Consider the following 113,809-nt stretch of genomic DNA (forward strand, 5'->3'; position numbering starts at 1 on the left):
GGTGTCCGTGTCGTTCTCGCACTCCCCAGTGTGCGAGGTTCCCCAATCCCGACTGCGCCTCCCTCGCGCTCCACACCGGAGCCCTTCGCCTGGCACCCTCTGCAGATCAGGAGCGAGGCCGGGGCCGTCTGATACATCGAGTGGAGAAAATCCGTCAGAACCCGTTGCCGTGGCTCTGGAATGGTGCGCGCAGACCCGTGGACTCCGATGCCGCGGCCAACGCCACGGCCGGGGGCACGCCCGCGGCGAGGCCGGAATGCACGGCTCCGAGCAGTTCGCAGGCCACGTCGTCGGCGACCACGACGGGGGCGGCGATCACGCACCGGGTACCCGCGTGCAGCCAGACGCGTGTCATCCCGACGGCCTCCTCACCCCACCGCACGGATGATCGGCCCAGCTCGCACGCCGAGAGGATCACCGTCTCGGGCGGGCGGGCGATGAGGTCGACGTCGTACCCGAACAGGGTGCCGTCGACGAGCTCGAAGCCCGAGAACAGCGGGTTGTCGACGGCGTGGCGGCCGTGCGCGGCGATGTGCAGCACGTCGGAGCGTCCGGCGAGCTCGGTGACTGCGCCGACCCGCGCCTCCGCGCCGGTGTACACCTCGGGCGCGCTCCATGCGCTCGCCGCCGTGCGGACCTCCTCGACACCGCGGGGCACGCGGGGCCCCGCGGCGAAGCCCGCCCGCCACGGGGCGCTCACCGCCGAGACCCCGACGTGGCGTCGAGACCCCGGCGTATCGACGTCAGCACGTCGGGGTCTCGACGACCCGGCGGGGTCTCGACGCGAGTCGGCGGGGTCTCGACGCGAGCCGGCCGGGCGAGCCTCGGGGAAGGGCTCGTCCAGCAGGTGCGACGCCGAGGTGGCGATCGTGAACGGGATGCCGGTGAGACCAGGCAGCATCGCCCAGGGGATGCCGCCGAGGACACCGGGAATCGTCAGCGCCAGCCTCGACGACTGTGGCGCGGCGACGCGGGCGGGGCCGAAGAGCACGTCGTCGAGTGTCCGCAGGCGGGCGTCGAGCGACCTCTCCACGACCGCGGACATGGGGCCGCCGTGCGTGAGGGCGGCGACGTCGAGGTCGGCGCGCAGCCCGTCGAGCGCCGCGCGGATGCGGGGCCACGACAGGTCGACGATCGTCGCTCCGGCCGCCGTGACGACCGTGCACAGCAGGTCGGTGCCCGTGTACACGTAGGCGAGCACGGCGGTCTCCTCATCGAGCCGCGCCCGGGTGGCCGTGAGGTCGAGGCGTCCACGCGGGGCCTCAACACCTGTCGACGACCACTGCCGGTCGCGTACCCGGTCGCGCAGCGACCTCACGCGGGCGTCGGCGGTCCAGTCCGACCCCGCGAGGTCGGCGCGCAGCATCCGCAGTTCCGCGAGGTCCGCAGCGAGGTCCTCGTCGTGCGGCGCACGGACAGGGGCGACCCGCTGACTCAGGTGTCTGGCGCGCTCGGACCATGCGAACAGCACAGCCGGATCCCTGCTGCGCGCCGCCGCCGCCAGCCCGGCGAACATCAGCTCGGTGCCGTGCATCGCCACCGACGCCTGCAGGTCGAGCGCGCCGAACGACTGCTGCCAGGCGGTGAGCAGGTCGATGCCGTCGGCGGCAGCGCGCAGGGCCGCGGCATCCCTTCCCGCGTTCGCCGCCCGGATCGCCCGCACCTCGTGCGCACGCAGTCGCAGCGGTGTGGGGGCGTCGGCGGCGATGCGCGGCATCCGTCCGTCGCCGACGAGTCGGGACGTGAGGGTCAGAGCGGTGGCTTCGGTGCGGAATCCGCGGGCGCGGAGCGCGGTCGCCGCGCGCGCGAACGCTCCGGGGTCGACCGCGCGTCCCGGGTGGGCGCGCACGGCGGCCTCGAGGCGCACCGCCTCTGCGCGCGCCGCCCAGCCGTCGCTGCCGAGCGCGGCGAACCGGCGGGCGGCCCTCGTCGCGGTGCGTGCCGCCCTCGCGGGGTCATGACGAAGCAGCGAGCGGGCGAGATGGAACTCGGCCTCGCCGCGTGCCTGGCGCATGCGCTGTGCGCCGAAGCGCGCGGCGACCTCGTCGAGGAGGGCTTCGGCCTCGGTCGTGAGGCCGGCATCGCGGAGCACCTCGGCCCGGTCGAGGTCGCTGATCGCCGCAGCCAGGTCGCTCACGGCAGCGAGCGTCGGGCGCGAGGCGGTCATGAGGCTCAGCGCGGTGACGAGATCGCCGCTGAGCAGCGCCGCGTATCCGAGATTGTGGCGAGCCTCGGCCAGGGGTTCGAGCTCGCCGAGCGCCTCGTACACCGCGATCGCGCTCTGCAGATCGGCGGTGCAGTCCTCGAGCCGGTGCCGCTGCATCTCGACGATCGACCGGCTCATCAGCAGGTTCGCGCGCTCGATCGACTCCTCGTCGAGACCGTCGATCGCCCTGGTCAGCGACCGGGTCGCCTCGTCGAGGCGGCCGCCGTGCATGAGCAGGGTGCCGAGCTGGCCGTCGAGCACGGCGACGGTCTCGGTGCGGAGGCCCTGGCGCGCCAGAGCCTCGCGCGACAGGCGCTCGGCCGCGGCCGGCTCGCCTGTCTGGGCGAGGACGTAGGCCATCGTGCCGTCGATGCGCGCCCGGAGATCGGCGTCGTCAGCGGCTCGAGCGGATGCCGTCGTCAGCGCACGCCGCGCCTGACCGAACCGCCGGGCATTGGCCGCGTCGACGCCACGCTGATGCAGATTGCGCGCAGACAGGGGCATCGTCCCAGGATGCCGGTCGCAGACGCGAGGCGGAAGGGTCGTCGCGGCATCCGCTCTCGGCGTCTCTGCGGAACGCAGGTGTGCACTGCGCCACAGGATCCGCGCCGCTGCGCCTCACTCCCGCGGCGTCGGCAACGTCTTCAGAACAGCCGCCACGGCCTGGGCTGCCGCCGCGCTGGTCACGCCCTGCAGCGGGACGGTGCCGAGCTGCGCCGCGATGCGGCCCGCGACGTACGGCGCCGCGAACGACGTGCCGCTCCAGATCGCGAACCCGCCGCGGTAGTCGTCCGGATCGATCGTCTCGCGCCGGAGTCCGTCGACGTCGGCGCGGCACGAGGCCTGCTCGCCGCCGACGAACGCCGGTGACGTGCTCACGACCGCGGCGCCCGGAGCGTACACCTGCACCCACGGCCCGACGTTCGAGAACAGCGCGACCGAGCGCGCCGACGGGTTCATCGCGCCGACCGACACGAGCGGCGCGTCGTCGTCGCGCGGGATGCCGTTGTCGGATCCGGGCCACGGCCACAGCGACGCGGGGAAGGACGGCCGGTCGATCGCGTCGTTGCCGGCCGAGCAGACCACGACGCACCCGAGCTCCCTGGCCTTCGTCAGCAGGGCGGCGAGCGTGGTGCTGAACAGGCCGTCCTCCGGGGTCTCGTGGTAATACCCCAGCGACAGGTTGAGCACGTCGATCGGATGCCCGGTCGACGGGTCCTCCCGGTGCCGCCGCAGCAGTTCGACGATCTGCGCGACCGTGGTGAGGAACGTGCTCTCGTCGATCACCCCGAGTGCCCCGGCCATGCGCACCGACAGGATGTCGGCATCAGGCGCGGTCTGACGGATGATGCCCGCGATGAACGTGCCGTGCCCGGCGACGGGGTCGATCTCGCCGTCGAGCTGGCCGTAGAGGTCGGGGTACCGCTCGGGATCGGCGTCGTCGGTGAGCCCTACCGGAACGCCGTCGAGGTCGACGTGCCGGGTCACGATGTCGTCGGGGAGCCAGTCGTGCACGCCGCAGCCGGTGTCGACCACCGCCACCACCGGCCGGCGACCGCGCTTCGGCGACGGCCCTCGCCGGGGAGCCGGGCCGAGCCAGCTCACCGGCTGCCTGGCACCGCGCCCCGGTTCGAGGTAGTCGTCGCTGCCGCCCGCTCCGCCGCCGCGAACCGGGTTGGTGCGGCTGAACGGGTTCGTGCGGCTGAAGGGGTTCGTGCGGCTGAACGGGTTGAGTCCGACCGGGTCGATCGACAACACGTGCTCGAGGCTCGTGCGGGGCAGAGGCGAACGGGTGCTCCTCCTGGCGCGCTGCAGCACCCGCCAGGCGTCCGGCGGCACGGGTGACTCCCCGCGCGCGGGTTCGTCGGGCGTCGTGAGGTGCGCGCGCAGGAAGCCGGGCACCCCGGGGAGCAGATCGTCGGCGTACAGGCGGGACGCCGGTGATTCGACGTCGAGCTGCCAGCCGAAGGATGCCGCGGCCTCCCGCAGCGCCTTCACCTCGCCGTCGTACGCCTCATGGTGGTTGTCGCGGTCGAATGTGATGAGCAGCCGCTCGGGCAGATACGCGGTGGGGAAGGCACGCACGCCTTCGACCGGTTCGACGTTCGGATCGAGGGCGGTCCCCCGTCGGATCGATCCCTCCGCTCTGTCCTGCCAGCTCCAACCCCTCGGCTGCTCCATGGTCGGCCGTCCCCTCCTCGCGGGCGCGCCCGCATCCTGTGCGGGCGGACCCGCGGTGTGTGCGGGCGGACCCGCGGTGGATCACAACTCGAACTGCGGTGTCGACAGCGTGCGTTCCTCGTCGCCGACCGTGGTGGTGAGCGCTACGCGCGTGAACCCGTCCGGCACCTCGTCGAATGCGAAACGTCCGGTCTCGGTCGGGGTCGCGCTGCGGATGCGGTCGCCCTGCGCGAGTTCGATCACCGCGGCCGCGGCGTCCACCCAGCCGTCGACCCGATGCCGCCCGCTGGCCGTGCGCGTCACATGCAGCAGGATGCTGGTGGTGCCGTCGCTGAACTGCAGGGTCAGGGCGTCGGCGTCGCCGCGCACGGCGCCGAGCGGCTGGTCGACCAGGGTCAGCAGCGCGTACTCCTCACTGAGACCGTCGGCGGCGACCGCGGCGATCATCCGGTCGATCAGGGTCGCGGGCATCGGATCCACGTCGCGCCAGAGTGCGCGCAGCTGGGCGAACAGCTCGGCATCCTGCCGTTCGATCTCGCTCACGGTGCGCCCTCCGCCCGCGTCGTCGGGGTGTCGAGAAGGGCGCGCAGCTTGGCGAGGCAACGCTGGCGGGTGGGCCCGATGCTGCCGACGGGCATCGCGAGGTCGGCGGCGAGCCGGGCATAGTCGGGGCGGTCGTCGAAGGCGATCACGCGCAGCAGCCGTTGGCATCGATCGGTGAGGCGCCGCACGGCCCCCCAGAGCCGGCGGCTCTCGTCGCCCGTCGCGGCGCGCTCCTCAGCCGACACCTGCTCCGGCAGCAGGGTGTCGAGAGCATCCGTCTCGGTCGTGTCCACGCGCGCATGCGCCTTGCCGGCCCGCCAGGCCTCGCGTCGCGCGGTGGTGGTGAGCCAGGCGGCCACGGCGCGTGATTCCGTGATCGAATGCGCGCCGCGCACCAGCCTCATCCACGTCGTCTGCACGACGTCCTCGGCGAGGGTGCGCTCGAGCCCGTAGGCCCGCACGACGTGCCAGAGCACAGGGGTCATCAGCCGCACGAGGTCGTCCATCGCGCGGCTGTCGCCGTCCCGCCATGCGTCGAAGTACCCGGCGGCGAGTTTCCAGCGTGCCCCGCCGTCGTCCGGTGCAGGATCGAGGCCGGCTCCGGGTGGGCCGTCGATCATGGGACTCATTGTGATCACACCTATCAGGAGCGAGGCAAGAGGCTGCTGATACATGGACTCGGTCGATCTCGGGCCTCGACGCGGCGTCGAGCGCGCGTCTGCGAGCGATTAGCGTGGAGGGGTGACCTCGCTCGCCGTGCTCCTGTTCGTCAACGCCGCCTTCAACGCCCTCGTCTGGCCGCGGTTCTACCCCCGCATCGCGAAGGATCCCCGGGCGCGGGATGCCGCGGGCAAGCCCACCCGGTTCCTCACGGTGCACGTGGTGCTGATCTCGATCGCGCTCGTCCTGGCCGTGGCATCGGCGCTCGCCGGCATCGCGGCGCTGACCGGGTCGCTCTAGCGCCCGCCGCGGTATCGCGGCGCTGGACCGGGTCGCTCTCGCTCCCGCCCGGTCGCAAGGCTCGACCGTGCGTGCGCGGGCCCCTCGGCGCCCGTGCCCGGCCCGGTGACCGGCTCATCGCAACACTGCATGAACGTTCAATCCAATTTGCGTTCGGCGACGAACAAGACGTGCGCACCGCGGGAACAGTGTGCGCCAGTGAGTCATCACGTCGTACCCCAGCTCGTCCGAGCTCCACCCCGGGGGTGTGCCTGTGCTTCGAAGGATGCGTTTCGAGACCACGAACCGAGACGAGGCGGTCGCCGCTGCCGCACGGCTCGCGCGCAGCCGACCACGCCTCGAGGGGCGGGGCGATCTCGACATGAGACTCGTCGTCACCGAGACCGACAGCGTCGTGGACGCTGCGGTCTACTTCGGTGTCGAAGTGAGGTCCCACAACGAGCCGGCCGACACGTTCCGCGTCTTCTCCGGCGGTGCGCGATACGTCATCGACGTGGACGGGGCCGAATACACGTCGTCGCACGGTCACACGGTGCGGCCGCCCAGCCACCGGCCCTATAGAGTCACCGTTCCCCCGGGAGCATTCACCACCACCGTCTTCCCGGGGGTGCTGGTGCGCGACGTCGCTCGACGAGCGTTCGTCGACGAGCCGGTGCGGCTCGACCTCGATGCGATGTACCCGGTGTCGCCCGAACTCGAGAGGCTGTGGCTGGAGCAGATGGGGAACTACCGTCGCCACGTCCTGCAGCCCGAGGTGCACGACCACCGGCTCATCTCCGAGACGGCTACCCGGGCGCTGGTGACCACAGCGATCGTCACCTTCGGATTGCACCGTCCGGTGGACGTCCGGGCGCAGCCCTCGCTCGCCGCGCGGCGCGCGCGGACCTTCATCGACGCGAACCTGCAGCGAGCGATCACCATTCACGACATAGCGACCGCTTCTCGGCTCAGCGTCCGCGGCCTGCAGTACACGTTCGGCCACGCCTACGGCCAGTCGCCCACGACCTACTTGCGAACGGCGCGGCTGTCTGCAGCGCACGACGACCTCGTGGTGTCGGACCCCTCCACCGGCGCTTCCGTGGCCGACATCGCCCGCCGCTGGGGTTTCATGCATCTCGGGCGCTTCGCTTCCGCCTACAGGAGCGTGTACGGGGTGACGCCGCGGGAGACCCTCTTCCGATGATCGTCGCTTCCTGCACGCACGGTCATGTCGATTCGTAGCGCTTCGCGTGCTCCGCCCACTTCGACTCGACGGGAAGCGCGCGGAGCGCGCGGTTGGCGACCGCGAGCGACACGGACGCCAGGCACAGTCCGGCGCACACGAGCAGCGTGCCCTCTCGTCCGAGCCAGGCGAGACCGAACCCGGCGACGAGCGGCGCGAGAGGCAGTGCGCCCATCGCGAGTACCCCGGCGGCGCTGTTCGCCCGACCGAGCAGGCGGCTCGGGGTCGCGACCATGAAGTAGCCCATCATCCCCGCGTTGAGTGCGGGGAGCAGCAGCACGGCCGCGCCGAGCACGGCGACGATGCCCCACGGCTGATCGACCGCGCAGAGCACCACCGTGCCGACCGTCGCCGTCGACAGCCCCGCGATGGCGATGGCACCGGCACCGAACCGCGGCACGAGAAGCGGCGCGATGAGGGCTCCGCCGAGCATGATCGCGCCCACGGCCGCACCGAGAGTGCCGATCAGCAACTCCGAGTGGCCGTCTTGTTGCAGCGCATAGATGACGGTGGTGATCGCGGCGTTGAACCCCAGATTGATCACGGTGACGGTGAGCAGCACGCCGCCGAGGTCCGGCCTCGACAAGAGCCACGCGAATCCCTCGCGCAGCTCGCCCCACGCGTTCGCTGCGTCGGCGGGCTCCGTGTCCTCATCGTCGTCGCAGGCAGGCGGAGCGGATGCCGCGGGCTCGCCGCGCCGCAGCATCCATGCCGTCGCCCCCGCCACGAGCTGGCAGAGCGTCATCACGGCGCCGACCGCCCACCCGCCGACGCTGAGGAGCAACCCGCCGAGCGGCCCTCCGGCGAGCTGCAGGGCGGCGTCGCGACCCTGGTTCGCGGCCTGCGCCCGCCCCATCGCGTCATCGGGGACGATCTGTTTGATCGCACTCTCGCCGGCGACATCGAAGATGCCGCTGCGCGCGGCGAGCAGCACGTTGGCGACGAGCAGGCTCAGGAACGTCAGCGCATCGGCCAGCGCGAGCACCGTGAACGCGCCGGCGAGCAGCACACCGAGCAGCGAGCCGATGATCATCAGGTCGGTGCGGGCATGTCGATCCGCGAGCACCCCGCCGGCGAGCGTGAAGACGACCTTGGCCACCATGCCGGCGCCGCCGATGATGCCCGCCTGGGCGGGATCGTCGGTGACGATGAGTGCCAGCAGCGGCACTGCGAATCCGAACAGCGCGGCGGCAAGACCCTTGCTCGTATCGCTGGCGAGCCAGATCAGGTAGCGCGGACTGCGCCAGAGGCTCGTCGGGGTCGTCGTCGCGGTCATGAGGGACAGCGTAGAAGCGCCACGAATATTGCGCAACAGTTCTTGCGCAATATTCGGCGCGCGTAGGATCGGACCATGACCGGAGCACAGGGCGATGACCCCGTCTGGATGACCTCCGCCATGCTGAAGGCGTACTCGCATCCTCTCCGCCGCAGGATCCTCAAAGTCCTCGCCCGCCACGACCACATGCGCGCCGCCGACATCGCCGCCGAGCTCGATGTGCCGGCGAACAGCGTCAGCTTCCACCTGCGCACTCTCGCGGACGCGGATCTCATCAAAGAGGCGCCCGAGCACGCCCGCGACCGCCGCGATCGGGTGTGGACCCCGGTGCGCGGCGCCATGAGCGTCGGGGACCCTGAACACCCCGTCGCCGACGAGGAGCTCGGTGGCGCCGTCGTGCAGGCCATCGCCGCCGAGCATCAGGACCTGCTCCAGCGCGTCGTCGCGTGGGCGCCCGAATACTACGGCGGCCGGTCGCCCGGCATCCGCGCCGTCTTCCAGCAGCGCACCACACGACTCACCGAGGCCGAGTTCGAGGCGCTTCTGAACGAGTTCGAGGCGGCGTTCGAGCGCGCTGAAGCTGCGCACGTCGACGGCGACCCGGACGCGCGTTTCTGGCAGGTCGACATCGTCGCGGCGGACGACACGATCTGATCAGTCGTCGGACTCGGAGTCGTCGGACTCGTCGGGTTCGTCGTCGGCGCCGGTGAGGATGAGGATGCGGCGCAGATGCATCGCCGAGAGCACGCCGGTGCCCATCGTGCGGCCGACGTCGATCGTACGCGTGTCGACCGTCTGGAGCAGCAACCTGATGGCCCGGGCGGCCTCGGCGCGCGTGCGATGCGCATCGGCGGTCGTGGAGTCGTCGAGAGCGATGGCGTCGGCGACCGCGTGGCAGGCGGCCGAGAGAGGCTCGGGCAGCTGCGGATCGAGCGGCAGGGCCCCTGGACGGTCCCAGATCGTGTCGGCCGTGGCGTCGGCGATGTCGCGGATCAGATGCGCGATGCGGTCGAGCCGGGCGAGCTCGTCGTGGATGTGCTGCGTGTCGGCACGTCGGCCCCACGCGCGGGGGTTCGCACGTCTGCTGTCATCGGCCTCCGCGAGCGCCGCCCGCAGCGACGTGGTCGTGTCGGCGAGCGACGCGGCATCCTCCACCCACTGCTCGTTCTCGGGCGGCCACGATTCCGTCACCGCGTAGCCGATGTCGTGCAGGTGGTCGCTGAGCTGTTGGCGGAAGGACTCGACTCTGGCCGCCGCGACGAGGGTCGTCGGCGCGGGGGCGATCACGATGTTCACGAGCAGGCCGACGATCACTCCGACCGCCATCTGGGTGAGGTACCCGAGCGAGTAGTCGTCGGCATCCTGCCCCCCGACGATCAGCACGAAGAGGGCGGCGATCGGCACATACTCCTTGCCGCTGCCGAACCAGCCGGTGCCAGAGAGCAGCACGCCGACGCCGACGACGATCGGGATCGTCCACCAGGTCGGTCCGACCGTGAGCACGACGACGGTGGCGAGGCCGATGCCTGCCGCGAGACCGAGCAGCGTCTGCAGCCCCGAGCGTACCGACCCCATCAGCGTCGGATACATGCTCACGAGCGCGCCGAGCGGCGCGTAGTACGGATACTCCTGGGTGACGCCCGGCATGTGCGGGGCGATCCACCACGCGAGCCCCACGGCGAGCGCGGTCTTCGCCACGAGCAGCAGGCGCGCCGGCTGCACAGCCTCTCGCAGCGACTCCACGATGGCCGGTCGGCGTTCGCGGAGTCGCGAGCGGATCTTCGTCACGGCATCCTCTCGGTCGTCCTCCCCGCCCGCTGACGTTATCCGCTCCGCGCGCGCAGCCGAACGGGGTTGCTCCCGCGGTGCGTGGCGGGTAGGGGGCGCCGGGGCTGCTGACGCCTGCACAGTTCGGGGGCCGACACCCCAGATGTCGGACGGATGCCGCGAAACGGTCCGCCGAACTGTGATGACGACCCCGAAGTGTCGGCCCCCGAAGTGTCGGGTTCCCGAAGTGTCGGGTACCGAAGCTAAGGAGTGGCCTTGCGGAACGCGAGGAAGGAGATCACCGTGAGCACCGCCACGATCGCGAGTCCCCAGAGGGCGAGTCCGAGGGCGCCCAGGTCGCCGATCGCTCGACCGACCGTGAGCCACAGCTCCAGACGGGTCACGAGGAACACGAGCGCGAGGAGCACGAGGGCGAGGCCGACCCCCACGATCGTCAGCACGACGGGTCCCCCGCTCTTGTAGATCGTGGCACCGGTGAAGCCGAGCACGAACAGGAACAGCGAGAGCGAGAAGAAGACGACGAACGCGCCGAGGGGACCCGCCTCCCATAGCCACGGCAGGTGGAAGACGTAGCCGTTCACCCCGTAGCCGTTGGTCGCCAGCTCGATCGCGCCACCGAGCAGGAAGACCAGGCTCAGCAGGGCGCTGCCGAGCACCGCCGTGGCGAGCGTGCCGACGAAGAAGTCCCGTCGCGTGATGCTCATGGCCTGCGAGAACGGGAACGTGAGGGTCATCGCCGAGATCCCGATCGCGAAGAAGTACCAGAGCGGTGCTTGGCCGCCACCGCCGTACTTCGGGCCGTCGAGCGGGATCATCGCGTAGATCAGCACCGAGATCACGACGGCGGAGCCGAGCACGATCAGCGGGACCCAGATGAAGGTCTGGCGGTTGATCAGTTGCAGGCGGATGACGTTGAGGGTGCGTCGCATCAGCGGACTCCTTCCTTGACGGCAGTGTCTTTCGTCGCGGCGTCCGCCTTCTGGGTGAGCCGGACGACCAGCTGCTGCAGCGAGACGGGAGCCAGATCGAGACCGGATGCCGAGATCTCGGCCCGCTCGGCGGCCGACACGTGTCCGAGCACGGTGACCGATGCCACTCGGCCGAGCGCCTCGCGGTGCAGCACCTCGCGGCCGGTCGCCCAGGAGTCGACTTTCTGCGCATCGCCGACGACGGTCACGGCGCGGTCGCGCACGGCATCCGTGTCTTCGTTCAGGAGGATGCGACCGTTGTCGATGACGATGACCTTCTCGATGAGGTTCGAGACCTCGTCGATGAGGTGCGACGACAGGATGATGGTGCGCGGATGCTCGGCGTAGTCCTCGAGCAGGCGATCGTAGAAGATCTGCCGAGCCACCGCGTCGAGGCCGAGGTACGGCTCGTCGAAGAACGTCAGCTCGGCGCGGGAGGCGAGACCGATGATGACGCCGACCGCCGAGAGCTGTCCGCGCGACAGCTTCTTGATCGTCTGCTTCATCGGCAGCTGGAACTGCTCGATCAGCTCGTCGGCGAGCTGCTGATCCCAGTTGCGGAAGAACAGGCTCGCGGCCTTGAAGGCGTGCCGCGGGTGCGCGTCATCCGGGTATTTCTGGCTCTCCCGCACGAAGCAGATCCGGTCGAGGACGCGCGCGTTCTCGTAGGGGTGCTCGCCGAAGACCCTGACGTCGCCCGAGGTGGCGAAGTTCTGCGCGGTGAGGATCGACATGAGAGTCGTCTTGCCCGCGCCGTTGCGGCCGAGGAGTCCGTAGATCGAGCCCGCCTCGAGGGCGAGCGACACATCGTCGAGTGCTCGGGTGTCTTTGTAGCGCTTGGTGAGGTTCTGCACCTCGATGACGGCGGTCATGCGGGGTTCTTCCCTTCTGTGGAGGCCGCCCGCTCGGTCAGCAGGGCGGCGAGGTCGGTGGCGCTGAGGCCCAGGGTGCGGGCCTCGGCGAGAAGCGGGTCGAGGTAGCGGTCGGCGAACGCGGCACGGCGCTCGCCGAGCAAGATCTCCCGCGCGCCCTCAGCGACGAACATGCCGATGCCGCGGCGCTTGTACAGCACTCCCTTGTCGGTGAGCATGGCGACTCCCTTCGCTGCCGTGGCGGGGTTGATCCGGTAGAAGGCGGCGAGCTCGTTTGTCGAAGGCGCCTTGGTCTCCTCCGCGAGCGAGCCGTCGATGATCGAGTCCTCGATCTGCTCGGCGATCTGGAGGAAGAGCGGCTTGCCTTCTTCGATCACGAATCCTCCGCGGGTTTGTGGGTTAGTTACTTGAGTAGATAACCACTAAACACCGAGAGTGTCAACCGGGATGCGGTCCGCTGCCGATACCGCGTTTCGTCTCGTCGCTGCGCTCCTCGCTCAACGACCTGCGGGGTCGTCCGGGGTTGTCGAGCGAGCGGAGCGAGACGAAACGCGGTCTCGTCGGCAGGGCAGCCTCAGGCGCGCGGGCTCCCGACGTACATCGATCCGTGCAGCTCGGCGACGTGGTCGAAGGCGAGACGGCTCGCTGCCGCGGCATCCTTCGACCTCAACGCGTCTACGAGTCGGGCGTGCTCCTCATTCGACTCGCGCAGATAGTCGATGCGGTAGGGGATGAAGTAGGCGTAGAGCTCGTGAGAGATGCGGTGGTGCAGTTCGGCGGCGCCCGCCACCCCGGCCATGCCGACGAGCACCTCGTGGAACTCGGCGTCGGCGGTGCGGAACCCCGTCCAGTCGGGCACCGTCCGCATCTCGTCGACGAGAGTGTCGAGCCGGGCGAGCGCATCCTCGCCGGCGGATGCCGACGCGCCGGCGATCGCGGCGAGGCCTGCCTCGAGCGCGGCGCGCTGGTCGATCAGGGCGTGCACGTGCGCGGCATCCGCTCGGTACGCGTCGATCTCGCCGACCGTGCCCACCGCCGGTGCGTCGGCGATGAACGTGCCGCCCGCGTGGCCCTTGCGCCGCACGACGACGCCTTCGTCGCTCAGCGCCCGGTATGCGCGCCGCACCGTCATCTCGCTGACCTCGAACGCCCGAGCCGTGTCGTCGGTGCTCGGCAGACGCTGCCCCGGCGCGAGCATGCCGAGCTCGACGGCCAGCGAGATCCGCGCACGCACCGTGTCGACGGCCGTCGTGCGGCGGATCGCGCCGAGCGCCGGGGAGGCCAGGTCCATCGTCATCGTCTCTCGGTCGGCACCGGTCGGCCGGGACGCGCCCGGCTCAGCCTGCCGCGCGATCCTCCGCGCGGTCCGATGCGGCGGGTTCCTCGACGAGCTCGGCGTCGAGGCGGAACCGCCTGCCCCACACGATACCGACGACCATCGCGACGACGGGGATCAGCGCCAGCACGACGCTGACGGCGACACTGCCGCCGGTCACGAGCGTGAAGTTCGACAGCACGAGCCACAGGGCGAACGCGAGGCCGACGACCGAGAGGATCGGGAAGACGCGCGCCGTCACCGAGCGACCGGATGCCAGTTCGGGGCGTCGGGCGAAGAAGACGAGCACCGCGACCGAGGTCGTCAGCATGAGCAGCACCATGCCGACGGTCGCGACGCCGGCCATCGAGCCGAAGACGCCGACGAGCGGGTCGAGACCGAGCAGGGCGAGCGCGGCCAGCACGATAGCGGCGGTGATCGTCTGCACGACCGACGAGAACGCCGGGGAGTGGTGGGTGGCGTGGCGGCGCCCGAGGCGGGCGGGCAGCACCGCCTTGTGCGCGAGTGTGAACTGGTAACGGGCGATCACGTTGTGGAACGAGAGCACGCACGCGAACAGGCTCGTGATGAGCAGCACCTGGACGATGTCGCGCAGGATGGGGCCGAGGTACTGCGTCGTGGTGTCGAGCAGCAGGTTGCCTTCGCCGGCGAGCGTCTGCTGCGCGACTGCGACCGCGTTGCTCGCGCCGACACCTGTCACGAGAGCCCAGCACGAGATGGCGTAGAAGACGCCGATGATGATGACCGCGAGATACGTCGCGCGGGGAATGGTGCGCTCGGGCGACCGGGCCTCGTCGCGGAACACGGCGGTGGCCTCGAACCCGATGAACCCGGTGAGCGCGAACAGCACGGCCACGCCGATGCCGCCGGTGAAGACGTTCGTGGGGTCGAAGGTCTCGAGCGCGATGCCCTCGGCGCCTCCGGTCGCGAAGATGACGACGTCGAGCACCACGACGACGAGGATCTCGAGGGCGAGCGCGATGCCGAGCACCTTGGCGCTCAGTTCGATGTGCCGGTATCCGAGCACGGCCACGATCGCCATGGTCGCGAACGAGTACAGCCACCAGGGCAGGCTCGGGCCGCCGAAGAAGGTGACGAGGTCGTCGACCGCCCAGCCCATGTAGCCGTACACGCCGACCTGGATCGCGGTGTACGCCACGAGAGCGGTGAATGCCGAGCCGAGTCCGAACCGCGATCCGAGCCCGGCTGTGACGTACGAGAAGAACGCGCCGGCCTCCTTCACGAACGGAGTCATCGTGACGAATCCGACGGAGAACACGAGCAGGATGACGGCCGCGAGCGCGAAGCCGATCGGGGCGCCGGCACCGTTGCCGGAGCCGATCGCGATCGGCACGTTGCCGCCGATCACGGTGAGCGGTGCGGCGGCGGCGATCACCATGAAGACGATCGCGCCGGTGCCGAGCTGTCCGTCGAGGCGCTGGCGCGGCTCGGCGAGAGGGGAGACGGTCATGTGGTCTCTTTCGACGTGCATCCGAGGGGGATGCGGGAGAGGAGGGGGTCAGTACAGATCGGTGCGGCGGTCGGCGAGGTACGGGTTCTCCCGTCGCGCGCGTCGCGTGGCCTCGGGATCGATCGTGGCGATCAGGAGGCCGGTGTCGGTGGCGCCGAGGGAGTCGAGGACGACGCCCTCGGGGGAGACGATGCTGCTGCGGCCGACGTAGGTCAGGTCGCCTTCGGTGCCCGTGCGGTTGACGTAGACCACGTGCACCTGGTTCTCCCAGGCGCGCACGGGGATGAGTCGTTCGGCGATGTGCGCGAACGGCTCCATCTGCGCGGTCGGCACGATGACGGCATCCGCTCCGCTGAGGGCCGCGGCGCGCACGGTCTCGGGGAACTCGACGTCGTAGCAGATGAGCACCGAGAGCCTCACGCCGTCGATGTCGATCGCGGGCGGAAGGGTATCGCCCGGCACGAAGAGGCTGCGATCGAGGTCGCCGAAGAGGTGGGTCTTGCGGTAGCGGAGGAGCTCGGCGCCGCTGCGGTCGATCGCCACGAGGGAGTTCGTGATCCCGCCGTCGGGCAATGTCTCGGGCAGGCCCGCGATGATCGCGATGCCGTGCTCGTGGGCGATGGCGGCGACCCGGTCGACGAGCTCAGGGGCGGCGAGCGGAGCCAGCGCGTCGCCGATGTTGTACCCGGTGACGAACATCTCGGGGGTGACGAGCATGCCCGCTCCGCGCGCCGCGGCTTCGCGTGCGGCATCGGCGATGACCGCGAGGTTCGCGTCGACATCGCCGGCGATGCCGTCGTGCTGCAGTCCGGCGATGGTCAGGGTCATGCGGAGGCTCCTCGGTACGTCGTCGTGATCCATTTAATAGATCAATGTGATCCATTAGATGACCATTGTGTGACGATCGTGTTTCCCTCGCAAGAGGTGCGGGGCGGCGTTCTGCAGCGGAGGCCGCGTTTCGTCTCGTCGCTGCGCTCCTCGCTCAACGACCTGCGGGGTTGCCTCGGGTCGTTGAGCGAGCGAAGCGAGACGAAACGCGGTGCCCTCCGCTGAACCTCCCTCTTAGGCTGGGGAGGTGGAGTTCCCCTACAGCCGCCTGCGTCGACGGCCCGACGTCGAGGCCGAGAACCTGCAGCCGTACGACGCGACCGACCTGCTGCTCGTCGAGCGGGCGCTCGCCGCCGGGGTGCCGGGTGGCGAGATCGCGGTGATCGGCGACGAGTACGGCGCGATCACCCTGGCGCTCACGGCCGCCGGACTCGCCGGGATCCGCGTGCACCAGGACCTCGCGACCGGCCGACGTGCACTCGACCTCAACGCCGCCGAGCTCGGGCTCACCGGCTACGAACCGCGCGAACTCGACGCCTCGCTCCTCTCCGGCGCGCGACTCGTGCTGCTGCAGCTGCCGAAGTCGCTCGCCGAACTCGAGGAGACCGCCGACGCGGTGGCGCGGTGGGCGGCACCCGACGTGGTGCTCGTCGCGGGCGGTCGCGTCAAACACATGACCCTCGCGCAGAACGACGCGCTCGCCCGCAGCTTCGCGGTCGTGCAGGCACAGCGAGCCGCGCGGAAGTCCCGGCTGATCGTCGCCTCGGAACCGCGGGATGCCGCGGACCCGCCGCCGTTCCCCGTTGCGCAGCAGCACGACGGCCTCACGCTGGTCGCGCATGGCGGCGCCTTCGCGGGCGCGAAGCTCGACATCGGGACGCGGGTGCTGCTCGAGGTGCTCGGCGTCCGCCGTTCCCAACTCCTCTCGGATCGGAGCGCGCCGGCGTCCGACGCGCAGACTTCGGCCGCGACATCTGCCCCCGGCGGAGCTGTGAACCATGTCGTCGTCGACCTCGGCTGCGGCACCGGCGCGCTCGCAGTCTCCTACGCCATCGCGCACCCCGAGGCCCGCGTCATCGCGACGGATCGCTCCGCGGCGGCGGTCGCCTCAGCGCGAGCCACCGCCGCTGCGAACGGGGTGGCCGACCGGGTCGAGGTCATGCATGACGACGCGGCATCCGCGCTCCCCGCCGGGATCGCCGACGTCGTGCTCCTGAATCCGCCGTTCCACCTCGGCACGAGCGTCCACACGGGCGCGGCGACGCGGCTGTTCGAGGCCGCCGCGCGCATCCTCCGGCCCGAGGGGGCGCTCCTCACGGTGTTCAACTCCTCCCTGGCGTACCGCGCCGAACTGACCCGACTGGTCGGGCCGACGGAGCAGCTGCACCGCACTTCGAAGTTCACGGTGACGCGCAGCATCCGTCGCTGACAGCCCCCGTCGCGACCCGGTGCATTCGCGTCCGAACGCCCGGATGCCGCCGCCGCGAGCACGCAGGATGGGCGGTGTCGTACAGGGTCGACCGGGAGAGGAAACGCCCGAGACGGCGCTCGCGCGCCCGTGTCCGAAAGCCGCGCAATCCCCCGGTCAGGCCGCGAAAGTCAGACCGGCTAGCGAATGTGGATTTGGCGCTGACCGGCCATTTCGTTACGTTGGTCTGTGGGCCTGACGGCCCGAAGACCAGTCCGCGACCACGTCCTTCTTTCGAATGTGCTGTGCTGCGAAGAGGCGTGGGCGTACGGTCGATGCTCTATCGCGGGGGATCCGAAATCCTCCGTCCGCGCCGCCACAGCACCATGTCGAAACGGCCGGGAGTGTCACCCGGGCGTAACCGAAGCAGGCTTTGCCACCCGAAGGCGAGCCGCGGGGGAAACGTGTCCGAAATCGCTCTTGAAGCGCGCAATCTCTACAAGGTGTTCGGGAAGAATCCGAACCAGGCGGTGCGACGCCTGAAAGCCGGTGAAAGCCGCACCGACATCGCCGACAACGGGACAGCCGCCGTCATCGACGCCAGCTTCACCGTGAACCGTGGCGAGATCTTCGTCATCATGGGGCTCTCGGGCTCCGGCAAGTCCACCATCATCCGCATGCTGAACGGCCTCCACGAGGCGAGCGACGGATCCGTCCTCATCGGCGGGGATCCGATCACCGGCATCCCCGGATCGAACCTGCGCGAGATCCGTCGCGACCGCGTCTCGATGGTGTTCCAGCACTTCGCCCTGCTGCCGCACCGCACGGTGGCTGCGAACGTCGCCTACCCGCTCGAGCTGAAGGGCGTCGGCAAGGCCGAGCGCCGCGCGAAGGCCGAGGAGATCCTCGGTCTCGTCGGCCTCGAAGGTCAGGCCGACAAGCTCCCCTCCGAGCTCTCCGGTGGCATGCAGCAGCGTGTCGGCATCGCCCGAGCGCTCGCCGCCGACTCCGACATCCTGCTCATGGACGAGGCGTTCAGCGCGCTGGATCCCCTGATCCGCCGCGAGATGCAGGAACAGCTGCTCGAACTGCAGGAGAAGCTGCAGAAGACCATCGTGTTCATCACCCACGACCTCAATGAGGCCATGTTCCTCGGCGACCGCATCGCGGTGATGCGCGACGGTCGCATCGTGCAGATCGGCACGCCCGAAGACATCCTCACCGACCCCGCCAACGACTACGTCGAGCAGTTCGTGCAGGACGTCGATCGTGCCCGCGTGCTCACCGCCGGAAACGTCATGGAGCGCCCGCGTCCCGTGGTCGCCGAGACGGCCGGCCCCCGCACCGCCCTCCGCCAGATGCGCGACGCGTTCATGTCGGCGACCTACGTCACCGGCCGCGACCGCAAGCTGCTGGGCATCGTCACCGATCGGGATGCCGTGAAGCTGGTGCGCCGCGGCGTCACGACCCTCGAATCGATCATCAAACCAGTGCCGCAGAGCGTCAGCGCGGACGAGGTGCTCATGAACCTTTTCATCCCCTCGGTCGAGTCGCCGCTGCCGCTCGCCGTCGTCGACGCGCAGACCCGTCTGGTCGGGGTCATCCCCCGCATCACGCTGCTCGCCGCGCTCGGCCCGGGGCCCGGTGCGACCGGTGAGCTGACGCTGCCACTCACGCCCATGCCCCAGGCCGAGATCGACGCCGTGCTCGACGACGGCTGGACCGCCGACCCGGCGGTCGCCACCGCAGAGGAGGTGCGCTGATGGACGGCTTCCGCATTCCCCTCGGGACCTGGGTCGCATCCGGCGTCGACTGGATCAAGACCAACCTCGACGGCCTGCTCGACGTGATCTCGTTCGTGGTGAGCTTCCTCGTGGACGGCCTCACCCGAGCGCTGCTCAGCCCGCACTTCGCCGTGATCATCGTGATCGCGGCCCTGCTGGCCTGGCTGGTGCGCTCCTGGCAGCTCGCGATCGGCACCGTCGTGTCGTTCCTCCTGATCGTGGCCATGAACCTGTGGGTCCCCGCGATGCAGACGCTCGCACTCGTGCTCGTCGCCGCCGTGATCGCGGTGCTGATCGCCGTGCCGCTCGGCATCTGGTCGGCCCGCAATGCCACCGTGCGCGCCGTGCTCAAGCCGGTGCTCGACTTCATGCAGACGATGCCGGCGTTCGTGTACCTGATCCCGGCGATCGTGTTCTTCAGCATCGGCGTCGTCCCCGGACTCGTCGCGACCGTGATCTTCGCTCTGCCCCCCGGGGTCCGGCTCACCGAGCTCGGCATCCGCGGCGTCGACTCCGAGACGGTCGAGGCCGGACAGGCCTTCGGCGCGAAGCCGGGGCAGATCCTGCGCGGCATCCAGCTCCCGCTCGCGATGCCGACCATCCTCGCCGGCGTGAACCAGGTCATCATGCTTGCGCTGTCGATGGCCGTCATCGCCGGCATGGCGGGCGCCGACGGGCTGGGCAAGATCGTCGTCGAGGCGATCTCGACCATCAACATCGCCAAGGGCGTCGAGGCAGGTCTCGGAGTCGTGCTCATCGCCGTCTTCCTCGACCGCGTGACGGCCGCCCTGGGCGCGCCGGCCGAGAACCGCGGCTCGCTGCTCGGCATCCTGTCGCGCCGGCGTGACCGTCGCCGTCTCGACGAGACGGCCGCGTCGATGGCCCGAGAGACCGCGGCATCCGACTCGAAGGATGCATCGAGCGAGGCGGAGCGCATGAAGGCTTCGCCGCGCCGCGCCCCGACCGGCGGCATCGGCTGACCCGAGCTTTCCTTCCCGCAACACAGCACAGCACCCATACGTAACGAGAGTGAGTCACACATGAAGAAGAAGTTCCTGACCATCACCGCCCTCGGCGCCGCCGCCACCCTGGCCCTCGCGGGCTGCAGCGGCGACGGCATGGGCGGCACCGGCGGCGGTTCCGGCAGCGGCGACGCGGGCTCGGGCGACAAGGGCACCATCACCCTCGGATTCCTGCCGTCTTGGACCGACGGGCTCAGCACGGCCTACCTGCTGCAGGACCAGCTCGAGAAGATCGGCTACACCGTCGAGATGAAGACGCTGACCGAGGCGGGCCCGCTGTACACCGGTCTCGCCCAGGGCGACGTCGACATCTACCCGTCGGCCTGGCCCGAGCTCACCCACGCCGAGTACATGAAGACGTACGGCGACGACATCGAAGACCTCGGCGCGTACTACGACAACGCCAAGCTCACGATCGCCGTGCCCGAGTACTCCGAGCTGAACTCGATCGAAGACCTCGCCGGCAAGGGCGCGGATCTCGACGGCAAGATCTACGGCATCGAGCCGGGCGCCGGCCTGACGGCGCAGACGCAGAAGATGATGCCCGACTACGGCCTCGACGGCGAGTACGAGCTCGTCACCTCGTCGACCGCGGCGATGCTCACCGAGCTGAAGTCGGCGACCGACGCGCAGAAGGACATCGTCGTGACGCTGTGGCGTCCGTTCTGGGCCAACGACGCCTTCCCCATCAAGGACCTCGAAGACCCCAAGGGCGCCATGGGAGAGGCCGAGGCGCTGCACTTCCTCGGCACGAAGGGCTTCGCGGAGGAGTTCCCCGAGGCCGCAGAGCTGATCGAGAAGATCAAGCTCGACGACGAGCAGTACGGCTCGCTCGAGGACCTCGTCGTGAACGAGTACGGCGAGGGCAACGAGGCGGATGCCGTCGACGCATGGCTCGAGGAGCACGGCTCGGAGTTCGACTGGGTGGTCAGCTGATCTGACCTGTCTCGCCTGAAGCGTCGGGCGGAATTCTCGCCGATGGGCGGAGGAACCCGTGTGGATCCTCCGCCCATCGGTGTGTTCGCCGCCGGTCGCCGCGCGAGCTCCGGTCCCTGAGACGTAGCCTGACCCCATGGACGGGTTCGCGGCGGTCGACTTCGGGTTCGCGCGCGAGGTGCTGCAGCGCGGCATCGCGGCGCTCTACCTCGTGGCGTTCGTCTCGACGCTGAACCAATTCCGGCCGCTGCTCGGCGAGAACGGCCTGCTGCCCGCCCCCGTGCTGCTCGACTGGGTCGGCGACAAGCCGTCACGGCGGCGGATGCTGCATCCCACCCTCTTCCTGCGCATGCGGTACACCGATCGACGCCTCGCAGCGCTGTGCTGGTGTGGCATCATCGTGGCGGCGGTGCTGGTGCTCGGCATCCCGCAGCTCGCGCCGCCATGGGTACCGATGATCGCGTTCCTCGCCCTGTGGCTGGGCTACATGTCGGTCGTGAGCATCGGGCAGACGTTCTACTCGTTCGGGTGGGAGATGCTGCTGCTCGAGGCCGGGTTCCTCGCGGCGTTCCTCGGTTCGAACGAGCAGCCGCCGTCGACGGTCGTGATCGTGCTGTTCTGGTGGCTGCTGTTCCGGGTCGAGTTCGGTGCGGGCATGATCAAGATCCGCGGTGGTCGCGAATGGCGTGACCTCACCGCGCTCATGTACCACCACGAGACGCAGCCGATGCCGGGACCCCTCAGCCGTCAGGCGCATCTGCTGCCGCGGTGGTTCCACCGGGCGGAGGTCGTCGGAAACCACATCGCCCAGCTCGTCGTGCCGTTCTTCGTGTTCGCGCCGCTGCTGTCGATCTGGGTGCCGGGGCCCGTGCCGCAGATCATCGGGACGATCGGCGCGCTGATCATGATCGCGACGCAGCTGTGGCTCGTCGCGACCGGCAACTTCGCGTGGCTGAACTGGGTGACGATCGTGGTCGCGTTCTCGGCGGTCGGGCTGCCGGGTGTCGGATCGCCCTCGGAGCGGACGGATGCCGGGGCGCCGTGGCCCGGCATCCCGCTGTACTGGTTCGTGCTCACGTCGGCCGTCGGTCTGCTGGTGATCGCGCTGAGCTGGCCTGCGTTGCGCAACCTCTTCGCGCGGCGACAGCTGATGAACGCGGGCTTCAACCGCTGGCAGATCGCCAACGCGTACGGCGCGTTCGGCACGGTGACGAAGGAGCGCGTCGAGCTGGTCGTCGAGGGGGCGGCAGATGACGCGCTGCTGTGGCGCGAGTACGAGTTCAAGGGCAAGCCCGGCGACGTGCGGCGCGTGCCGGGTCAGTTCGCGCCCTACCACCTGCGGCTGGACTGGCTGATGTGGTTCCTGCCGCTCGGGCGCTCGCTCGACGACTGGTTCACGGTGTTCCTGCGGCGGCTCCTGGACGCGGACGCGCCGACGCTCGCGCTGCTGCGCTCCGACCCGTTCGACGGCGAGCGCCCGCGGTGGGTCCGAGCGGTGTCGTACCGGTACCGCTTCGCGACCCGCTCGGAGCGGCGGGCGCTCGGGGTGCGGTGGGTGCGCACGCGTCAGCGCGTGGTGCTCGGCCCGCTCGGACTGCGGTGAGGCCGCGGCATCCGCTCTGCTGAATCGCGGCGCGGCATCCTCTCCGCTGAGTTGGCACCTGCTGTCGCAATTCCTCAGGAATTCCGACACGAGGTGCCATATCGAAGGCGCGTGCGCGCAGCTCGGTTGGCACCTCCCGTCGCAATTCCTCAAGAATTCCGACACGAGGTGCCAGCCGAAGAGCGGGGCACGGCGAGGTCAAGAGATCTTCTTCCGGTAGGTCACGATCGCGAGCACGTACGCCACGACGAGGATGCCGATGCACCAGGCGAGTGCGACCCAGATGTCGTTCCCGACGGGCTGCTCGGCGAACAGCGCCTGGATCGTGTTCACGATCGACGTCACCGGCTGGTTCTCGGCGAACCAGCGAACGGGTCCCGGCATCGTGTCGGTGGGCACGAACGCGGAGCTGATGAACGGCAGGAAGATCAGCGGGTACGAGAACGCGCTCGCTCCGTCGACCGTCTTGGCGCTGAGCCCGGCGATGATCGCGAGCCACGTGAGAGCGAGGGTGAACAGCAGCAGGATGCCGATCGCTGCGAGCCACGCGAGCACGCCCGCCCCGGTGCGGAATCCCATCGCGAACCCGACCCCGAAGATGATCGCGAGCGTGATGGCGTTCGCGGTGAGCGACGTCAGCACGTGCGCCCACAGGACGCTCGACCGCGCGATCGGCATGGAGTGGAAGCGCTCGAAGATGCCGCTCTGCATGTCGGTGAACAGGCGGAACGCGGTGTAGGCGATGCCCGATGCGATCGCGATCAGCAGGATGCCGGGGAGCAGGTAGTTCACGTAGTTCTCGGAGCCGGTGCTCGTGCGGAGCGCCCCTCCGAAGACGTACACGAACAGCAGCATCAGCGCGATCGGGGTGACCGCCGTGGTGATGATGGTGTCGGGGCTGCGGAAGATGTGCCGCATCGAGCGGCCGGTGAGAGTCGCCGTGTCGGCGGCGAAGTGCGTGGTCATGCTGCCTTTCCTTTCGTCTCGTCTCGCTCTGCTCGCTCGGTCGAACCGGATGGTCCGATGAGGGTGAGGAAGATCTCCTCGAGGGTGGGCTGCTTCTCGACGTACTCGACCGTGGCCGGAGGCAGCAGGGCCTTGAGCTCGGCGAGCGTGCCGTTCGCGATGATGCGGCCCTCGTGCAGGATGCCGATGCGGTCGGCGAGGTGCTCGGCCTCGTCGAGGTACTGCGTCGTGAGCAGCACGGTCGTGCCGGAGTCGGCGAGCCGCTTCACGACCTCCCACACCTCGATGCGCGCCTCCGGGTCGAGACCGGTGGTCGGCTCGTCGAGGTAGATGACCTCGGGGTCGCCGACGAGGCTCATCGCGATGTCGAGGCGCCGCCGCATACCGCCGGAATAGGTGCCGACCTTGCGGCCTCCGGCATCCGTCAGGCGGAACGTGGCCAGCAGCTCGTCGGCGACCTCGGCCGGGCGCGGCAGGTGTCGGAGCTTCGCGACGAGGGCGAGGTTCTCGCGTCCGGTGAGGATCTCGTCGACGGCGGCGAACTGCCCGGTGAGGCTGATGGACTCGCGCACCCGCAGCGGGTCGGCGGCGACGTCGGATCCCAGGACGGTGGCGGTGCCGGCATCCGCTCGCAGCAGCGTGGACAGGATGCGCACCATCGTGGTCTTGCCGGCGCCGTTCGAGCCGAGGAGGGCGAAGATCGACCCCCGCTCGACGTCGAACGAGGCCCCGCGCAGCACGTGCAGGTCGCGGTAGGACTTCTCGATGCCGCGGACCGCGATGGCGGGTGCGGTCATGATCGACTCTCCTTCTTCTTGGCGTCGTCGACGGCCTCGACGAGACGCGCGCGTTCCTTGTCTACCCACTGCGATCCGCCGTACGCCTCGGCGTAGCTCTCGGCGTATTCGACGGGGTCATCGCCGACGATGTCTGCGATGGGGGTTCCGTCGACCGCTGCGCGTTCCCAGAGGTCGGCGAGGTCGAGGAAGATCCGCACGAGGGTGTCGCCATCGGTGATCCCGCCGTAGTACATCGTGTAGCGGTGCTGGGCGTTGGCGACGGTGCGGTAGGGCTCGGGCAGGGCGTCGATGCGCTTCTTCGCATCGCGGTACTGCTTCTTCTGCTCGAGCGATCCGGTGATGAATTCGAGCCACTTGGCGGCCATGTCAGTTCTCCTTGTCGGGGGTGGTCGTGCTGTTCGTGGTGGTGCTGTTCAGCTGGTCGATGCGTTGCGCGAGGAAGCGCCAGGTGGACCAGAACTCCTCGAGCTCCTGTCTGCCCGCGAGGTTGAGGGAGTACACCTTGCGGGGCGGCCCCTTCTCGCTCGGCACCTTCTCGACGTCGACGAGCTTCTTCTGCTCGACGCGCACGAGGAGCGCGTAGATCGTGCCCTCCGCGATGTCGGTGAACCCGTGATCGCGCAGTCGTGCGGTGATCTCGTATCCGTAGGCCGGCTGCTCGGCGAGCAGGGCCAGGACGATGCCCTCGAGAGTGCCCTTGAGCATCTCGGTCATCTGCTTGCCCATCGGCTGCCCCTTTCCATTGCGGTACTCAGTGATGCTGGGTACCGGTACAAAGTAACACTGAGTACCGGTACTTAGCAAGACTGAATACTGGACGATGTGGCGGAGTGATTCCGGTCGCACTTCGTGCCGTCGGGAGCGGCGAGCGGCGGTACGAACTGCGACGGGAGCGCGGAGCGACGCGCGTGGGCGGCATGAACTGCGACGGGAGCGGAGCGAGCGCGGGTGGGCGGTTCGAACTGCGACGGGAGCGCGGAGCGACCGCACGTGGGCGGCGTGGACTGCGACGGGAGCGCGGAGCGAAGTCGTCCTTGCGTCCGGAGGGCGGGCGCGACGGGTCGGCGGCGCGGCGTGCCGGCGGGGGCGCTGTGCGCTGCGCGTCAGGCGAGGCGCGCGGCGGCGACCTGCGCCTCGAGCAGCGGCAGCGTGCGCGATGCGGCGGGGCGGATGCGGAGGGCGGCGGCGAGCTCGAGGGCGAGGGCCGCGTGCCCTGCGGCGCCCGGGTGGAAGGGGTCGTTCATGAGGCCCCACGGCACCCCGCCGCCGCCGAGCTCGATGAAGCGCGCGTACTGATCGACGAGGATCACGCCGTCTTCGGTGGCGGCATCGCGCACGGCATCCGAGAACTCCGCGATCCGTTCGCGTCCGGGAGCGTTCGGGATGTCGATCGCCGGGGGCGTCTGCAGCACGGGGATCGCGTCGATCTCACGCACCCGCGCCACGAAATCGCCGAGCGATGCGCGGAATTCCGCGGCGTCGACGCGCGGGTTACCAGGCAGCGTGGACACGTCGTTGGTGCCGATCATGAGCGTCACGATGTGCGGCCGCCAAGACGAGACGCGGCGGTCGAAGTCTCCGAGGATGTCGGGCACCCGGTGCCCGCTGATCGCCGAGTTGACGACGATGTCGCGGGTGCGCTCCAGCTCACCGCGGATCAGTTCGTGCAGGTGCTCGGCGTAGCTGCGTCCGCCCTGCGTGTGCACGAGCCCGTGTGTGATCGAGTCGCCCGTGATCACCCAGTTGAGCGGTTGGGTGCCGGCGAGCAGCGCGGCGAGACGGGCGAGGTCGGATGCTGCGGAGGTCACGGTCCGACCCTACTAGCGAGTTCCAAGCGATACTCCGCCGCCGCCCGGGCGCCCGGGTGCGATGTTCAGGGGGACGCACGGGCGCCGCTCGGGGCGCCGCACAGGGGGATGGGCGGAGAGCAGGGCTCCTCAGAGCCAGCGCTTGTACTTGAACACGCCGTACAGCCCGACCGCGAAGGCCGCCATCGCGCCGATCGCCATCGGGTATCCGAAGGTCCACTGCAGTTCCGGCATCCCTTCGAAGTTCATGCCGTAGACGGTGCCGACGAGAGTCGGGGCGAAGATGATCGCCGCCTACGACGAGATCTTCTTGATCTCGTCGTTCTGCGCGAGCCCCGCCTCCGACTGGCGTCGGGCGACGAGCGCCGACTGCACGGTCAACGCGTTCTCGAGGATCGCCCGGAACGAGTCGACCTTCTCCTGCACGCGGATGACGTGGTCGAGAACGTCGCGCAGCGACCGCTGCAGCTCCTCGTCGATGCGGTACTTGTCGGAGCCTCGACGCAGCCACTGCAGCATCCCGGCCAGCGGGTGCACGGCGCGCTGGAAGCCGATGACCTCGCGCGAGAGCTCGTAGATGCGGCGGGAGAGGGCGTCGTCATCGCTGTCGCCGAACAGCTGGTCCTCGATCTCGTCGATGTCGTTCTCGAGTCCGGCGACGATCGGCTCGTACTCGTCGACGACCTCGTCGAGGATCGCGTAGAGCACGGCCTCCGGTCCCATCGCGAGCAGCTCGGGGTTGGCCTCCATGCGCCGACGCACGGCTGCGAGGTTCGGGGACTCGGCGTGCCGGATGGTGACGACGAAGTCGGGTCCGATGAAGAGGTGCAGCTCGCCGAACTCGATCGACTCCTCCTTGTCGCGGTACCGGGCGGGCCGCAGCACCGCGAACAGGGTGTCGCCGTAGCGCTCGACCTTCGAACGCTGGTGCCCCGAGAGTGCATCCTCGACCGCGAGCGGGTGCAGGTCGAACTCTCGGGCGACCGACTCGACCTCCTGCGGGCTCGGGCGGTAGAGCCCGATCCAGGCGATGCCGCCGAGCGCGCCGAGGGTGCGCGATGTGTCGTCGAGGTGGTGCAGGGTCTCCACGCGACGTCCGTGGACGTACACGCCGTTGTCGATGAGCGCCATGATGCGGCTCCGTTCTCGCAGGCGCGCGTCGCGGCAGGCGACGCGCAGTTCAGTCGGGGGCTGGATGACGCCGCCGACGCTGCGGAAGGACGTGCGCGAACGCGGAGCGGATGCTCAACGCGAGAGCGCAGGGAGTCGCGACGCAGCGGTGGCGGCGTCGTAACTATCACCGGACATCGCCATCACCGCCTTTCGGACTCCTCGGGGGTCGGACGCGAGCGCGTCCGGCGAGCCATGTTACTCCCCTCGGCTCGAAGACGTTCACGCGCCTCTCTTGCGCCGAGACCCCGGGTTGGTGCCGAGACCCCGGGTTGGTGCCGAGACCCCGGGATGCGGACGTCCACAGTGCGGGGTCTCGGCGACAACGCGGGGTCTCGGGAGGCCGGGCCGGGGCGCGATCAGTCCAGCGTCACGACCTGCCCGCCGGAGGCGGCGGAGGCCTGTGCTGCCTTCACGATCTCGACGGTGCGGATGCCGACGCCGGCGTCGGGCTGCGGTTGCCGCCCCTCGCGCACGGCGGCGACGAACTCGTCGAGCAGCAGGGCGTCGAGATCGGCGCCGACCGGCGTCCAGGTCTCACCGCTCGCGTCGTGCCCCGCGACGCCCTTCGCAAACGGGCTCACCGTCACCGTGCCGCGCTCCGCGACGACCTGCAGCGTCAGCCCGCCCCACGTCGCAGAGTTCATCGGCCAGCTCCACGAGCAGTCGATCGTCGCGATGACGCCGCCGGGGTAGCCGATCGTGACGAGCCCGCCGGTCTCCACCGCGAGGTCGCGCTGCGCGTGCAGGATGCCGTTCGACACCGCCCTGACCGACATCGCGCGCTCGCCGAGCAGTTCGTCGAGGAGGTCGGCGCAGTGCACGACGTGGTCGACGAGGGCGCCGCCGCCGGCGAGTTCGGGGTCGGTGAACCAGGCGCGGTCGCCCGGCAGTCTGCCGTTGTTCACCCCGGTGACGGAGAGGATGCGGCCCAGACGCCCTGCTCGCAGCTCGGCGAGGGCGTCGCGCACGACGGGGGAGAACCGCACGGGGTATGCGACCATGAGGATCACTCCCGCCTCGTCGCACGCCCGCTGCATCGCGATCGCGTCGTCGACGGTCGTGGCGAGCGGCTTCTCGCACAGCACGTGCGCGCCGGCGCGAGCCGCCCGTTCGACGAGGTCGCGGTGCCGCGAGTTCTCGGCCGCGATCACGACGGCATCCGGCTTCCAGGCGAACGCGGCGTCGTAGCCGTCGACGTACGCGACGCCGAGGTCGGCGGCGAGCTCGGGTCCGCGCGGGGCGTCATCCGGGGCGGAGTGGCCGTCGGGGTCGGTCGCGATGAGCTCGACCCCCGGCATGGCCTTCAGGGCGTGCACGTAGCTGAGCGCGTGCGTGTGGGCGAACGACAGCACGGCGATGCGCAGCGGAGGGGTCATCGGGCGACCCCCACCTCGGCGAGGGCGACCGGCGTGCCGGACGCGATCGACGCCATGGCGGCTTCAGCAACGGCCACCGCGTGGATGCCGTCGGCCGGATCGACCCGCGCATCCCGGCGCTCGTGGATCGCGGCGACGAAGTCGGCGATCTCGGCGTAGTACGAACTCTCCTGCGGCGACATCGGCGGAAGGTAGTCGGTCGCGGCGTCGTCGAGCACGGCATCCGTGCGCTGCGTGCGGTCTTCGGCGCTGTCGTACCGGAGCCGCCCTTCGGATCCGGCGACCTCGACGCTCGTGCGGAACGGCATGCCCGGGAGCCCCCAGCTCGCGTGCACGTGACTGATCACCCCGCTGCGGTGCGTGAGCACGACGTGGGATGACACGGGCACCGGCACGCGGTCGTCGACCGTCGGAGGGTTCTGCACCGCGTAGACGGAGTCGACGGGGCCGGCGAACCACAGCGCCTGATCGAGGTCGTGGATCATGAGGTCGCGGATGACGCCCCCGCCCGCTCGCTCCGAGAAGAACCAGGGCGACTGCGGCGCGGAGCCGGTGCGGCTGAACCGCTGCACGGCGATCTCGCCGATGCGGCCGGCGGCGACGGCATCCTTGATCGCGGCGTACTCGGCCATGTACCGCACCACGTGGGCGGGGAAGAGTCGCACGCCTGCCTGCGCGGCGGCGGTCGCGACCTCGGCGGCGGCCTTGGCGGTCGCTGCGAGCGGCTTCTCGCAGATCACGTCGCGCCCGCGGGCGATCGCGCGCAGGGCGAAGTCGGCGTGCGTGCTGCTGGGGGTGACGATGTCGATGAGGTCGACCAGTTCGATCAGCGCGTCGACGTCGTCGACGACCTCGAAGCCGTACTCGGCGGCGATCTCCTCCGCCCCGTCGAGCGAGGTCACGTATCCGTGGGCGCCGAGGGCCCGCCAGGCGTCGGCGTGCACGCGCGAGATCCCTCCTGCACCGATGAGTCCGACCGTCAGCGTGCTCACTGCTTCTCCTCTGCGGGGTGGGTCGCCGACTCGAGGGTCAGCGGGGTGATGGGCGGCACCGGCATGTCGTCGATGCCGTAGATGCCGGTGGCGTGGCGGCGGAACGCGTGCACGACGGCGCCGTGCGCGGCGGCCTCGGCGCCCAGTCGCGCCTCGGCGATCGGCACCTGGAACGGGAGCCCGAGGTGGCCGGGTAGGGCGGCGCGGAGCGGGTCGAGCAGCTGTTCGTGCGCGGCGGAGAGCCCGCCGCCGATCACGATCATCGCCGGGTCGACCGTCATGACGAGGGTGGCGATGCCGTGGGCGAGCTCGTCGATGAAGGCGTCGAGCTCCTGCTGAGCGTCGGTGTCGCCCGAGCGGGCGAGCGCGAACACGTCGGCCGCCGAGTCGGCGGTGCGCCAGGTGATCTGACCGGTCTCGGTGTTGAGCCCGCGGAACGCGAGGCGCCCGATGTCGCCGGCGGCGTTGTGGATGCCGCGGCGCGGTCGTCCGCCGAGGATGAGCCCCATCGAGATGCGGTTGCCGACCGACAGATAGACGACGTCGTCGACGAGCTGCGCGACGCCGAGGTGGTGCTCGGCGAGCGCGGCGAGGCGCACCCCGTTGTCGACCGAGACGGGGCATCCGAAGGTCTGGTGCAGCTGCGCCCCGATGTCGACGCCCGACCACTCGGGGATGACGACCGACATCACCACGCGGCCGGCGTCGTCGACGAGTCCCGGCAGCGAGACGCCGATCGCACGCACCCGCGACGCGGGGACCGACGCGGCCGCGAGCGTCTGTCGGACGTCGTCGACCACGGCCGCGAGCTTGGCCGCGCCGTCGTTCTGGGTCGCCACCCCGGGGAAGCTCCGTTGCGCGACGACGTGACCGGCGAGGTTGGCGAGGATGACGCGCACGCTGGCGTCGCCGATGTCGATGCCGACGACCGTGCCGGCCGCCGCATGGAAGGAGTAGTGGCGTGCGGGCCGTCCTGCCCCTGACGACGGTGCGACGGATCCTTCGACGATCAGTCCCGAGTCGCTGAGGGCGGCGACGGCGTTCTCGACGGAGGTGCGCGAGACCTCGAGCGACCGCGCGATCTCGTTCACGGTGGCGGCGCCCGCGTCACGCAGGTGCTGCGCCGACCGGGCGACGATCGACAGCTGGCTCGGCACGACCATGTGCGTCCTCCTTCTCGCCGTCGCGGCGTGCGATCAAAATAGCACACCGCATTCTCAAATGAAGCTCGAGCGTTTTCCTCCCGGAAACACGCTTGTAACAACAGCTTGCGAAGTTGTACTTGACTAATTATCCCAACCCGATGTCATAATAAACCGTACTCAGCACGGTATGAGCAAAGGAGCACCATGCGCGTCAGCAAGTTCACCGGCGTCGCCGCAGGCATCGCGGCCGCCACCCTGTTGGCCGGATGTTCGTCCGGCGGAGCCCCCACCGCGGAGGGCGAGCAGGACATCACCGTCTGGCTGTACCCGGTCATCGCCGACGAGGCGGCCCACAAGGAGTTCTGGGACTCCACCATCGCCGACTTCGAAGAGGAGAACGAGGGGATCGATGTCTCGTACGAGATCTTCCCGTGGGCGAACCGCGACGAGGCGCTGCAGACGGCCATCGCCGCCGGCAAGGGCCCGGACGTCGTCTACCTGATCCCGGACCAGCTCGCGGCGTACCAGAAGTCGATCGCACCTCTCAACGACCTGCTCAGCGAGCAGCGTCAGGACGACCTGCTGCCGAACGTCAAGGACTCCGTCACGATCGGCGGAGACATCCTCGGCGCCCCCATCCTCACCAGCGCGCAGCCTCTCATCTGCAACGCCGCCGCGTTCGAGGCGGCCGGTGTCACCGAGTACCCCGAGTCATGGGACGACATCGTCGACATCGCGCCGAAGTTCACGGCCGCCGACATGTACGTGCTGAACTACCCGGCCTCGGCCGAGAACACCCTCAACCTGACCTTCTACCCGTTGCTGTGGCAGGCCGGCGGCGGCGTCTTCTCCGATGACGGCGAGGTCGGGTTCGACAGCAAGGCGGGCGAGGAGGCACTGACCTTCATCACCGACCTGGCCGAGGCCGGCGCGCTCGACCCCGAGGCGCTCACCACGAACGTGCCGCTCGAGCAGACCGCGATCGCCCAGGGCAAGGTCGCCTGCACCTGGAACAACGGCGTGACCGAGGTCGCACCGTTCTGGGGCGAGGAGAACGTCAAGGTTCTCGCGCCGCTCACCGACGAGGAGTCGGTGGCGTACGGCACGGTCGGCTCCCTCTCGGTGCTCAAGGGTTCGAAGGCGCAGGATGCCGCGGCGAAGTTCGCCGAGTACGCGACGAGCGCCGACGTCGTGGAGCCGTACCTCACGGCCGCCGGCTACTTCTCGGCACTCGGCACCACGGAGCCGCTGTACGCCGACGACCCGCTGCTCGGCGAAGTCGAGAAGTACGTGCCCGACACGACGGTGGGTGAGCTGAACGCCAGCTCGCGTGCGCTCATGGGCGTGCTCGCTCCCGAGATCCAGGCGGCACTGCTCGGCCAGAAGTCGCCGGCCGATGCGCTGAAGGATGCCGCGACCGCGGCGGCGCCGCTGATCAAGTAGCCACCACGGGGGTGCGCTGCGACCGCCGCGCACCCCCGTCCCCTTCCATCACGACGTGAGGTCTCCTGATGACGACGGCAACCATGGCGAAGCGACCGCCCGGTCGGGTGGCGCGCGTGCTCGCCCGGCGCGAGGCGCGCATCGCGTTCCTCTTCGTGCTTCCCGCCTTCCTGCTCTTCATCGCGTTCCGGTTCGGCCCGAGCATCGCCGGAGTGGCGCTGAGCTTCTTCGACTACGACATCTCGGGCGAAGTCGCGTGGCGCGGTCTCGACCACTTCCAGCGTCTCGTCGCCGACCCGCTCTTCTGGCGGGCCATGGGCACGACCCTCATCTACACGGTGTTCGCGGTGCCGATCTCGCTCGCCCTGTCGACCATCATGGCGCTCGGTGTGCGCCGCGCGTTCCGCGGTGCCCGGTTCTTCCGCTCCATCTTCTTCCTGCCGGTCATCACCTCGCTCGTGCTCGCCGGCAGCATCTTCGTCTGGATCTTCTCGAGCAACGGCCCCTGGTCGCAGCTGATGGCGCCACTGGGGCTCGGGGGCTCCTGGCTCGGGAGCACCGTGCTCGTCATCCCCGCCATCGTCGTCGTCGGTGTCTGGTCGCGGTTCGGCTACGGCATGATGATCGTCATCGCCGCCCTGCAGGACGTGCCTCGCGAGCTCGAAGAGGCCGCGCTCGTCGACGGCGCGAACGCGTGGAACCGCTTCCGCTACATCGTGTTCCCGTACCTGCGTCCCACCTTCTTCTTCCTCGCGGTGATCGAGACGACCGCGGCCTTCCAGGTCTTCGACGTCATCTACGTGATGACGCAGGGCGGCCCCGCGAACGCCAGCTACTCGCTCGTCTACCTGCTCTACGACCAGGGCTTCCGCTACTTCGACTACGGCTACGCCGCCGCGGTCGGTGTGGCCCTGTTCGTCATGACCCTCGCGGTCGCCCTCATCCAGCGCCTCGTGATCGGAAAGCAGAAATGACCGCCCTGATCCAGCCGCCCACGCAGACGCCCGTGTCGGCGCCCCCGAAGAGGCCGGCCGCGCCGCGGCGACACCGCTCGTTCCGTGCGCTCGAACCGACCCGCATGGGAGTGGTCGTGCGCTGGGTGTGGCTGAGCATCGCCGGCGTCCTCAGCTTCTTCCCGTTCTACGCGATGGTCGTGCTGAGCCTGAAGCCGGGCCTGGTCGTCGAACTCCCCGGCTCCCTGCTGCCGTGGAAGGACATCTCCTTCGCGTCCTACGAGCAGGTACTCGGCGGACAGAACATCCTCGGCTGGCTGTGGAACACGGTGGTCTACTCGCTCGTGTCGGTGGTGGCCGTGCTGTTCCTCTCGGCGATGGCGGGATACGCGTTCGCCAAGAAGCGCTTCCGCGGCAAGGAGGTGATGTTCTGGTCGTTCCTCGCGATGGTGATGGTGCCGTTCCACGTCACGCTCATCCCGACCTTCATCCTCATGGCCAACCTCGGCGGCATCGACACCTACTGGGGACTCATCCTGCCGACGCTCGCGAACGCGCAGGCCGTGTTTCTCATGCGCCAGTTCATCCAGGGACTGCCCGACGAACTCTTCGAAGCCGCCCGCATCGACGGCGCGAGCGAGTTCCGCATCTTCCTGCGCATCGTGCTGCCGCTGTGCAAGCCGATCCTCGCCACCCTCGGCATCTTCGTCTTCCTGTGGCACTGGAACGACTTCCTGTGGCCGCTCATCATCGCGAAGTCCAACTCGATGTTCACGCTCACCGTCGGCATCTCGTCTCTGCAGCAGCAGAACGTGCCGCTGAGCACCATGCTCGCCGGATCCGTCGTCGCGCTGCTGCCCATCTTCCTCGCCTACCTCATCGCTCAGAGGTACGTGCAGGAGGGCGTCACCGGCACGGGCATCAAGGGCTGACGGTCGGCACGGGCTGACGGACATCACCGGCTGAGAAGAAAGGGAATCACCACGTGACTCAGCACGCATTCACCTCGGAGGCCGCGCTCGAGGAGGTCCTCTCGACACCCTCCGACGCCCTGGTCGCCGACCTGGCCCAGGGGGCGGGAGACCTCGTCATCCTCGGCGCGGGCGGCAAGATGGGCCCGACCCTCGCGATGCTCGCCCGCCGCGGCATGGACGCCGCGGGGCGGGAGCAGGATGCCGTCTACGCGGTGTCGCGCTTCGGCGACGCCGAGATCCGCGCGCGCCTCGAGAGCGCCGGAGTCAGGGTCGTGCCGTTCGACCTCATCGAGAACGACGACTTCCGCAGCCTGCCCGACGCACCGAACGTCGTGTTCATGGTGGGGGCCAAGTTCGGGGCGGCGACCAATGCGTCGTGGGCGTGGGAGGTCAACGCGGCCCTGCCCGACCGGGTCGCCCGCCGCTACCGCGACAGCGCCATCTCGGTGCTCTCGACCGGCAACGTGTACCCGTTCGTCCCCGCCGCGTCCGGCGGCGCCTCCGAACAGCTCGCGCCCGCGCCGATCGGCGAGTACGCGCAGTCGTGCCTCGGTCGCGAGCGCGTCTTCGAGTTCGGGGCGCAGGAACGAGGCACCCGCGTGGCGATCATCCGCCTCAACTACGCGATCGACCTTCGCTACGGCGTGCTCGCCGACATCGGCAGCGCTGTGCACGCCGGTCAGCCCGTGTCGCTCGCGACCGCGAACGTCAACGTGGTGTGGCAGGGCTACGCGAACGAGGTCGTGCTGCGCAGCCTCGGACACGCCTCGACCGATCCGTTCACGATCAACCTCACCGGCCCTGAGCTGTTGAGCGTCGAGTCGATCGCCCGACGCTTCGGCGAGCTGTTCGACCGCGAGGTGACGCTCGTCGACGAGCCGCAGCCGACCGCGCTGCTCAGCGACGCCCGCCGCTGCATGGCGCTGTTCGGCTACCCGACGGTCGCCGCCGAGACGCTGATCGGTCTGCAGGCCGAGTGGATCACCGCGGGACTCCCGATGATCGCCAAGCCCACGAAGTGGGCCGTGCGGGACGGGAAGTTCTGATGCGCGGGTACGCTCCGCACACGTCGACCGTGCCGGTGCTCCGCCCGGAGGCCGCGGCGACCCTCGCGCACGGGGCGGTGATCCCGGCGCATCCGCTCGCCCTGACCGCCGACCGCACGCTCGACGAGCGCCGTCAGCGCGCGCTCACCCGCTACTACCTCGACGCCGGAGCGGGCGGCCTCGCGATCGGCGTGCACACGACCCAGTTCGAGATCCGCGAGCCCGAGCACGCACTCTTCGAGCCGGTCCTCGCGCTCGCCGCGGAGGAGATGGACGCCAGGGCCGACGCCTCGGTCGTGCGCATCGCCGGGGTCACGGGCGACACGGGGCAGGCCGTGGCGGAGGCCGAGCTCGCCCGGTCGCTCGGCTACGACGCGGTGCTGGTGAGCCCGCGGGTCGCCGGTGCCGACGACCAGACGCTGCTCGATCGGGCGCGCGCGGTCGGCGAGGTGCTGCCCATCGTCGGCTTCTACCTGCAGACGGCCATCGGCGGTCCGGTGCTCGACCGCGATTTCTGGCGCGAGTTCGCGGCGATCCCCTCGGTCGTCGCGGTCAAGGCCGCGCCGTTCGACCGGTACCGCACGCTGGAGCTGGTGCGCGGCGTCGCGGCATCCGGTCGGGCGGACGAGATCGCCCTGTACACGGGCAACGACGACGCGATCGTCGCCGACCTGCTCTCGGAGTTCCACGTCGAGTCGCCCGCCGGACCCCGCGCGCTGCGGTTCGTCGGAGGGCTGCTCGGTCAGTGGGCCGTGGGAACGAAGGCGGCGGTCGACCTGCTCGCCCGGGCGAGGACGGCGATGGACGGAGACGCTCTCGCCTATCGCGAGCTCGGGCTGCTGGCGTCCGACATGGTCGACGTGAATCAGGCGGTGTTCGATCCGGGCAACGACTTCCACGGCGTGATCGCCGGCGTGCACGAGCTGCTGCGCCAGCAGGGTCTGCTCGAGGGGACGTGGTGCCTGGATCCCGCCGAGGGGCTGTCGCCCGGGCAGGCCGACGAGATCCGCCGCGTGCGCCTGGCCTATCCCGACCTCAATGACGACGCCTTCATCGCCGAGAATCTGGAGGCCTGGCTGGCATGAGCACCGCACCGGTCGTCGTCGCCGCCGTGCCGGCACCGCTCTTCGCCGAGCTCTTCTCGCACGACGACGAGCAGCGCCTGCATGCGGCGGCGCACGCGCTCGGCGGAGCCTTCGCGCGGGTCGACCGTCTCGACGAGATGGGCACCGACGACCTGCGGCTCGACGCCGTCCGCGTGGTGCTGACCAGCTGGGGTGCGCCGCCCTTCGACGACGCCCTGCTCGCCCGGCTTCCACGGCTGCAGCTCGTCGCGCACATCGGCGCATCCGTGAAGGGGTTCGCGACGGAGGCGCTCTTCGACCGCGGCGTGGTCGTGACGCAGGCCGGTGCGGCGATGGCTCGACCGGTGGCCGAGGTGTCGCTGGCATTCACGCTCGCGCTGCTGCACCGCATCCCGAGCATGCACAACGCGCTGCGCGACTCGGTCGGATGGGACGATGCCGGAGCCGCCGGACCGCAGCACGAGATCCTCGGCGCCCCGATCGCCGTCATCGGCGCCTCGCGCACCGGACGCGCGTACCTCGAGCTCGTGCGGCTGCTCGGGGCCGAACCCCTGCTCGTGGATCCGACCCTCGACGCCGCGCAGGCCGCCGCCCTCGGGGCAGAGCTGGTGCCGCTCGACGAGGCGCTGCGCCGAGCCCGCATCGTCGCCGTGCACGCGCCCACCCTGCCCGAGACCCATCACCTGATCGGCCGCCGCGAGCTGGCGCTCATGCCCGACGGTGCCGGACTCGTCAACACCGCCCGATCCTGGCTGGTCGACGAGACGGCCTTGCTCGACGAGGTGCGCAGCGGCCGCCTGAGCGCGGCGATCGACGTGTTCGACGAAGAGCCGCTGCCGGCCGACAGCCCGTTCCGCGGCCTGCCGCACGTGCTGCTCACCCCGCATCGAGCGGCCGGCACGGTCGAGGGGCGGTTGCGCCAGGGTCGCATCGTCGCTGACGAGGTCACCGCGTTCGCCGAGGGGCGCCCCCTGGTCGAGACCGTCGACCGCGAGCAGCTGGCGTCGATGGCATGACGACCCGGCCGCAGCGTGTCGCCTTCGCAGGGCTCGCGCACTCCCACCCCGACGCCGACGCGCGCAACATCCGTGCGCTCGGCGGCGAGGTCGTGGGGGTGTTCGACGGCGACCAGGCCGCGGCGGCGGCGTTCGCGCGGCGGCACGGCACGGCATCCCTCGGCTCACCAGCCGACCTGCTCGCGCTCCGCCCGGATCTCGTGATCGCCACGCCGCGGACGCACGAGGCGGCGGCGCTGGTCCGCGCGCTGCGCGACGGCGTGACCCCGGTCTTCGTGAACAAGGTGGTGGCGGCCACGCCCGCGCAACTCGACGACTGGTCGGATGCCGCGGACCCCGCGCTCGTCGGCACGAGCTCCGTGCTGCGCTTCGCCCCCGCGCTCGCCGCGCTCCGCACCGAGGTCGAACAAGACGATGTCCTCGCGGTGCGGGTGCGGGCGCAGCACGATGCGGCGGGCTTCCGTACGGTCGAGCGCAGCTGGCAGGACGCCCCGGACCTCGGTGGCGGAATCCTCGCGACGGTGGGCGTGCACGCCTGGGAGATGGTCGACGTGGTGCTGCCCGGCGGGCGGCTGTCGACGGGCACCGGCTGGACGCGCCGTGCCGCCGGATCGCCGCACTCCGAGGATGCCGCCGGTCTCGACGCCCGCGTCGTCGTCGCAGGGCGCGCTGTACCGGTGCAGGTCTCGGTGTCGGGTGTGCCCGGACCCGACGCCTATGCGATCGACGTCGTCACGACGGGCGGACTCCGCTCGTGCGTGCTCGACGTCGACGACCCGAATACGGCCCTCGGCTTCGAGGGACTGATCCGCGCCCTGCTGGACGCGAGTGCCGATGGATGCGTCGTCGCCCCCTGGCGGTCGGCGCAGGTCGTCGTCGAGAACACCGTGCGTGCCGCGCAGATCGCGCGCGCCGGAGGCGGCGACCAGTGGTGACGCAGGAGAAGTACCGGATGCCGCGTGTCGACCGCTCGGTCGCACGCCCGACAGCGGCGCCGCCGCCGCACGAAGGGACGACAGCATGACGATCACGAACGAGGAGACGACCGAGACGGCCGCGTTCCGCAGCCGACGGATGCTGCTCGCCGGCTTCGGCGCGGCGGCGCTGGGCGGCGTCGCGGCGGTCGCGAGCCACGCGCCGGCGCAGGCGGCCGGGCCGGTGGCGCCGCTCAGCGCCGCGACATCGAAGGCCGTCGGCACTGCCGGCATCGCCGCCGACCTCGCCGGACTCAAGGGGAAGGACGGCGACCTCGTGCGGACCGCCGGGTACGCGACGCCGGGCGATGGCGGGCACGGGCTCTACCGCTTCGTGAAGAAGGACGCACCGGCGGTGAACGGCGGCACCGTTCTGGCCGCCAAGAAGGAGGGCGCGTGGCTGCTGGTGCACTCCGGCGTCGTGGACTTCCGGCAGTTCGGACTGTTCGACGCCTCGGCGCCCGCCGACGACGCGCTCGACGCAATGGTCGGGGACCCGTCGATCCACCGCATCGAGGCGCACACCGACCTGAACTTCGTGCGACGGCACCGCTTCACCCGCTCGAATCTGGCATTCGACTTCGGCAACAACCTCATGACCACGGTCGGCATCGAGAACGCCCCGAAGGACGACCCGTTCGCCGCCGTCATGTTCTTCCGCGGCGAGGTGACGGACTCGGTGCAGGAGGCGAAGCTGAACGAGAACGTGCCGGACCTGGCCGACATCTTCCCGGTCGCCGACTCATCGTTCTTCGCCGTGGGCAGCTGGTACGCCGCCGAGGTGAACGGACTGGCCGGTCGGTGGGAGCGCGAGCTGCAGCGGCTCGTACAGGTGACTCAGATCGTCGACGGCACGCACATCCGCGTCAACTACAAGAACGGCTGGCCGCTCGGCAAGGATCGCACGATCACCTGGCGGCTCGTGAAGCCCGTGCACGACGTGACGGTGTCGAACCTGCGCTTCCTCGGCGGCGGAGCCGACGAGTACACCGGCTCGCACCCGCTCGCATTCGAGTACGCGGTGCGCTGCGACGTCGACCACATCGACGGCACCGCGACGTTCTGGCCGCTCATCCAACGCCGCTGGAACACGTACTTCACCACCGAGAGCTGCAACCTCGCCAACCCCACCTCGGTCACCTGGGGAGGAGCGGGGTACCTGACCCAGCAGATCTACTGCCTCTACGGCTACGTCGCGAACTGCCACACCTCGAACGCGCGCCACCTCAACGACTTCACTGCCAGCGCGTACTGCCTCGTCGAGAACTGCCACGGCGACGGCGACGATCAGGGCCCCTTCGTCACGCACGGTCAGTACGAGCACGACCTCACCTACACGGGCAACTCGGGTCTGATGACGTTCGCGAACTCCGGGGCGGCGTGGGGGTCGGCTGCGAAGCGCATCACCGTGCGCAAGCACATCTGCTCGTGGTTCGTCGCCCGGGTGCGCATCACCGACCTCACCCTGGAGGACGTGCAGGTGATCGGCAAGCCGTCGCTCGCGGGCTCGGGGATGCTGTGGATCAACGCCGACGGGGCGCAGCTGCGCGGCTGCACGGCATCCGACACCCTCATCATCACGCAGCAGTCCGACGCGTCGGCGCGGCCGAACGTGATCGCGGACTCGCACTTCACCTTCGTCGCCCCCGGTGAACTCACGAGCGTCGCGGTAACCACCCCCGTGACCTTCGTCGACACCGTGCTGAGCGGCGTCGGCGGCATGAAGATCACCGGACCGGGCGCCGTGACGTTCCGGGGGTCGACGCTCACCGCGGCCGATGACGCGACGCCGATCGTCTCGGCATCCGAGCGGCTGCGATTCGAGGGATCGACGCTGCGCAACGCGCGCATCGCGGCCGCCCGCACCGAGCGTCAGGCGGTCGAGATCGCCGGATCCGACGTCTCGCTGAACGGCGGCACCGGGCTGACGCGCACCGGCAACGGGCCCCTGCACCTGACCGTGAGCGACAGCACGCTGCGCGCCGAGGGGGCGGCGACGCACGTCTCGCTGAAGACCGGGGTCACGCACTACCGCGCGGTCGGCAACCGCTTCGAGGGCGGGGCGATCGAACTCGCCGACGGCGCCTTCGGCTCCGAGTCCACGCTCCTGCACACCGGCAACGTCGAGTCAGGCGTCACCCGCGCGGCGTTCCCCGCCGAGGGCGACCGCGTGGTCGACACCGCGAACCTCGCGGTCTGAGCATCCTGGTCGTCCCATGCTGCGCAGGAGATCTCGCGTCACGTCCCCCGCAGGCCGACGCCCCTGCTCGTTGCCGACGCCCCTCCTGGCTGACGCGAATCAGCAGGGGCGTCGGAGCGGAGCAGGGGCGTCGGCGGCGGCGAGGGCGGTCAGCGACGAGAGTTCTCCGTCGCGGCGCGGGGAGCGCGGAGGGCGTGCGAGGTCAGGATGCCGGGATGCCGACGAGCTCGGCGCTCTTCTGCCACAGCGCTTCGGCGAGGGCAGGGTCGTCGACCTGCGGATTGACGCGGTTGGAGAGGGTGCGCTCGTCGTAGTAGGCGCCCGAGAACCAGGTCTCGTCCGGTGTGCCCTCGATGAACCATCGCAGAATGCTGCCGCCCTCCTCGACTCCGGTGAGGAGGAAGCGGCCGAGCACGCTGCGGTACACGATGCGCATCAGGCTCGACGAGTCGGCGGCGAAATTCGTCCGCACGGTACCGGGGTGGAAGGCGACCGCACTGAGACCGTCGGCGTGGAAGCGCGTGTGCAGGGTCTTCGCGAAGAGGACGTTCGCGAGCTTGGCGTCGCCGTAGGCCTTGTTCGCGCTGAAGCGCCGCTCGTTGTCGAGGTCGTCGACGTCGAGGTCGCCGAACAGGCGGTGCCCGACGCTCGACGTGTTGATGACGGCCCCTCGGCTGCGAAGCAGGCGGGGGAGCAGCAGGTTCGTCAGCAGGAACGGCGCGAGGTGATTGACCTGGATGGTCTTCTCGTGGCCGTCGACCGTCGGCGTGCGATCGCCGAAGATGCCCCCGGCGTTGTTCGCGAGCACGTCGATGCCGTCGACGCCGAGCAGGTCGTCGATCCGCGAGGCCAGCGTGCGCACCTCGTCGAAGACCGCGAAATCGGCGGTCAGGGACTCGGCGCCGATCTCATCGGCGACGGCGCGCGTCTTCTCGGGCGATCGGCCCACGAGCAGCAGGCGGTGCCCCGAGCCGGCGAGCTGCCGCGCGGCTGCTGCACCGATCCCGTCGGAGGCGCCGGTGATCACGATGGTCTTCTTCTCGGGTGTCATGCGGGCGTCTCCGTCGGGGTGATGCGCTGGGCTGCGCGGGTGACGTGCTCGGCGATCACCGAGCGGGCGATCTCGGGGTCGCCGCCGGCGATGGCATCCACGATCTGCTGGTGGCTGCGGACGTGCGCCTCCTGCTCGGTCGGGTCGAGCGCGGCGTTCGCGGCGTGCAGGAATCCGGCGATGCGGCCGCGCAGGTGCGAGGTGACCTCGTCGAGGAAGCGGTGGTCGGCGAGGTCCGACAACGTCTCGTGGAACAGGCGGTCCTGCCTCAGCAGCTCGTCGATGTCGCCCTCGCGCACCTCCGCCATCGCCTCGACGACCGCGCCGAGGCGCTCGGCCGACTCCTCGTCCCACCGCTCCTGCACGCGGATGGCCATGAACTGCTCGAGCACGATCCGCAGGCTCGAGATCTCATCCAGGTCGCGGGCGGTGAGCGCGGCGACGCGGGCTCCGCGGCGGGGTTCGTGGACGACGAGGCGCTCCTGCGTGAGCCGCGTGAGCGCTTCGCGCACCGGGATGTGGCTCACGCCGAGACGCTCCGCCAGCTTCCGCTCGACGAGCCTCTCGCCCGGAGCGAGCTCGCCCGAGTGGATCGCGGAGCGCAGCTCGTCGGCCACCTGCTCGGCGATGTTCTGGTCAGACACGGTGCGCACTCGTCTTCCCTCCTCGACGCGCGTCGCCCGCAGCGGATGCCGGAGCGCTCCGCTCGATGCTATGGCATTCCGTTTCGCCGCACACCCGAAGGGCCTCGCATGACCCCCGCCTCGATCGCCATCGGTGATCGCATCCGCATCCCCCGCACGACGGCGCTCGTCGGGGTGGCCCGGCGCGACGTGACGCCGCCCGTCGGCATCCGCGCCAAGAACTGGGGACCCGCCGACTGGGAGCGCTCGGAGGGCGCTCACCGGCCGTTCGAGCTGACGGCCCTCGCGATCACGGGCGGCGATGGGAGGGCGCGCGTGCTCCTCGCCGTCGACGGCACGTGGTGGCGGCGGGTGGCCGACGAGATCGGGGTGCGGGGGGCGATCCTCGACGGACTCGGCCTCGACGTCGACCAGTTGATGCTGTCGCTCTCGCACACGCACGCCGGCGTGGTGCTGTGCGCGGCCGACGCGCACCTCGATGGTGGCGAGCTGATCCCCGGATACCTGGAGACCCTCGCGCAGCAGGGCATCGCGGCCGGGCGGGAAGCGCTCGATTCCGCCCGACACGGCCTGATCGAGTGGACGACCGGGCGCTGCGATCTCGCCGCCGACCGCGAGCTCGACATCGCCGGTCGGGCCCTCGTGGGCTGGAACCCCGGAATCGCCGCCGACGACACCGTGACCATCGGGCGCGTGAGCGTCGACGGAGCGGTGCGCGCGACGGTCGTCAACTACGCGTGCCACCCCACCACCCTCGCCTGGCAGAACCGCGAGGTGTCTCCCGACTACGTCGGCGCGATGCGCGAGATCGTCGAGGGGGCGACCGGGGCGCCGTGCCTGTTCGTACAGGGGGCGTCGGGCGAGCTCGCGCCGCGTGAGCAGTACACGGGCGATGTCGCGGTGGCCGATCGACACGGGCGATCCCTTGGCCACGCGGTGCTCTCCGCCCTCGACGCGCTGCCGCTGCCCGGCGACGAGCTGACCCTCGACGGGGTCGTCGAATCCGGGGCGCCGCTGGCGATCTGGGCGGGGCGTGCCGGAGTCGGCGGGGTGGATGCCGCCGGTTCGACGACGACGGTCGACCTGCCGCTCCGCGACCTGCCCACCCTCGACGAGCTCGCCGAGGAGTGGAAGGACATCGATCCGCGCTCGCGGGAGGAACGGCTCGGCCGCGCCCGGAACCTGCGCGAGGGGTACATCGACGGGCCGACGGTCGCACATCCGGTGTGGGCATGGCGTCTCGGCGATGCCGTGATCGTCGGACACCCCGGCGAGGCGTACTCACGGCTGCAGACGACGCTGCGCGGGCGGTTCCCCGGCATCCCGATCGTGGTGATGAACCTCACGAACGGCCCCGGTTTCGTCTACCTGCCGACGCGAGAGGCGTACGAGCGCGGCGCGTATCAGGCCTGGCAGACGCCCCTCGCTCCCGGAGCCCTCGAACTGCTCGAGGAGCACGCGTGCGCGGTCGTCGAGGCCCTCCTCGCTCCTGCGTCTCCCCTCGCTCCTGCGTCCCCCCTCGCTCCCGCGTCCCCCCTCGCTCCCGCGTCCCCCAGTGCGCCGAAGCCCACCACCCCCGTCAAGACCCACCACGAACGACGTTCCGGACGGTGGGTCTCGACGCGCGTGATGGGTCTCGACGAAGAATCCGCGCCATCCGCGACATCCGCTCCGCCCGCCCCCGCCCCGACCAGAGGAGAGAAATGACAGACCGCACCCCCGTCGCCATCGTCACGGGAGGATCCGCCGGCATCGGCTGGGAGATCGGCCGCCGCCTCGTCGCGGACGGCTACCGCGTCGTCGCCGCCGACCGGGTGCCCGGCCTCACGGCATCCGATGTCGACCCGGACGTGCTCTGGCGAGAGCTCGACGTCACCGACCACGACGCGACCGACCGTGTCTTCGGAGAGATCGAGGCGGAGCTGGGGCCGATCGAGGTGCTGGTCAACAACGCCGGCATCCAGCGTCACCGGGCGATCGAAGACCTCTCCTGGGGCGAGTGGTCGGCGGTCGTCGACGTGAATCTGCACGGGGTGTTCTCGGCGCTGCAGGCTGCCGGACGGCGGATGCTGTCGCGCGGCGCCGGGCGGATCGTGAACATCTCGTCGATCTCCTCCCGCGGCTCCGCCGGTCGTGCGCCGTACGCGACGACGAAGGCCGCGGTGATCGGCCTGACCTCGACCGCTGGTGCGGAGTGGGCGGCGCGCGGGGTGAGGGTCAACGCGATCGCGCCCGGCTATGTCGACACGGGGGTGTTCCGTCAGGGGGTCGAGCAGGGCACGCTGAGTCTCGACACGATCCTGTCGCGCATCCCGGCGCGCCGGCTGGCCGAGGCGAGCGAGATCGCGGATGCCGTGAGCTTCCTCGTGTCGGACCAGTCGCGCTATATGAACGGCCAGACGCTCTACGTCGACGGTGGGTTCATGGTCGACTACGGCGTCCCCCTCGCGAAGAGGCCGGCATGACGACGATCGCACGCGTCGACACGGCGACGGCGGTGCTGCCGCTGCCCGCCCCGCTGCGCCTCGGTGCCATGACGGTGACTCGCCGCGAGTACAGCGCTGTGCGGGTGACCGACGCCGACGGCGTCACGGGTGTCGCGTACTGCCTCTCGCGCGAGGCGCCGATGGCCGAGATCGTCGATCGTCTCGTCGCTCCGCATGCGATCGGAGCGGATGCCGACGATCCGGCCGCCGCCTGGGACCGGATGCTGCGCGGCAGCGCGATCGTCGGTCGAGTCGGCCTCGTGCGCCGCGCCATCGGCCTCGTCGACATCGCGCTGTGGGACATCGCCGCACGCCGGGCGGGGGTGCCGCTGTGGAACCTGCTCGGCACGGGCGACGCGCCCCGACGCGCGATGCTCGTCGCCGCGTATCCCTCGCCGGCACGCACGCCGCGCGAGGTCGCCGACGAGGTGCTCGGTCAGGCGGCCGGATGGGCGCAAGCGAAGATCTCGCGCATTCCCGATCCGGCATACATGCGGCAGCTGCTTACGATCCTTGACGCTGAGCTGCCCCCTGAGACGGGCCTCGTGGTCGACGCGGGCTTCGGTTGGCGCGACGCCGACGAGGCGCTCGCTGAGATCGCGCAGTGGGGGTCGCCCCAGCTCGCCTGGCTCGAAGACCCGCTTTTGCCGGAGGACGCGGCCGGGTGCGCCCGCATCCGCACCGGGAGCGGCCTGCCGGTGTCGGTGGGCGACGAGGTCACCGACCCCGCCGTGCTGCGCGCCCTCGTCGAACAGGGCGGGGTCGACGTGCTGCGCCTCGACGTGGTCGCGATCGGCGGCGTCACCCCCGCACGGGAGGTCGTCGCGTGGGCGGCGGAGCGCGGCATCCGTGTCTCGGGCCACGTGTATCCCGAGGTCACCGCCCACCTCGGGATCGAGGTGGAGACCTTCGCGCGCGGAGTGAATCCGTACGACCCCGCGCCGAGCTTCGTGACGGGCGGGCCGACTTTCGCGGGCGACGTCCGTCCCGCCAGCGAGCAGGGGCTCGGCTTCGGACTCGACCCCGCCGTCTTCGACTTCGACCGGGAGGACCGTCCATGACATCGGCACCGAGGAGCGCGGTCGTCACGGGCAGCGGCAAGGGCATCGGCCGAGCGATCGCGGAGCGCCTCACCGCCGACGGATGGACGGTCGTGGGTCTGGAGCGGTCGACCGGGTCGGGCACCGTCGAGCAGGGCATCGTCGCCGAGGTCGTGATCGGGGATGCCGCGGACCGCAGCGCCCACGAGCGAGCCGCAGACGCGGCCCTGGCCTACGCGCCGCTGCGCGGCTGGGTCAACAATGCGGGCATCACCCGGCGCACACCGCTGCACGAACTCGATGAGCGGGCGGTGCGCGAGATCCTCGACATCAACGGTCTCGGGTATCTGTGGGGATGCTCGGCGGCGATCTCGTCGTTCCTCGACCAGGGCGTCGCGGGTGCGATCGTCAATATCGGTTCGATCCACGGCCGGTCGAGCTTCGTGGATCACGCGGCGTACGAGTTCACGAAGGGTGGCATCGACGCGCTCAGCCGCAGCGTCGCGGTGACGTATGGCGGACTCGGCATACGCGCGAACACGGTCGCCCCCGGGGGCGTGCGCACTCCGCATCTCGACGCGCAGATCGCCGCATCAGCCGACCCCGTCGCTGCGGAGCGCGCTCTCGCGGAGGGGCCGCCGATGGGGCGCATCGCCCGGGCCGAGGAGGTCGCGGCGGTCGCGGCGTTCCTGCTCTCCGACGAGGCGCCGTACCTGTCGGGGCAGTCGATCGCGGTCGACGGTGCGTGGACGGCATCCTTCGGCGAGGTCGGCGTCGACCCGGCGCTCCGCGCCCGCTTCGACGGCCGGGAGCGGCATCCCTCCGACCCTTGAGTCGGCACCTGACACCGCATTCCCCGGCCGACTTGGCACCGTCTGCCGCAATTCCGCGTGACTTCCCGCGGGAGGTGCCAACTCAGTCGCATCAGTCGCGACCGCCCGACCCCACTGCGACGGCACAACGCCTCCCCGCCCCGGTCAGTTGGCACCTCGTGCCGAAATCCCTGGCGAATTCCCGCGGGCGGTGCCAACTGAGGCGGGACGCCCCGCGTCGACGGCCGGGTCAGGCCTTGAGCATCGAGGCGCGGGCGATGAGACCGTCGACGACGTCGAAGGTCGCGATGGTCTCGGTGGCGACGCCCGCGTTCACGACCTGCTCCTGAGCCACGACCCATCGCGATCCGAACAGCACCGTGTTCTCGATCACGCACGACAACTCGGGGTTCTGCAGCCTCGGCTCGTAGAACGCCCTGATCGCGGCCGCGCCGACGATCGGCTCGGCCGCGACGCCGGTGATCACGGCATCCGGCGCGTACGTCGCGACGAAGGCGTCGAGGTCGTGGTCGTTGAAGGCGTCGAGCTGCGCCTGCACCGTCAGGGCAGCCGAGCGGATGCTGTCAGTCAATGCGCACTCCTCCGTTGACGTCGTACGTGGCGCCGGTGATGAAGCGCGCCCGCTCCGAGGCGAGCGAGGCGATGATCCAGGCGACGTCGGCGGGCTGTCCGAACGCACCGAGGGGGATGGATGCCGCGAGCCGATCCCGTCGGTCGCCCTGCAGCTGGTCTGTGATGGCGCTCGCGACGGGCCCAGGACTGACGGCGTTCACGCGGACGCCCTCGGGGGCGAGGTGTCGGGCGAAGCTGCGGGTGAGGGCGAGGATGGCGCCCTTGCTCGCGGAGTAGTGGAGCCCGGTCTGCAGGGCGCCGACTTGGCCGGCGATCGATGACAGATTGACGACCGAGCGGTCGCCGTCGGCGGCGCGGAGCAGGGGGAGCGCCCCGCGCGTGAGGAAGAACATGCCGCGCACGTTCGTCTCGAGCACGAAGTCCCATTCCTCGATGTCGATGTCGTCGTAGGGGGTGTACGGGCAGACGCCGCCGTTGTTGATGAGCACGTGCAGCGCTCCCCATTCGGCGGCGATCTCGGCGAGCAGGGCATCGATCGACTGCTGGTCGCGTTGGTCGAGGCGTGAGACGTGCACCTCGGGCGAGCCCGCCGCACGGCAGTCGTCGGCGACGCGGACGGCCTCGGCCTCGCGTCCCGTATAGGTGATCCAGAGGGCGTACCCCTCGGTGGCGAGTTCGAGGGCGGCGGCGGTTCCGATTCCCGAGCTCGCGCCGGTGATGAGCGCTCGTCGCTGTGTCATACGTAAACGCTATAGCAAAACCGGCCCGGAGGCAGTGGCCAGTCGCCTTTGCTAGATGCTATAGCATAGCTCTCATGACCCCGCCCCTCACCGTCGTGACCGACTGCGACCTGCCCGGAACCGTCATCGAAGACACCCTCCGAGCGGCCGGACTCCGCGCCGAGCGCGCCGCGACAGCGACCATCGACGATCTGCTCGCCGCCGGTGCCGCCGACGCGGAGGCGCTCGTCGTGCAGTGGATGCCGATCACCGCCGAGATCATGGACCACCTGCCGAATCTGCGCGTCATCAGCCGCGTCGGCATCGGCTACGACATGATCGACGTCGAGGCTGCTGCCGCCCGCGGCATCGCCGTCGCGAACACGCCGAGCTACTGCATCGAAGAGGTCGCGGCGCACACGATCGCGATGATCATGGCGCAGGGCCGAGGCCTGCTCGCCTACGACCGCGCCGTACGGACCGGCGTGTGGAAGGCCGTCGACGCGCATCCGCTCGCAGTGCGTCCCTCGCGCACCACCGTTTCGGTGCTCGGGTTCGGGCGCATCGGCCGCGTCGTCGCCGGCGGATGCCGCGCGCTCGGGTTCCGCGTGTTCGTCGCCGACCCGTTCGCCCCCGCCGAGGCCGTGCGCGCTGCGGACTGCGAACCCGTCGGGATCGACGAGGCGATCGCTGCCGCCGACATCCTCACCCTGCACGTCCCGTTGACCGACGAGACACGGCACCTCATCGACGCCGACGCCCTCTCGGCCATGAAGCGGGGCGCGGTCGTGGTGAACACCTGTCGCGGTCCGCTCATCGACGAGACGGCGCTCGCTGCGTCGCTCCGCTCCGGGCACCTCGGCGGCGCGGCGCTGGACGTGTTCGACGGCGAGCCGCTCGCTGCGGACTCCCCGCTGCGCGACCTCGACGACGTACTCCTCACTCCGCACGCGGCGTGGTTCTCGCCCGAGTCGCTCGAGGATCTCCCGGTGCACGCGGCGGACAACGTCATCCGCTTCCTCGCGGGTGAATCGGTCCCGCTCGTCACGCCCGCCCCCGCTCACGCCGGCTGATCGCTCGACATCATGGAACTGCTGCGCCTCGGACCCTTCGGCTCGGAGAAGCCGTACCTCCGGAACGACGGTGTCGTCTACGACCTGTCGTCGCTCACCCCCGACATCGACGGGGTGTTCCTCGCGTCGGACGGCATCGCCCGTGCGCGGACCGCGCTCGCAGCGGGTGACCTGCCCGTCGCCGACACCGCCGGGCTGCGGACCGGCGCACCCGTGGCGCGCCCCGGGGCGGTCGTCTGCATCGGCATGAACTACGCGGCGCACGCCACCGAGTCGGGGTCGGCGCCGCCCGAGCATCCGGTCGTCTTCTTCAAGCATCCGAACACCGTCGTCGGACCCGACGACGTCGTGCTGCTGCCGCCGGATGCCGAGAAGGTGGACTGGGAGGTCGAGCTCGCCGTGGTGATCGGCCGCGCCGCGCGCTACCTGCCGTCGGCCGAGGCTGCCCGTGACGTGATCGCCGGCTACGCCGTGTCGAACGACGTCTCGGAGCGCTCCTTCCAGATCGAGGTCTCGGGCGGTCAGTGGTCGAAGGGCAAGTGCGCCGAGACCTTCAACCCGCTCGGGCCGGCCCTGGTGCCGGCCGACGAGGTCGACCCGCAGGCGCTGCGACTGCGGTCGTCGGTGAACGGCGCGCCGCGGCAGGATTCGTCGACGGCCGACATGGTGTTCCCGGTGTTCGAACTCATCCGCGACCTGAGCCAGTACATGGTGCTGGAACCGGGCGACGTGGTGAACACCGGAACGCCGGAGGGTGTGGCGCTGTCCGGGCGGTTCCCGTATCTCGCGGAGGGTGACGAGATGGAGATCGAGATCGAGGGGCTCGGCCGCCAGCGCCAGAGGGTCGAGCGCACCCGGGTGCGCTGACCCCGCAGACCCGGCGCCCTGCGCCCGTGGCACGGTTCATCTGGCTGAGTGCAGCCGTGCCGCGGGCGGAGGGCGTGGGGTCGGCGCTGCTCACTCAGGTTCCCGAACCCGGTCGGGCCGTAGGTGCGTGCCCGGAGGGTGCGGGCTTCAGCCGGCGAACGGCACGACGGGCAGACCGCGCACGCCGGGGCGCACGGCGAACAGCGATCCGGCCTCGGTGCCGTGGTCGCGGCCGAGCCCCTGCGCGGAGGTGGTGATGAACAGCGTGCCGAGGTCGTCGCCGCCGAAGGTGCACGCGCTGACCTGCGCGACCGGCAGCGGGATGCGGGCGATCAGCGTCCCCTCGGGCGAGTAGCCGTGCACGGCCGAGCCGTTCCACAGCGCCACCCACACCGATCCGTCTGCGGCGACGGTGAGGCCGTCCGGCATCCCCTCCTCGCCCGAGATGCGGACGAACGGGCGTCGTCCGGTCAGGTCGCCGTCGTCGACGTCGAACACGTCGACGCGGCCGGTCGCGGTGTCGACGTAATAGGCGAGCGCGCCGTCCGGGGCGAAGGCGATGCCGTTCGAGACCTCGACGCCCGAGAGCACCTCGCTCTCGTCGAGGTCGGCGGTGAGGCGGATGACGCGCCCGACCGATCCCGCGTCGTCGGTCGCCATCGACCCCGCGAGCAGACGCCCCTGCGGATCGACCGTTCCGTCGTTGAACCGGGCGCTGCCGAGGTCGAAGCGCTGCGCTGGCCGTGCCGGGCCGTCGGCCGACTCCGACAGGTGCAGTGTCCTGGCACCGAACGCCGCGAACCCGCCGCGCACGCGCGGGCGCACGAACGCCGCGTAGTCATCGTCGAGATGCAGGCGATGGATGCCGTCGTCCCGCAGCGTCACGAGGTCGGCCGCCTCGCCGTCGACCCACCGCACCCCGCCCCACGACGCCGACCACACCGGCGCCTCGGCGTGTACGCAGACCGGTCCGGTGAGGTTCTCGGGCGTCATGATGCGTCATCGGGGCGCAGCGGCATCCGCTCCGGCTCCGGTTCGGGCGCTGCCTGCGCGTGCGGGGGCTTCGGGGCGGCGGTGGCGGCGGGCTGCGCCGGGAGTTCGCGTGCCACCTGCTGCTCGAGCACCTGCACGGCCTCGTCGCTGAGCAGGATCAGCCCGTCGAGCTCGTCGCGCACCCGCTTGTAAGCGATGTTCCGCTCGGCCTGCGTCGCGGACTCGTCGACCGCGACCTTGAGCAGCTGCTGCGCCCGGTCGAGACGTTTGCGCTCCGGCTCGGTGAAGGTCGAGTCGCGCAGGCGCCGCGCGTCCTTCTCGGCGACCTCGAACGCCACGGCGTACGCGCCGACGGCGTCGAGGTACTCCGACACCTGCTGCTCGGATACGGACGCATCGGCGGATGCGGGCCGCAGTGCGTCGGCAGTCCGCTTCGCGCGCAGGAAGGCGGCGACGAGCGGCTGTCGACCGTCGCTCATCGCGGGGAAGGCGATGAGCTTCGCGACGTCGAGCTCGTAATCGAGCCACCGCGCGGTGATCTCGTCGTGCTCGGCGAAGAGCCGCTCCAGCAGGGTGTTCGAGGTGGCGGGCGCGGGCGTCGTGTCGACGACGGAGGGGCCGATCCGCCGGCCGCCGCGTGCTTCGAGCTGCGCGGTCTTGATCTCGGCCTTGACCCGCAGCGTCTCGAGCCGTCGCTCGTGCCGGCGGCGCGCTCCGCGCTCCCACGCCTTCGCGGCGCCTCCGGCCATCCCCATGACGGGGAAGATGAGCCACCAGTAGTTGCCGGCCCAGACCCAGAAGCCGCGGATGAACTCGTCCATGATGCCCTCAGCCTACTTCCGGCGGTGCTCCGGTGTCCCGCCGGTCGTCGAGCGAGCGGAGCGAGACGGAACGCGGCCCCGTCCGCGAAACTCCTCGCCGCAGCCCCGCCGACTTTCTGCACGACGGGTACTGACCCAGCGGCTGGCCATTGCTATAGTCAACGCTATTGACTTGCAGTTCCGACGGTTGGACGACGATGACCACACCTCCCGCTCCCGTGCCGATCACGGTCGAGTGCGACGGCATCCGGATCGCGGCGCAGACGCGCGGTTCCGGACCCGCCGTCCTGCTCCTGCACGGCTACCCCGAGACCAAGGCGATGTGGGATGCCGTCGCGCACGCGCTCGCCGCGGATCACACCGTCGTCACCGCGGACCTGCGCGGCTACGGCGACTCCGCCAAGCCGCGTGACGCGTCGTACGCGAAGCGCGACATGGCGAACGACCAGGTCTCGCTGATGCGCAGCCTCGGGCATGAGCGGTTCGCCGTGATCGGTCACGACCGCGGCGGTCGTGTCGGGCACCGCCTGGCGCTCGACCACCCCGAGGCCGTGACGGCGCTCGCGGTGCTCGACATCGTGCCGACGCTGCACATGTTCGAGAACGTCGACCGTGAGATGGCGACCGCATACTTCCACTGGTTCTTCCTCGCGCGCGCAGACGGACTCCCCGAAGCGCTGATCGGCGCCGACCCCGAGACCTGGCTGCGCAGCCGCTTCGCCGGGCGCCGCCACGACGGAGACGCGCTGCCCGCCGCGTTTCCCGAGTACCTGCGCTGCTTCGACCTCGACACCGTGCACGCGTCGGGCGCCGACTACCGTGCGGCGGCATCCGTCGATCTCGACCACGACCGCTCCGACCGCGAGGCGCGGCTGGTCGTCACCGCTCCGTCGCTCGCGCTCTGGGGCGCGCACAGCTATGTCGGCCGCAACTTCGACGTGCTCGCGACCTGGCAGCCCTATGCCCCCGGCATCACGGGGCGGCCGATCGAGGCCGACCACTACCTCGCCGAGGAGGCGCCGGAAGCCACGGCATCCGCTCTGCTCTCCTTTCTCACGGAGGTGGGCGCATGACCGAGCGTGAGATCGACCGGCTCGCCGAGCTCGTGACGATCGAGACAGCGACAGGGGATGCCGTTGGCCTGGCCGCCGCGCAACAGCTCATCCGCTCGTGGATCGGGCCCGTCGTCGGCGACGGCGGCGAGCTCGTGACCGTCGACGGCGTCACCCACCTGCGGTGGTCGGGCGGAGACGACCCGAGCGTGCTGCTGATCGGCCACGTCGACACCGTCTTCCCTGCCGGCACCATCGCCGAGCGCCCTTTCCGGGTCGAGGGCGACAGGGCCACCGGCCCCGGCGTCTTCGACATGAAGGCGGGCATCGTCATCATGGCCGCGGCGCTCGAGAAGGTCGCCCGCCCCGAGCGGGTCGCGATCTTGCTCACGAGCGATGAGGAGGTCGGGTCGATCACCTCGCGCTCCCTCATCGAACGCGAGGCCGCGCGCGTCGGGACGGTGCTGGTGCTCGAACCCAGCCTCGACGGCGCCCTGAAGGTCGCGCGCCGAGGCGGCAGCATCTACCGGCTCGCCTTCACCGGACGCGCCGCGCACGCCGGACTCGAACCGGCGAAGGGGCGCAGTGCTCTCGCCGAGCTCGCCCACCATGTGCTCGCTCTGCCGCAGCTCGCCGACGACGATCGCGGCACGACGGTGAGCCCCACGGTCGCGCAGGCGGGGACGGTCACGAACGTGATCCCGGAGCATGCAGAGCTGCGCATCGACGTCCGCGCGTGGACCCTCGACGAGCTCGAACGGGTCGACGGGCGGATGCGGTCGCTCGGCGCGCACACGCCCGATGTACGCGTCGACGTGCACGGCGGCATCAATCGGCCGCCCATGGAGCAGGCCGTGTCCGAGGAGCTGCTGGCATGCGCTCGCCGCGTCGCCGCACGGCTCGGGCATCCGGAGGTCGAGGCGGTCTCGGCGGGAGGGGCGTCCGACGGCAACTTCACCGCCGCCGTCGGCGCGAGGACGCTCGACGGTCTCGGCCCGCGTGGCTCGGGCGCTCACGCCGACCACGAGTGGGTATCGGTCGCATCGCTAGTCGAGCGCATCGACCTGCTCGCCGGCATGATCGACGACCTCGACACGGCATCCGCGCCCTGACCCGCGGGTCGTTGAGCGAGCGGCGCGAGACGAAACGCGGGGATGCTGTCGCCGCACGCGGGTCGTTGAGCGAGCGGAGCGAGACGAAACGCGGTTCCGTCCGCGTCAGGCGCCGGAGTCAGGCCCCGGGGGCGTGCCGCTCGATGCTCTCCAGCAGCAGGTCGAGCGCGGTCTCCCAGGCGCGGGGGTCGCGGATGCCGGGCAGGGCATCGCCCGCCCACGCGATCTCCGGGTACTCGTCGGGGTCGAGGCGGCGACGGTCCAGCTCCCAGGTCAGCTCGTCGGCATCCTGCACCTCGGCCGGGATCGCGGTGAGCGCCGCCTGGATGCTCGACGCCGAGCGGATGAGCTGCCCGAGCGCCCGCGCGTACATGGCGGAGTGCTCGCGGTCGTAGCCGCCGCGGCGCAGCGCTCCGATCGAGAACTCCATCGACGAGAAGTCGGTGGGGCGGCGCAGCGCCATCTGCAGCGCGAACTCGGGGTAGCGCATGTAGTGGTCGTGGATGAGGTGCGCCTGCGAGCGGAGGTCGGCGAGCCAGTCGTCGGTGGGAACCATGGCTCCGCTGTACGACCTGGCGCGCAGCGTGTCGATGAGCGCGAGGAGCAGTTCGTCTTTGTCGCGGAAGTGCCGGTAGATCGAGGTCGGGTGCGCTCCGAGCTCTTCTCCGATCGTCTGGAACGTGAGTCGGTCGAGGCCTTCACGTTCGACGACGCGGTCGGCGGCGGCGACGATGATCTCCCGGCTCAGGGAGTCGCGCGCGCGACGCGGACGCCCGGTCGCCTTGGTCGCCTTCGCGGCGGATGTCGCTGCCGGCTTCTTCGCCGGATCGGCGGCCTTCCGTGTCGCCATCGATTACTCCGTTCGCAGATCGCGGCCTGTCAGCCTCGCTGTCAGTGCCGTCGACAATGCGTGAAGTCTAGCCTCCCGTCGTTAGTCACTGTTATAGTCAACGGCATTGGCAAGCTCCTCGATACGGTGGGAGCACGATGCGAAGGAGCACGGATGCTCGAGGTCCCCGCAGTCCCGTCCGACGAGGCGCTCGAGGCGCGCTTCGCGGTGCCGTATCTCCTCACGGTGCGACCGGTGCCCGGCGCGGCCGACCTCGCCCTGCTCGTCGAGAACCACCCCGAGGGCTCCCGCGCGCGCGTCTGGCGAGCACCCGAGGCGCCAGGGGACCTGCTGCCCTTCCCGGTCGGCGTCGGTGCGATCCTCACGGCGGATGCCCGGTGGGTCGTCGACCTCGATGACGGCGGCGGATCGGAGGTCGGGGGGCTCGTCGCGTTCGCGGTCGACGGCTCCGAGCGCGTCGCGCTCACCCCCGGCCGTGCTCCGTACGTCCTGCGCGGTCTCGAGTCGTCGTTCGACGGACGCGCGATCGTCGCGACGGTGGTCGACGAAGACGGCTTCCACGTGCTCGTGATCCCGACGGCGCCCTGGGGCGAGCCGCGCGTGGTCTATTCCGACCCCGTCGAGGCCTGGTACGGGCAGATCTCCCCCGATGGCGCGCTCGTGTCTGTCGACACGACGGCCCACAACCCCGGCATCCGTCGCCCGCTGCTCACGGTGGTCGACGGGCGCACCGGCGACCTCGTCGCGACCCTCGACGACCTGCCGGACGGCCCTGTGCGCGGAGTGCGCTTCGCGTCGGATGCCGGTGACGACCGTCTCCTGCTGAACACCGAACGCAGCGGCTTCTCGCGTCCCGCGATCTGGAGCGTCCGCACGGGAGAGCGCCGCGACTACGACCTGCGCGACCTCGCCGGCGAGGTCATCCCGCTCGACTGGCATTCGCCGACCGCCCGCATCCTCGCGGTGCACGTCGACGACGGCATCCACCGCCTCATCGAGATCGACGAGGCCTCCGGCGACGTGCGTGCGGTGGCCGAGGGTGGCAGCGTCGCCGACCCGGACGTCGCCGACCTGCATCCGTTCCAATGGGCGTCGTACTACGCGCCCGACGGGGCGATCCGCGCAGTGCGCTCGACCTGGGACGTGCCCCTGCACGTCGAGGAGATCGCCGCCGATGGCACCGCGGTCACGCTCATCGCGCCGGCACCGGTACCGCCGGGTCACCCGCTCACCTCGGCCATGGTGTCGAGCGCCGACGGCACCCGAGTGCAGCTCTGGTGGGGGCGGCCATCCCGTGACAAGCCGCTCGGCACCGTGCTGACCATTCACGGTGGTCCCAACCTCGTGACCGTCGACAGCTACGACCCCTCGGCGCAGGCCTGGTTGGATGCCGGTTTCGCGGTCGCCTCGCTCAACTACCGCGGGTCGGTGACGTTCGGCCGCGCGTTCCGCGAGGGCTTCTGGGGGGTGGGCGGAGACCGCGAGATCGAGGACGTGGCGGCCGCGATCGGGTTCCTCCGCGAGCAGGGCCTGGCCGACCCCGCGACGACGTTCATCACGGGCGCGTCGTACGGCGGGCACATGACCCTGCTGAGCGTCGGTCGGCTGCCCGACCTGTTCGCGGGAGGTCTCGCCCACGTCGCGGTGGCGGAGTGGTCGGCCGCGATCGATGCGATGAATCCCGCGGTGCGGAGCGTCTGGAGCTCGTGGGTGCCGCCGGAGATGGTCGAGCCCTTCTCGGCCATCACCTACCTCGACGACGTCACCGCTTCGGTGTGGATCAATCAGGGCGACGTCGACACCCGCACACCGATCGTCGGCGTGCAGCGATACGTCGACGAGCTGAGCGCCCGCGGCGGCGACGTCGTGCTCGATGTGTTCGAGGGCGGCCACGAACCGACCGGTCTGGAACCGGCGGCCGTCGACCAGAGACGCATGCACGGGCTCGCCCGTCGCACCCTCGCCGGCGAGCGCTGGGACGCCTGAGTCGGTCCTTCGAGCGAGTCGCGCCGCAGCCGACAGAGCCGCTGCCTGCCACATAGTCACGAACATTGACTAAAGTGCTTGCTATCTCGACTCGCCGGTCCTAGAGTCAGACCACCTACCCGCACCACAGCACGTTCGCACCCGCCCGATTCACATCGATCACTGGAGATCCGGCAATGTCGACATCCCGCCTTCGTACCGCTGTACCCGCTTCGCGCCGCGCTGTCATCGCGGCTCTCACCGCTGCCGCCCTCGTCGGCTCGCTCGCCGCGTGCACCTCGTCGTCGACGACGCCGGAGCCGAGCGACGTGGCCGTCGTCGACGGGGGAGAGCTCGTCATCGGCGCCGAGCAGGAGCCCGACTGCACCGACTGGATCGCGACGTGCGCCGGGTCGATCTGGGGCAGCTACGTGATGCAGATTCCGACCATGCCAAGCGTCTTCCAGACGCGCCTCGTCGACGAGGAGTGGGTGCCGGTGGCCTCCGACCTCGTCGCCGACGAGCCGACCACGGAGGTCGCCGACGACGGCACCCAGACCATCACCTACTCGATCAACCCCGACGCCGTGTGGTCTGACGGAGAGCCGATCACCTCGGCCGACTTCGCCTACACGGCTCTGCAGGTCCGCGACGGCGACGACATCTTCGACAAGACGGGCTACGACCGCATCACCGCGGTGGACACCACCGACCCGGCGACCGCGGTCGTCACACTGAGCTCGGCCTACGCCGGCTGGCGCACCCTCTTCAGCGTCTACGGCGTGATGCCCTCGCACCTGCTCGAGGGCCAGGACCGCGCGGCCCTGATGACCGACGGCTACGACTTCAGCGGTGGCCCGTGGAAGATCGAGAAGTGGACCCGCGGCACCTCCGTGACGCTCGTCCCCAACGAGAACTACTGGGGCGAGAAGCCCAAGCTCGATAAAGTCACGTTCCTCTTCCTCCCCGACACGACCGCGGCCTTCCAGGCCCTCAAGAGCGGTCAGGTCAGCGTGCTGGCCCCGACGCCGCAGCTCGATGCGCTCACCCAGATCGAGTCGGGCCTGCCCGGCATCCGCTCCCAGGTCGACGCTCGCAGCGGCAACCTCGAGGCGATCTGGCTGAACAACTCGGCCGCGCCGTTCGACTCGGTCGCGGTGCGCCAGGCGCTGGCCTACTCGATCGACCGTGATGCGATCGTGAAGCGGCTGTTCGGCAGCCTCGGCGTCGACGAGGCGCAGCAGAGCTTCAACTCGCCCATGGTCGCGCCGTTCGCCGCCGACGACTTCTCGCAGTACTCCCTCGACCTCGACAAGGTCGACGAGCTCATGCAGGGCGACGGCTGGTCGAAGAACGGCGACGGCGTGTGGGCGAAGGGCGGTGAGACGGCGACGTTCTCGATCAAGACGCTCGCGGGCAACAAGCGCCGCGACCTCACGGTGCAGGTGCTGCAGTCGCAGCTGGCGGATGCCGGGTTCGCGATGACCATCGACCAGGTCACCCCCGCAGACCTGTTCGGCACGATCGCCCCGGAGGGTGACTTCCAGGCCGGCATCTGGGCGCTGGTCGACACGTTCCCGGACCCCACTCTGTCGTCGTCGTTCTCGTCGGTGAACATCCCCAGCGAGGCGAACGGATACTCGGGCATCAACTTCTTCCAGGTGAACATCGACGGTCTCGACGACCTGCTCGCGCAGGTCGACACCGAGGTCGATCAGGATGCCCGTGTCGCCGCCTCGCAGGAGGCCGACGCCCTCATCGCCGAGAACGTGCCGTCGCTGCCGCTCGACGTCGTGCCCAACGTGCTGCTGTGGAGCGAGACGGTCGGCGGTCCGCTGCAGATCAACCCCATCGAGGGTCCGTTCTGGAACCTCGCCGAGTGGGGCCTGGCCGGCTGAGCCCGCGCTTCGGCACAGCAGGACAGGAACGAGGCGACGACGTGCTCACATTCATCACCCGACGGGTTCTCTACTCGATCCCGGTGATCGTCGTCGCCTCGTTCGTCCTCTTCTGGGCGGTGCGCTCGACCTTCGACCCGCTGGCGAAGCTGCGTCTGGCCCGAGATCCGTCCGTGGTCGCTCGCGAGATCGAGCGGCTCGGCCTCGACCGCAGCATCCCCGAGCAGTATTTCCTCTGGCTGCGGTCGATGATCGTCGGCGACTGGGGAGTCAGCACCCGCACCGGCACCCCGGTGCTGCCGCTGATCGGCGACGCGCTGTGGCCGACGCTGCAGCTCGCGTTCTGGGGGCTCCTGGTCGCCGTGCTCATCGCCGGCGGCGTGAGCGTGTACTCGGCCGTTCGGCAGTACTCGCTCGGCGACAACCTGCTGACAGGCGCCTCGTACATCGGCATCGCCATGCCGGCGTTCTGGTTCGGGCTCATCCTCATCCAGACCTTCGCGGTGTGGCCGAAAGAGCAGTTCGGTCTCAGCGAGCCGCCGCTGTTCTTCATCGGCTTGAACTCGCCGGGTCAGAGCGGTCCGCTGGACTACATCCGGCACCTGATCCTGCCCGTGGCCGCGCTGATGATCGCGCTCGTCGCGTCGTGGAGCCGGTTCGGCCGCGCGGCGATGCTCGACGCGCTGTCGAGTGACTACGTCCGCACAGCGAGGGCGAAGGGCGTGCCCCGCCGCCAGGTGATCTGGCGGCACGCCGTGCGCAATTCGCTCGCACCCTTCGTGACGGTCGTCGCCCTCGACGCGGCGATCCTCATCGGCGGACTCGTCGTCACCGAGCAGATCTTCGCGATCCCGGGCATGGGCCGCCTGTTCCTGCAGTCGCTCGTCGCCGGCGACGTCTTCGTGCTGCTGCCCTGGATGATCGTGGTCGCCGTCGCGGTCGTCATCTGCAACCTGATCGCCGACATCGCCTACGCGGTGCTCGACCCGAGAGTGAGGCTGTCATGAGCAGTGCAGGCATCGCGGGGCGGGAGGAGCTGCTGGCCGACCAGGATCCGCAGAAGGCGCCGACGCGACAGCTGCTGAGAGGCTTCCTGCGGCATCGGCTCGGCGTCGTGAGTCTCGTCGTCCTCGTCATCCTGCTCGTGGTCTGCTTCGGTGCGGCCTGGATCGCACCCTACCCGCAGGGACAGCAAGACCTTCTGACCGGACCCACCCCGCCGTCGGGCGCGCACTGGCTGGGCACCGACGAGCTGGGCCGCGACTACCTCAGCGAGATCCTGTTCGCCGGGCAGATCTCCCTCGCGATCGGTCTCGCCGTCGCCCTCCTCGCCACCGTCGTCGGCACGGCGCTCGGCGCGATCGCCGGGTATGTGGGCGGGTGGATCGGCGAGCTGATCATGCGCATCACCGATCTCTTCCTCATCGTGCCGGCGATCGCGCTGCTCGCCGTCATCCTCCAGGGGCTCGGCTCATCGCCCACGACGATCGTGTTCGCGCTCACCGCGCTGGGGTGGACGTACATCGCGCGGGTCGTGCGGGCGCAGGTGCTGTCGCTGCGCGAGAAGGACTTCATCGACGCGGCGCGCGGCATCGGAGCATCCGGGTTCCGGATCGTCGTGTCGCACCTGCTGCCCAACCTCGCAGGTGTCATCGCGGTGGCGATGAGCCTCGCCGTCGCCTCGTCGATCATCGCCGAGTCGACCCTGAGCTTCCTCGGTTTCGGCGTGCAGCCGCCGCAGACCAGCTGGGGATCGATGCTCAGCCAGGCGGCCGGCTATGTCGGCACGCCCCAGGTGTACCTGCTGTACTTCCCCGGCCTGTTCATCCTCGTCACCGTGCTCTGCGTCAACTTCATCGGAGACGGACTCCGCGACGCCCTCGACCCGCAGGGGAAGAACCTATGACAGTTCCCTCCGACGCCGGCCGCTCCGATGCCGGCCATGCCGACGCCGGCCGCGCCGATGCCGGCCGCGCCGAGATCCTGCTCGAGGTCGACGACGTGTCGATCGCCTTCCGCACCGACCAGGGGCTCGCTCGCGCCGTCGAAGGAGTCTCGTTCACGCTGCGCACCGGTGAGACCGTCGGCATCGTGGGCGAGTCCGGGTCGGGCAAGTCGATGACGGCGATGGCGATCATGGGGCTGCTTCCGAAGAAGGCGGTCGTCACGGGCTCGATCAAGCTCCGCGGACGAGAGCTCGTCGGACTCTCCGACGATGAGCTGCGCGCGGTGCGCGGCAAAGACGTCGCGATCGTGTTCCAGGATGCTCTGACCGCACTCAACCCGGTGATGACCGTGGGCGAGCAGCTGATCGAGGCCGTGCGCGTGCACCGCCCCGAGACGACGACGGCCGAGCGCAGGGCCCGGGCCGTCGAGCTGCTCGACGTCGTCGGCATCCCGTCGCCCGAGCTGCGCGTCGACCGCTACCCGCACGAGTTCTCCGGCGGCATGCGCCAACGCGTCATGATCGCGATGAGCATCGCCAACGAGCCCGACCTGCTGATCGCCGACGAGCCGACCACCGCGCTCGACGTCACGGTGCAGGCACAGGTGCTCGAGGTGCTGCGCGAGGTGCAGCGCCGCACCGGCACCACTGTGCTGCTCATCACGCACGACCTCGGCGTCGTCGCGGGCACCGCCGATCGGGTCATGGTCATGTACGCGGGCGGACTCGTCGAGACGGCCGACGTCGACCCGTTGTTCTACGAGACCGCGCATCCCTACACGGCGGGGCTGCTCGCATCGCTGCCACGGCTCGACAGGAGATCCTCGCGCGAGGAGCGTCTGTACCAGATCGCTGGGCAACCGCCGGTGGCGACGGAGTGGCCGCAGGGATGCCGCTTCGCACCGCGCTGCGCACACGCCGTCGCGGGGCTGTGCGACGCGGTGGTGCCGCCACCGGTCGAGGTCGGCGCCGGGCACACCGCCGCCTGTGTGCGGGTCGACGAATGGCAGAAGGAGGCGGTGTCATGAGCGCATCGCGGGTGGTGGAACGCACCGGGAGCACGGGGCTCACGGTCGACGGGCTCGTCAAGGAGTACCGCGTCGGCGGCGGCCTGTTCGGTCGAGGGCGCGACGTCGTGCAGGCGGTGTCGGATGTGAGTCTGACGATCGAGGGCGGGCAGACCTTCGGGCTCGTCGGCGAGTCGGGGTGCGGCAAGTCGTCGCTCGGCCGCAGCGTCGCCCGTCTGCAGCCCAGCGACGCCGGATCGATCCGGCTGGGCGACGACGACATCACCGCGGTGTCGGGCGGGAGGTTGCGTCTGCTGCGGCGGCGGGTGCAGTTCGTGTTCCAGGATCCGTACGCCTCGCTCAACCCGCGCAAGTCCGTGCGGACGACGCTCACCGAGCCGCTCGTCATCCACGGGCTGCACCGTGGCTCGCGCGACCGCCGGGTCGAGGAACTGCTCGCGCAGGTCGGACTGAACCCCGCCCATGCCGACCGGTTCCCGCACGAGTTCTCGGGCGGGCAGCGGCAGCGCATCGGCATCGCGCGGGCACTCGCCGTCGAACCCGAGGTGATCGTGCTCGACGAGCCGGTCAGCGCGCTCGACGTGAGCGTGCAGGCCGGCGTGCTGAACCTGCTCGACGATCTGCAGCGCGACCTCGGCCTCACCTACCTGTTCATCGCGCACGACCTCTCGGTGGTGCGACACCTCAGCGACCGCGTGGGTGTCATGTACCTCGGCAAGCTCGTCGAGGAGGCGCCGGTCGACGAGCTGTACGAACGGCCGCTGCATCCCTACACGCAGGCGCTGCTGTCGGCGATCCCCGTCCCCGATCCGCAGGCCGAGCGGGCCCGTGAACGCATCGTCCTGACGGGAGACGTGCCGAGCCCGGTGTCGCCGCCGAGCGGATGCCGATTCCGCACCCGCTGCTGGAAGGCCACCGAGATCTGCGCCGAGGTCGTGCCGGAGCTCGCCGAACCCGAGCACGTCACGCCGGGCGGCACGCACCGCGTCGCGTGCCACCACCCCGCCGAGCGCGACGTGCTATGAGCTGCCCGAGCTTTCGAATCGCCCGATTTGCGACTTTCCACCTCGAGATTCTGCACATCAGGCGATTCGAAAGCCGCCACCCCTCCGAAAGGATCCTCATGACCACCACGCACCGCATCGCCGTCATCGCCGGTGACGGCATCGGCACCGAGGTGATGCCCGAGGGGCTGAGGGCGCTGCGCGCCGCGGCATCCCGCTTCGACATCGCCCTGGAGTTCGAGGAGTTCGACTTCGCGAGCGCCGGGTACTGGCAGCGGCACGGGAAGATGCTGCCGGACGACTGGTTCGAGACGCTCCGCGGATTCGACGCCATCTACTTCGGAGCGGTGGGCTGGCCCGAGGTCGTACCCGACCACGTGAGTCTGTGGGGGAGTCTCATCCAGTTCCGCCGAGCATTCGACCAGTACGTGAACCTGCGACCGTGCCGGCTCATGCCCGGTGTCGTCTCACCGCTGGCCGGGCGCGAGCCGGGCGACATCGACTTCTACGTCGTGCGCGAGAACACCGAGGGCGAGTACTCGTCGATCGGCGGCCGCATGTTCGAGGGCACCGAGCGCGAGTTCGTGCTGCAGGAGACCGTCATGACCCGCACCGGCGTCGACCGGGTGCTGCGCTACGCGTACGACCTGGCGGCGCGCCGCAGCGGACACCTCACGTCGGCGACCAAGAGCAACGGCATCTCGATCTCGATGCCGTACTGGGACGAGCGGGTCGCCGCGGTGGGCGCCGACTACCCCGATGTGACGCGGGACCAGTTCCACATCGACATCCTCACCGCGAACTTCGTGCTGCATCCCGATTGGTTCGACGTGGTCGTGGCCAGCAACCTGTTCGGCGACATCCTGTCGGACCTCGGACCCGCGTGCACCGGCACGATCGGCATCGCCCCCAGCGCGAACATCAACCCGGAGGGGGTGTTCCCGAGCCTGTTCGAGCCCGTGCACGGGTCAGCGCCCGACATCGCCGGCCGCGGCATCGCGAACCCGATCGGTCAGATCTGGTGCGGCGCGATGATGCTCGAACACCTCGGCCACGCGGATGCCGGCGCCGCAGTGCTCGCCGGCATCGAGGACGTGCTCGCCCGGGGAGCGGATGCTGCGCCCTTCACCCCCGACCTCGGCGGCACCGCCACGACGGTCGACCTCGGTCGCGCGATCGCCGAGGCCGTCGCTCTCGGACGCTGAGCGACGCAGCCCTCTTCCCCGGTCGTTGAGCGAGCGGAGCGAGACGAAACGTGGTTCGGCCCGCGGCATCCCTCGCCGCGTTTCGTCTCGTCGCTGCGCTCCTCGCTCAACGGCCGGATCCTTTCCCGCGGGACGACACGGGGTTTCTCTCCCCCGCTCCTCGCTCAACGACCCGTAGCTCTCCCGCGGGTCGCTGAGCGAGCGGAGCGAGGCGAAACGCAGTTCCCTCCGCAGAACCCCTATCGCCCGAGCTTCTCGGCGCAGGCGACGCAGTGCGTGGCGAAGGGTCGCACCTCGAGTCGTCCGGCGGGTATGGGCCGGCCGCAGTTCGCGCAGACACCGTACGCCCCGGCATCCAGACGCGCGATCGCATCGTCGACCTGACGGAGCTCGGATGCCGCGGCCTCGGCGAGCCCGGTCAGCCTCGACCACTCCGACGACAGCGTCACGCCTTCGGGGTCGTGCTCGTCATCGTCGTTCGAGCCTTCTCGGTCGTGCGTGAGTTCGTCGAGCGTCACTCGCGTCGACTCCATGCGGGCGACCGCGTCGGCGCGCAGTCGGTCGAGCACCTCACGGGCATCGGTCATCCGCACACCCTACGCCGCCCCACCGACACCCGACACCCGACACCCGACACCCGACACCGCACCCGGCCGCATAGGTCCATCCGGCTGATGATTCCCCGGATGGCCGCCCGCATCGCGGCATCCGTCCCGCCATCCGGGATTCGTCCAGCCCGCCGGCGGCGACGAGCGAGCCCGCCGGCATGCCCGACCCCACCCGTACGCCGGGATCAGCCGGGCCTGCGGGTTCTCGACCCGCCAGGTCCCGATGCGGGCCCGCAGGTCAGCCCCGCTCGCCCCGTTCACGCCGAGCCCGCCGCGTCCCGGGCGCGGGCGAAGCCGCACCCTCCGGCTCCGCAACGCCCTCCGAGTCGACGTGCACCGAGGGGTGGTCGCGCTCGAGCCCGGCGCCCTCCATGTCGACGTTGGGCAGGATGCGGTCGAGCCATCGCGGCAGCCACCACGCCGAGCGTCCGAGCAGGTGCATGAGCGCCGGCATGAGCAGCATCCGCACGACGAACGCGTCGAGCAGCACGCCGAACGCGAGCCCGAACCCGATCGAGCGGATGATGGTCGACTCCGAGAAGATGAATCCGCCGAACACCGACACCATGATGAGCGCGGCGGCGATGACCACCGATCGTCCGGCGCGGAAGCCCTGCGCCACGGCATCCCGGGCCGATGCCCCGTGCACGTATGCCTCGCGCATGCCGGAGGCGAGGAACAGCTGATAGTCCATGGCGAGCCCGAACAGGATGCCGACGAGGATGACCGGCAGGAAGCTGAGGATCGGACCCGTGTTGTGCAGCCCGATGAGCTCGGCACCCCAGCCGAACTGGAACACCGCGACGATCAGGCCGTAGGTCGCGAAGAGCGACAGCACGAACCCGCCGGTCGCGATGAGCGGCACGAGCAGCGACCGGAACACGACGATCATGATGAGCAGCGAGAGCCCGACGACCACCACGAGGTAGATCGGCAGCACGCCGGCCAGCGCCTCGGAGATGTCGATGTTGATCGCGGCCTGACCGGCGACGCCGAGCGTGATCCCGTCGTTCGACGGCAGCGAACGGATGTCCTGCACGAGCTTCTCGGTCGACGTGCTGTTCGGGCCCTCCGCCGGCAGCACCTGGAACGCGAGCAGGGTGTTGTCGTCGGATGCCGCGATCGGCGCGACGGCCGTCACGTCGTCCTGGTCGGCGAGCTTCTGCGCGATCTCGACCTGCGTGGCGAGCAGGTCGTCGTCGCTGACCGCGTCGTCGAGCGTCGCTGTCACGAGCAGCGGGCCGTTGGCACCCTCGCCGAACTGGTCGTCGACGGTCTGGAAGGCCCGGTAACTGGTGGAGTCGGCGGGTTCGCTCGACCCGTCGGGCAGACCGAGGCGCATCGACATCGCCGGGATGGCGACCACGAGCAAGGCGATGACGCTGACGAGCACCGTGACGATCGCGCGGAGCGTCGACATGCGCGTGACCGGCTTGCCCGCCGCATGCGGCTGGCCGATCGTCGCGCGCGCCTTGCGACCGAGCAGACGCATGCCCGCGAGACCAAGCAGCGCGGGGGTCAGCGTGATGGCGACGAGCACGGCGACCGCGACGCACACGGCGCCGACGGTTCCCATGAGCCCGAGGAACGGTACACCGGTGACGTTGAGGGCGAGGAGCGCGACGATGACGGTCGAGCCGGCGAAGACGACGGCGGTGCCCGAGGTGCCGGTGGCGAGGCCGATCGACTCCCGCACGGGCGACCCTGCGAGCAGCTGCTTGCGGTGCCGGTTGACGATGAACAGCGAGTAGTCGATGCCGACGGCGAGCCCCAGCATGACCCCGAGCACCGGAGTGACCGACGCCATGTCCACGACACCGGAGAACGAGAGGGATGCCGTGACGCCGACGCCGACGCCGATGATCGCCGTGATGATGGGGAAGGATGCCGCGAGCAGCGACCCGAGCATGACGATGAGGACGATGGCGGCGATGGCGAGGCCGACCGCTTCGCCGATGCCGAAGATCTCAGGCACGCCCTGGGCGATGTCGGTGCCGAAGTCGACCTCGACACCGGCGACCGGCGACGACTCGAAGTGCTCGATGGTGCCCTGCTTGACCTCTTCGGAGAGTTCCAGACGCGGGTCCTCGAATGAGACGTTGACGATGGCGGTCGAGCCGTCGTCCGACACCACGCCGATGCCGTTCGCGAGATCGAGGAGCGTCGATCCGAGAGCGACCTGCTCCTCATTGGCCTCGAGTTCGGTGCGCGACTCGTCGAGCGTCTTCTGCTGCGCCTCGACCTCGGCGAGCTGCGCGTTCAGGCCGGCGAGCTGTGCGTCGAGGGCTGCGAGCTGTGCGGCGGGTGCCCCGCCGGCCTCGGCCTGGGCGCGCGCGGCCGTGAGCTGCTGCAGGCCGGCGTCCAGCTGGGTACGGCCGGCGTCGAGCTGCGTCTGCCCGGCGTCGAGCTGGGTGCGGCCGTCAGCGATCTGCTTCTCGCCGTCGGCGAGCTGCGCGGCCTGGTCGGCCTGCTCCTGCTGTGTGGCGAAGGGGTCGATGACGGACGCGACCCCGTCGAGGTCCTCCGCGCTCGCTGCGAGAGCGGAGATCGCGGACTTCTGCTCGTCGGTGAACGCGGAACCGTCGGTGGTGCGGTACACGACCGTGCCGGTGCCGCCCGCGGTGTCGGGAAGCTTGTCGGCCAGCTGATCGGTCACCGCGCCGGAGGCGGTGCCGGGGATGTCGAAGCTGTTGCTCAGCGTGCCGCCGAGACCGAGGAACGCGCCGACGCCGATGCCGAGGATCACGAGCCAGGAGATCACCACCGCCCAGGCGCGACGTGCGGCGAACGAACCCAGACGGAACAGCAGTGAAGCCAACGCGATCTCCTTAGTCTCGTAGATCATACGGTGCGTATCGTCTAGCGTTCTGTGGTTATCCTGAACACGTGGTGAACGAGCATCGGAGCGGGCCCGTGCGCAGCACGGCTGCCCGCGAGGCGATCCTCGACGCGACGGCCCGCCTGTTCCACAACAAGGGCTATGACCGGTTGACGATCGAGGGGATCGCCAAGGAGGCCGGTGTCGGCAAGCAGACGATCTATCGATGGTGGCCGTCCCGCGGCGCGCTCATCGGCGAGTGTCTCGCCGAGGGGCGGCTGATCCCCGTCGACTTCGTGGTGCCGGACTCCGGCGACCTGGCGGCCGACGTCGAGACCTGGCTGCGCAGCGTGCTGTCGATCCTCGATGCACCGGAGGGCGGCGCGCTGCTGCGGTCGCTCGTCGCGGCAGCGACGGAGGATGCCGGTGTCGGCGCACATCTGGGGGAGAGTCTCGGGGTCGAGAAGTACCTCGCGGAGCGACTGCGCGGAGGAATCCGCGACGGACAGCTCAGCGCCGACGCACCGGTCGAGCAGATCGGCAGGGCGATCCTCGGCGCCATCGTCGTGGAGGCGCTCGCTCGGGAGCAGCACGACACCGCCTCGGTGGTGCAATTGACTCGGTTCCTCTTCTCGCGCTGAATTGCATTCCGGAATATCAAATCAACGAAGACGGTTATCCGCCGCAAATGGATGCCGCCGCCTCGGCGCTTGCAGGGCGTGCGTGACCCGCCGGCGCGAAGTGGTCCCTCCGTTTTCTCACCCCTGGTGCGATATTCCAGAATGCAAATTCCGTCATCGTGCGAAATGATTCACCGCAGCCTGCGTTCGCGCCGGTCGTCCCGCGACCTCCGGTCCAGGTCATCGGTGTCCGGCAGGCGGGGATGACGCATTCCCTCCGGATGGCGCGAAACCGCACGGATACGCGAGAGAGATGGGAGGGGAGCGACGTCGCGAGACATCGCTCCCCTCCCTGCACCCCTGCAGAAGTCACTGACCACGATTCCCCCCGGAATCGTGCCCCGAGGTGTCAGCACTGGGACATTAGCACACTGCTGTTCACATGATCGGGGTCGCAAAGTTAATGTGTAATGCGGTTGAAAACCTGTGACCCATTCGTGCATCATCGGGAATGGCATCGCGGGATCGCACCCGCATCGGAATATGCGGAATCGGCCCGACCGAGGTTCGCACGGGGGACACACATGATCAAAGGTTTCAGAGACTTCATCGCGCACGGAAACGTCATCGACCTCGCGGTCGCGGTCGTCATCGGCACCGCCTTCACGGCGATCGTCAACGCCGTGGTGGCGAGCATCATCACCCCGCTCGTCGGCCTGTTCTTCGAAGCGGATGCCACCGGACGCTTCGGACCGACCCTCACGAACATCTACGGACACGAGGTCACCTTCCCGCTCGGCGACCTGCTGTCGGCGGTGATCGCGTTCCTCGCGGTCGCCCTCGTCGTCTACTTCGTCTTCGTGCTGCCGATGAACCACTGGAAAGCGCGCCAGGCCGCGCGCCGGCCCGCCGTCGTCGAGGTCGTCGCGCCGACCGAGACGGAGCTCCTCGTCGAGATCCGTGACCTCTTGCGAGCGAGCGCCGCGGCGCGCTGACCATCGAGACTCAGGACGACCCAGGAGCGATCCAGGCGTCCTGCCGATCGCCGAGACCGATCCCTCATCGGGTCTCGGCCGTCGACCCCGCTCCCCGTCGGGCCGGTCGACAGCGGGCTCGGTTTCGGGACCGAGTCCGCACCGGTGAAGAGACCTCCCCTCGACACCGGAGAGGGGTGACCGCTCGGCGGTCACCCCTCACTTCTTCTTCGGGTCCGGACTCGACGGGAGCCGGCCGACTTCTCTCAGCCCAGGATCAGCGTGATCACGGTCGCGCCGCCACCGCCGAGCAGCAACGCCACGATCACGACCCACGCGACCACGCGGATGCGACGGTTGCGTCGCTCCCCGAGGTCGCCGTAGTCGTCGTCGGAGCGGCTCAGTTCGCTCATGCGCTGACCGGCTCCGCGACGGTCGGACCGAAGGCGGCGGGCAGCGTGGCCTGCGAGCGCTCGCGGATCTCGGCGATCGACACCGTGAAGACGTCCTGCACCTCGAGCTGCGCGTCGTGGCTGTCGGTCACGCCGATGCGGGCGACGGGGTAGTTGCGACCCTCGCACAGTCCGCGGAACTTCACGTCGTCCTCGCGGGGCACGGTCACGATCACGCGACCGGTCGACTCCGAGAACAGCGCCGTTGCGGCATCCACCCCATCGCGCTCGATGATCTCGTTCAGCCAGACGCGCGCGCCGACCCCGAAGCGTGAGACTCCTTCGGCGAGGGCCTGGGTGAGGCCGCCCTCCGACACGTCGTGCGCCGACGAGATCAGCCACTCGTCGCGGGCGGCCGCCAGCAACCCGGCGAGGCGCTTCTCGCCCGCGAGGTCGACCTTCGGGGGCAGTCCGCCGAGGTGCTGGTGCACGGTCTCGGCCCACGCCGACCCCGAGAGCTCGGTCGAGGTCGTGCCGAGCAGGTAGATGTTCTGACCCTCGTCCTGCCACCCCGACGGGATGCGGCGCGAGACGTCGTCGATGATGCCGAGCACGCCGACGAGCGGGGTCGGGTGGATCGGCACGTCGCCGGTCTGGTTGTAGAACGACACGTTGCCGCCGGTGACCGGGGTGCCGAGCTCGTAGCAACCGTCTGCGAGGCCGTCGACAGTCTGGCCGAACTGCCACATGACCTCGGGGTTCTCGGGGGATCCGAAGTTCAGGCAGTCGGTGATCGCGGTCGGCACGGCGCCCGTGACGGCGACGTTGCGGTACGCCTCGGCGAGCGCGAGTTGCGCACCGGCGTACGGGTCGAGCTGGCAGTAGCGGCCGTTGGCGTCGGTCGAGATCGCGAAGCCGAGGCCCGACTCCTCGTCGACGCGGATCATGCCGGCGTCGTCGGGGAACGAGAGGGCCGTGTTGCCGAGCACGTAGTAGTCGTACTGGTTGGTGATCCAGCGGGTGTCGGCGAGGTTGGGGCTCGCGACGAGCGAGAGGAACTGCTCGCGCAGCTCGGCCGGGTCGTTCGAGCGAGGCAGGTTCTCGGCGGCATCCGCCTGGAGTGCGTCGATCCACGTCGGGTACGCGACGGGGCGGTCGTAGACCGGGCCGTCGACCGCGACGGTCGAGGGGTCGACGTCGACGATGCGCTCGCCCTGCCAGTCGATGATGAGGCGGCCGTCGCCGGTCACCTCGCCGAGCACGGAGGTCTCGACCTCCCACTTGCCGACGACCTCGAGGAAGGCGTCGAGCTTCTCGGGCGCGACGATCGCCATCATGCGCTCCTGCGACTCCGACATGAGGATCTCCTCGGCCGTGAGCGAAGGATCGCGCAGCAGGACATTGTCGAGCGACACCTTCATGCCGCTGTCGCCGTTGGCCGCGAGCTCGGAGGTCGCGCAGGAGATGCCGGCGGCGCCGAGATCCTGAATGGCCTCGACGAGCTCACCGCGGTACAGCTCGAGGCAGCACTCGATGAGCACCTTCTCGGCGAACGGGTCGCCCACCTGCACGGCGGGGCGCTTCGTCGGACCGGTCTCGTCGAACGAGTCGGAGGCCAGGATGCTGGCACCGCCGATGCCGTCCCCACCCGTGCGGGCGCCGAAGAGCACGACCTTGTTGCCGACACCCGTGGCGTTCGCGAGCTTGAGGTCTTCGTGACGGAGCACGCCGACCGCGAGCGCGTTCACGAGCGGGTTGGCCTGGTAGACGGAGTCGAAGACCGTCTCGCCGCCGATGTTCGGGAGGCCCAGGCAGTTGCCGTAGAAGCTGATGCCGCTGGTCACGCCGTGCACCACGCGGGCGGTGTCGGGGTGGTCGATCGCGCCGAAGCGCAACGCGTCCATGACCGCGACGGGGCGGGCGCCCATCGAGATGATGTCGCGGACGATGCCGCCGACGCCGGTCGCCGCACCCTGGAAAGGCTCGATGAAGGACGGGTGGTTGTGCGACTCTGCCTTGAACGTGACGGCCCAGCCCTCGCCGACGTCGATGACGCCCGCGTTCTGGCCCATGCCCACCATGAGGCGTTCCTTCATCTCGTCCGAGACCTTCTGGCCGAAGCGGCGCAGGTAGTTCTTCGACGACTTGTAGGAGCAGTGCTCCGACCACATCACGGAGTACATCGCCAGCTCACCCGAGGTGGGGCGGCGGCCGAGGATCTCCTTGATGCGGGCGTACTCGTCGTCCTTGAGGCCCAGGGCGCCGTAGGGCTGCTCCTTCTCGGGCGTCGCGATCGCGTTCTCGACGGAGTCGGGGACGTGCTGGGGGGAAGGTGCAGAAGCGGTGGTCACGCGCACTCCAAAGGAAGGGGCCGGCGGGGCGTCTCCAGTCTACCGGGGAGGTCGGGGCCGGATTCCGCGGCGAGACCGCGCCCGGGACACCGCGTGTCAGGCCGAGGAGTCGCCCGCGGCGGCGAGTCGCCCCGCCAGCACCCCGGCCGCCGTCCGCAGCTCCTCCGGCCCGACGATCTCGAACGGCGCATCGAACCGCGCGACCGCGGCCAGCACGCCCACCCACGACCAGGAGCCGAGCGACATCCGGCAGGATTCGGCGTCGATCTCCTCGAGCGTGCCGTCGCCGAGGAACGGGGCGATCTGCCGCGCGGGCAGGTGCATCACCACCTCGCCGATACAGGGCCACCGGTCCTCCGATACCGACCCCTTCGACCGGGCGGCCAGATAGGTCGCGGCATCCGCGGCGGGCAGAGCGCGCGGCGTGAACGACGGACCGGTCGGGATGCGCGGACGCAGCCGATCGAGCCGGAAGGTGCGCCAGTCGTCGGCATCCACGTCCCAGGCGATCAGGTACCACCGCCCCTCCCGCGCGACGATGGCGTGCGGTTCGCTCCGCCGGGCCGGCCGGTCGGCAGGTGCGCCGTAGTCGAAGCGCAGCATCCGCCGCTCTCGGACGGCGGCGCTCACCGCCTCGAGGACCGCCGGGTCGACTCGCGTCTCGTTCTCGACGCGCGTGAAGCGGATGCCGTCGACGCGATGCCGCAGTCGCGAGGGCATGACCTGCCGAACCGTGGCGAGCGCCCGGGTCGCGGCCTCTTCGACGTCGACACCGCTCGACGGCACGCTCTGCAGGGCGACGGCGATCGCGACGGCCTGGTCGTCGTCGAACAGCAGCGGCGGCAACTCCGACCCCGCCGCGAGCCGGTAGCCGCCGTCCGGACCCTTGGTCGCGCCGATCCGGTAGCCGAGCTCGCGCAGGCGCTCGACATCGCGCCGCACGGTGCGCGGAGTGACGTCGAGCCGCTCGGCGAGCACCCGTCCCGGCCAGTCGCGGGGATTCTGCAGCAGCGACAGCAGGGCGAGCATACGCGCGGAGCTTCCGGTCATACCGGGATTGTCTCGCGAGAAGAGGACGTATCCTGACCGCTGATGGATCGACACGATGATGACGGGCTCGCCGACCTGACCGGGCTGGTCGACCGTGTTCCCGACGGCTGGACGCGCGCGACCTACGAGGGGCGGACGTACGGCCTGTCGCGCACGAACCGCGTCGACGGGCGCGTCGTCACGATCACCGCCGCAGAGCTGGGCGGGACCGACCTCGTGAGCGCCAACGTGTACCGCACCCGGGCGGGCGACGAGCTGCGATCGTGCGAGATGCCCGATGCGAAGGTGCTCTCCTTTCTCCGCGGATGGACGTCGGAGTAGAGGACCGGATCTGACCTCTTCGCCTGGGATCGTCGATGTCAGCGGCAGCACCGCCGCATGACATCAGGAGAATGACATGACGATCACCACCACCACCCACCTCAACTTCCGCGGTACTGCTCGGCAGGCGCTCGAGTTCTATCAGTCGGTCTTCGGCGGAGAGGTCACCATCGCGACCTACGGCGACTTCGGCATGCCCGCCGGCGTGCCCGGTGCCGACAAGGTCGTCTTCGGGCAGATCGTGAGCCCCGACGGCATCCGCCTGATGGCGTACGACGTCCCGGGTCACGACGACGCGGATGCCGCGGCCACCGCCGGCACGACCCGCCGCGAGAACGGGACCACGATCACCGACCGCACGTTCTTCCAGTCGCTTCAGGCCGGTTCGCTCGACGAGCTGCGGGGCTACTGGGACGCGCTCGCCGACGGTGCTGCCGTCGTCGAGCCGCTCGCCGCGTCGGCGTGGTCCGCCGGATTCGGGATGCTCACCGACCGGTTCGGCGTGACCTGGGTGCTCGACGTGCGCGCCGCCTGATCATCGCGCCTTAGGTTGGCACCTGGCGCGGGAATTCGTCGCGGATTACGACGCAAGGTGCCGACCGAACGGGGTGGTTCTGTGTGCGTCGTTGCTGAACGTGTCACCGAACGGGGGGTCCGACGGTTCGCCGGGGTCAGTCCTCGTCGCGGTCGGGCTTGTTCCCGTTGTTGTTGCCGGGGCCCTTGTTCTTGTTGTCGTTCCCCTTGTTGCCGCTGTTGTTGCCGGGGCCCTTGTTCGCGTTGTCGCTCTTCGTCGGTTCGGTCACGGCGGGCTCGTTCACGGCCGGTTCGCTCAGGGCGGGCTCGTTCACGATCGGCTGCTGATCCGTCGGCTCGCTCACGACGACCTCGACCGGGTTCTCGCCCGCGTCGTCGGGAGCGATCACGGTGCGCTCGGCGAAGGATGCTGCGAGGCGCCCTCCCTCCGCGACCGCGGGGTTGGCGGCCACGAGGCCGGTGACGAGGGCTCCTGCGACGACGACTCCGGCTGCGGCGGCGATGCCGATGAGCGCACGGGGGTTGCGGCGCCGGCGCACGGGGTCGGAGGGGGCGAGCACAGCGGTGCGGTCGGTGCGTGCATCGGCCGAGCCGGCGGGCGCGGCAGCGAGGGCGGGCCCGGCAGCTGCGGCGGGAGCGCCACTGGCAGCGGCCGTGGCGGGAGCGGCCGAGGAGGCGGCTGCGGCTGCGGCATCCGTCTCCGCGGCGACCGGCTCGACCGCCGTCGGAGCCTCGCCGCGCATCAGTGCGCGCGCAGCGCGAGCGACGTCGCGGGCCGTCGGCCGCTCCGCCGGCTCGAGGCTCGTCATGCGTTCGAGAAGGCCGCGCCACTCGTCGGTCACGCTGTCGGGGATCGTCGGTGCGTTCATCAGGCGGGCGACGGCGGCTCCGCGCCCGTTGCTCGTGACGGGGTACCCGGGCATGCCGGTGAGCGCCTCGATGAGCATGAGCCCGAGCGAGAAGATGTCGACCTCGGTGCCGGGTTCGGCGTCGCGCAACTGCTCCGGCGACATGTACGTGAGGGTGCCCAGCACGATGCCGGGCGATGTCAGACGGGGGCTGCCCACCGTGCAGGCGATGCCGAAGTCGGCGAGCTTCGCCGTCCACGGTCCGCCGCCCGGGTTGCGGGCGAGCAGCACGTTCGACGGCTTCACGTCGCGGTGCACGATGCCGGCGGCGTGCACGATCGACAGCGCCTCGGCGATGTCGCGGGCGACGCGCGCGACCTGTCGCGGACGCATCGGCCCGGTTCCCATGCGGCGGGCAAGAGTGGGTCCTTCGACGAACTCCATCACCAGGTAGCGCGGGCGACCGGGGATGAGCTGTGCGTCGTAGAGGGTGACGAGGCAGCGGTGATCGACGGCCGCGAGCAGCGCCTTCTCGTTGTGCGCCCGCTCGGCCGACATCGCGGCACCGTCGTCTTCGTGGATCATCTTGATCGCGACGGTGCGCCCGAGATGGGTGTCGTCGGCGCGGTACACGGTGGCCATGCCGCCGCGACCGACGCGCTCGGTGAGCACGTAGCGGCCGTCGAGCAGCGCCTCGGTGGGAGACATCACCTCGAGGCTCATCGCGCACTCCGCACGCGGGCAGTCGGGTCGGGCATGAGATGAACGTATGCGGAGCAGATCGAGGAGTCATCGCCCTTGACGTGGGGCGCGTTGTCTGGATGGGATCCCATTCGCCTCTTCGTGGGGAAGCGCGGATCCTGTCAAGCCCCTGCGTCCCTTTCGGAGGCCTCGCGTAGAAATGGAGGGACGGAGAGGACACCCCATGGCTGCAGGCGACATCGAGACATTCCAGCGCGACGGCATCTGGTTCAACCGCATCGAGGGCGAATCGCGCACCCTGGGGAACAGCTTCGAGACGCGGGAGGAAGCCGAGCGGGTCGGCCGCGGAGCGGCGACCGCACGACAGGTCGCGCACAACATCCGCACCGAGGAGGGGCCGTCCGACACCGGAGGGCTGCACCAGTTCCACCCGCGCGAGCGTATGAACTGAGGTCGGGGCGTCGTCATGCGTCGTCACAGGAGATGCGCGCCGATCGGGCCCGTCCGTAGGCTGGGGGCTCCGTCGAAGGAGTGACCGTGTCAGCCATCCGCCCCGCGAGCGCCGATCAGCGATGTCGGCGCGGCCGCTGAGAGCCGAACGATATGACCGACGCCGCACCTCGCCGCTCTCACCCGTTCGACGCCAGGACGCGATTCGACCTCGATCGTCCTGAGAGTCGCAAGTGGAGCCTGCATCCCGGCAGCATCGGCGCCTGGGTCGCCGAGATGGACTTCGGTGTGGCACCGGAGATCGCTGCGGCGATGCACCGTGCGATCGACGAGGAGACGCTCGGATATCTGTCTCCGCCGCTCGCCGCCGACCTCGGCGCCGCCACCGCCGAGTGGATGCGCGACGAGTACGGCTGGACCGTCGATCCGGAGCGAGTGCATCCGGTGTCGGACGTGATGGCAGCGCTGCGGGTGGCCGTGGAGGAGTACGCGCCGGCCGGGTCGCCGGTCATCGTGCCGACGCCCGCGTACATGCCGTTCCTCACTTACCTGCCCTCGATCGGTCACTCCGTGATCGAGGTGCCCGGCGTCGAGGTCGACGGCCGCTGGCACCACGATCTCGACCGCATCGACGCGGCGTTCGCCGCCGGCGCGCGCACGCTCGTGCTGTGCAACCCGCACAACCCGACCGGCACGGTGATCGAACGCGCCGAGCTCGAGGCGATCGCAGAGATCGTCGAGCGGCATGGTGGGCGGGTGTTCGCCGACGAGATCCACGCGCCGCTGCGCTTCGACGAGCGACCCTTCATTCCCTACGCATCGCTGTCGGAGGCCACGGCCGCACACACCGTGACGGGGACGAGTGCGTCGAAGGCGTGGAACATCCCCGGGCTCAAGGCCGCCCAGCTCGTGCTGTCGAACGACATCGACCAGGAGCAGTACCGCCGGTTCGGATTCTCGGTGCAGCACGGGGCGTCGACGCTCGGGGTGGTCGCCTCGACCGCGGCCTACCGGTCGGGCCGGCCCTGGCTCGAGGGAGTGCTCGCGTACCTCTCCGACTCGCGGCGCACGCTCGGCGAACTCGTCGCCGAGCAGCTGCCCGGCGCGGTGTACCGCGAACCAGAGGCCACCTACATCGGCTGGATCGATACGAGCGCCGTCGGCATCCAGGGCTCGCCCGCGCAGTTCTTCCGCGAGCAGGCCGGGGTCGTGCTCACCGACGGTGCGCTGCTGGGTCACGGGTACGAGGGCTTCGTGCGGGTGGTGTTCGCGACGCCGCGGCCGATCCTCGCGGATGCGCTCGCCGCGATGGGGGATGCCGTCCGCGCACTGCGCTGACGCGCTCACCCCGCCCCGCTACCCCCGAGACGCGGCCAGCCGCTCGCGTCGCGCCGCGACGGCGGCCTCGATCATGCGCTCCTCGTCGTACTCGGGCCGGAACCCCAGCAGCTCCCGCGCCCTCGCGTTGCTCGTCGTGTACGACGGCGCGGTGTCGGGCAGGGTCAACGGCGTCGTCGGCAGCCCGGCGGCCTCCGCGAGGCGCGCGGCGAACGAGCCGAGGTCGGTCGAGGAGTCGGGACCCAGCCCGATGACCTCGTGCCCGGAGGTGTCGCCCTCGAGCGCGAGCACGACGCCCCGCGCGAGGTCGGGAGCGGCCATGATACCCATGGTCGTCGGGGTGCCGTCTGCCCGCTGCGCCACGATCACCGTGTCGGCGTCGTCGTCGGCGAAGCCGCGCAGCTGGTCGGCGACGGAGGCGTTGCCCGCGGCATCCTCCTTCGCGAACCGGGCCTTCGCGAAGAACCGGGGCCCGGAGAAGAACGACGCCGGATCGAGCAGCTCGGCCGGATGCTGGGTGTGCGAGAACCGCAGCACCACGGTGTCCCAGTCCAGGGTGCGGCCGGCGAACGCGACCGTCTCCTCGGCCAGCACCTTGCTGAGTCCGTACCAGGTGCGTGGAAGGCGCGGATGCTGCTCGTCGACGGGCTGGTACTGCGGCGCGTTCTCGGGGTAGACCTCGCCGGTGCTCGCGAGCACGAACCGTCGCACCGACGACCCGGTCAGCGCGCGCACGAGGGCGACCGTTCCGGTGACGTTGGCCTCGTGGACCGCCTCGGCGTCGGCATCCTTCCACGACATGAAGGCGCCGAGATGGGCGACGGCGTCGGCATCCGCCAGTCTCGGGTCGTGCGGGGTCAGCTCCGTCAGGTCGCTGACGATGTGCTCCACGCCGGGGATCGGCTCGGCCGGGGCGACCCGGTCGAGGCCGATCACCTGGTGGCGGCGTTCGACGAGCTGCGCGGCGACGGTCGATCCGACGCGCCCCGATGCTCCGGTGACGACGATGCGCATGCGCTCAGCCCTTCTCGATCAGCGGGCTCTTCGCGGTCTCGCGGGCCCCGATCACGACGATGAGGGTGATGACGGCGGCCCCCATCACGTAGAAGGCCGGGGCGTAGGTGTTGCCCGTCCAGGTGATGAGACTCTGCGAGAACCAGGGCGTGATGCCGCCGAACGCGGCGACGGAGATGTTGTACGCGATCGCCATCGAGCCGTAGCGGATGTTCGTGGGGAACAACTCGGCCATGGCGGCGCTCATCGCTCCGTCGTAGGCGGCCATGAAGATGCCGAGGATGATCATGGCGAGCACGGCGGCGAGGAACGCGCCCGACCCCATGAGCATGAGCGTGGGGTAGGTGAGCACGATGAATCCGGCGGCGCCGATGATCATGACGGGCTTGCGGCCGATGCGGTCGCTCAGCAGGCCGAAGAACGGCACGAGGATCATGATCGCTGCGAGGCCGATGGTCGTCACCGCGTAGGCCGTCTGCTGGTCGAACTTCAGGTCGGTCTGCAGGTACGAGGGCATGAAGGTCTGCAGGATCCAGTGACCGACGGCCTTGAGCACGACGAAGCCGACGCAGAAGAGCAGAGCCTTCCACCAGCGCGAGATCGAGGTGCGCAGCGGCTTGGCCGTCACCTCGCCCTTCTCCTTGATCTTCTGAAACTCCGGGGTGTCCTCGAGCTTGAGCCGCAGGTACAGGCCGGCGACGCCGAGGGGAAGCGCGAGGGCGAACATCGCCCGCCAGCCCCAGTCGTTCAGGGCGTCCGAGCCGAGGGTCGCGGTGAAGAGGAGGACCAGCCCGGAGCCCGCGACGAAGGCCGCGAAGCCGAACACGTCGACGAAGCTCGACACGAAGCCGCGGCGGTTGCTGGGCGCGTACTCGGCGAGCAGCGTGGTGGCACCACTGCTCTCCCCACCGGCCGCGAAGCCCTGCACCAGGCGCACGATCACGAGCAGGATCGGCGCGACGAGGCCGATCGCGTCGTACGTGGGCAGGATGCCCATCACGAACGTGGCCCCCGAGGTGACCATGATCACGAGGCCGAGCGTGGTGCGGCGGCCGATGCGATCGCCCATGGAGCCGAAGAACAGGCCGCCGATCGGGCGCATGATGAAGCCGGCGGCGAAGACGCCGAACGACGACAGCAGTGCGGCCTGCGGGTCGCCGGTCTGGAAGAAGTGCATCGCGATGACCGTGGCGAGAGTGCCGTAGAGGCCGAAGTCGAACCATTCGACGAAGTGGCCGACGCCGGCTGCCGTGATGACCTTGCGCATGCGCCGGCGGCGCTCGTCGTCGGAGAGAACCGCGGTGCCGACGCCGTCGGCGGTGTCAGTGATACCCATTACGCGTCCTTGAGTAGAGGTGGTGGGGACACCACAAGCGTAGCGTCTGATGAGAAGTTACTACCGCTGAGTGGTAATGTGCAACCTGTGAACGGTAATCTGGTGCAGCCAGATGGTGACGAGGAGGTCCGATGATCAAGGCGCGGAGCCAGGTGGACGTAGTGGTCGTCGGCGGAGGACTCGCCGGCACCTGCGCGGCGATCGCCGCGGCGCGGATGGGATCGCGCGTCGCGCTGATCCAGAACCGGCCGGTGCTCGGAGGCAACTCCTCGAGCGAGGTGCGGGTGTGGGTCGTCGGCGCGACGGCGCACGGCACGCAGCGGTTCGCTCGCGAGACGGGCATCGTCGGCGAGCTCGTGCTCGAGAACCAGTACCGCAACCCCGAGGGCAACCCCTACTACTGGGACCAGGTGCTGCTCGACGCCGTGCGCTCGGAGCCGAACATCTCGCTGCACCTCAACACCGACGTCCGCGAGGTGCGCATGCACGACACCGCGCCCGGCGAGGCGCCGCGCATCGCCGCCGTGGTCGGGTGGACCATGGGCAGCGAGATCGAGACGGTGTTCGAGGCCCCGGTCTTCCTCGACTGCTCGGGCGACGGGCTCATCGGCCACCTGGCGGGCGCTGGCTACCGCATCGGGCGCGAGTCGAAGGCCGAGTTCGACGAGCCCTGGGCTCCGGATGCCGCCGACGACGAACTGCTCGGCAGTTCCCTCTTCTTCTACACGAAGGACGCAGGCAGGCCCGAGCGCTTCGTGCCCCCGCTGATCGCGAAGGACATCCGCGAGACGCCGATCGTGCGCAACCGCATCATCCGCACCGGCGACAACGGGTGCGACTACTGGTGGATCGAATGGGGAGGGCACCTCGACACCGTCTCATCGAACGAGCAGATCCGCGACGAGCTGTGGTCGATCGTCTACGGCATCTGGGACTACATCAAGAACTCCGGCGAGTTCGACGCCGACCGGCTCACCCTGGAATGGGTCGGAGCGATCCCCGGCAAGCGCGAGTACCGGCGGTTCATCGGCGACTACACGATGACGCAGCACGACGTGCTGGAGCAGACGTCGTTCGACGACGCCGTCGCGTTCGGCGGCTGGTCGATCGACCTCCATCCCGTCGAGGGCGTCTACGCCGAGAAGGCCGGAGCGTTGCAGCGCTACAGCGACGGCATCTACCAGATACCGTTCCGCAGCCTCTATTCGCGCGACGTCTCGAACCTCCTCTTCGCCGGCCGCAACATCTCGGCGTCGCACATCGCGTTCGGCTCGACCCGCGTCATGGCCACGTGCGCCACGCAGGGGCAGGCCGTCGGCACGGCAGCCGCGCTGCTCGCCCGCGACGGCCTCGCGCCGCGCGACCTCGCCGGGTCGCACCGGGGTGTGCTGCAGGCGGCGCTGCTGCGCGAGGACGCCCCGGTCTTCGGCATCTCGGCCGCCGACGCCGACGACCTCGCCGCGAGCGCGACGGTGACAGCGTCCAGCGTGCTCTCGGAGGTGTCGACCAGGGCTCATCGCACGCGCGAATCCCTGCCGCTCGACCGCGACATCGCCGTGATGATCCCGGTCGACCCGCGGATCGACGGTGTCGAGCTCGACATCGTCGCGACGGCGGACACGATGCTGCGCATCGAGCTCTGGAACACGGGCAAGCCGCAGAACGCCGTGCCCGTCGAGCGGATCGCCGAGGTCGAGGTCACGGTCGCCGCCGGCGCCGACTCCGTCTCGGCGCCGCTCTCGTGGCAGCCCGACGTCGCCGCCAACGCGGTCGTGATCGTGCGCGCCGACCCGCACGTCTCCCTGGTGCTCACCGACGAGCGTCCGTACGGGGTGCTCACGATGGGCGCGAAGCGCGCCGACGATGAGGCGTTCGACGACCACATCCCCGACGCCGACCACCAGCTCGTGACCGACTGGAACGCCCGGATGCTGCGTCGCCGCAGCCTCTCGCTCCGCGCCGTCGGGGAGACGCGCGCGTGGGCGGCGGACAAGGTCGTCGACGGCAGCAACCGCCCATACGGCGGGCCGCGCATGTGGTCGTCGGAGCGGATGGATGCCGAGGCGCTCGCCGCCTCGCCGGAGTGGATCGAGCTGCGCTGGCCGGAGCCGGTGGCCGCGGCATCCGTCCGTCTCGTGTGGAACGACGACGTCGACGAGGACCTCATCAACCTCCACCACCACCGCACCGAGTTCACCGTGATCCCCGAGCTGGTCGCCGACTACGAGGTGCAGGTGCAGGTCGACGGGGCGTGGCAGACAGTCGCCGACGTCACCGACAATCGGCACCGTCACCGCATCCACGATTTCGCGCGTCAGCGGATCGAGGCAGTGCGGGTACGGGTGCGCCGCACCAACGGGTACGCGTACGTGACGCTCAGCAGCGTGCGGGTGTACGCCGAGCAGAGCGGGCGCGATGTCGCACTTCCCTGGTGAGGCGCGGTCGTAGGGGAGACTGGGGTCATGGCGGCAGAGGTGCAGCAGGGAATCGGCCGGGCGGCGGCGGTGCTCGAGGCGATCGCGAGTGCGACGGGCGGGCCGCCCCGTGCGTCGGACATCTCGCGCGCCACCGGCCTCGGTGCGTCGACGATCGCCCGCATGCTGACCACTCTCGAAGAGCTCGGCTACGTCTCGAAGGTCGACAACGGGTACGCGATCGGGGCGGCCGTGATGTCGCTCGCCAGTCGCGGGCTCAACCAGTACCCGATCCACCGCGAGAGCCGCACGCCGGTACAGGAGCTCGCGCAGCGCACCGGCTTCAGCGCGAACGTCGCCGTGCGCGTCGGCGACAAGGCCGTGTATCTGTCGCACGCCGAGGGTGAGCTCGCCCGCAAATCGCACACCATGGTCGGACTCGGGCAGCCACTGCACGCCTCGGCGCTGGGCAAGTGCCTGCTGCTCGGCCTCACGGCGCCGGAGCGACGCGACCTGCTCGGCGACGATCTGCCGAAGTACACCGTGAACACGATCGGCGACCACGACTCCCTCGACGCGGAACTCGATCGGGTCGCCCGCGACGGGTACGCGACCGAAGACCAGGAGTTGGCGCTCGGTCGGCTGTGCGTCGCCGCGCCGATCCGCGACGCGAGCGGCGGCGCCGTCGGCGCCATCTCGCTGTCGGGTCGGCTCACGATGATGCGCGACCACGGGCTCGACCGGCTGCAGGAGGACGTCGTCGAGTCGGCCGACCGCATCAGCGTCGCCCTCGGTCTCATCTCGGCAGTGCCCCCGACCGCCCGCTGAGTCCGGCCCCCGCGCCGGCCCCTCCGGGGTCGTGGAGCGAGCGGGGCGAGCGCCGTACTGAGCGAGCGGAGCGAGTCGAAGTGACGAAACGCGGTGAGTTTCGTAGAACGGCTCACGACGTTTCGTCTCGGTGCTTCGCTCCTCGCTCAACGGCCGGGGAGTTCCTCTCGGGTCGTTGAGCGCGCGGACCCCCTCCCGCGGGGCGTTGAGCGAGCGGAGTCCCCCACCCGGGTCGTTGATCGAGCGCAGCCCCCGGGTCGTTGAGCGAGCGGAGCGAGTCGAAGCGCGGTCCTTCCCGCGCGGCGCCTCGCCCCGCTGCCCCCTCCCCCTAGCTCACGTTGCCGAGAGCACCGCGGTCCCAGGCGAGGATCGCGAAGATCTGGATCATGCCGGACTGGTCGAGCGTCGCCGCAGGGCGGTTCGGGTCGTAGTCGCCGCCGCCCGACGGCTGGAAGTGGAACAGTCCGGTCGCCGGATCGCGGTTCGTGTCCCACACCAGCTGCGCGTACTGCTCGGCGGCCGCGCGGTACGCCGGGTCATGGCTGACCGAGTCGAGCAGGAACAGGTCGCGGAAGTAGAACGCGTTGAAGATCGCCGGCTGCTGCTGCAGGCGGTTCTCGGCGGTCCAGTACTTCAGCGAGCCCCGTGCTGCCGCCTCGGCCTGGGAGAGGTACTTCGCCTCTCCGGTGGCCCGGTAGAGGATGGTCGCGGTCGCGATCATCGACCCCGAGTTGTATGTCCAGAGGGTGGGGTTCACCTCGCCCGCATCGTTGATGCTGTTCGCATAGAGCCCTGCCGAGGTCTTCAGGCACTTGTTGTTCCAGTTGTAGAGCCTCTTGCTCCAAATGAGATAGTCCGGCTGGCCGGTCTGCTCGTAGAGGTGCGCCGCGAGCTGGGCGGCGAGGCCGGTGATGTTCGCGCCGCGGTCGGCGTTGTCCGGTCGGTCGATCCAGTCCATGCCCCCGGGGCAGGCCAGCGCGGTGTCGGTGTTCCAGCCCCGCACGACGATCGAGAAGGCGTGCTCGGCCTTGTCGAGGTAGGCGGGATCGCCCGTCTTGCGGTACTGCCGCACGTCGGTGAGGCCGATGATCGAGTTGTCGTCGTAGAAGACGTCGCCTCCGGCGCCGAGCGGGGCGGGCAGGTACGACTCGTACCCGGCACGGCCGCCCTCGCGCACGTTGTAGTAGAGCTCGAAGTTGGCGATGCGCTGCCGGGTGACGTTGGCGTATGCGGCGCCGATGCCCGGCATCCCCTGCATGTCGGCGGTCGCCTGGCTGGCCTCGCGGTACTCCCAGAGGTGCGAGTACGGGTTCACCTCCTCGCCGGTGTTGAGCTTGTACAGCTGGTGACCCGCGGCGCCGAGATAGAGGTGGTCCTGCAGCGCGTCGTAGCTGACGACAGCGCGGTCGGACCACGTGTCGGCGGTCGAGGGGGGTGCGGCCTGCGCGGGCGCTGCCGCCGTGGCGACGAGCACCGCGACCGTGGCGAGAGCGATCGCGCCACCGCGGGCCGCACGGGTATGAGGGGAAGTGGTCGACGTCATCGTTCATCCTGTCTTCAGGGTTGATATCGTTATCAACGAGTCCAGCCTGACCGACGGGCGAAGCGGCGTCAACCCCTCCGGGGCCGACCGCTCAGACGGCCGTGCCCCGCACCGACGCCTTCACGGTCGCGCACTCCGCACCGATTCCAGCGCCGTGCGGACGGATCGAGTACGCCCCGACCGCGGCCGGGATGATGAACGTCTCGGCGTAGTGCACGACGAACGGATCGAAGGCTCCGGTGGGCGATTCCACGATCGCCTCGGAACCCCCTACGAGGTTCAACACATTGACCGTGCCCTGCGTGTCGTGCGGCACGGCATCCGTGAACCAGTGGCGGCGCACGTCGATGAACTCGAGGTCGTGCAGGCCCGTGCGCTCCTCGCGCCACCCGTCGCCCTCGGCGACCGGGGCGATCTGGTCGATGAGGTTCTCGTCCGTCCACTCGGTGTCGCGCTCCCACTGGATGTTCGCGAGCGCGTGGTCGAGGTGGATGGGCCGCGGCACGCCGTCGAGACCCACGCGGTCCCAGTCCCACATCTTGAAGGTGAAGATGTAGGGCGTGGCCGAGATCTCGAGCACCATCGAGTTCGCACCCGAGCAGTGCACCGTGCCGGCGGGGATCGAGAAGTGGTCGTGCTTCTTCGCCGGGTAGGTGTTGACGTAGTCCCCGGCGGGGAACGAGATCTCTCCGGCCTGCGCACGCGCGAGATCGGCGCCGAGCTTCTCGCGGTCGACCCCGGTCTTGAGCCCGAGGTACACGACGGCGTCGTCGTCGGCATCCAACAGGTAGTAGCTCTCGTCCTGCGTGTAGGCCATGCCGAACCGGTCGCGGATGTAGTCGGTCAGCGGATGCACCTGCAGCGAGAGGTTGCCGCCGCCCATCGTGTCGAGCAGGTCGAAGCGGATGGGGAACTCGGCGCCGAAGCGGGCGAACGTGCGCTCGCCGAGCAGGTCGCGCGGGTGCGAGAACACGAGGTCGATCGAGGGGATCTGGAACACGCCGTCGCCATCGGTCAGCAGCAGGCTGTTCTCTTCGGGAACCCCGTCGAACGACCAGGCGTAGTTCGCTTCGGACGCGTCGAGCCCGCACACCTGCTTCATCCACTGTCCGCCCCAGACGCCGGGGTCGAAGTACGGCACGACGCGGAACGGGCGGTGGGATGCCGTGGCCAGCGCCCCGCGGAAAGCGTCGCCCGTGATGAGCGTCGACGCGCCGATGCGGTTCACGTCGAGCACGAAGTCGGCGAGGTCGAACAGCGGACGTTTGTGCCGGTCGGCTGCGCGCCACTCAAGGAAGAACCCGCGCTTGATCTTGCGCAGCGGGTCCTCATCGTCGTTCTCGGCGTGCCAGTTCGGCATGCCGCGGCGGTAGCGCAGCTGGATCTCCCACCGCGCCATCTCGGCCAGCACCATCACGTCGGGGCGGGCGAGCGTCGCCGCGCCCCAACCCACCAGCACGGTCGGCGTCGTTCGCTCCTCGATGCGGCTGCGCAGTGCGGTGCGCTCGGCGGAGTCGTAGAAGGCGTCGATCGTCGAGTGCGACATGACCCCGAACACGCGGTCGTCGGTCAGGTTCTGCGCGAACCTCTCCGCCAGCTCGGATGCCGGCAGCGCCGCCGACTCCGCGTCGACGATGTCGAACCCGGGCAGTCCGTCGCGGATCTCGGCGGCGAGAGCGGCGAGGTCGGTGCCCGGGTACGCGTCGATCGCGATCAGGGCCCGGTCGCCCGCGGCCGTCGCCGCCTCGCGGAGGGTGCGCCAGACGCGATCGCCCCGGCGGATGGCCTCGCCCGGGGGGAGGTCGATCGTCGGACGGCGGTCGTAGGAGGACGCACGTTCTCCGGCGCGAGCAGAGGGGTGGGGCATCGCTGCAGCCTTTCATTCCGGATATCAGCGCGGGGACGCAGGAGCGACCCGTGCTGATATCGTTATCAACGTACAGGACGACGACGGGAAAAGCATCCATCGCTCCTTCACTCGCGGAAGCGCGTTGGAAGCTCGACGAGCTGGGGCTCGCTCTCGGGGGCCGCAAGGCGCTGCATCATCATGCGCGCCGCTGTGCGCCCCAACTCCCGCGGATCGTGCTCGATGACCGAGAGGTCGAACGGCACCAGACTCGACAGCTCGAAGTCGTCGAAAGCGACGATGCGCATGCCCTCTGCGCGCTGCGGATGCTCGGCAAGAGCGCGCAGCGCGCCGATGGTGTTGCGGTTGTTGGCGCTGAAGACGGCTGTGGGCGGGTCGTCGCTCGACAGGAGCTCGACCATGACGTCGTGCGCAGCGGCGTCATCGTTTTGGCCGGCGCGCACGAGGTCGGGATCGATCGCGACACCGGCCTCTTCGTGCGCCCTCTCGAATCCGCTGCGTCGCCGGCGACTCGTGAACACCGAGGCCCGGTTGCCGAGGAACGCGATGCGGCGGTGACCCTGCGCGAGCAGCGCGGCGGTGCCGTCGCGTGCGCCGTTCTCGTCGTCGACGAGCACGACGTCGGCCGTGACCCCGTCGACCTGACGAGAGGCGAGAGCCAGCGGGATGCCGGTCGCGACCGCCGTGCGCAGATGTGTCACGTCGCCGCCGGCCGGCACGACGATGAGTCCATCGACCTTGCGGCCGATGAAGTCGTTCACCAGGGCGCGTTCGCGCTCGATATCTTCACCGCTGTTGCCGACGAGCAGCAGCATGCCGTCGGTCGTGACGATCTCCTCGACGCCGAGCTGCACCTGCGCGTAGTAGGGGTTCGCGACGTTGGTGATGATCACGCCGATGAGGCCGGTGCGCTGCCCCGGTCGAAGGCTGCGGGCGTTCTCGTTGCGGCGGTAGCCGAGGGCGGCGACCGCGTCGAGCACGGCCTGCACCTTTTCGGGCCGCACATTCGGACCGCCGCTGAGCACGCGCGAGACCGTCATCGGCGAGACGCCGGCGGCGGCAGCCACGTCCTGCACGGTGGGTGCGGCGGAGCCGCGGTTCTTCGCAGGACGACCGGACATGCCGTCATGGTATCGATACTTCCGCGCCGCATCGGGGATCACCGCGCGCCGGATGCGCGCGCCATCGACCGGCGTCGCACTTGCCCCGGAGTGCTTGCCCTCACGTTCGGCAGCGTGTTACAGTCCGATTCTGATAACGATATCAACGCGAGGGACGCGAGATGTCGATCCTCAACCCGAACGAAGGAGTTCCGTGTGAAGTTCTCGCGAAGAATGGCCGCCGGCGCGGCCGTGCTCGTCACCGTGGCAGCGGTCGCCGGATGCGCAGGGTCGACCTCCGCATCGTCGACGGATCTGAAGTTCGTCACCGACAAGAGCTGGGATTTCGAGAAGTTCTCGTCCGTGTCGAAGGACGACATCGACGTCTCGCTCGACCCGGCGTACTACGCCGACCAGAACGCGTTCCAGGCGTTCATCAAGCAGTCCTTCCGCTCGAACAAGGCACCCGGGCTGTTCACCTGGCACACGGGTTCGTCGCTCGAGGATCTCGTCGCGGAGGGACTCGTCGCCGAGACCACCGACATCTGGGAGAAGGCCGTCGCCGACGGCAACATCAGCGAATCGGTGAAAGACCTCTACACGATCGACGGCAAGCAGTACTGCACGCCGATCAGCGTCGACGACTGGGTCATGTACTACGACAAGCGCACGTTCTCAGAGCTGGGCCTCGAAGTGCCCACCACCTGGGACGAGATGATGACGGTCTCCGACTCGCTCGTCGACGCCGGCATCGCGCCGTTCTGGAACTCGGGCGGCAACCCCTGGGCGTTCGTCTGGTTCCAGATCCTCACGGCCGGCACCGACGTGGAGCTCTACAACGACCTGATGTCGGGCGATGCGAAGTTCACCGACCCCGAGGTCGTCGAGGTCATGAACGTGTGGCTCGACATGAAGGAGAAGGGCTACTTCTCCGACCCCGGCTCGAAGACCCCGGGCGAGACGCAGATCAAGGACCAGGAGGTCGCGATGATCCCCTTCGGCACCTGGTACGCGAGCACGCTCGACACCGTGGGGCTGAAGAGCGGCACCGACTGGGGCGTCTTCCCGATCCCGAACGTGAACCCCGATCAGGAGGTCACTCCGGTGGCCATCGAGACCGCTCCCGCCTGCGTGCCCGAGAAGTCGGGGCAGCGCGAGCTGGGCCTCGAGTACTCGGAATGGTGGATGGGCACCGAGGCGCAGACCGCGTGGTCGGAGCAGCAGGGCAACCTGCCCTTCAACCCGAACGCCACGGCCGCGACCGAGGAGTTCCAGAAGATCGGCGAGGAGTACACCGACCCGAAGTACACGTTCTACCTGCGCTACTACGAGGCGGCGCCCGCGCCGATCCTCACCTCGTCGCTCGACCAGTTCACCGGATTCATGACCAACCCCGGCGATCCGACGCCGTACCTCGAAGGCATCCAGAAGGTCGCCGACGAGTACTGGAGCGAGCATTGAGCCGGACTCCGGTCCGCTCCGCGCGTCAGCGCGACGCCTGGGCCTTCATGGGCCCGGGCGTCGCGGTGGTCCTTCTGGCGCTGTACGTTCCGGTGCTGTACACCGTCTACCTGAGCTTCACCGAGTACGACGGCCTGGGCGACCCGGAATGGATCGGGCTCGACAACTACGTCGGGATGTTCCAGGATCCGGCGATCCTCGTCTCGATCCTCAACACGCTCGCCTGGGTCGGCGGCACTCTCCTCGTGCCGGTCGGGCTCGGCCTCCTCGTCGCGTACCTCGCCTACGGGCTCCCCGGTGCGGCGTGGCTGCGCGTCCCGTTCCTCATCCCGTACGCCCTCTCCGGCGTCGCGGTCGGCGTGATCTTCTCGTTCGTGCTGCAGAACGGCGGCGCGCTGTCGCAGGCGCTCGCGTTCCTGGGCCTCCCGGGGTCGGAGCTGCGGTGGCTGCAAGATGCTCCGCTCAACACGATCGTGATGATCCTCGCCGCCTCGTGGCAGGGCGTCGGCGTGAACGCCCTCCTGTTCACGGTCGGACTGCAGTCGATCCCGAAGGAGCCGCTCGAGGCCGCGAAGGTCGACGGCGCCGGTGGGTTCCGGCTCTTCACCTCCATGGTCTGGCCGCTGCTGCGGCCGACCACCACCATCGTGGTCGGGCTGTCAATCGTGAACAGCCTCAAGACGTTCGACATCGTGCAGTCGATGACCCAGGGCGGGCCGAACCGCGTCTCCGAGACCCTCGGCGTGACGATGTACCGCGAGACCTTCCTCAACAACGAGTACGGCATGGGTTCGGCCGTCGCCATCTTCCTGACCGTCATCACCGTCGCCGCATCCGTGATCTACCTGCGCCGCCAGCTGTCGCTCGGCGATGCCGCACCGCAGACGGATGCCGCACCCCGCAAGATGGGAGCGCGCCGCGCATGATCTCCAAGATCCTCCGCTACGGCATCCTCGGCCTGATGGGCATCATCTGGCTGCTGCCCATCTACCTGCTGCTCGCCAACGCGGGCAAGGTGACCTCGGAGTATTCCGGCTCACGACTGTGGGAACCCGGCAACCTGGGGAGCCTCTGGACGAACATCGTCGACGTCTTCACGACGACCGATGTACCGTCCGGTCTCTTCATCACGCTCGTCTACGCGATCGTGGCGCCGATCATCGCGGTCATCCTCGGCGCGGCCGTCGGCTACGCGGTGATCGCGCTCAAGCTGAAGCACGGCTTCTTCTGGTTCTTCGTGATCTTCTGCGGCACGGTCTTCCCGCTGCAGCTCATGGTGATCCCGCTGTTCGCCGCCTACTCGCAGGTGGGCCTGTTCGACACGGCCGTCGGCATGATCCTCATCTACTCCGTGGTCTGCCTGCCGTTCTCGGCCTTCGTGATGCGCAACTTCTTCGCCGGCATCGCCGAATCGGTCTTCGAGGCCGCGGTGGTCGACGGGGCGAAGCCGTGGCGCATCTTCACCCAGATCTACCTGCCGATGTCGCGCAGCGCGCTCGTCGTCGTCTTCATCCTGCAGGCGACGTGGGTGTGGAACGACTTCCTGCTCGCGCTCATCCTCACCCAGAGCTCCGAGACGCGGCCTGTGATGCCGCTGCTGCAGGCTCTGCAGTCGGTACAGGGCGGCGGCTCGGCGTTCACGGTGCTGCTCACCGCGGCGCTGCTCGTGTCGATCCCGACGGCGCTGCTGTTCGGACTCACCCAGAAGTACTTCCAGCGCGGGCTCGCCCTCGGGCAATACTGACCGATGCGCATGGCGACGCAGGATGCGAGAGTACGGGTGGTGAGCGACGACGCGCAGGGCACGACCGGGATGCCGGAGGCGGCGACGTGCGGCGTCATCGAGGTCGGCGGGAGTCATGCGACGGCGGCGATCGTCGATGCCGGTGCGTCGCCGCGGGTCGTGGAGTCGGCCACCCTCGCTCTCGATCCGGCGCTCTCGGCGGAGGCGCTGCTCGACGCGTTCATCGCCCCCGCTCTGCGTCTGCGTGAGTCGTCGGCGACACGATGGGTCGTCGCGATGCCCGGCCCGTTCGACTACGAGCGGGGGATCGGCGTCTTCGGTGCGGTCGCCAAGTTCGACGCGCTGCGCGACGTCGACGTGCGCGCCGGCATGGCCTCTCGACTCGGCGTCGCACCCGACGGCATCCGCTTCGTGAACGACGCCGCCGCCTACGCGATCGGCGAGTGGGCGTACGGCGCCGGCACCCGTGTCGAGCGCCAGGTCTGCGTCACGCTCGGTACGGGGGTGGGGTCGGCGTTCCTCGATCGAGGGCGCATCGTGACCGACGCCGACGGCGTGCCGCCCGACGGGTGGGTGTACCCGCTGCAGTTCGCGGGGCGGCCCCTCGAAGACACCGTCTCGACGCGGGCGATCGTCGCCGAGCACACCCGTCGCACCGGACGCGCCTGCACCGTGAAGCAGATCGCCGCAGAGGCGGTGGAGGGGCAGGCGGATGCCGTGGCCTCACTCGATCGCGCGATGAGCGCCCTCGGGCTCACCCTCGCACCGTGGCTCGCGTCGTTCCGCGCCGACCGGCTGACCGTCGGCGGATCGATGGTGCGCTCCTGGCCGGTGCTGTCCGGTGCCCTGCGCGACGGACTCGCTCGCGGTGGCACCCCGGACGGGCTCGACGTCGTGCCGTCCCGCCTCCTCGACACCGCGCCTCTGCTCGGCGCCGCGCACTGGCTGCGCACGGTCGACCTCCCCGCTTCGGCCGCGCCCGACTGAGTCCGCCGGCCCCGGCCCCCTCTTCCGCACCCCTCGACTGATCCCCCGCACCCTCGACCCTGGAGCATCCGATCATGAAACCGTCTCTCATCTCCGCCAGCCCGTGGACCGGCGAGGAGGCCCGCGAGGGTCTGCTCGAACGCGCCACCGCCGCGGTGGCGACCATCGGCGCGCACGTCGTGCGCGTCATCCCCGAACCGCTGCAGCGACAGGCAGGAGGGCAGAGCGCGCGCAGCGTGCGGGTCGTGATCGAGGGCGATCGCGCGGCCGATGCCGAAGCGCTCGACGTGCAGATCGAGGATGCCGACGGCGGGTCGCTCCACATCGAACGTGCGACGGCGCCTGCCGGGTCGGTGCGCGTCCTCGTGCCGGCATCCGCCGACCCCGTCGACGCGGTCGTGCGCGTGCCGGCCCTCGGCGACGAGTCGATCTCTGTTCGTCTCGACGGCGTGCGCCCGTGGAGCGTGCACGTCGTGCACCACTCGCACTTCGACTTCGGCTACACCGACCCCCAGGCGGCCGTGATCGCCAATCAGCGGTCGTACCTCGATTCGGCCGTGGAGCTCATCACGCACACCGCCGACTGGCCCGAGGAATCCCGGTTCCGCTGGAACGCCGAGGCGCTGTGGTCGTTCGACGACTGGGAGCGCCACCGCACCCCGGCCGAGATCGACGAGCTCGTGCGCCTCGTGAAAGAGGGGTCGATCGGCCTCAGCGCGATGCCGTACAACCTGCACACCGACACCTGCTCGACCGACGAGCTGCACGAGCTGCTCGCCTCGGCCCGGCGGATCCGCGACCAGTACGGCATCCCGTTCCGCAGCGCGATGCAGACCGACGTGCCCGGCCAGGTCGCAGGGCTCCCCGACGCGCTGTCGGACCTCGGGGTGCGATATCTCGCGGTCGCGCACAACTGGGCCGGGCGATCGGAGCCGCACCGCAACGGCGGCCTCGACAACCCGCGCATGTTCCGCTGGCAGTCGCCGGCCGGCAAGTCGGTGCTCGTCTGGATGACCGACAGCCCGCACGGCCTCGCCTACATCGAGGGACCGATGGTCGGGTTCACGGAGTCGTTCGAGACGCTCGAGACCGTGTTCTCGGCCTACCTCACGGCACTGTCGACGAAGGGCTATCCGTTCCCACCAGGGGTGTTCGGCGCGCACGGTGAAGAGGACCCCGGTCGACAGCCCTACCCGTGGGACGTGCTGCACCTGCGCACCCAGGGCTTCATGGGCGACAACGGCCCGGCCCGTCTGCACCTGTCTGAGCAGGTGCGGCAGTGGAACGAGACCTGGGAATACCCGCGCCTGCGGGTCTCGCGCAACGAGGACTTCTTCGCAGAAGCCGAAGAGCGCTACGGCGACGAGCTCGTCACCTTCGAGGGCGACTGGGGCGACTGGTGGGTCGAGGGAGTCGGGTCGGGCGCGGTGCCGCTCGCTCTGGCGCGCGAGGCGCAGGTCGCCGCCCCCGTCGCCCGCTCGATCTCGCAGCTGTCGCGGTGGAGCGGCGGAGACGCCGTCGCCTCGGAAGGGACGGATGCCCGAGCCGCCTACGAGGCGATCTCGATGTTCAACGAGCACACCTGGGGAGCCAGCAACTCGTGGACCCACGGCGACGAGGGCTATGACTCGGGCGAGCGGCAGTGGCAGTGGAAGGTCGGTCACGCGATCGCCGCCCACCAGCGCACGGTCGACGCCGCCGAGCTCGCGCTGCACCACCTCGGACAGGCCGTCGCCCCGGCCGCCGACGCCCTCGCGAGCTTCGTCGTCGTGAACGTCGCCGGTCACGCCCGATCGACCACTGCCCGCGTGCTCGTCAAAGAATCGCAGGTGCCGCTCGACGGGCACTTCTCGGTCGTCGATGCCCGCACCGGCGATGTCGTGCCGCACACGGTCGAAGATCAGGGCAACTCGCTGCACCGCGAGTCGGGGCGCTGGATCGCCTTCCCCGTCGCCGACGCCCCGGAGGTCGGGTGGGTGCGGTTCGACCTCGTGCCCACTGACGAGCCGGCGGCCGCGGCGACGGTCCACCCGCTGCAGACCGGGCGGCGGGAGGACATCCTCGTGCTCGAGAACGAGCATCTGCGGGTCGAGGTCGACGACCGCCGGTCGGTGATCCGCTCGCTCGTCGAGAAGTCGACCGGGCGGGAGTGGGTGAACGGTGACTCGTTCGCCGGGTTCAACGGCTACGTCTACGACACGTACGGCAGCTCGGGCGCCGGGGTGAACCACCTCGCGAACAAGCTGTCGGTGTCGCCGCGCCTCGAACTGCTCGCGTCGCGCACCGTCGGCCGGCCCGCCGTGATCGTCGAGCGGGTCGACGACGCGGTCGAGCAGCGCCTGGTCTACGAGTTCCCCGCCGACGGCGTGGATGCCGTGCGGGTAACCCTTCGCCTGCGGCGCGGCGACCCGACGCTGCTCATCGAGAACCGCATCAGCAAGCCCGTCACACGGGTCAAGGAGAGCGGCTACTTCGTGTTCCCGTTCGCCGCGGCCGACCCGGTCGTGCGGCTCGAGGTCTCGGGCGGGGTGACCGGCGACGGCATCCCGCACATCCCCGGAGCGCCGCAGCACATGCGTGCCATCCGCAACTGGGTGAGCGTCGCCGACGGCGTGGATGCTGTCGCGTGGGCGACGAAGGACGCGCCGCTCGTGCAGACCGGATCGATCGCGCTGCCGTACTCGCCGTTCCCGGCGAGCACCGCGCCACATGAGCCGTCGACAGTGATCTCGTGGTTCCACAACAACGTGTGGGACACGAACTTCCCGATCGAGCAGGGTTTCGCGGCGACGTTCTCGTACGCGGTCGGGGTGCGGGCGGCGGAGTCGCAGAGCGTCGAGGCGCTCGCGGTGTCGACGGCCTCGACGGTTGCGCGCCCGTTGCTCGCGATTCCCGCCGCCGGGCGAGGCGTGGCCGAGCCGACCGCGTCATTCCTGCAGATCGACGACGACCGGATCGCCGTCATCGGCGTCGGCGCGGCTGACGAGTCCGGATGGTCGCGGGTGCGGCTGCAGTCGTTCGCCGACGAGCCGGTGAGCGTGCGGGTCGCGGTCGCCGGGGCGGATGCCGCGCGCCGCGCGACCCTTCTCGGCGACCCGCTCGGCGACGTCACCGTCGATGGTGGTGCGGTGGTGCTCGACCTCGCGCCGTTCGAGACGGCGGCGGTCGAGATGCGCACATCTTCCGGTCGATGAGTCCCCGCACAGTGCCCCCACACCCTGTAGATTAAATATAACTATTCGGCTGAGGGGGCGCCGTGCTCTACAAGCGGGTCTACGAAGCGCTGCGCGACGCCATCGCGCAGGGCACCTACGCCGTCGGCGACAAGCTCCCCACCGAGGCGGAGCTCTCGAAGCAGTTCGAGGTCAGCCCCATCACGGTCAAGCGCGCGCTCGACCTGTTGCGCACCGACGGCATGATCATGCGTCGTCCGCGCATCGGCACCGTCGTCACGAGCGCCACACCGACGGCATCCGCCACCCGCATCGCGGGGGAATCCGACGGCGGGCCGTCGCTCATCGGCTGCGTCATCACAAGCTTCGACGACACGTTCGGCAACAAGGTGATTGAGGGCATCCTCGCCGCAGCCGGCGCCGACACCCACGTCGTGATCAAGCGCTCCGGTGGCGATCTCGCCGAGGAGGACGCCTGCATCCGCGCGCTCGTCGACGCCGGGGTGGAGGGACTCCTGCTGCTGCCGAGCTCGTCGGAGTACATTCCGCCCGCTGCGCTCGAACTCGTGGCGAAGAAGTTCCCGGTCGTGATCCTCGACCGGCTGTTCGACGGCATCCCGGTGTCTGCCGTGTGCTCCGACAACCTCGCCGGCGGACGCGCGGCCACCGAGCACCTGCTCGAACTGGGGCACCAGACGATCGGGTTCATCAGCTCGGCCAGTCACGTGTCGTCGAGCGACGACCGCCGCAACGGCTACATCCACGCGCACGCGATGAACCACTTGCCGCTCGAGAACCAGGCCGAGCTGCGCACGATCGCATCGACCGTGCCTGGGAGCTCCGATACGACGGAGCATGACGTCGCCCGGCTCGTGGAGTTCGTCGAGCAGCATCCCGACATCACGGGATACGTCGTCGGCGAGTACAACATCGCGCTCATGCTGCGCGAGGCCTGCGACCGCTTGGGGCGTGAGGTGCCGGCCGACATCTCGGTCGTGTGCTTCGACCACCCCGACGCGTTCTTCGACACTCGGATCTTCCGGTACACGCACATCCGTCAGCAGCAGCGTGAGCTGGGGGAGAAGGGCGTCGAGTCGGTGCGCCGTCAGATCGCGTCGCCGAGCGAGATCGAGAAGGTCGTGCTGCCGGTCGAGCTGGTCGTCGGAGCGTCATCGGCGGCGCCGCGGCGCTGAGCCCGCCCCACCCGACCCTCGCCCGCCCGAGCGCAGTTCCCGCCGGAGCGCCGCTCCCGCCGGAGCGCCGCTCCTCCCTCACACGAGTTGGCACCTCCTGCCGGAATTCGCGAGGAATTCCCGCAGGAGGTGCCAACTGAGCGGGGGCGGGGCGAGGATGCCGTCAGCCGGCGACCCCCACCGAAGCGGTCGCGTCGGGGGCGGAGGCGCTCGCCGCAGCATCCGCCTCGGCATCCCGTGGCTCGAGGCGCGCCCGCTGCTCGACCGCGAAGACGGCACTGAGCAGGGTCGAGTACGGGATCCACTCGACCGGCGGCTTCGACCAGTCGTTGCCGGGGCGCAGGTGCCCGTCGACGATGCCGTTCGCCCACAGGGCGTCGGTGCCGGCGCGGAGGAAGTGCTCCAGCGATGCGCGTTCTTCGGCGTATGTCGAATCGTCGTCCAGAGCCGCGAGAAGTTCGCCGAGGTAGCGGTAGAACACGCCCTTGAAGAGGCCTTCGTCGCCACCGTCTCCTTCGTCGGGGAAGACCCTCCCGTCGCTGAGCTCGCGCACCGCGGTCATGGCCGTCTGCACCGCGCGGTCGAGGTAGGCGCGGTCGTCGGTCACGGCGTGCAGCTCGACAGCGGCGCCGATGTACAGGCCCTGGTTGTAGGTGAACCGCCACTGCGTATCGACGCGCCCGTCCTCCTCACGGTTGACGCCGTCTTCGACGAAGCCGTCTGCCCCGACGAGATTCGCGGTCAGCCAGTCGAAGGCGCGGTGCGCGTAGCCGAGGTAGTCGCGTGAGGCATCGAGCCGGCTGAGCCGCGTCCCGAGGATGACGAGGGGGCCGTTCGCCGGAGTGTTCTTGTAGTACAGCTGCTGCTTCCGCCAGGCCAGGCTCTCGCCGAGGGTGTCGTTCCAGCCTTCCGCGATGACGTGGTCCCAGATCGCGATCGCCTCGTCGAGGAACCGCTGCTCACCGGTCGCGCGGTGCACGCGCTCCAGCGCCAGCGCGAACCACAGCATGTCGTCGAAGTAGTCGTTGAACAGCTGCCCGCCGTTGCGCTCGACGATGTTGTCCCCCGCCGCGATCGCCCGGTCGGCCCACGCGGGGTCCCCGGTGCGCAGCGCTGCGTCGGTCCGCGCGTCGATCACGTGGGCGAGCCACCAGTAGTTGAAGACCTCGGTGTTGCCGCGGTCGTGCGGATGGCTGTTCGCGAGGAACTGGACGCCGTCGACGCCGAACCAGTGGTCGATGCTGTGCTGGGCGATGTCGGCTCGCGCCGACCAGGAGGTGTCGTTCATCTGTCCTTCTCGTCTGTTGGGTTTCGAATCGCTCAACTGGCAACCGGCGGGCCACCGAAGTTGCAAGGTGAGCGATTCGAAAGCGGGGGATGCTGCGATCAGCGGTTCTGCGCGAGGATCTGGTCGCCCTGCTCCTGCGCGTCTTCGAGCGCCTGCTCGGCCGAGATCTCGCCCGAGAGGAACCGCTCGAGTGCGGGCACGAGCGCCTTGCCCTCGACGTCCGAGAAACCCTGCACGTTCGGGCGGGTCTGCGCGTAGTTCATGGCCTCGATGAAGGCGGCGTAGTGCTCGTCCTCGGTGAAGTACGGGTCGTTGGCGGCCTCGATGTTGGCGGGGATCCACCCGGCGATCTCACCGAATGCGACGCCGTTCTCGGCCTCGGTGGTCCACCACTTCATGAACTCCCAAGCGCCTTCGGCGTTCTTCGCGCCCTCGGGGATGACGAGTCCGAAGCCGCCCATGTACGCGCCCTTATCGCCGTTCGGCCCTGCCGGCGGCTGCACGACGCCGTACGTGAGGCCGTCGACCTTGTCGAGGGTCGACAGCGCCCACGGGCCGTCGAGCTTCATGGCGGTCTTGCTCTCGGCGAACGAGTCGCCGGTGTCGCCGAAGCCCTGCTGGTAGACGTCGGCGTCGAGCAGGGTCTGCCAGAACTCCAGCACTTCGAGGCCCTCGGGGCTGTTGAACGCCGTCTTGGTCTCGTCGTCGTTCAGCAGCTGGCCGCCCGCCTGGGCGAGGTACATGTTGAACAGTCCGGGGTCGCTGAGGTCGAGGCCGGCCTGGGCGAGCTTGTTCCCGTTCTTGACGGTCAGCGCCTCGGCGGCGGTCTTCAGCTCGTCCCAGTTCGTGGGCGGGGTGACACCGGCATCCGTCAGCAGCGTCTCGTTGTACAGCAGCGACCGGTTGTCGACGAGCAGCGGCAGGCCGTAGAGCTCTCCGTCGACCTCCATCTCGCCGAGCGCCGGCTCGTAGAAGACGCTCGTGTCGACGGCATCCTCCTTCACGAAGTCGTCGATCGAGGCGAGCGCGCCCTTGGGGGCGTATAGCGAGGTCTGATAGCGGTCCCAGAGCACGACGTCGGGCACCTGCCCGCCGGCGAGGGCGGTGAGCAGCTTCTCCTCGACGAGCTCCTGCGGGACGTAAGAGACCTCGTACTCGTCCTGCGACTCGTTGAAGCGGGCCGCCTGCTCTTCGAGCTGGTCGACCTGGTCGCCCGACCAGGATCCCCACATGACGACGGGTTCGGGTCCGCCGTCGGTGCTGCCGCCGGAGTCGCCGGACGCGCAGCCCGCGACGGTGACGGCGAGGGTCGCCGTTGCGACGACGGCTAGGGCTCGCAGGTTCTTCTTCATCGAATTCTCCTCGGTGGATGGTGGTGCTGTGGTGATGGGGGTGGAAAGGGGTTACTTCGTGCCGACGTGGGCGACGCCCTCGATGATCCAGCGCTGCGCGAAGAGGAACACGAGCAGCACGGGCAGGCTGGCGATCACGGTGCCGGCCATGAGCGGGCCGTAGGCGGTCTCGTAGTTGTTGACGAATGAGGCGAGGCCGACCTGGACGGTCATCATGTCCTGGCTGTTGAGCACGATCAGCGGCCAAAGGAAGTTGTTCCATCCGGCCTGGAAGCTGATGATGCCGAGCACCGCGAGCCCGGCCTTGGCGAGCGGGAAGTAGATGACGGTGAAGATGCGGAACTCGCTTGCCCCGTCGATGCGGGCTGCCTCGCCCAGCTCGTCGGGCAGCGTCTCGAAGAACTGCTTCATGAAGAACACGGCGAACGCGCCGGCGGCGCCGGGGATGATGACGGCCCAGTAGGTGTTGATGAGGCCGAGTCCGCCCTGGCCGAGCACGTCGTTGCCACCGGCGAAGGGGATGCCGCGCAGGATGAGGAACGACGGGATCATCGTGATGATGCCGGGGATCATCAGCGACGAGAGGAACACCGCGAAGACCGCGGCGCGGCCCTTGAACCGCAGCTTCGCGAGCGCGTATCCGCCGAGTGCGCCGAAGAAGATGTTCGTCGCGGCGCCGCCGAGTCCGAGCACGAGCGAGTTGACGAAGTAGCGCCCGAACGGCACCTCCTCGAACACCTGCAGGTAGTTCTCGATCGTCGCGTTCGCGGGGATGAGGTTGAGGGCGCCGGAGAGGATCTCGGTCGCGGGCTTCAGCGACGTCGAGATGGTCCACACGAGCGGGGCGACCGTGATGACGCTGATGAGGATGACGCCGACGTACCACCCGATCGTGGCGAGGCGCTGCCGCGGCGTCTTGCGGCGCGAGGTGGGGATCGGGGCGAGCGTGGTGCCCGCGGCGATCGAGGTGGCGACGGTGCGGGGTCCGCTGAGGGTGTTCGTCATCACGCGTCCCTCCTGTTCGTGAGCCTGGCGTTGACCAGGGAGAAGACGAGGATGATGAGGAACAGCACGAACGACAGGGCCGAGGCGTATCCCATCTCGAGCGCCCCGAAGCCCTTGTTGTAGATGTAGTAGACCATCGTGACGGTCGAGTTGCCCGGCCCGCCCTTGGTGAGCACGTACGCCTGGTCGAAGACCTGGAACGCCCCGATGATCAGCAGCGTCGACACGAGGAACGTCGTGCGGGCGAGTGAGGGCAGCGTCACGTAGCGGAACTGCTGCCAGGCGTTCGCGCCGTCGAGCCGCGCCGCCTCGTACAGCTCGCCCGGCACGCCCTGCAGGCCGCCGAGGAAGATGATCATGTTGGCGCCGAAGCCGGCCCACACGCTCATCATGACGATCGCGATCATCGCCCACTGCGACTCGTAGAGCCACGCGGGTCCGTCGATGCCGAACCAGCTGAGCGCCACGTTGAGCAGGCCGTTCTGGGGATTCAGCATCCAGAACCAGATCGTCGCCGTCGCGACCGTCGAGGCGACGACGGGGATGTAGAACAGCGTGCGGAACAGCCGCACCGCACGGTGGCGGCGATTGAGCAGCAGGGCGGTGCCGAGCGCGACGACGAGTCCCGCCGGCACGTAGAGCAACGTGTAGTACGCGGTGTTGCGCAGCGCGATCCAGAAGAACGGATCGACGGCGATGTCGAGGTAGTTCTGGATGCCGAGCCACTCGAAGTCGCCGACGATCGCGTAGTCGGTGAGGCTCAGCACGAGCGCGATCACGATCGGCAGCGCCATGAACACGACGAACAGCACGCCTGGTACCAGCAGGAACAGCCAGGCATTCCAGGTCATCTGCCGCGCGGAGGGATTGCGCGACTTCCGCGGCTTCGCGGGGCGGGTCGGCGTGGTCGAGGGCTGCGCAGAGACGGATGCCGGCTCGGCGGTGATCTGCGCGCTCATGCCGACCGCGCCTCGGTCAGGGGTTCGCGCTCGAGCGGCTCGCGCGTCAGCGTGCGCAGCCCGGTGATGTCGAGCACGAGCTCGCAGAACATCGCGTTCGCCCACGAGAACCACTCCCTCGTGAACACCTCGGGGTCGGTCGCGAGGAACGATTCGTGCATGAGGCCGGTCCCGGCATCCGTCTCGAGGAGCAGCCGGAGGATGCGCTGCTTCTCGTCGTGATCGTCGGTCGTCAGCGCCTCGATGCAGAGGCCGATCGGCCAGATGTGGCCGGCGGGTGTGTGCGGGCTGCCGAGGCCGCGGGCCTCGTCGCCCCACGGCAGGGTGCCCGAGACGAAGGTCGGGTTGGCGTCGCTGAGGATCCACGAGCGGGTCGCGAGATAGAGGGGGTCGTCGGTGCCGCTCCAGCCGATCAGCGGCAGGGAGAGCAGACTCGGCACGTTCGCGTCGTCGAGGAGCAGGATGCCGCCGCGACCGTCGACCTCGTAGGCGTAGACCTGTCCGTGGTCGGGAGTGTCGACGATGGCGTGCTGCGCGATGCCCCGTTCGATGTCGGCGCGCAGATCGCGGGCGCTCGCCGCCAGGTCGGGGTCGTCGAGCACGGCGGTGGCGATGCTCTCGATGTGCTGCAGCTCGACGGCGGCGAACATGTTGCCCGGCACGTTGTACCCGTGCTCGCACGCGTCGTCGCTGGGGCGGAACGCCGACCAGGTCATGCCGGTCGGCGCCGTCTCGCTGCCGCGGCCGTCACGCACGAGGGTGTCGGTCGGCGGGCAGTCGACGCGCTGGAATCGGTAGGTCGACAGGGCCTCGTGCTGCTGCTCGGTGCGCCACAGCGCGATGATGGCGCGGGCTGCCCGAGCGAACGGCTCGCCGAGGTGGTCGGTGCGGCCGGTCAACGACCACAGGTCATGGGCGAGCTGGACGGGGTAGCAGAGGGAGTCGACCTCGTACTTGCGCTCCCACACCCACGGCGACTGATCGGTGAGGTCGCTCTGGTGGCCGCTGCCGTCGGCCGCGGCGTTGAACGCGTTCGCGTAGGGGTCGAGCAGCACGAAGTCGATCTGACGACGCGAGACCGCGGCGATCATGTCGCTGATCGAGTCGTCTTCGGCGGCGAAGTGCAGGTAGGGGGCGAGCTGCGCCGTGGAATCGCGCAGCCACATCGCCGGGATGTCGCCGGTGAGCATGAACAGCGTGCCGTCGGGCATCTCGCGCAGCGTCGTGCCGAGGGTGTTCTCGAAGCAGCGCTCGAACATGGCCGCGGTGGCCGCGTCGGTGCGGGCGCGCACGCGCTCCGCGACGGAGTGGATGAAGGCCGAATGGGTCTGAGCCACGATGCTCCTCGGTCGATCTCGGGCCGCCCGGCGGTGGGCGGCGAGACCGAGCATAACCCGATAAGCAGATTAAAGCTATTAATATATATAAATTGGGCTGACCGGATTGGCCGGCTCGATCTCCCCCACAGTGATGCGGAACTCGAACCGCTGCCGGTGACGATTAAGTATATGTAATGGTCGCCGCCGGGTCCGGCGGGGAGCTCACCACCGGCGACGGCGCGAACGAGGCGACATCGCCGAGCGCACAGCATTCGCTAGCTTTCCCAAGCTGCAGAACACTCATTCCCATAGGATGGGATCTCGTGCGAGGGTGAGCTGACGTAGCTCCGTCGCGTCGGCGCATCGGAGGGGGTCGCATGTCGAACGCAGAGGACCTGAGTGCGCGCAACCGGGTGCCGGGTGCAGAGAGCGGTCGTCGGCTGCTCGCCGTGCTCCTGAGCTTCACCGAGTCGCGTCCGCTCTGGACGGTCGCCGATCTGGCGACCGAACTCGATATGGGCACGTCGATGGTCTATCGATACATCGCCCTCCTGCGCGAGGTCGGTCTGGTCGACGCCGCGCATGACAGCCAGTACCGCGTCACCGACCTCGCCGCCTCCTTGGCCGCGGCATCCGCTGCCGTGCGCGCGCCGATCGCCGCCACGTCGTTGCCGGTGATCTCGCGTATCCGCGACGAGATCGGGGAGACGGTGCTCGTCGCCCGCCGCAGCGGCTCTGTGGTCTACACGGTCGAGCGTGCCGAGTCGAACCGCCCGGTGCGGCTGCAGTTCGAGCGGGGTCAGGCGATGAGCCTGCACGTCGGCTCTCTGTCGCGCGTGCTGCTCGCGCACCTCCCGCACGCCGAGCGCGAGGCCTACGTCGCTCAGCTCGCCGACGATGTGCGCTCGCTGCCGACGCTCGCGCCGGTCGCCCTCGACGAAGTGGTGTCGCAGGGTTTCGCCGAGAGCTTCGAAGAGATCGACGACGGCATCTGGGGTGTCGCCGCACCTCTGTTCTCCGGTGGGGCCGTGGCGGGTGCGATCGGCTGCGCCGCCCCGCTGTATCGCACCCCCGCCGAACAGCGGAACCGTATCCGGGCGGCGATCCGCGCCGGTGCCGAGGAGATCAGCCGCGAGCTCTGATCCGACGCGAACGGCCGCGGCGTCCGCGCCGTCCGTCAGGCCAGATCGGCGGGCGCAGCGAGCCTGCCGACGATCGCCGTCGCCGCCGCGACCGCGGGCGACACCAAGTGCGTCTTCGCCCCGGCGCCCTGCCGCCCCTCGAAGTTGCGGTTCGACGTCGACGCGCACCTCTCGCCCTCGTGCAGCTGGTCGGGGTTCATCCCGAGGCACATCGAGCAGCCGGCGAAGCGCCATTCCGCGCCGAAGGCGGTGAACACGTCGTCGAGCCCTTCCGCCTCGGCCTCGAGTCGCACGCGCGCCGATCCGGGCACCACGATCATCCGCACGCCCGGCGCCATGGCGCGCCCGCGGATGACGTCGGCGGCCGCGCGGAGGTCCTCGAGGCGAGAATTGGTGCACGACCCGAGGAAGACGACGTCGATCGGGATGTCGCGCATCGCCGTGCCCGGGGTCAGCGCCATGTACTCCAGGGAGCGGCGCGCCGCCGCCCGCTCGTCGGCCTCGGCGAAGGACTCGGGCTCCGGCACCTTCGCCCCGAGCGGCACCCCCTGGCCGGGGTTGGTGCCCCATGTGACGAAGGGGGTGATGGCGGCGGCGTCGAGCACGACCTCGCGGTCGAACACCGCTCCCTCATCCGTACGCAGCTGCCGCCATTCGGCGACGGCGGCGTCCCAGTCCGCTCCGGTCGGGGCATGCTCCCGGCCCTGCACATAGTCGAAGGTCGTCTGGTCGGGCGCGATGATGCCTGCGCGCGCTCCCGCTTCGGCCGACATGTTGCAGATCGTCATGCGTCCGTCCATCGACAGCGACTCGATGGCGGTGCCGCGGTACTCCACGATGTGACCCTGGGCGCCGGTCATGCCGATCTCGGCGATCACGGCGAGGATCACGTCCTTCGCGCTCACGCCTTCCCCGAGCTCGCCGTCCACGGTGACCGCCATCGACGGGAAGCGGGGCAGCGGGATCGTCTGCGTCGTGAGAACGTGTTCGACCTCGCTCGTCCCGATGCCGAAGCCCAGGGCTCCGAAAGCGCCGTGGGTGGAGGTGTGCGAGTCGCCGCAGGCGATCGTCATCCCGGGCATCGTGAGCCCCAGCTGCGGCCCCACGACGTGCACGATCCCCTGCTCGCGGTCGCCCAGTGAATGCAGGCGGATGCCGAAGTCGGCGCAGTTACGGCGCAACGTCTCGATCTGCAGGCGGCTGATGGGATCGGCGATCGGGCGGGTGATGTTCAGCGTCGGGGTGTTGTGATCCTCGGTCGCGATGGTGAGGTCGGGACGACGCACCGGCAGGCCGGCCGCTCTCAGCCCGTCGAAGGCCTGGGCGCTGGAGACCTCGTGCACGAGGTGCAGGTCGACGTACAGCAGATCGGGGTCTCCATCCGCCCCGGCGGCGACGAGGTGACGTCGCCAGATCTTCTCGGCGAGAGTCATCGGGGTCATGTGGGCTCCCTGCAGTCTGCGATGAGTGGTTGCACTATATGAAAGGTGTCGAGGCCAGTCGTCCGCCCGGCCCGACTCGACCCGACGCCGTGCTCATGTTTCGGCTGCGTTAACACTCCGCCGTCGTGCGGTGCTGATTCGGTCGGGCGAAAGCCCTTGAAGAGGCTCGAAAAACCCCGTCATTTCGCCCGCAGCGAGAAGGAAAGCCCCGGTCAGACGGCACGGAACAGTGCGACGACTCGGGCGTGTTTCGTCTTTGTTTCACGACCGCTGCGACCTTGCTTTCTTAGGTTGACACATTTCGCACGGCCGATCTACTGTGGGGCCATTCTCACTTTAAGAAAATTAGATTTGCAGAGAGTGGAAACCAGATGACGTCTCCGTCCGATTCGACAGCCACGGTCCGCGTCGCCACCGCGCAGTTCTTCTCCGGCGCCGACGTGGAGGCGAACCTCGCACTCGTGGTGCAGCACATGCGAGCGGCGCACGCGGCCGGCGCCCGCCTGCTCGTCACCCCCGAGAACTCCAACCGGGTAAGGGACTACGCCAACCGCGACGAGTGCTTCGAGAAGAGCGAGTTACTCGACGGGCCCTTCGTCACCGGCATCCGCGAGGTCGCGGCAGAACTCGGACTCATGGTCGCGGTCGGCGTCGACCTGCGCGGTGACCGCGCACCCGACGTGCACATCGCCTCCGTGCTGATCGACGCCGACGGCAGCATCCTGCACGTGCACCACAAGACGGTGTTCTGGGACTACGAGTACACGCTCTTCACCCCCGGCACGAAGCAGCTCGAGGTCATCGACACGCGGATCGGCCGCATCGGTCAGCTGATGTGCGCCGACGGCATCGTGCCGGAGGTGCCGCGCATCCTCGCCCTGAAGGGCGCCGAGATCCTCGTCAACTCGCTGAACTCGCGCGGACCGGATGAGATGCGGGTGCACGAGCCGCTGCGCGCGATCGAGAACCACGTCTGGCACATCGCGGCCAACACGGTCGGCGGACCGGCCGACGGCTTCCCCTGGACGGGCGGCTCGCAGATCATCTCGCCGCTCGGCGACATCGCGGCCAACGCCGGCGAGACCGAGGAAGGGATGGTCTGGGCCGACATCACCCCCGCGACCAGCCACCCGAAGAACCTGCGCGGCATCGGCGCTCTCGACGACTTCCGCCGTCCCGACCTGTACGCCGAGCTGGTCGCCGACATCGACACCCATGCGGGCGCGGCGATGTACGGACCCGTGCCCGACGGCACGCCCGAGCGCCCCGTCCGCGTCGCGACGCTGCAGACCTCCTGGTACCACTCGACCGAATGGACGCTGTCGCGCGCCGTGACCCAGGTCGGCTACGCGAGGACGCGCGGCGCCGTGCTCGGCGTGTTCCCCGAACTGTTCATTCACCGCTCCGGAAGCATCGCCGCCGACCCCGCCGCCGCCGCGGACCTCGCCGAACGGGCACTCGACGCACTCCGCGCCGCCGCCGCCGAGCACGGGGTGTGGGTGGTCGTCAGCCTCGTCGAGCGCGAGGGCGACGACTTCTTCTCGACCGCGTTCCTCATCGGCGCCGACGGCGAGATCGCCGCGAAGTACCGGAAGGTGCACCTGGGCGAAGATGAGCGGGAGTGGGCGACGGCCGGCGAGGACTTCGTCGTCGCCGAGACGCCCGTGGGCCGGATCGGGCTCATGATCGGCAACGAGATCTGGCTGCCCGAGATCGCCCGCATCCTCACCCTGCGCGGCGCCGAGATCATCGCCCACCCGACCGACTGGGATCGCATCGAGGCCGCGACCCAGGCGGCGACCGAGCGCACCGAAGAGAACAGGGTGCACCTGGTCTCCTGCGCCCGCACCGACAACGCCGCAGGCTACGGCAGCCAGATCGTGGTCGCCGACCGCTTCATCCCCGGGCAGCCCGTGGCGGTGATGCGGTACCCCACCGCGTACACCTCGCGCACCGGCTTCGAGGAGGACATCTTCCTCGACCTCGACCTCACCGATGCGCACAGCAAGATGCAGGGTCATCACCTCGACCCGGTCGCCACGCGTCAACCGCACCTGTACGACGTCTTCGTCGCCACCCGCCAGGAGGCCGGTTCCGCATGATCATCCAGTCCCTCATCAGCGGCATGGCGATCGGCGGCATCTACGCGCTGCTCGCCGTCGCCTTCCTGCTGACCTACCGCGTCGCCGGCGTGCTGAACTTCGCCCAGGCGCAGTTCGTCATGCTCGGAGCGTTCGTGGCGTCATCCGTCGCGGCGATCTCCGGCATCCCCCTGCTCGTCGCCGCGTTCGCGGGCGTCGGTCTCGCGGCGCTCGTCGGCGTGCTGATGGAACGCGTCACCTACAGGCCGCTCCGCAACAAGCCGCACGCGTCGATGATCATCTCGACCGTCGCGGTCGGCATCGTGATCGAGCAGGCCGCCCACCTCATCTGGGGTCCCGATCCCCGCACGCTGGGCTCGCTCGTGCCGAACATCTCGCTCGACATCCTCGGCGCGCGCGTCTCGACGGTCTCGCTCTTCCTCATCGTCGTGTCGGTGCTGCTCATCATCGGGCTCAACCTGCTGCTGACGAAGACCCGACTCGGCCGTCAGATGCAGGCCACCGCGATCGACGCCGACACCGCGCAGCTCATGGGCGTGCGCACCGGGCGAATGGTCGTGCTGGCGTTCGTGATCAGCACGGGCCTAGCCGGCGCGGCGGGGGTGCTCGTCGCCCCGATGTTCTCGGTCACCGTGTCGGTCGGCGTCCTCATCGCGCTCAAGGCCTTCGCCGCCTGCGTGATCGGCGGGTTCGGCAACCTCACCGGAGCCGCCATCGCCGCCTTCGGACTCGGCATCGTCGAGAACCTCGCCGGGAGCTTCATCGGATCGGACAGCAAAGACCTCATCGCATTCGCCCTGATGATCGTCTTCCTGCTCGTGCGTCCCCAAGGGATCTTCGGATCGAAAGTCGGTGAGAAGCTGTGAACACCGCCATCGCGACCCGTACGTCGCACCCCTCGAGCTCGCGCTGGTCGCGCCTGCAGAGCGTCGGATCCTGGCTGGTCTGGCCGATCCTCCTCGTCGTCGTCGTCGGTCTCGCCCTGGGCATCGACAACAACTACTGGCTGCAGGTCACCGTCTCGGCCGAGATCATGGTGATCGCCGCCGTCGGGCTCTACGTCACCTTCGGTCTGAGCGGACAGGTCTCGCTCGGACAGGCCGCGTTCTACGCCGTCGGGGGATACACGACCGGGCTACTGGTCGCCAACGTCGGCCTCGACATGGGGCCGGCGATCATCCTCTCGGTGCTCTCGAGCATCGCTCTCGGCCTGCTCATCGGCATCCCCTCGCTCCGCCTCAAGGGGCACTACCTGGCGCTCGTGACGCTCGGTCTCGGTCAGGTCGTGGCGCTGATCCTCATCAACTGGTCGTGGCTGACGGGCGGTGCCCTCGGCGTCCGCGGCATCGTCGCCCCGCTCTTCGGCGAGTTCGAGCTCGTGACAGTCTCGGACTGGGGCGTCTTCATCGGCGTCATCATGGTCATCTCGATCTACGTCGTGCAGATGATCCGCACCTCCAGCTACGGCCGTGCCATGCAGGCGGTGCGCGACAGCGATGTGGCGGCCGCCGCGATGGGCGTCTCGCTCAAGCACGTGAAGGTGCTCGCGTTCACGATCGGCGCGGCCTTCGCCGGTCTCGCGGGCTCGCTCAACGCCGGGTTCATCACCTACATCAGCCCCGGCACCTACAACCTCGCGCTGTCGGTGTCGTTGCTCGCGATGGTGGTCGTCGGCGGGGCGAAGAGCCCCTGGGGCGCGGTCATCGGTGCGGTGCTGCTGACCTTCCTCCCCGAGGTGCTGCGCGGGGTGCAGGACTACTACCTGCTGATCTACGGCATCGTGCTGCTCCTCATGGTCGCCTTCGTCCCCGGCGGGATCTGGGGGCTGATCCGCGACGGCATCGGATGGCTAGTCCGCCGTCTGCGACGACCCACGACCCCCGCCCCGAGCGCAGAGGAGAAGGCGCGATGACCGAGGTGCTCACCATCACCGGACTCGTGCGCCGCTTCGGCGGTGTCACCGCTCTCGCGGGCGTCGACCTGCAGCTCGAGAAGGGGCAGACCCGCGCGCTGATCGGCCCGAACGGCTCGGGCAAGTCCACCCTGATCAACTGCGTCTCGGCGGTCGACCAGTGGGACGAGGGCGCGATCGTCGTCGACGGCGTACCCGTACGCGGGCGCAACTCGGTGGCCGCCGCCCGCCGCGGCATCGCCCGCACGTTCCAGACGCTGCGCCTGTTCGACGACATGACCGTGCTCGAGAACGTCATGGTCGCGATGCACCACCAGCGCGGCTACGGGGTGTTCTCGTCGGTCGTGCTGCTGCCGGGCTACCGCAGGGCCGAGACGCGCATGCGGGCCAGGGCGCAGGAGCTGCTCGACCGCGTCGGTGTGGGGGCGGATGCCGATCGCGTCGCCGGCACGCTGCCGTACGGTCACCGGCGCCTCGTCGAAATCGCCCGCGCCCTCGCGCTCGACCCGTCGCTGCTGCTGCTCGACGAGCCGGCCGCCGGCATGAACGACACCGAGACCCGGCGGCTCGCCGAACTGGTCTCGTCGCTCGGCGACGACGACGGTCTGTCGATCCTCGTGGTCGAGCACAACATGGACTTCGTCGCGTCGGTCGCCTCACAGGTCACGGTGCTCGACAACGGGCGGATCATCGCCGAGGGCACCCCGGCCGAGGTGCGCGAGCACCCCGAGGTGCTGCAGGCCTACCTCGGAAGTGGGGACATCGCATGACCAACATCCTCGAGCTCGACGATCTCGTGCTCAGCTACGGCGCCGCCGAAGCCGTGCGCGGGGTCAGCCTGCGCGTGGCCGAGGGCGAGGTCGTCACCCTGATCGGCGCGAACGGCGCCGGCAAGTCGACCACGCTCAAGGGCATCGTCGGTCTGGAGCGTCCGAACTCCGGCACCGTCCGCTTCGACGGCGCCGACGTGACGGGCAAGCGCCCGGACTGGCTGGCGCGCAAGGGCCTCGCCCTGGTGCCGGAGGGTCGTCGCGTGTTCGCCGGCCTCACCGTGATCGAGAATCTCGACGTCGCCTCTGCCGCCAGCGGCATCCGCGGTGCCGATCTGAAGAACGCGATCGCCGAGGTGCTCGACATCTTCCCGCGCCTTGCCGAGCGGCGCGACAGCTATGCGTGGATGCTGTCCGGCGGCGAGCAGCAGATGCTCGCGATGGGCCGGGCGATCGTGTCGAAGCCGCGCCTGCTGCTGCTCGACGAGCCGTCGCTGGGGTTGTCGCCGAAGCTCGCGATCGAGGTCGTCCAGCTCATCAGCCGGTACAGCCGCGATCACGGCCTCTCGGTGCTCCTCGTCGAGCAGAACGCGCGTCTCGCGCTGGCCTCGTCCGACCGCGGCTACGTGCTCGAGACCGGCCGCATCGTCGCGGAGGGTCCGGCCGCCACCCTCGGCGACGAACCCGAGGTCCGCAAGGCCTATCTCGGCTCCTGAGCCATCCGCCCCGACCGTTCCACCCGATCACCGTCGACTCGTCGACAGCAACCAGAGTGAGGAAACCCATGGCACGTACATCTCTCAAGGTCGCGGCGCTCGCCGTCACGGCCTTCACCGCCCTCGCGCTCACCTCGTGCAGCGGGGGCGACTCCGGCGGCGGCGGTGAGTCGGAGGGCGGCGAGATCGTCATCGGCGTCGCGCTGCCGACCACCGGCGGCTCCGCCGTGCTCGGCGAGCCGATGACGCACGGCATCGAGATGGCGGCGGACGCCGTCAACGAGGCCGGCGGCATCGACGGCAAGACCATCCGCATCGTGCAGGAGGACACCGGCGCCGACGACGAGACCGCACTGAACGCCTTCAACCGCATCACGAGCGAGAACCCGGCCGCCGTGATCGGCTTCCCTGTGAGCACGCAGGGCTTCGCCGTGATGACGCAGGTCGACCGTGCAGGCATCCCGGTGATCATGGGCGGCACGAACGCCAAGCTCGCCGCCGGCAGCGACTGGGCCTTCAACATGACTGCGCACGACGGCATCACCACTCGCGCCGCGGCCGAGTTCGCGGCCGACGACCTCGGCGTGAAGAAGGTCGCCATCCTTCGCGAGAGCGGAGAGCTGGGCAGCGGCGCGTCGGAGATCCTGAACGAGGCGGCCGACGAATTCGACTTCGAGATCGTCGACGAGGAGATCTTCCAGACGGGCGATGTCGACCTCACCACGCAGGCCAACAACCTCCGGTCGTCCGACGCGGAGATGCTCTTCATCTACGGCCAGCAGGCCGACTACATCGTGGCTGCGAACGCTCTCGCCACGGCCGGTGTGAAGCTGCCGAGCTTCGTGGCAGGTCTGCAGCCGGGCACCTACAGCCAGCTCAACTACGACGGCTTCGAGACCATCTACAACCGCAACCAGTGCGTGCCGTCGGCCGCCACCGAGGGCGAGCTGCTGGACTGGTCGAAGACGTACGAGGAGGTGTTCGGCGCCGCCTCGACCGAGTACGCGGCCATCGCCTACGACGGCGCGAACCTGCTCTTCGACGCCATCGAGGCGGCCGGATCCACCGATCCCGAGGCGATCCAGGCGGCGCTGACCGACCTTCCCGAGTCGACGGGCGTCTGCGGCGTGCACCACGGTTCCCCCGACGGCGAGCTGTCGTTCAGCGTCACCCTCGGTCACTACGAGAACGGCGCCTACGTGACCGACACGTCGATCGATGTGGATGCCGAGTGACTCACATCCTCATCACGGGCGGGGCGTCGGGGATCGGTCGATCCCTGGCGCACCGCCTGACCGACCACGGCGTGCGCGTGTCGATCATCGACCGCGCCGCCGAGGACGGGCAGGACTGGTGGCAGGAGCTCGCGCCGGAGCGACGCGGGGCCTGGCATCGGATCGACGTGACGGATGCCGACGCCGTCGACGCGGCGGTCGAGTCGTCGAACCGCATCGACCCGGTCGACGGGCTCGCGAGCTGCGCGGGCACCGTCGACCGGGACGGCATCCTCGACACCGACCTCGACCGCTTCGCACACACGATGGCGGTCAACGTGACGGGCACCGTGGTCACCGCGCGAGCGGTGGCGCGGATGCTGGTCGCCGACGGCCGCCCCGGCGCGATCGTCACCCTCGCGTCCACGGCCGGCGTCGGCTACGTCGCGGGCCTCGGGGTCGCGTACCACGCGTCGAAGTCGGCCGTGGTCGGGCTGACCCGCTCCCTTGCGGGCGACCTCGCGCAGCACGGCATCCGCGTCAACTGCGTCGTGCCGGGTCTGGTGCGCACGCCGATGAGCGCGAGCGAGCGCGAACACCTCGGCGAGGATCGCCTCGCCGCCCGCGCCCCCGCCGGGCGTCTGGCCGAGGCCGACGAGCTCGCGGCGGCGGTCGAATGGCTGCTGTCGCCGGCCGCCTCGTTCGTGACCGGTCACATCCTCCCCGTCGACGGCGGGCAGACATCCGTCGCCGTGCCCCCGGTCGGCGGCCACCCCGTTCCCCTCATCGACACCCGGAAGGCGGCAGCGCTGTGAGTCACATCCTCGTCACCGGCGGCGCCTCCGGCATCGGCGCCGCGACCGCGCAGCACCTCGCCGCGCAGGGCAGCAGGGTGTCGATCCTCGATCGCACCGGCAGCGACGCCGACACCGCCGCCTGGTGGCACGAACTCGCCCCCGACCGGCGCGGAACATGGGCCGTCTGCGATGCCGCGGATGCCGACGCCCTCGAGGCCGCGGTCGACGCGATCGCCGCCCACGGGATCACCGGACTCGTGGCCTGCGCGGGCATCTCGGTCAAGGAGCCCTTCCTCGACTCCACCCTCGACGTCTGGCGCAGCACCCTCGACATCAACGTGCTCGGCACGGTCATCGCTGCTCGTTCCGTCGCCCGCGCGCTCGTCGCCGCGGGCCGCGGAGGCGCCATCGTCACGGTCGCGTCGACCGCGGGCTACGGCTACGTGAACGGACTCGGCGCCCACTACCACGCGTCGAAGGGCGCGATCCTCGCTCTCACCGGGGCGCTGGCGACCGAGCTCGGGCCGTACGGCATTCGGGTGAACAGCGTCGCTCCCGGCCTGATCGCCACCCCCATCACCGAATTCCTCCGCGCCAAGCACGGCGAGGCGGCACTGACCGCTCCCGTGCCGCAGCGGGCGCTGGGCGAGCCCGCCGAGGTCGCGCGGGCCATCGAGTTCCTGCTCTCCGCCGACGCGTCGATGATCACGGGGCATTCGCTCCCGGTCGACGGCGGTCAGCTGGCCGTCGCCGGTCAGCCGCTGGGCGGTTTCGCAGACATCCGCACGGAGCGGACCGCCGGAGGCGATCTCCGGCCGGCACCGCAGCACACCATCGAAAGGCAGTAAGAGATGACCGCTGAGCCACAGCCCACCATCGTCGTCGTCGGCATGGGGCCGGTCGGCATGATCGCCGCTCTCAGCCTCGCGCGGCGTGGTCTCACCGTGACGGTGCTCGAGGGGGGCGACGACTTGGCGACCGAATCGCGGGCGTCGACCTTCCACCCGCCGAGTCTCGAGATCCTGGCGGAGCTGGGCGTGGTCGATGAGCTCATCGCCACGGGGCTCAAGGCGCCGGGCTTCCAGTACCGCGGGCACAGCCGTGAGCTGATCGCACACCTCGACATGGCGCTGCTGTCGGAGCACACGGCGTATCCGTTCCGCATCCAGAACGAGCAGGGCACGCTCACGCGCATCATCCGTCGCCACCTCGAGGCGATGGACAACGTCACGCTGCGCTTCGGCGCGCCGGTCGAGCGGGTCGAGATGGGGCGCGACTGCGCCTACGTGTACCTGCCGGGAGACAAGCGCGAGCCGAGCTACCGTGCCGACTGGCTGATCGCGGCCGACGGCGCGGGCTCCGCGGTGCGCCAGTCGCTCGGCATCGCCTTCGAGGGCGTGACCTACCCCGAGCGCTTTCTGGTGGCGTCGACCACGCACGACTTCCTCGACGACTTCGACGACCTCGCCTACGTCAGCTACGTCTACGACCCCGATGACTGGGGCGTGCTGCTGCGCACGCCGAACCACTGGCGCGTGCTGTTCCCGATCGACGAGGACGAGCCCGACGAGGTGGCGCTGTCGCCCGAGCGCATCGAGGAGCGGCTGCAGGGCGTGATCGCGCTCGACGAGCCCTACCCGGTCGCGCACAGCACGATCTACCGGGTGCACCAGCGCCTCGCGGCGACGTTCGGCCTCGGCCGCGTGCTGCTGGCGGGCGACGCCGCGCACATCAACAACCCGCTCGGCGGCATGGGCATGAACAGCGGCATCCATGACGCGCACGCCGCCGTCGAGGCGGTCGTCTATGCGCTCGAGGGCGGCGACCCGCAGCGGGCCGTCGACACCTACGCCCGTGTGCGGTACGACGCGGCGGCGGTCGATGTGCAGAAGAACACGCAGAAGAACTACGAGGAGATGCGCGAGCGCGACGAGCGCGAGCGTGCCGGTCGCAAGCAGGAGATGGCCGAGATCGCCGCCGACCCGGAGCGGGCCCGCGCGTACCTGATGGGCGCGTCGATGCTGTCGTCGTTCGCGACGTCGCGACGGCGGATGCGGCGCGGCCTGAGCCCGGTCAACCCGAAGAGCAGCCGACCGGCCGGGCGCGTGCTGTCCGACCAGGTCCGAGGCACGACGCTGCTGGTGTCGGCCGTCGGCGGCGGCGAAGGAGAGGCCGTCTACCTGCCGGCCGAGCGGGCGGCCTGGTCGTCGGACGCGCTGGCCGGGGTGGTCGACTCGGTCGGGGCTCCGCTGATCGTCGGGGTGTCGGATGTCGCCGCGGGTGACGCGGTCGCGATCGCCGAGCGCGCCGGTGTCGCGGCGGTCGAGTTCAGCGACGGGGCCCGGGAACCCGCGGCGGTCGCCGCCGATGTCGCCACGGCGCACGGCGCCCGGCACGACACGCTCGTGATCGGCACGATCGCCGAGACGGAGGGGCGCTCGGTCGACGACCTGGTCGCGGCCGGTCGGCTCTACGTCGACGCGGGTGCCGATTTCCTCGGGGTGCGCGGCATCGCCGATCCCGACATCCTGCACGCCATCCACCGTGCGCTGCCCGAGGTCCCTCTGGCGGTGTCGTCGTCGGCGGCGGCGCTGCCCAGCATCCGTCAGCT

99 protein-coding genes and 1 pseudogene (1 of these 100 running past the window's edge) are annotated in these 113,809 nt (G+C 69.8%); 55 read left to right on the forward strand and 45 right to left on the reverse strand.

Annotation, left to right across the window (positions count from 1 at the left end; translation table 11 throughout):
- Positions 1-154 precede the first annotated feature (154 nt).
- The 4 genes from FSY98_RS08580 to FSY98_RS08595 all read right to left on the reverse strand — a co-directional run bounded on the left by FSY98_RS08580 (position 155) and on the right by FSY98_RS08595 (position 5,550).
- Entirely contained in the window at positions 155-2,710 is a 2,556-nt protein-coding gene (locus FSY98_RS08580; protein ID WP_144875752.1) for a CHAT domain-containing protein, read from the reverse strand.
- Positions 2,711-2,824: 114 nt separating this feature from the next.
- Positions 2,825-4,387, reverse strand: coding sequence for a S8/S53 family peptidase (locus tag FSY98_RS08585; RefSeq protein ID WP_144875754.1), 1,563 nt, complete (start codon positions 4,385-4,387; stop codon positions 2,825-2,827).
- Between the two features lie 81 nt (positions 4,388-4,468).
- Positions 4,469-4,930 (reverse strand): hypothetical protein, encoded by a 462-nt coding sequence (locus tag FSY98_RS08590; RefSeq protein WP_260857331.1) that lies wholly within the window; start codon positions 4,928-4,930, stop codon positions 4,469-4,471.
- Positions 4,927-5,550 carry an RNA polymerase sigma factor gene (locus FSY98_RS08595; protein ID WP_260857332.1) on the reverse strand — a complete coding sequence of 208 codons (624 nt, stop codon included), beginning with the start codon at positions 5,548-5,550 and terminating at the stop codon, positions 4,927-4,929. Before FSY98_RS08595 ends, FSY98_RS08590 begins: the two co-directional genes overlap by 4 nt.
- A 121-nt stretch (positions 5,551-5,671) precedes the next feature.
- Between FSY98_RS08595 and FSY98_RS08600 the strand changes: the two genes are divergently transcribed.
- Together FSY98_RS08600 and FSY98_RS08605 are read left to right on the forward strand one after the other, a co-directional pair.
- Positions 5,672-5,890 carry an SCO4848 family membrane protein gene (locus tag FSY98_RS08600; RefSeq protein ID WP_144875758.1) on the forward strand — a complete coding sequence of 73 codons (219 nt, stop codon included), beginning with the start codon at positions 5,672-5,674 and terminating at the stop codon, positions 5,888-5,890.
- Positions 5,891-6,155: 265 nt separating this feature from the next.
- On the forward strand, positions 6,156-7,073 hold the full coding sequence (locus FSY98_RS08605; protein WP_144875760.1) for a helix-turn-helix transcriptional regulator: 918 nt from the start codon (positions 6,156-6,158) through the stop codon (positions 7,071-7,073).
- Positions 7,074-7,095: 22 nt separating this feature from the next.
- Here the strand turns inward: FSY98_RS08605 and FSY98_RS08610 are convergent, their stop codons facing one another.
- Positions 7,096-8,388: an MFS transporter gene (locus tag FSY98_RS08610; RefSeq protein WP_144875762.1), complete on the reverse strand. Its 1,293-nt coding sequence runs from the start codon at positions 8,386-8,388 to the stop codon at positions 7,096-7,098.
- Positions 8,389-8,463: 75 nt separating this feature from the next.
- Between FSY98_RS08610 and FSY98_RS08615 the strand changes: the two genes are divergently transcribed.
- A complete protein-coding gene (locus tag FSY98_RS08615) occupies positions 8,464-9,042 on the forward strand; it encodes a transcriptional regulator (protein ID WP_144875764.1) in 579 nt (192 codons plus the stop codon).
- On the opposite strand, the gene FSY98_RS08620 is transcribed toward FSY98_RS08615, so the two are convergent.
- The 7 genes from FSY98_RS08620 to FSY98_RS08650 form a co-directional block, all read right to left on the reverse strand.
- The gene (locus FSY98_RS08620; RefSeq protein ID WP_144875766.1) at positions 9,043-10,176 is read right to left on the reverse strand and encodes an aromatic acid exporter family protein; all 1,134 of its coding nucleotides are present in this window, start codon (positions 10,174-10,176) and stop codon (positions 9,043-9,045) included.
- Positions 10,177-10,418: 242 nt separating this feature from the next.
- Positions 10,419-11,105 (reverse strand): hypothetical protein, encoded by a 687-nt coding sequence (locus FSY98_RS08625; RefSeq protein WP_144875768.1) that lies wholly within the window; start codon positions 11,103-11,105, stop codon positions 10,419-10,421.
- On the reverse strand, positions 11,105-12,016 hold the full coding sequence (locus FSY98_RS08630; RefSeq protein ID WP_144875770.1) for an ABC transporter ATP-binding protein: 912 nt from the start codon (positions 12,014-12,016) through the stop codon (positions 11,105-11,107). Before FSY98_RS08630 ends, FSY98_RS08625 begins: the two co-directional genes overlap by 1 nt.
- On the reverse strand, positions 12,013-12,393 hold the full coding sequence (locus FSY98_RS08635) for a GntR family transcriptional regulator (RefSeq protein ID WP_144875772.1): 381 nt from the start codon (positions 12,391-12,393) through the stop codon (positions 12,013-12,015). The genes FSY98_RS08630 and FSY98_RS08635 overlap by 4 nt, the downstream gene beginning before the upstream one ends.
- Positions 12,394-12,590: 197 nt before the next feature.
- Positions 12,591-13,307, reverse strand: a complete 717-nt coding sequence (locus FSY98_RS08640) for a FadR/GntR family transcriptional regulator (protein WP_222119129.1) — start codon at positions 13,305-13,307, stop codon at positions 12,591-12,593.
- Between the two features lie 46 nt (positions 13,308-13,353).
- A complete protein-coding gene (locus FSY98_RS08645; protein ID WP_144875776.1) occupies positions 13,354-14,823 on the reverse strand; it encodes an APC family permease in 1,470 nt (489 codons plus the stop codon).
- Positions 14,824-14,871: 48 nt separating this feature from the next.
- A complete protein-coding gene (locus tag FSY98_RS08650; protein WP_222119131.1) occupies positions 14,872-15,651 on the reverse strand; it encodes a carbon-nitrogen hydrolase family protein in 780 nt (259 codons plus the stop codon).
- Positions 15,652-15,898: 247 nt separating this feature from the next.
- Here FSY98_RS08650 and FSY98_RS08655 point away from each other — a divergent pair, with 247 nt between their 5' ends.
- From FSY98_RS08655 to FSY98_RS08675, 5 genes are all read left to right on the forward strand, one after another.
- Positions 15,899-17,080 (forward strand): class I SAM-dependent methyltransferase, encoded by a 1,182-nt coding sequence (locus FSY98_RS08655; protein ID WP_144875778.1) that lies wholly within the window; start codon positions 15,899-15,901, stop codon positions 17,078-17,080.
- A 443-nt stretch (positions 17,081-17,523) separates the two neighbouring features.
- The gene (locus FSY98_RS08660; protein WP_144875779.1) at positions 17,524-18,822 is read left to right on the forward strand and encodes a glycine betaine/L-proline ABC transporter ATP-binding protein; all 1,299 of its coding nucleotides are present in this window, start codon (positions 17,524-17,526) and stop codon (positions 18,820-18,822) included.
- Positions 18,822-19,823, forward strand: a complete 1,002-nt coding sequence (locus FSY98_RS08665) for a proline/glycine betaine ABC transporter permease (RefSeq protein ID WP_144875781.1) — start codon at positions 18,822-18,824, stop codon at positions 19,821-19,823. The genes FSY98_RS08660 and FSY98_RS08665 overlap by 1 nt, the downstream gene beginning before the upstream one ends.
- 60 nt (positions 19,824-19,883) lie before the next feature.
- Positions 19,884-20,801, forward strand: a complete 918-nt coding sequence (locus FSY98_RS08670) for a glycine betaine ABC transporter substrate-binding protein (RefSeq protein ID WP_144875783.1) — start codon at positions 19,884-19,886, stop codon at positions 20,799-20,801.
- A 136-nt stretch (positions 20,802-20,937) separates the two neighbouring features.
- Positions 20,938-22,404, forward strand: coding sequence for a lipase maturation factor family protein (locus FSY98_RS08675; protein WP_144875785.1), 1,467 nt, complete (start codon positions 20,938-20,940; stop codon positions 22,402-22,404).
- Between the two features lie 198 nt (positions 22,405-22,602).
- Here the strand turns inward: FSY98_RS08675 and FSY98_RS08680 are convergent, their stop codons facing one another.
- From FSY98_RS08680 to FSY98_RS08720, 9 genes and pseudogenes are all read right to left on the reverse strand, one after another.
- Positions 22,603-23,370, reverse strand: coding sequence for an ABC transporter permease (locus FSY98_RS08680; protein ID WP_144875787.1), 768 nt, complete (start codon positions 23,368-23,370; stop codon positions 22,603-22,605).
- A complete protein-coding gene (locus FSY98_RS08685) occupies positions 23,367-24,167 on the reverse strand; it encodes an ABC transporter ATP-binding protein (RefSeq protein ID WP_144875789.1) in 801 nt (266 codons plus the stop codon). The genes FSY98_RS08680 and FSY98_RS08685 overlap by 4 nt, the downstream gene beginning before the upstream one ends.
- Positions 24,164-24,535, reverse strand: a complete 372-nt coding sequence (locus tag FSY98_RS08690; RefSeq protein WP_144875791.1) for a DUF1048 domain-containing protein — start codon at positions 24,533-24,535, stop codon at positions 24,164-24,166. Before FSY98_RS08690 ends, FSY98_RS08685 begins: the two co-directional genes overlap by 4 nt.
- Before the next feature lies 1 nt (position 24,536).
- Positions 24,537-24,896 carry a PadR family transcriptional regulator gene (locus tag FSY98_RS08695; protein ID WP_144875793.1) on the reverse strand — a complete coding sequence of 120 codons (360 nt, stop codon included), beginning with the start codon at positions 24,894-24,896 and terminating at the stop codon, positions 24,537-24,539.
- 377 nt (positions 24,897-25,273) lie between these two features.
- Positions 25,274-25,978: an SGNH/GDSL hydrolase family protein gene (locus FSY98_RS08700; protein ID WP_144875795.1), complete on the reverse strand. Its 705-nt coding sequence runs from the start codon at positions 25,976-25,978 to the stop codon at positions 25,274-25,276.
- Between the two features lie 129 nt (positions 25,979-26,107).
- A pseudogene (locus FSY98_RS08705) lies at positions 26,108-27,109 on the reverse strand (magnesium and cobalt transport protein CorA).
- Between the two features lie 398 nt (positions 27,110-27,507).
- A complete protein-coding gene (locus FSY98_RS08710) occupies positions 27,508-28,527 on the reverse strand; it encodes a Gfo/Idh/MocA family protein (protein WP_144875797.1) in 1,020 nt (339 codons plus the stop codon).
- Positions 28,524-29,519: a Gfo/Idh/MocA family protein gene (locus tag FSY98_RS08715; RefSeq protein WP_144875799.1), complete on the reverse strand. Its 996-nt coding sequence runs from the start codon at positions 29,517-29,519 to the stop codon at positions 28,524-28,526. The genes FSY98_RS08710 and FSY98_RS08715 overlap by 4 nt, the downstream gene beginning before the upstream one ends.
- Positions 29,516-30,682, reverse strand: a complete 1,167-nt coding sequence (locus tag FSY98_RS08720; RefSeq protein WP_144875801.1) for an ROK family transcriptional regulator — start codon at positions 30,680-30,682, stop codon at positions 29,516-29,518. Before FSY98_RS08720 ends, FSY98_RS08715 begins: the two co-directional genes overlap by 4 nt.
- A 186-nt stretch (positions 30,683-30,868) precedes the next feature.
- Between FSY98_RS08720 and FSY98_RS08725 the strand changes: the two genes are divergently transcribed.
- From FSY98_RS08725 to FSY98_RS08760, 8 genes are all read left to right on the forward strand, one after another.
- Complete coding sequence (locus tag FSY98_RS08725; protein WP_144875803.1) at positions 30,869-32,107, forward strand: ABC transporter substrate-binding protein; 1,239 nt, start codon at positions 30,869-30,871, stop codon at positions 32,105-32,107.
- Positions 32,108-32,175: 68 nt separating this feature from the next.
- The gene (locus FSY98_RS08730) at positions 32,176-33,081 is read left to right on the forward strand and encodes a carbohydrate ABC transporter permease (protein WP_144875804.1); all 906 of its coding nucleotides are present in this window, start codon (positions 32,176-32,178) and stop codon (positions 33,079-33,081) included.
- Positions 33,078-33,992 (forward strand): carbohydrate ABC transporter permease, encoded by a 915-nt coding sequence (locus FSY98_RS08735; protein WP_144875806.1) that lies wholly within the window; start codon positions 33,078-33,080, stop codon positions 33,990-33,992. Before FSY98_RS08730 ends, FSY98_RS08735 begins: the two co-directional genes overlap by 4 nt.
- A gap of 53 nt (positions 33,993-34,045) precedes the next feature.
- Positions 34,046-35,080 carry an NAD(P)-dependent oxidoreductase gene (locus tag FSY98_RS08740; RefSeq protein ID WP_144875808.1) on the forward strand — a complete coding sequence of 345 codons (1,035 nt, stop codon included), beginning with the start codon at positions 34,046-34,048 and terminating at the stop codon, positions 35,078-35,080.
- A complete protein-coding gene (locus tag FSY98_RS08745; RefSeq protein WP_186307591.1) occupies positions 35,080-36,165 on the forward strand; it encodes a dihydrodipicolinate synthase family protein in 1,086 nt (361 codons plus the stop codon). Before FSY98_RS08740 ends, FSY98_RS08745 begins: the two co-directional genes overlap by 1 nt.
- Complete coding sequence (locus FSY98_RS08750) at positions 36,162-37,181, forward strand: hydroxyacid dehydrogenase (RefSeq protein WP_144875810.1); 1,020 nt, start codon at positions 36,162-36,164, stop codon at positions 37,179-37,181. Before FSY98_RS08745 ends, FSY98_RS08750 begins: the two co-directional genes overlap by 4 nt.
- Positions 37,178-38,116, forward strand: a complete 939-nt coding sequence (locus tag FSY98_RS08755; protein ID WP_144875812.1) for a Gfo/Idh/MocA family oxidoreductase — start codon at positions 37,178-37,180, stop codon at positions 38,114-38,116. Before FSY98_RS08750 ends, FSY98_RS08755 begins: the two co-directional genes overlap by 4 nt.
- A gap of 85 nt (positions 38,117-38,201) precedes the next feature.
- Positions 38,202-40,355: a peptidase C14 gene (locus FSY98_RS08760; RefSeq protein ID WP_186307592.1), complete on the forward strand. Its 2,154-nt coding sequence runs from the start codon at positions 38,202-38,204 to the stop codon at positions 40,353-40,355.
- 202 nt (positions 40,356-40,557) lie between these two features.
- On the opposite strand, the gene FSY98_RS08765 is transcribed toward FSY98_RS08760, so the two are convergent.
- Both FSY98_RS08765 and FSY98_RS08770 read right to left on the reverse strand, forming a co-directional pair.
- On the reverse strand, positions 40,558-41,406 hold the full coding sequence (locus FSY98_RS08765; protein ID WP_144875814.1) for an SDR family NAD(P)-dependent oxidoreductase: 849 nt from the start codon (positions 41,404-41,406) through the stop codon (positions 40,558-40,560).
- Positions 41,403-42,050: a GntR family transcriptional regulator gene (locus tag FSY98_RS08770; protein WP_260857333.1), complete on the reverse strand. Its 648-nt coding sequence runs from the start codon at positions 42,048-42,050 to the stop codon at positions 41,403-41,405. Before FSY98_RS08770 ends, FSY98_RS08765 begins: the two co-directional genes overlap by 4 nt.
- A gap of 108 nt (positions 42,051-42,158) precedes the next feature.
- On the opposite strand from FSY98_RS08770, the gene FSY98_RS08775 reads away from it, so the two are divergent.
- Genes FSY98_RS08775 through FSY98_RS08790 form a run of 4 tightly spaced genes read left to right on the forward strand, consistent with a single transcriptional unit; the run spans position 42,159 to position 46,409 of the window.
- Complete coding sequence (locus tag FSY98_RS08775; RefSeq protein WP_186307593.1) at positions 42,159-43,757, forward strand: hypothetical protein; 1,599 nt, start codon at positions 42,159-42,161, stop codon at positions 43,755-43,757.
- On the forward strand, positions 43,754-44,515 hold the full coding sequence (locus FSY98_RS08780) for an SDR family NAD(P)-dependent oxidoreductase (protein WP_144875818.1): 762 nt from the start codon (positions 43,754-43,756) through the stop codon (positions 44,513-44,515). Before FSY98_RS08775 ends, FSY98_RS08780 begins: the two co-directional genes overlap by 4 nt.
- Positions 44,512-45,597 (forward strand): enolase C-terminal domain-like protein, encoded by a 1,086-nt coding sequence (locus FSY98_RS08785; RefSeq protein WP_144875820.1) that lies wholly within the window; start codon positions 44,512-44,514, stop codon positions 45,595-45,597. The genes FSY98_RS08780 and FSY98_RS08785 overlap by 4 nt, the downstream gene beginning before the upstream one ends.
- Positions 45,594-46,409, forward strand: coding sequence for an SDR family NAD(P)-dependent oxidoreductase (locus FSY98_RS08790; protein ID WP_144875822.1), 816 nt, complete (start codon positions 45,594-45,596; stop codon positions 46,407-46,409). The genes FSY98_RS08785 and FSY98_RS08790 overlap by 4 nt, the downstream gene beginning before the upstream one ends.
- A 229-nt stretch (positions 46,410-46,638) precedes the next feature.
- On the opposite strand, the gene FSY98_RS08795 is transcribed toward FSY98_RS08790, so the two are convergent.
- A complete protein-coding gene (locus tag FSY98_RS08795; protein ID WP_144875824.1) occupies positions 46,639-46,980 on the reverse strand; it encodes a nuclear transport factor 2 family protein in 342 nt (113 codons plus the stop codon).
- Positions 46,973-47,722 carry an SDR family NAD(P)-dependent oxidoreductase gene (locus tag FSY98_RS08800; RefSeq protein WP_144875826.1) on the reverse strand — a complete coding sequence of 250 codons (750 nt, stop codon included), beginning with the start codon at positions 47,720-47,722 and terminating at the stop codon, positions 46,973-46,975. Before FSY98_RS08800 ends, FSY98_RS08795 begins: the two co-directional genes overlap by 8 nt.
- A gap of 74 nt (positions 47,723-47,796) precedes the next feature.
- Here FSY98_RS08800 and FSY98_RS08805 point away from each other — a divergent pair, with 74 nt between their 5' ends.
- Both FSY98_RS08805 and FSY98_RS08810 read left to right on the forward strand, forming a co-directional pair.
- The gene (locus tag FSY98_RS08805) at positions 47,797-48,774 is read left to right on the forward strand and encodes a C-terminal binding protein (RefSeq protein ID WP_144875828.1); all 978 of its coding nucleotides are present in this window, start codon (positions 47,797-47,799) and stop codon (positions 48,772-48,774) included.
- Between the two features lie 12 nt (positions 48,775-48,786).
- The gene (locus tag FSY98_RS08810) at positions 48,787-49,641 is read left to right on the forward strand and encodes a fumarylacetoacetate hydrolase family protein (RefSeq protein ID WP_144875830.1); all 855 of its coding nucleotides are present in this window, start codon (positions 48,787-48,789) and stop codon (positions 49,639-49,641) included.
- A 147-nt stretch (positions 49,642-49,788) separates the two neighbouring features.
- On the opposite strand, the gene FSY98_RS08815 is transcribed toward FSY98_RS08810, so the two are convergent.
- Positions 49,789-50,634 (reverse strand): SMP-30/gluconolactonase/LRE family protein, encoded by an 846-nt coding sequence (locus FSY98_RS08815; protein WP_144875832.1) that lies wholly within the window; start codon positions 50,632-50,634, stop codon positions 49,789-49,791.
- On the reverse strand, positions 50,631-51,455 hold the full coding sequence (locus FSY98_RS08820) for a hypothetical protein (RefSeq protein WP_144875834.1): 825 nt from the start codon (positions 51,453-51,455) through the stop codon (positions 50,631-50,633). The genes FSY98_RS08815 and FSY98_RS08820 overlap by 4 nt, the downstream gene beginning before the upstream one ends.
- Positions 51,456-51,652: 197 nt before the next feature.
- Here FSY98_RS08820 and FSY98_RS08825 point away from each other — a divergent pair, with 197 nt between their 5' ends.
- Both FSY98_RS08825 and FSY98_RS08830 read left to right on the forward strand, forming a co-directional pair.
- Positions 51,653-52,528 (forward strand): alpha/beta fold hydrolase, encoded by an 876-nt coding sequence (locus tag FSY98_RS08825; protein WP_144875835.1) that lies wholly within the window; start codon positions 51,653-51,655, stop codon positions 52,526-52,528.
- On the forward strand, positions 52,525-53,619 hold the full coding sequence (locus tag FSY98_RS08830) for a M20 family metallopeptidase (RefSeq protein WP_144875837.1): 1,095 nt from the start codon (positions 52,525-52,527) through the stop codon (positions 53,617-53,619). Before FSY98_RS08825 ends, FSY98_RS08830 begins: the two co-directional genes overlap by 4 nt.
- A 118-nt stretch (positions 53,620-53,737) precedes the next feature.
- Here the strand turns inward: FSY98_RS08830 and FSY98_RS08835 are convergent, their stop codons facing one another.
- The gene (locus FSY98_RS08835) at positions 53,738-54,469 is read right to left on the reverse strand and encodes a TetR/AcrR family transcriptional regulator (RefSeq protein WP_144875839.1); all 732 of its coding nucleotides are present in this window, start codon (positions 54,467-54,469) and stop codon (positions 53,738-53,740) included.
- Positions 54,470-54,622: 153 nt separating this feature from the next.
- Here FSY98_RS08835 and FSY98_RS08840 point away from each other — a divergent pair, with 153 nt between their 5' ends.
- From FSY98_RS08840 to FSY98_RS08870, 7 genes are all read left to right on the forward strand, one after another.
- Complete coding sequence (locus tag FSY98_RS08840) at positions 54,623-56,455, forward strand: prolyl oligopeptidase family serine peptidase (RefSeq protein ID WP_144875841.1); 1,833 nt, start codon at positions 54,623-54,625, stop codon at positions 56,453-56,455.
- A 176-nt stretch (positions 56,456-56,631) separates the two neighbouring features.
- Positions 56,632-58,332 carry an ABC transporter substrate-binding protein gene (locus FSY98_RS08845; protein WP_144875843.1) on the forward strand — a complete coding sequence of 567 codons (1,701 nt, stop codon included), beginning with the start codon at positions 56,632-56,634 and terminating at the stop codon, positions 58,330-58,332.
- 41 nt (positions 58,333-58,373) lie between these two features.
- Positions 58,374-59,339, forward strand: coding sequence for an ABC transporter permease (locus FSY98_RS08850; RefSeq protein WP_144875845.1), 966 nt, complete (start codon positions 58,374-58,376; stop codon positions 59,337-59,339).
- Positions 59,336-60,238: an ABC transporter permease gene (locus FSY98_RS08855; RefSeq protein ID WP_144875847.1), complete on the forward strand. Its 903-nt coding sequence runs from the start codon at positions 59,336-59,338 to the stop codon at positions 60,236-60,238. Before FSY98_RS08850 ends, FSY98_RS08855 begins: the two co-directional genes overlap by 4 nt.
- Complete coding sequence (locus FSY98_RS08860; RefSeq protein ID WP_144875849.1) at positions 60,235-61,305, forward strand: ABC transporter ATP-binding protein; 1,071 nt, start codon at positions 60,235-60,237, stop codon at positions 61,303-61,305. The genes FSY98_RS08855 and FSY98_RS08860 overlap by 4 nt, the downstream gene beginning before the upstream one ends.
- Entirely contained in the window at positions 61,302-62,330 is a 1,029-nt protein-coding gene (locus tag FSY98_RS08865) for an ABC transporter ATP-binding protein (RefSeq protein WP_144875851.1), read from the forward strand. The genes FSY98_RS08860 and FSY98_RS08865 overlap by 4 nt, the downstream gene beginning before the upstream one ends.
- A gap of 98 nt (positions 62,331-62,428) precedes the next feature.
- Positions 62,429-63,514, forward strand: a complete 1,086-nt coding sequence (locus FSY98_RS08870; protein ID WP_144875853.1) for a tartrate dehydrogenase — start codon at positions 62,429-62,431, stop codon at positions 63,512-63,514.
- A gap of 239 nt (positions 63,515-63,753) precedes the next feature.
- Here the strand turns inward: FSY98_RS08870 and FSY98_RS08875 are convergent, their stop codons facing one another.
- Positions 63,754-64,101 carry a TraR/DksA C4-type zinc finger protein gene (locus tag FSY98_RS08875; protein ID WP_144875855.1) on the reverse strand — a complete coding sequence of 116 codons (348 nt, stop codon included), beginning with the start codon at positions 64,099-64,101 and terminating at the stop codon, positions 63,754-63,756.
- A 259-nt stretch (positions 64,102-64,360) separates the two neighbouring features.
- Positions 64,361-66,940: an MMPL family transporter gene (locus tag FSY98_RS08880; protein WP_144875857.1), complete on the reverse strand. Its 2,580-nt coding sequence runs from the start codon at positions 66,938-66,940 to the stop codon at positions 64,361-64,363.
- A gap of 68 nt (positions 66,941-67,008) precedes the next feature.
- Here FSY98_RS08880 and FSY98_RS08885 point away from each other — a divergent pair, with 68 nt between their 5' ends.
- Positions 67,009-67,581 (forward strand): TetR/AcrR family transcriptional regulator, encoded by a 573-nt coding sequence (locus FSY98_RS08885; RefSeq protein WP_144875859.1) that lies wholly within the window; start codon positions 67,009-67,011, stop codon positions 67,579-67,581.
- 563 nt (positions 67,582-68,144) lie between these two features.
- The gene (gene mscL / locus FSY98_RS08890; protein ID WP_144875861.1) at positions 68,145-68,555 is read left to right on the forward strand and encodes a large conductance mechanosensitive channel protein MscL; all 411 of its coding nucleotides are present in this window, start codon (positions 68,145-68,147) and stop codon (positions 68,553-68,555) included.
- Positions 68,556-68,800: 245 nt separating this feature from the next.
- On the opposite strand, the gene FSY98_RS16685 is transcribed toward mscL, so the two are convergent.
- The 3 genes from FSY98_RS16685 to FSY98_RS08900 form a co-directional block, all read right to left on the reverse strand.
- On the reverse strand, positions 68,801-68,947 hold the full coding sequence (locus tag FSY98_RS16685) for a hypothetical protein (protein WP_186307594.1): 147 nt from the start codon (positions 68,945-68,947) through the stop codon (positions 68,801-68,803).
- Positions 68,944-71,277 carry a phosphoribosylformylglycinamidine synthase subunit PurL gene (purL, locus tag FSY98_RS08895; protein ID WP_144875863.1) on the reverse strand — a complete coding sequence of 778 codons (2,334 nt, stop codon included), beginning with the start codon at positions 71,275-71,277 and terminating at the stop codon, positions 68,944-68,946. The genes FSY98_RS16685 and purL overlap by 4 nt, the downstream gene beginning before the upstream one ends.
- A 96-nt stretch (positions 71,278-71,373) precedes the next feature.
- Complete coding sequence (locus FSY98_RS08900; RefSeq protein ID WP_144875865.1) at positions 71,374-72,327, reverse strand: YafY family protein; 954 nt, start codon at positions 72,325-72,327, stop codon at positions 71,374-71,376.
- A gap of 42 nt (positions 72,328-72,369) precedes the next feature.
- Between FSY98_RS08900 and FSY98_RS08905 the strand changes: the two genes are divergently transcribed.
- Complete coding sequence (locus FSY98_RS08905; protein ID WP_260857334.1) at positions 72,370-72,648, forward strand: peptide methionine sulfoxide reductase; 279 nt, start codon at positions 72,370-72,372, stop codon at positions 72,646-72,648.
- 76 nt (positions 72,649-72,724) lie between these two features.
- Complete coding sequence (locus FSY98_RS08910) at positions 72,725-73,183, forward strand: VOC family protein (protein WP_144875867.1); 459 nt, start codon at positions 72,725-72,727, stop codon at positions 73,181-73,183.
- Positions 73,184-73,319: 136 nt separating this feature from the next.
- On the opposite strand, the gene FSY98_RS08915 is transcribed toward FSY98_RS08910, so the two are convergent.
- Positions 73,320-74,753: a serine/threonine-protein kinase gene (locus tag FSY98_RS08915; RefSeq protein WP_144875868.1), complete on the reverse strand. Its 1,434-nt coding sequence runs from the start codon at positions 74,751-74,753 to the stop codon at positions 73,320-73,322.
- Positions 74,754-74,955: 202 nt separating this feature from the next.
- Between FSY98_RS08915 and FSY98_RS08920 the strand changes: the two genes are divergently transcribed.
- Both FSY98_RS08920 and FSY98_RS08925 read left to right on the forward strand, forming a co-directional pair.
- Positions 74,956-75,183 carry a DUF2188 domain-containing protein gene (locus FSY98_RS08920; RefSeq protein WP_144875870.1) on the forward strand — a complete coding sequence of 76 codons (228 nt, stop codon included), beginning with the start codon at positions 74,956-74,958 and terminating at the stop codon, positions 75,181-75,183.
- A gap of 152 nt (positions 75,184-75,335) precedes the next feature.
- Positions 75,336-76,520 carry a MalY/PatB family protein gene (locus FSY98_RS08925; protein ID WP_144875871.1) on the forward strand — a complete coding sequence of 395 codons (1,185 nt, stop codon included), beginning with the start codon at positions 75,336-75,338 and terminating at the stop codon, positions 76,518-76,520.
- Between the two features lie 18 nt (positions 76,521-76,538).
- On the opposite strand, the gene FSY98_RS08930 is transcribed toward FSY98_RS08925, so the two are convergent.
- Together FSY98_RS08930 and FSY98_RS08935 are read right to left on the reverse strand one after the other, a co-directional pair.
- Entirely contained in the window at positions 76,539-77,534 is a 996-nt protein-coding gene (locus tag FSY98_RS08930; protein ID WP_144875873.1) for an NAD(P)-dependent oxidoreductase, read from the reverse strand.
- Positions 77,535-77,538: 4 nt separating this feature from the next.
- Positions 77,539-78,870 carry an MFS transporter gene (locus tag FSY98_RS08935; RefSeq protein ID WP_144875875.1) on the reverse strand — a complete coding sequence of 444 codons (1,332 nt, stop codon included), beginning with the start codon at positions 78,868-78,870 and terminating at the stop codon, positions 77,539-77,541.
- Between the two features lie 131 nt (positions 78,871-79,001).
- Between FSY98_RS08935 and FSY98_RS08940 the strand changes: the two genes are divergently transcribed.
- Entirely contained in the window at positions 79,002-81,305 is a 2,304-nt protein-coding gene (locus FSY98_RS08940) for an FAD-dependent oxidoreductase (RefSeq protein WP_144875877.1), read from the forward strand.
- A 27-nt stretch (positions 81,306-81,332) separates the two neighbouring features.
- Positions 81,333-82,112 (forward strand): IclR family transcriptional regulator, encoded by a 780-nt coding sequence (locus tag FSY98_RS08945; protein WP_144875879.1) that lies wholly within the window; start codon positions 81,333-81,335, stop codon positions 82,110-82,112.
- 328 nt (positions 82,113-82,440) lie between these two features.
- Here FSY98_RS08945 and FSY98_RS08950 read toward each other — a convergent pair whose 3' ends face one another.
- The 3 genes from FSY98_RS08950 to FSY98_RS08960 all read right to left on the reverse strand — a co-directional run bounded on the left by FSY98_RS08950 (position 82,441) and on the right by FSY98_RS08960 (position 86,643).
- A complete protein-coding gene (locus FSY98_RS08950) occupies positions 82,441-83,655 on the reverse strand; it encodes a glycoside hydrolase family 76 protein (RefSeq protein WP_144875881.1) in 1,215 nt (404 codons plus the stop codon).
- A 91-nt stretch (positions 83,656-83,746) separates the two neighbouring features.
- Complete coding sequence (locus FSY98_RS08955; protein ID WP_144875882.1) at positions 83,747-85,522, reverse strand: class I mannose-6-phosphate isomerase; 1,776 nt, start codon at positions 85,520-85,522, stop codon at positions 83,747-83,749.
- Positions 85,523-85,629: 107 nt separating this feature from the next.
- Complete coding sequence (locus FSY98_RS08960; protein WP_144875884.1) at positions 85,630-86,643, reverse strand: LacI family DNA-binding transcriptional regulator; 1,014 nt, start codon at positions 86,641-86,643, stop codon at positions 85,630-85,632.
- Positions 86,644-86,838: 195 nt separating this feature from the next.
- Between FSY98_RS08960 and FSY98_RS08965 the strand changes: the two genes are divergently transcribed.
- The 6 genes from FSY98_RS08965 (at position 86,839) to FSY98_RS08990 (ending at position 95,180) form a co-directional block, all read left to right on the forward strand.
- Entirely contained in the window at positions 86,839-88,083 is a 1,245-nt protein-coding gene (locus FSY98_RS08965) for an ABC transporter substrate-binding protein (protein ID WP_186307596.1), read from the forward strand.
- On the forward strand, positions 88,080-89,009 hold the full coding sequence (locus tag FSY98_RS08970) for a carbohydrate ABC transporter permease (RefSeq protein ID WP_260857335.1): 930 nt from the start codon (positions 88,080-88,082) through the stop codon (positions 89,007-89,009). Before FSY98_RS08965 ends, FSY98_RS08970 begins: the two co-directional genes overlap by 4 nt.
- Positions 89,006-89,827, forward strand: coding sequence for a carbohydrate ABC transporter permease (locus FSY98_RS08975; RefSeq protein WP_222119132.1), 822 nt, complete (start codon positions 89,006-89,008; stop codon positions 89,825-89,827). The genes FSY98_RS08970 and FSY98_RS08975 overlap by 4 nt, the downstream gene beginning before the upstream one ends.
- A 39-nt stretch (positions 89,828-89,866) precedes the next feature.
- Complete coding sequence (locus FSY98_RS08980) at positions 89,867-90,814, forward strand: ROK family protein (protein WP_186307597.1); 948 nt, start codon at positions 89,867-89,869, stop codon at positions 90,812-90,814.
- A 74-nt stretch (positions 90,815-90,888) separates the two neighbouring features.
- Positions 90,889-94,008: a glycoside hydrolase family 38 C-terminal domain-containing protein gene (locus tag FSY98_RS08985; RefSeq protein ID WP_144875889.1), complete on the forward strand. Its 3,120-nt coding sequence runs from the start codon at positions 90,889-90,891 to the stop codon at positions 94,006-94,008.
- Between the two features lie 62 nt (positions 94,009-94,070).
- Positions 94,071-95,180, forward strand: a complete 1,110-nt coding sequence (locus FSY98_RS08990) for a substrate-binding domain-containing protein (RefSeq protein ID WP_144875891.1) — start codon at positions 94,071-94,073, stop codon at positions 95,178-95,180.
- 163 nt (positions 95,181-95,343) lie between these two features.
- On the opposite strand, the gene FSY98_RS08995 is transcribed toward FSY98_RS08990, so the two are convergent.
- The 5 genes from FSY98_RS08995 to FSY98_RS09015 form a co-directional block, all read right to left on the reverse strand.
- Positions 95,344-96,468, reverse strand: coding sequence for a glycoside hydrolase family 76 protein (locus tag FSY98_RS08995; RefSeq protein WP_144875893.1), 1,125 nt, complete (start codon positions 96,466-96,468; stop codon positions 95,344-95,346).
- A 98-nt stretch (positions 96,469-96,566) separates the two neighbouring features.
- Complete coding sequence (locus tag FSY98_RS09000) at positions 96,567-97,820, reverse strand: ABC transporter substrate-binding protein (protein ID WP_144875895.1); 1,254 nt, start codon at positions 97,818-97,820, stop codon at positions 96,567-96,569.
- A gap of 51 nt (positions 97,821-97,871) precedes the next feature.
- Positions 97,872-98,825 (reverse strand): carbohydrate ABC transporter permease, encoded by a 954-nt coding sequence (locus FSY98_RS09005; protein WP_144876683.1) that lies wholly within the window; start codon positions 98,823-98,825, stop codon positions 97,872-97,874.
- Complete coding sequence (locus tag FSY98_RS09010) at positions 98,825-99,784, reverse strand: carbohydrate ABC transporter permease (protein WP_222119133.1); 960 nt, start codon at positions 99,782-99,784, stop codon at positions 98,825-98,827. The genes FSY98_RS09005 and FSY98_RS09010 overlap by 1 nt, the downstream gene beginning before the upstream one ends.
- Positions 99,781-101,121, reverse strand: coding sequence for a glycoside hydrolase family 125 protein (locus tag FSY98_RS09015; protein WP_260857336.1), 1,341 nt, complete (start codon positions 101,119-101,121; stop codon positions 99,781-99,783). Before FSY98_RS09015 ends, FSY98_RS09010 begins: the two co-directional genes overlap by 4 nt.
- A gap of 359 nt (positions 101,122-101,480) precedes the next feature.
- On the opposite strand from FSY98_RS09015, the gene FSY98_RS09020 reads away from it, so the two are divergent.
- Positions 101,481-102,245, forward strand: a complete 765-nt coding sequence (locus FSY98_RS09020; RefSeq protein ID WP_144875896.1) for an IclR family transcriptional regulator — start codon at positions 101,481-101,483, stop codon at positions 102,243-102,245.
- A 35-nt stretch (positions 102,246-102,280) separates the two neighbouring features.
- On the opposite strand, the gene leuC is transcribed toward FSY98_RS09020, so the two are convergent.
- Positions 102,281-103,687 carry a 3-isopropylmalate dehydratase large subunit gene (gene leuC / locus FSY98_RS09025; protein ID WP_144875898.1) on the reverse strand — a complete coding sequence of 469 codons (1,407 nt, stop codon included), beginning with the start codon at positions 103,685-103,687 and terminating at the stop codon, positions 102,281-102,283.
- Positions 103,688-104,058: 371 nt separating this feature from the next.
- On the opposite strand from leuC, the gene FSY98_RS09030 reads away from it, so the two are divergent.
- From FSY98_RS09030 to FSY98_RS16830, 9 genes are all read left to right on the forward strand, one after another.
- A complete protein-coding gene (locus FSY98_RS09030) occupies positions 104,059-105,789 on the forward strand; it encodes a carbon-nitrogen hydrolase family protein (protein ID WP_144875900.1) in 1,731 nt (576 codons plus the stop codon).
- Positions 105,786-106,655 (forward strand): branched-chain amino acid ABC transporter permease, encoded by an 870-nt coding sequence (locus FSY98_RS09035; protein WP_144875902.1) that lies wholly within the window; start codon positions 105,786-105,788, stop codon positions 106,653-106,655. Before FSY98_RS09030 ends, FSY98_RS09035 begins: the two co-directional genes overlap by 4 nt.
- Positions 106,652-107,701 carry a branched-chain amino acid ABC transporter permease gene (locus FSY98_RS09040; protein ID WP_144875904.1) on the forward strand — a complete coding sequence of 350 codons (1,050 nt, stop codon included), beginning with the start codon at positions 106,652-106,654 and terminating at the stop codon, positions 107,699-107,701. Before FSY98_RS09035 ends, FSY98_RS09040 begins: the two co-directional genes overlap by 4 nt.
- Complete coding sequence (locus FSY98_RS09045) at positions 107,698-108,471, forward strand: ABC transporter ATP-binding protein (RefSeq protein WP_144875906.1); 774 nt, start codon at positions 107,698-107,700, stop codon at positions 108,469-108,471. Before FSY98_RS09040 ends, FSY98_RS09045 begins: the two co-directional genes overlap by 4 nt.
- Positions 108,468-109,187: an ABC transporter ATP-binding protein gene (locus FSY98_RS09050; protein WP_144875908.1), complete on the forward strand. Its 720-nt coding sequence runs from the start codon at positions 108,468-108,470 to the stop codon at positions 109,185-109,187. Before FSY98_RS09045 ends, FSY98_RS09050 begins: the two co-directional genes overlap by 4 nt.
- 68 nt (positions 109,188-109,255) lie before the next feature.
- Positions 109,256-110,422, forward strand: coding sequence for an ABC transporter substrate-binding protein (locus FSY98_RS09055; RefSeq protein WP_144875910.1), 1,167 nt, complete (start codon positions 109,256-109,258; stop codon positions 110,420-110,422).
- Positions 110,419-111,216 (forward strand): SDR family NAD(P)-dependent oxidoreductase, encoded by a 798-nt coding sequence (locus tag FSY98_RS09060; protein WP_186307598.1) that lies wholly within the window; start codon positions 110,419-110,421, stop codon positions 111,214-111,216. The genes FSY98_RS09055 and FSY98_RS09060 overlap by 4 nt, the downstream gene beginning before the upstream one ends.
- Entirely contained in the window at positions 111,213-112,046 is an 834-nt protein-coding gene (locus tag FSY98_RS09065; protein ID WP_186307599.1) for an SDR family NAD(P)-dependent oxidoreductase, read from the forward strand. The genes FSY98_RS09060 and FSY98_RS09065 overlap by 4 nt, the downstream gene beginning before the upstream one ends.
- A gap of 3 nt (positions 112,047-112,049) precedes the next feature.
- On the forward strand, positions 112,050-113,809 hold the 5' portion of the coding sequence (locus FSY98_RS16830; RefSeq protein WP_222119134.1) for an FAD-dependent oxidoreductase. It continues 58 nt past the right edge of the window; the window shows 1,760 of its 1,818 coding nt (coding positions 1-1,760); it begins with the start codon at positions 112,050-112,052; the stop codon falls past the right edge of the window.

It is taken from the genome of Microbacterium sp. 1.5R (genome assembly GCF_007667425.1).
Lineage (GTDB): Bacteria > Actinomycetota > Actinomycetes > Actinomycetales > Microbacteriaceae > Microbacterium.

Excerpts from the sequence above, each read along its gene's own strand:
- FSY98_RS08685 (WP_144875789.1), bottom strand. The coding sequence starts at position 24,167 with ATGACCGCACCCGCCATCGCGGTCCGCGGCATCGAGAAGTCCTACCGC.
- FSY98_RS08640 (WP_222119129.1), bottom strand. The coding sequence starts at position 13,307 with ATGGACCTGGCCTCCCCGGCGCTCGGCGCGATCCGCCGCACGACGGCC.
- FSY98_RS08915 (WP_144875868.1), bottom strand. The coding sequence starts at position 74,753 with ATGAGCCTCGAGGTGATGTCTCCCACCGAGGCGCTGCTCGACGGCCGC.
- FSY98_RS08930 (WP_144875873.1), bottom strand. The coding sequence starts at position 77,534 with ATGCGCATCGTCGTCACCGGAGCATCGGGGCGCGTCGGATCGACCGTC.
- FSY98_RS08780 (WP_144875818.1), top strand. The coding sequence starts at position 43,754 with ATGACAGACCGCACCCCCGTCGCCATCGTCACGGGAGGATCCGCCGGC.
- FSY98_RS08935 (WP_144875875.1), bottom strand. The coding sequence starts at position 78,870 with ATGGGTATCACTGACACCGCCGACGGCGTCGGCACCGCGGTTCTCTCC.
- FSY98_RS08845 (WP_144875843.1), top strand. The coding sequence starts at position 56,632 with ATGTCGACATCCCGCCTTCGTACCGCTGTACCCGCTTCGCGCCGCGCT.
- FSY98_RS08585 (WP_144875754.1), bottom strand. The coding sequence starts at position 4,387 with ATGGAGCAGCCGAGGGGTTGGAGCTGGCAGGACAGAGCGGAGGGATCG.
- FSY98_RS08720 (WP_144875801.1), bottom strand. The coding sequence starts at position 30,682 with ATGGTCGTGCCGAGCCAGCTGTCGATCGTCGCCCGGTCGGCGCAGCAC.
- FSY98_RS08865 (WP_144875851.1), top strand. The coding sequence starts at position 61,302 with ATGAGCGCATCGCGGGTGGTGGAACGCACCGGGAGCACGGGGCTCACG.
- FSY98_RS08690 (WP_144875791.1), bottom strand. The coding sequence starts at position 24,535 with ATGGCCGCCAAGTGGCTCGAATTCATCACCGGATCGCTCGAGCAGAAG.
- FSY98_RS08840 (WP_144875841.1), top strand. The coding sequence starts at position 54,623 with ATGCTCGAGGTCCCCGCAGTCCCGTCCGACGAGGCGCTCGAGGCGCGC.
- FSY98_RS08675 (WP_144875785.1), top strand. The coding sequence starts at position 20,938 with ATGGACGGGTTCGCGGCGGTCGACTTCGGGTTCGCGCGCGAGGTGCTG.
- FSY98_RS08820 (WP_144875834.1), bottom strand. The coding sequence starts at position 51,455 with ATGGACGAGTTCATCCGCGGCTTCTGGGTCTGGGCCGGCAACTACTGG.
- FSY98_RS08785 (WP_144875820.1), top strand. The coding sequence starts at position 44,512 with ATGACGACGATCGCACGCGTCGACACGGCGACGGCGGTGCTGCCGCTG.
- FSY98_RS08870 (WP_144875853.1), top strand. The coding sequence starts at position 62,429 with ATGACCACCACGCACCGCATCGCCGTCATCGCCGGTGACGGCATCGGC.
- FSY98_RS08595 (WP_260857332.1), bottom strand. The coding sequence starts at position 5,550 with ATGATCGACGGCCCACCCGGAGCCGGCCTCGATCCTGCACCGGACGAC.
- FSY98_RS08695 (WP_144875793.1), bottom strand. The coding sequence starts at position 24,896 with ATGGGCAAGCAGATGACCGAGATGCTCAAGGGCACTCTCGAGGGCATC.
- FSY98_RS08650 (WP_222119131.1), bottom strand. The coding sequence starts at position 15,651 with ATGACCCTGACCATCGCCGGACTGCAGCACGACGGCATCGCCGGCGAT.
- FSY98_RS08760 (WP_186307592.1), top strand. The coding sequence starts at position 38,202 with ATGACGATCACGAACGAGGAGACGACCGAGACGGCCGCGTTCCGCAGC.
- FSY98_RS08645 (WP_144875776.1), bottom strand. The coding sequence starts at position 14,823 with ATGACCGTCTCCCCTCTCGCCGAGCCGCGCCAGCGCCTCGACGGACAG.
- FSY98_RS08625 (WP_144875768.1), bottom strand. The coding sequence starts at position 11,105 with ATGCGACGCACCCTCAACGTCATCCGCCTGCAACTGATCAACCGCCAG.
- FSY98_RS08810 (WP_144875830.1), top strand. The coding sequence starts at position 48,787 with ATGGAACTGCTGCGCCTCGGACCCTTCGGCTCGGAGAAGCCGTACCTC.
- FSY98_RS08755 (WP_144875812.1), top strand. The coding sequence starts at position 37,178 with ATGACGACCCGGCCGCAGCGTGTCGCCTTCGCAGGGCTCGCGCACTCC.
- FSY98_RS08920 (WP_144875870.1), top strand. The coding sequence starts at position 74,956 with ATGGCTGCAGGCGACATCGAGACATTCCAGCGCGACGGCATCTGGTTC.
- FSY98_RS08680 (WP_144875787.1), bottom strand. The coding sequence starts at position 23,370 with ATGACCACGCACTTCGCCGCCGACACGGCGACTCTCACCGGCCGCTCG.
- FSY98_RS08830 (WP_144875837.1), top strand. The coding sequence starts at position 52,525 with ATGACCGAGCGTGAGATCGACCGGCTCGCCGAGCTCGTGACGATCGAG.
- FSY98_RS08580 (WP_144875752.1), bottom strand. The coding sequence starts at position 2,710 with ATGCCCCTGTCTGCGCGCAATCTGCATCAGCGTGGCGTCGACGCGGCC.
- FSY98_RS08975 (WP_222119132.1), top strand. The coding sequence starts at position 89,006 with ATGATCTCCAAGATCCTCCGCTACGGCATCCTCGGCCTGATGGGCATC.
- FSY98_RS08995 (WP_144875893.1), bottom strand. The coding sequence starts at position 96,468 with ATGAACGACACCTCCTGGTCGGCGCGAGCCGACATCGCCCAGCACAGC.
- FSY98_RS09050 (WP_144875908.1), top strand. The coding sequence starts at position 108,468 with ATGACCAACATCCTCGAGCTCGACGATCTCGTGCTCAGCTACGGCGCC.
- FSY98_RS08615 (WP_144875764.1), top strand. The coding sequence starts at position 8,464 with ATGACCGGAGCACAGGGCGATGACCCCGTCTGGATGACCTCCGCCATG.
- FSY98_RS08910 (WP_144875867.1), top strand. The coding sequence starts at position 72,725 with ATGACGATCACCACCACCACCCACCTCAACTTCCGCGGTACTGCTCGG.
- FSY98_RS08665 (WP_144875781.1), top strand. The coding sequence starts at position 18,822 with ATGGACGGCTTCCGCATTCCCCTCGGGACCTGGGTCGCATCCGGCGTC.
- FSY98_RS08725 (WP_144875803.1), top strand. The coding sequence starts at position 30,869 with ATGCGCGTCAGCAAGTTCACCGGCGTCGCCGCAGGCATCGCGGCCGCC.
- FSY98_RS08855 (WP_144875847.1), top strand. The coding sequence starts at position 59,336 with ATGAGCAGTGCAGGCATCGCGGGGCGGGAGGAGCTGCTGGCCGACCAG.
- FSY98_RS08905 (WP_260857334.1), top strand. The coding sequence starts at position 72,370 with ATGGATCGACACGATGATGACGGGCTCGCCGACCTGACCGGGCTGGTC.
- FSY98_RS08950 (WP_144875881.1), bottom strand. The coding sequence starts at position 83,655 with ATGACGTCGACCACTTCCCCTCATACCCGTGCGGCCCGCGGTGGCGCG.
- FSY98_RS08815 (WP_144875832.1), bottom strand. The coding sequence starts at position 50,634 with ATGACGCCCGAGAACCTCACCGGACCGGTCTGCGTACACGCCGAGGCG.
- FSY98_RS08955 (WP_144875882.1), bottom strand. The coding sequence starts at position 85,522 with ATGCCCCACCCCTCTGCTCGCGCCGGAGAACGTGCGTCCTCCTACGAC.
- FSY98_RS08750 (WP_144875810.1), top strand. The coding sequence starts at position 36,162 with ATGAGCACCGCACCGGTCGTCGTCGCCGCCGTGCCGGCACCGCTCTTC.
- FSY98_RS08825 (WP_144875835.1), top strand. The coding sequence starts at position 51,653 with ATGACCACACCTCCCGCTCCCGTGCCGATCACGGTCGAGTGCGACGGC.
- FSY98_RS08860 (WP_144875849.1), top strand. The coding sequence starts at position 60,235 with ATGACAGTTCCCTCCGACGCCGGCCGCTCCGATGCCGGCCATGCCGAC.
- FSY98_RS08670 (WP_144875783.1), top strand. The coding sequence starts at position 19,884 with ATGAAGAAGAAGTTCCTGACCATCACCGCCCTCGGCGCCGCCGCCACC.
- FSY98_RS08960 (WP_144875884.1), bottom strand. The coding sequence starts at position 86,643 with ATGTCCGGTCGTCCTGCGAAGAACCGCGGCTCCGCCGCACCCACCGTG.
- FSY98_RS08925 (WP_144875871.1), top strand. The coding sequence starts at position 75,336 with ATGACCGACGCCGCACCTCGCCGCTCTCACCCGTTCGACGCCAGGACG.
- FSY98_RS08610 (WP_144875762.1), bottom strand. The coding sequence starts at position 8,388 with ATGACCGCGACGACGACCCCGACGAGCCTCTGGCGCAGTCCGCGCTAC.
- FSY98_RS08900 (WP_144875865.1), bottom strand. The coding sequence starts at position 72,327 with ATGACCGGAAGCTCCGCGCGTATGCTCGCCCTGCTGTCGCTGCTGCAG.
- FSY98_RS09020 (WP_144875896.1), top strand. The coding sequence starts at position 101,481 with ATGTCGAACGCAGAGGACCTGAGTGCGCGCAACCGGGTGCCGGGTGCA.
- FSY98_RS09055 (WP_144875910.1), top strand. The coding sequence starts at position 109,256 with ATGGCACGTACATCTCTCAAGGTCGCGGCGCTCGCCGTCACGGCCTTC.
- mscL (WP_144875861.1), top strand. The coding sequence starts at position 68,145 with ATGATCAAAGGTTTCAGAGACTTCATCGCGCACGGAAACGTCATCGAC.
- FSY98_RS08630 (WP_144875770.1), bottom strand. The coding sequence starts at position 12,016 with ATGACCGCCGTCATCGAGGTGCAGAACCTCACCAAGCGCTACAAAGAC.
- FSY98_RS08605 (WP_144875760.1), top strand. The coding sequence starts at position 6,156 with ATGCGTTTCGAGACCACGAACCGAGACGAGGCGGTCGCCGCTGCCGCA.
- FSY98_RS09010 (WP_222119133.1), bottom strand. The coding sequence starts at position 99,784 with ATGAGCGCGCAGATCACCGCCGAGCCGGCATCCGTCTCTGCGCAGCCC.
- FSY98_RS08945 (WP_144875879.1), top strand. The coding sequence starts at position 81,333 with ATGGCGGCAGAGGTGCAGCAGGGAATCGGCCGGGCGGCGGCGGTGCTC.
- FSY98_RS16685 (WP_186307594.1), bottom strand. The coding sequence starts at position 68,947 with ATGAGCGAACTGAGCCGCTCCGACGACGACTACGGCGACCTCGGGGAG.
- FSY98_RS08710 (WP_144875797.1), bottom strand. The coding sequence starts at position 28,527 with ATGACCCCTCCGCTGCGCATCGCCGTGCTGTCGTTCGCCCACACGCAC.
- FSY98_RS09030 (WP_144875900.1), top strand. The coding sequence starts at position 104,059 with ATGACGTCTCCGTCCGATTCGACAGCCACGGTCCGCGTCGCCACCGCG.
- FSY98_RS08745 (WP_186307591.1), top strand. The coding sequence starts at position 35,080 with ATGCGCGGGTACGCTCCGCACACGTCGACCGTGCCGGTGCTCCGCCCG.
- FSY98_RS08775 (WP_186307593.1), top strand. The coding sequence starts at position 42,159 with ATGACCCCCGCCTCGATCGCCATCGGTGATCGCATCCGCATCCCCCGC.
- leuC (WP_144875898.1), bottom strand. The coding sequence starts at position 103,687 with ATGACCCCGATGACTCTCGCCGAGAAGATCTGGCGACGTCACCTCGTC.
- FSY98_RS08940 (WP_144875877.1), top strand. The coding sequence starts at position 79,002 with ATGATCAAGGCGCGGAGCCAGGTGGACGTAGTGGTCGTCGGCGGAGGA.
- FSY98_RS09045 (WP_144875906.1), top strand. The coding sequence starts at position 107,698 with ATGACCGAGGTGCTCACCATCACCGGACTCGTGCGCCGCTTCGGCGGT.
- FSY98_RS08875 (WP_144875855.1), bottom strand. The coding sequence starts at position 64,101 with ATGACCGATGCCCGTGAGGTGCTCGACCGACTGCGCGCCGACGCGGTC.
- FSY98_RS08835 (WP_144875839.1), bottom strand. The coding sequence starts at position 54,469 with ATGGCGACACGGAAGGCCGCCGATCCGGCGAAGAAGCCGGCAGCGACA.
- FSY98_RS08735 (WP_144875806.1), top strand. The coding sequence starts at position 33,078 with ATGACCGCCCTGATCCAGCCGCCCACGCAGACGCCCGTGTCGGCGCCC.
- FSY98_RS08730 (WP_144875804.1), top strand. The coding sequence starts at position 32,176 with ATGACGACGGCAACCATGGCGAAGCGACCGCCCGGTCGGGTGGCGCGC.
- FSY98_RS08985 (WP_144875889.1), top strand. The coding sequence starts at position 90,889 with ATGAAACCGTCTCTCATCTCCGCCAGCCCGTGGACCGGCGAGGAGGCC.
- FSY98_RS08805 (WP_144875828.1), top strand. The coding sequence starts at position 47,797 with ATGACCCCGCCCCTCACCGTCGTGACCGACTGCGACCTGCCCGGAACC.
- FSY98_RS08790 (WP_144875822.1), top strand. The coding sequence starts at position 45,594 with ATGACATCGGCACCGAGGAGCGCGGTCGTCACGGGCAGCGGCAAGGGC.
- FSY98_RS08800 (WP_144875826.1), bottom strand. The coding sequence starts at position 47,722 with ATGACACAGCGACGAGCGCTCATCACCGGCGCGAGCTCGGGAATCGGA.
- FSY98_RS08765 (WP_144875814.1), bottom strand. The coding sequence starts at position 41,406 with ATGACACCCGAGAAGAAGACCATCGTGATCACCGGCGCCTCCGACGGG.
- FSY98_RS09035 (WP_144875902.1), top strand. The coding sequence starts at position 105,786 with ATGATCATCCAGTCCCTCATCAGCGGCATGGCGATCGGCGGCATCTAC.
- FSY98_RS09000 (WP_144875895.1), bottom strand. The coding sequence starts at position 97,820 with ATGAAGAAGAACCTGCGAGCCCTAGCCGTCGTCGCAACGGCGACCCTC.
- FSY98_RS09005 (WP_144876683.1), bottom strand. The coding sequence starts at position 98,825 with ATGACGAACACCCTCAGCGGACCCCGCACCGTCGCCACCTCGATCGCC.